General features: G+C 62.1%; 81 protein-coding genes, 4 tRNA genes, 1 other RNA gene and 2 pseudogenes (1 of these 88 running past the window's edge). 65 read left to right on the top strand and 23 right to left on the bottom strand.

Going from position 1 to position 115,343, the window contains the following annotated elements; translation table 11 throughout:
- Positions 1-461 (bottom strand): helix-turn-helix domain-containing protein (locus tag BTIS_RS04585; RefSeq protein ID WP_158216842.1); only part of this gene is annotated, 461 nt, incomplete at its 3' end.
- 676 nt (positions 462-1,137) lie between these two features.
- Here BTIS_RS04585 and BTIS_RS04590 point away from each other — a divergent pair.
- Both BTIS_RS04590 and BTIS_RS04595 read left to right on the top strand, forming a co-directional pair.
- Positions 1,138-4,023: a YhgE/Pip domain-containing protein gene (locus BTIS_RS04590; RefSeq protein WP_158216843.1), complete on the top strand. Its 2,886-nt coding sequence runs from the start codon at positions 1,138-1,140 to the stop codon at positions 4,021-4,023.
- On the top strand, positions 4,023-6,362 hold the full coding sequence (locus BTIS_RS04595; RefSeq protein WP_094663125.1) for a YhgE/Pip domain-containing protein: 2,340 nt from the start codon (positions 4,023-4,025) through the stop codon (positions 6,360-6,362). Before BTIS_RS04590 ends, BTIS_RS04595 begins: the two co-directional genes overlap by 1 nt.
- Before the next feature lie 230 nt (positions 6,363-6,592).
- Here the strand turns inward: BTIS_RS04595 and BTIS_RS04600 are convergent, their stop codons facing one another.
- Both BTIS_RS04600 and BTIS_RS04605 read right to left on the bottom strand, forming a co-directional pair.
- Positions 6,593-7,642 (bottom strand): alpha/beta fold hydrolase, encoded by a 1,050-nt coding sequence (locus tag BTIS_RS04600; protein ID WP_094663127.1) that lies wholly within the window; start codon positions 7,640-7,642, stop codon positions 6,593-6,595.
- A gap of 400 nt (positions 7,643-8,042) precedes the next feature.
- Complete coding sequence (locus BTIS_RS04605; protein ID WP_169713056.1) at positions 8,043-8,831, bottom strand: TetR/AcrR family transcriptional regulator; 789 nt, start codon at positions 8,829-8,831, stop codon at positions 8,043-8,045.
- Positions 8,832-9,031: 200 nt separating this feature from the next.
- Between BTIS_RS04605 and BTIS_RS04610 the strand changes: the two genes are divergently transcribed.
- The 5 genes from BTIS_RS04610 (at position 9,032) to BTIS_RS04630 (ending at position 15,501) form a co-directional block, all read left to right on the top strand.
- Complete coding sequence (locus BTIS_RS04610) at positions 9,032-9,358, top strand: hypothetical protein (RefSeq protein ID WP_094663131.1); 327 nt, start codon at positions 9,032-9,034, stop codon at positions 9,356-9,358.
- A 506-nt stretch (positions 9,359-9,864) separates the two neighbouring features.
- Positions 9,865-11,211 carry a signal recognition particle-docking protein FtsY gene (gene ftsY / locus BTIS_RS04615; RefSeq protein ID WP_169713057.1) on the top strand — a complete coding sequence of 449 codons (1,347 nt, stop codon included), beginning with the start codon at positions 9,865-9,867 and terminating at the stop codon, positions 11,209-11,211.
- A 614-nt stretch (positions 11,212-11,825) separates the two neighbouring features.
- Positions 11,826-13,118, top strand: a complete 1,293-nt coding sequence (locus BTIS_RS04620) for an ammonium transporter (RefSeq protein ID WP_094663135.1) — start codon at positions 11,826-11,828, stop codon at positions 13,116-13,118.
- A gap of 1 nt (position 13,119) precedes the next feature.
- The gene (locus BTIS_RS04625) at positions 13,120-13,458 is read left to right on the top strand and encodes a P-II family nitrogen regulator (protein WP_094663137.1); all 339 of its coding nucleotides are present in this window, start codon (positions 13,120-13,122) and stop codon (positions 13,456-13,458) included.
- Between the two features lie 192 nt (positions 13,459-13,650).
- Positions 13,651-15,501: a [protein-PII] uridylyltransferase family protein gene (locus BTIS_RS04630; protein ID WP_094663139.1), complete on the top strand. Its 1,851-nt coding sequence runs from the start codon at positions 13,651-13,653 to the stop codon at positions 15,499-15,501.
- 486 nt (positions 15,502-15,987) lie between these two features.
- Here the strand turns inward: BTIS_RS04630 and BTIS_RS04635 are convergent, their stop codons facing one another.
- Positions 15,988-17,412 carry an MATE family efflux transporter gene (locus BTIS_RS04635; protein ID WP_211279427.1) on the bottom strand — a complete coding sequence of 475 codons (1,425 nt, stop codon included), beginning with the start codon at positions 17,410-17,412 and terminating at the stop codon, positions 15,988-15,990.
- 1,188 nt (positions 17,413-18,600) lie between these two features.
- On the bottom strand, positions 18,601-19,131 hold the full coding sequence (locus BTIS_RS04640) for a type III secretion system chaperone family protein (RefSeq protein ID WP_094663141.1): 531 nt from the start codon (positions 19,129-19,131) through the stop codon (positions 18,601-18,603).
- A 450-nt stretch (positions 19,132-19,581) separates the two neighbouring features.
- Between BTIS_RS04640 and BTIS_RS04645 the strand changes: the two genes are divergently transcribed.
- The 9 genes from BTIS_RS04645 to BTIS_RS04685 all read left to right on the top strand — a co-directional run bounded on the left by BTIS_RS04645 (position 19,582) and on the right by BTIS_RS04685 (position 32,312).
- Positions 19,582-20,793: a hypothetical protein gene (locus BTIS_RS04645; protein ID WP_094663143.1), complete on the top strand. Its 1,212-nt coding sequence runs from the start codon at positions 19,582-19,584 to the stop codon at positions 20,791-20,793.
- A gap of 94 nt (positions 20,794-20,887) precedes the next feature.
- Positions 20,888-22,405, top strand: a complete 1,518-nt coding sequence (locus BTIS_RS04650; protein WP_094663145.1) for an Hsp70 family protein — start codon at positions 20,888-20,890, stop codon at positions 22,403-22,405.
- 69 nt (positions 22,406-22,474) lie between these two features.
- Positions 22,475-24,025, top strand: a complete 1,551-nt coding sequence (locus tag BTIS_RS04655; RefSeq protein ID WP_094663147.1) for a serine/threonine-protein kinase — start codon at positions 22,475-22,477, stop codon at positions 24,023-24,025.
- A 25-nt stretch (positions 24,026-24,050) separates the two neighbouring features.
- Positions 24,051-25,460 (top strand): replicative DNA helicase, encoded by a 1,410-nt coding sequence (gene dnaB, locus BTIS_RS04660; RefSeq protein ID WP_223848208.1) that lies wholly within the window; start codon positions 24,051-24,053, stop codon positions 25,458-25,460.
- A 276-nt stretch (positions 25,461-25,736) separates the two neighbouring features.
- Positions 25,737-27,203, top strand: coding sequence for a Mur ligase family protein (locus tag BTIS_RS04665; RefSeq protein WP_245819309.1), 1,467 nt, complete (start codon positions 25,737-25,739; stop codon positions 27,201-27,203).
- A 129-nt stretch (positions 27,204-27,332) separates the two neighbouring features.
- Complete coding sequence (locus BTIS_RS04670; protein ID WP_223848214.1) at positions 27,333-28,061, top strand: type 1 glutamine amidotransferase; 729 nt, start codon at positions 27,333-27,335, stop codon at positions 28,059-28,061.
- Positions 28,062-28,510: 449 nt separating this feature from the next.
- Positions 28,511-29,005, top strand: coding sequence for a phasin family protein (locus BTIS_RS04675; protein ID WP_094663153.1), 495 nt, complete (start codon positions 28,511-28,513; stop codon positions 29,003-29,005).
- Positions 29,006-29,404: 399 nt separating this feature from the next.
- Positions 29,405-31,486 carry an ABC1 kinase family protein gene (locus tag BTIS_RS04680; RefSeq protein ID WP_094663155.1) on the top strand — a complete coding sequence of 694 codons (2,082 nt, stop codon included), beginning with the start codon at positions 29,405-29,407 and terminating at the stop codon, positions 31,484-31,486.
- Between the two features lie 82 nt (positions 31,487-31,568).
- Positions 31,569-32,312 carry an HAD family hydrolase gene (locus tag BTIS_RS04685; RefSeq protein WP_094663157.1) on the top strand — a complete coding sequence of 248 codons (744 nt, stop codon included), beginning with the start codon at positions 31,569-31,571 and terminating at the stop codon, positions 32,310-32,312.
- A 254-nt stretch (positions 32,313-32,566) separates the two neighbouring features.
- Here BTIS_RS04685 and BTIS_RS04690 read toward each other — a convergent pair whose 3' ends face one another.
- Positions 32,567-35,161 (bottom strand): glycoside hydrolase family 31 protein, encoded by a 2,595-nt coding sequence (locus BTIS_RS04690; RefSeq protein ID WP_094663159.1) that lies wholly within the window; start codon positions 35,159-35,161, stop codon positions 32,567-32,569.
- 361 nt (positions 35,162-35,522) lie between these two features.
- On the opposite strand from BTIS_RS04690, the gene BTIS_RS04695 reads away from it, so the two are divergent.
- A complete protein-coding gene (locus tag BTIS_RS04695) occupies positions 35,523-36,551 on the top strand; it encodes a LacI family DNA-binding transcriptional regulator (RefSeq protein ID WP_140557472.1) in 1,029 nt (342 codons plus the stop codon).
- A gap of 250 nt (positions 36,552-36,801) precedes the next feature.
- On the opposite strand, the gene BTIS_RS04700 is transcribed toward BTIS_RS04695, so the two are convergent.
- The 4 genes and pseudogenes from BTIS_RS04700 to BTIS_RS04715 all read right to left on the bottom strand — a co-directional run bounded on the left by BTIS_RS04700 (position 36,802) and on the right by BTIS_RS04715 (position 41,010).
- A tRNA-Ala gene (locus BTIS_RS04700) sits at positions 36,802-36,874 on the bottom strand.
- A gap of 258 nt (positions 36,875-37,132) precedes the next feature.
- Positions 37,133-37,885 carry a DedA family protein gene (locus BTIS_RS04705; protein WP_094663163.1) on the bottom strand — a complete coding sequence of 251 codons (753 nt, stop codon included), beginning with the start codon at positions 37,883-37,885 and terminating at the stop codon, positions 37,133-37,135.
- Positions 37,886-38,583: 698 nt separating this feature from the next.
- Positions 38,584-39,312, bottom strand: a pseudogene (locus BTIS_RS04710) (NUDIX hydrolase); the annotation flags it as partial.
- A gap of 48 nt (positions 39,313-39,360) precedes the next feature.
- Positions 39,361-41,010 carry a dolichyl-phosphate-mannose--protein mannosyltransferase gene (locus tag BTIS_RS04715; protein ID WP_245819312.1) on the bottom strand — a complete coding sequence of 550 codons (1,650 nt, stop codon included), beginning with the start codon at positions 41,008-41,010 and terminating at the stop codon, positions 39,361-39,363.
- 596 nt (positions 41,011-41,606) lie between these two features.
- Between BTIS_RS04715 and BTIS_RS04720 the strand changes: the two genes are divergently transcribed.
- The 7 genes from BTIS_RS04720 (at position 41,607) to BTIS_RS04750 (ending at position 46,989) form a co-directional block, all read left to right on the top strand.
- Entirely contained in the window at positions 41,607-43,070 is a 1,464-nt protein-coding gene (locus BTIS_RS04720) for a CpaE-like family protein (RefSeq protein ID WP_143248871.1), read from the top strand.
- 31 nt (positions 43,071-43,101) lie between these two features.
- Entirely contained in the window at positions 43,102-44,265 is a 1,164-nt protein-coding gene (locus tag BTIS_RS04725; protein ID WP_094663277.1) for a TadA family conjugal transfer-associated ATPase, read from the top strand.
- Positions 44,266-44,270: 5 nt separating this feature from the next.
- A complete protein-coding gene (locus BTIS_RS04730; RefSeq protein ID WP_140557466.1) occupies positions 44,271-44,975 on the top strand; it encodes a type II secretion system F family protein in 705 nt (234 codons plus the stop codon).
- Entirely contained in the window at positions 44,972-45,574 is a 603-nt protein-coding gene (locus tag BTIS_RS04735; protein ID WP_094663169.1) for a hypothetical protein, read from the top strand. The genes BTIS_RS04730 and BTIS_RS04735 overlap by 4 nt, the downstream gene beginning before the upstream one ends.
- A 198-nt stretch (positions 45,575-45,772) precedes the next feature.
- Positions 45,773-46,057: a DUF4244 domain-containing protein gene (locus tag BTIS_RS04740; protein WP_094663171.1), complete on the top strand. Its 285-nt coding sequence runs from the start codon at positions 45,773-45,775 to the stop codon at positions 46,055-46,057.
- Between the two features lie 70 nt (positions 46,058-46,127).
- On the top strand, positions 46,128-46,493 hold the full coding sequence (locus BTIS_RS04745; protein ID WP_094663173.1) for a TadE/TadG family type IV pilus assembly protein: 366 nt from the start codon (positions 46,128-46,130) through the stop codon (positions 46,491-46,493).
- A gap of 136 nt (positions 46,494-46,629) precedes the next feature.
- A complete protein-coding gene (locus BTIS_RS04750; protein ID WP_190973702.1) occupies positions 46,630-46,989 on the top strand; it encodes an Rv3654c family TadE-like protein in 360 nt (119 codons plus the stop codon).
- 94 nt (positions 46,990-47,083) lie between these two features.
- Here BTIS_RS04750 and BTIS_RS04755 read toward each other — a convergent pair whose 3' ends face one another.
- Entirely contained in the window at positions 47,084-47,962 is an 879-nt protein-coding gene (locus BTIS_RS04755; RefSeq protein WP_094663177.1) for a formate/nitrite transporter family protein, read from the bottom strand.
- Positions 47,963-48,259: 297 nt separating this feature from the next.
- Between BTIS_RS04755 and BTIS_RS04760 the strand changes: the two genes are divergently transcribed.
- The 6 genes from BTIS_RS04760 (at position 48,260) to BTIS_RS04785 (ending at position 55,522) form a co-directional block, all read left to right on the top strand.
- On the top strand, positions 48,260-51,142 hold the full coding sequence (locus tag BTIS_RS04760) for a DNA polymerase III subunit gamma and tau (RefSeq protein WP_094663179.1): 2,883 nt from the start codon (positions 48,260-48,262) through the stop codon (positions 51,140-51,142).
- A gap of 81 nt (positions 51,143-51,223) precedes the next feature.
- A complete protein-coding gene (gene recR / locus BTIS_RS04765; RefSeq protein WP_094663181.1) occupies positions 51,224-51,826 on the top strand; it encodes a recombination mediator RecR in 603 nt (200 codons plus the stop codon).
- A 255-nt stretch (positions 51,827-52,081) separates the two neighbouring features.
- On the top strand, positions 52,082-52,846 hold the full coding sequence (locus BTIS_RS04770; RefSeq protein WP_094663183.1) for an aspartate kinase: 765 nt from the start codon (positions 52,082-52,084) through the stop codon (positions 52,844-52,846).
- A gap of 110 nt (positions 52,847-52,956) precedes the next feature.
- The gene (locus BTIS_RS04775) at positions 52,957-53,520 is read left to right on the top strand and encodes an ACT domain-containing protein (RefSeq protein ID WP_169713058.1); all 564 of its coding nucleotides are present in this window, start codon (positions 52,957-52,959) and stop codon (positions 53,518-53,520) included.
- A gap of 54 nt (positions 53,521-53,574) precedes the next feature.
- Positions 53,575-54,645: an aspartate-semialdehyde dehydrogenase gene (locus tag BTIS_RS04780; protein WP_094663185.1), complete on the top strand. Its 1,071-nt coding sequence runs from the start codon at positions 53,575-53,577 to the stop codon at positions 54,643-54,645.
- Positions 54,646-54,895: 250 nt separating this feature from the next.
- On the top strand, positions 54,896-55,522 hold the full coding sequence (locus BTIS_RS04785) for a DUF5701 family protein (RefSeq protein ID WP_094663187.1): 627 nt from the start codon (positions 54,896-54,898) through the stop codon (positions 55,520-55,522).
- 185 nt (positions 55,523-55,707) lie between these two features.
- Here BTIS_RS04785 and BTIS_RS04790 read toward each other — a convergent pair whose 3' ends face one another.
- Both BTIS_RS04790 and BTIS_RS04795 read right to left on the bottom strand, forming a co-directional pair.
- Positions 55,708-56,667 (bottom strand): phage holin family protein, encoded by a 960-nt coding sequence (locus BTIS_RS04790; RefSeq protein WP_094663189.1) that lies wholly within the window; start codon positions 56,665-56,667, stop codon positions 55,708-55,710.
- Between the two features lie 70 nt (positions 56,668-56,737).
- Positions 56,738-58,135: a PspC domain-containing protein gene (locus BTIS_RS04795; RefSeq protein ID WP_158216846.1), complete on the bottom strand. Its 1,398-nt coding sequence runs from the start codon at positions 58,133-58,135 to the stop codon at positions 56,738-56,740.
- Between the two features lie 277 nt (positions 58,136-58,412).
- On the opposite strand from BTIS_RS04795, the gene BTIS_RS04800 reads away from it, so the two are divergent.
- The 3 genes from BTIS_RS04800 (at position 58,413) to leuA (ending at position 62,888) form a co-directional block, all read left to right on the top strand.
- A complete protein-coding gene (locus BTIS_RS04800) occupies positions 58,413-59,723 on the top strand; it encodes a sensor histidine kinase (RefSeq protein WP_094663193.1) in 1,311 nt (436 codons plus the stop codon).
- 72 nt (positions 59,724-59,795) lie between these two features.
- Complete coding sequence (locus tag BTIS_RS04805; protein WP_245819303.1) at positions 59,796-60,638, top strand: LuxR C-terminal-related transcriptional regulator; 843 nt, start codon at positions 59,796-59,798, stop codon at positions 60,636-60,638.
- 330 nt (positions 60,639-60,968) lie between these two features.
- Positions 60,969-62,888: a 2-isopropylmalate synthase gene (leuA, locus tag BTIS_RS04810; RefSeq protein ID WP_094663195.1), complete on the top strand. Its 1,920-nt coding sequence runs from the start codon at positions 60,969-60,971 to the stop codon at positions 62,886-62,888.
- A gap of 295 nt (positions 62,889-63,183) precedes the next feature.
- Here leuA and BTIS_RS04815 read toward each other — a convergent pair whose 3' ends face one another.
- Positions 63,184-65,553, bottom strand: coding sequence for a transglycosylase domain-containing protein (locus BTIS_RS04815; RefSeq protein ID WP_094663197.1), 2,370 nt, complete (start codon positions 65,551-65,553; stop codon positions 63,184-63,186).
- A gap of 256 nt (positions 65,554-65,809) precedes the next feature.
- Here BTIS_RS04815 and BTIS_RS04820 point away from each other — a divergent pair, with 256 nt between their 5' ends.
- A complete protein-coding gene (locus BTIS_RS04820) occupies positions 65,810-68,035 on the top strand; it encodes an LTA synthase family protein (RefSeq protein WP_223848209.1) in 2,226 nt (741 codons plus the stop codon).
- A 127-nt stretch (positions 68,036-68,162) separates the two neighbouring features.
- Here the strand turns inward: BTIS_RS04820 and glf are convergent, their stop codons facing one another.
- Positions 68,163-69,344 (bottom strand): UDP-galactopyranose mutase, encoded by a 1,182-nt coding sequence (gene glf / locus BTIS_RS04825; RefSeq protein WP_094663199.1) that lies wholly within the window; start codon positions 69,342-69,344, stop codon positions 68,163-68,165.
- A gap of 173 nt (positions 69,345-69,517) precedes the next feature.
- Between glf and ffs the strand changes: the two genes are divergently transcribed.
- From ffs to BTIS_RS04840, 3 genes are all read left to right on the top strand, one after another.
- Positions 69,518-69,612: signal recognition particle sRNA small type (gene ffs, locus BTIS_RS04830), an RNA gene on the top strand.
- A 511-nt stretch (positions 69,613-70,123) separates the two neighbouring features.
- A complete protein-coding gene (gene uriH / locus BTIS_RS04835) occupies positions 70,124-71,074 on the top strand; it encodes a uridine-preferring nucleoside hydrolase UriH (RefSeq protein WP_094663201.1) in 951 nt (316 codons plus the stop codon).
- A 326-nt stretch (positions 71,075-71,400) separates the two neighbouring features.
- A tRNA-Arg gene (locus BTIS_RS04840) sits at positions 71,401-71,474 on the top strand.
- Positions 71,475-71,759: 285 nt separating this feature from the next.
- On the opposite strand, the pseudogene BTIS_RS12300 reads toward BTIS_RS04840, so the two are convergent.
- Positions 71,760-71,858, bottom strand: a pseudogene (locus BTIS_RS12300) (transposase-like zinc-binding domain-containing protein); the annotation flags it as partial.
- A 165-nt stretch (positions 71,859-72,023) separates the two neighbouring features.
- Here BTIS_RS12300 and BTIS_RS04850 point away from each other — a divergent pair.
- From BTIS_RS04850 to ptsP, 6 genes are all read left to right on the top strand, one after another.
- Entirely contained in the window at positions 72,024-72,470 is a 447-nt protein-coding gene (locus tag BTIS_RS04850) for a nucleoside 2-deoxyribosyltransferase (protein WP_094663205.1), read from the top strand.
- A gap of 360 nt (positions 72,471-72,830) precedes the next feature.
- Positions 72,831-74,138, top strand: coding sequence for a phosphatase PAP2 family protein (locus tag BTIS_RS04855; protein WP_094663207.1), 1,308 nt, complete (start codon positions 72,831-72,833; stop codon positions 74,136-74,138).
- 150 nt (positions 74,139-74,288) lie between these two features.
- The gene (topA, locus tag BTIS_RS04860) at positions 74,289-77,252 is read left to right on the top strand and encodes a type I DNA topoisomerase (RefSeq protein ID WP_094663209.1); all 2,964 of its coding nucleotides are present in this window, start codon (positions 74,289-74,291) and stop codon (positions 77,250-77,252) included.
- Positions 77,253-77,473: 221 nt separating this feature from the next.
- Positions 77,474-78,250 carry a dTMP kinase gene (gene tmk, locus BTIS_RS04865; protein WP_094663211.1) on the top strand — a complete coding sequence of 259 codons (777 nt, stop codon included), beginning with the start codon at positions 77,474-77,476 and terminating at the stop codon, positions 78,248-78,250.
- The gene (locus BTIS_RS04870) at positions 78,247-79,494 is read left to right on the top strand and encodes a DNA polymerase III subunit delta' (protein WP_094663213.1); all 1,248 of its coding nucleotides are present in this window, start codon (positions 78,247-78,249) and stop codon (positions 79,492-79,494) included. The genes tmk and BTIS_RS04870 overlap by 4 nt, the downstream gene beginning before the upstream one ends.
- A gap of 73 nt (positions 79,495-79,567) precedes the next feature.
- Positions 79,568-81,223, top strand: a complete 1,656-nt coding sequence (gene ptsP / locus BTIS_RS04875) for a phosphoenolpyruvate--protein phosphotransferase (RefSeq protein ID WP_094663215.1) — start codon at positions 79,568-79,570, stop codon at positions 81,221-81,223.
- Between the two features lie 34 nt (positions 81,224-81,257).
- Here ptsP and BTIS_RS04880 read toward each other — a convergent pair whose 3' ends face one another.
- Positions 81,258-84,161, bottom strand: a complete 2,904-nt coding sequence (locus BTIS_RS04880; RefSeq protein ID WP_094663217.1) for an alpha-L-rhamnosidase-related protein — start codon at positions 84,159-84,161, stop codon at positions 81,258-81,260.
- A gap of 167 nt (positions 84,162-84,328) precedes the next feature.
- Here BTIS_RS04880 and BTIS_RS04885 point away from each other — a divergent pair, with 167 nt between their 5' ends.
- Complete coding sequence (locus tag BTIS_RS04885) at positions 84,329-85,444, top strand: LacI family DNA-binding transcriptional regulator (protein WP_158216847.1); 1,116 nt, start codon at positions 84,329-84,331, stop codon at positions 85,442-85,444.
- A 17-nt stretch (positions 85,445-85,461) separates the two neighbouring features.
- Here BTIS_RS04885 and uidA read toward each other — a convergent pair whose 3' ends face one another.
- Together uidA and BTIS_RS04895 are read right to left on the bottom strand one after the other, a co-directional pair.
- The gene (gene uidA, locus BTIS_RS04890) at positions 85,462-87,291 is read right to left on the bottom strand and encodes a beta-glucuronidase (RefSeq protein WP_211279428.1); all 1,830 of its coding nucleotides are present in this window, start codon (positions 87,289-87,291) and stop codon (positions 85,462-85,464) included.
- A 170-nt stretch (positions 87,292-87,461) separates the two neighbouring features.
- Entirely contained in the window at positions 87,462-88,955 is a 1,494-nt protein-coding gene (locus BTIS_RS04895; RefSeq protein WP_211279429.1) for an MFS transporter, read from the bottom strand.
- A 243-nt stretch (positions 88,956-89,198) separates the two neighbouring features.
- Between BTIS_RS04895 and BTIS_RS04900 the strand changes: the two genes are divergently transcribed.
- From BTIS_RS04900 to amrS, 10 genes are all read left to right on the top strand, one after another.
- A complete protein-coding gene (locus BTIS_RS04900) occupies positions 89,199-90,248 on the top strand; it encodes a LacI family DNA-binding transcriptional regulator (RefSeq protein ID WP_158216848.1) in 1,050 nt (349 codons plus the stop codon).
- On the top strand, positions 90,245-90,805 hold the full coding sequence (locus BTIS_RS04905) for a YbhB/YbcL family Raf kinase inhibitor-like protein (RefSeq protein WP_094663225.1): 561 nt from the start codon (positions 90,245-90,247) through the stop codon (positions 90,803-90,805). Before BTIS_RS04900 ends, BTIS_RS04905 begins: the two co-directional genes overlap by 4 nt.
- A gap of 99 nt (positions 90,806-90,904) precedes the next feature.
- Positions 90,905-92,500 (top strand): C69 family dipeptidase, encoded by a 1,596-nt coding sequence (locus BTIS_RS04910; RefSeq protein WP_094663227.1) that lies wholly within the window; start codon positions 90,905-90,907, stop codon positions 92,498-92,500.
- A 129-nt stretch (positions 92,501-92,629) separates the two neighbouring features.
- On the top strand, positions 92,630-94,147 hold the full coding sequence (locus BTIS_RS04915) for a formate--tetrahydrofolate ligase (RefSeq protein WP_094663229.1): 1,518 nt from the start codon (positions 92,630-92,632) through the stop codon (positions 94,145-94,147).
- A 475-nt stretch (positions 94,148-94,622) separates the two neighbouring features.
- A tRNA-Lys gene (locus tag BTIS_RS04920) sits at positions 94,623-94,696 on the top strand.
- Positions 94,697-94,740: 44 nt separating this feature from the next.
- Positions 94,741-94,816 (top strand) — tRNA-Asn (locus BTIS_RS04925).
- 565 nt (positions 94,817-95,381) lie between these two features.
- Entirely contained in the window at positions 95,382-96,380 is a 999-nt protein-coding gene (locus BTIS_RS04935) for an NAD(P)H-dependent glycerol-3-phosphate dehydrogenase (RefSeq protein ID WP_094663233.1), read from the top strand.
- Positions 96,381-96,508: 128 nt separating this feature from the next.
- Positions 96,509-97,645, top strand: a complete 1,137-nt coding sequence (locus BTIS_RS04940; protein WP_094663235.1) for a D-alanine--D-alanine ligase family protein — start codon at positions 96,509-96,511, stop codon at positions 97,643-97,645.
- 192 nt (positions 97,646-97,837) lie between these two features.
- Positions 97,838-99,481, top strand: a complete 1,644-nt coding sequence (gene amrB, locus BTIS_RS04945; RefSeq protein ID WP_094663237.1) for an AmmeMemoRadiSam system protein B — start codon at positions 97,838-97,840, stop codon at positions 99,479-99,481.
- Positions 99,482-99,487: 6 nt separating this feature from the next.
- On the top strand, positions 99,488-100,597 hold the full coding sequence (gene amrS, locus BTIS_RS04950; protein ID WP_094663239.1) for an AmmeMemoRadiSam system radical SAM enzyme: 1,110 nt from the start codon (positions 99,488-99,490) through the stop codon (positions 100,595-100,597).
- A 75-nt stretch (positions 100,598-100,672) separates the two neighbouring features.
- Here the strand turns inward: amrS and BTIS_RS04955 are convergent, their stop codons facing one another.
- Together BTIS_RS04955 and BTIS_RS04960 are read right to left on the bottom strand one after the other, a co-directional pair.
- Positions 100,673-101,206, bottom strand: coding sequence for a GNAT family N-acetyltransferase (locus tag BTIS_RS04955; protein WP_169713059.1), 534 nt, complete (start codon positions 101,204-101,206; stop codon positions 100,673-100,675).
- Positions 101,207-101,210: 4 nt separating this feature from the next.
- Positions 101,211-102,005 (bottom strand): mechanosensitive ion channel family protein, encoded by a 795-nt coding sequence (locus tag BTIS_RS04960; protein ID WP_245819305.1) that lies wholly within the window; start codon positions 102,003-102,005, stop codon positions 101,211-101,213.
- Between the two features lie 331 nt (positions 102,006-102,336).
- On the opposite strand from BTIS_RS04960, the gene BTIS_RS04965 reads away from it, so the two are divergent.
- The 10 genes from BTIS_RS04965 (at position 102,337) to BTIS_RS05010 (ending at position 112,332) form a co-directional block, all read left to right on the top strand.
- A complete protein-coding gene (locus BTIS_RS04965) occupies positions 102,337-103,911 on the top strand; it encodes an amidohydrolase (RefSeq protein WP_094663241.1) in 1,575 nt (524 codons plus the stop codon).
- Between the two features lie 64 nt (positions 103,912-103,975).
- Positions 103,976-104,518 carry a nitroreductase family protein gene (locus BTIS_RS04970; RefSeq protein WP_094663243.1) on the top strand — a complete coding sequence of 181 codons (543 nt, stop codon included), beginning with the start codon at positions 103,976-103,978 and terminating at the stop codon, positions 104,516-104,518.
- A 283-nt stretch (positions 104,519-104,801) separates the two neighbouring features.
- Complete coding sequence (locus tag BTIS_RS04975) at positions 104,802-105,392, top strand: Hsp20/alpha crystallin family protein (protein WP_094663245.1); 591 nt, start codon at positions 104,802-104,804, stop codon at positions 105,390-105,392.
- Between the two features lie 252 nt (positions 105,393-105,644).
- Complete coding sequence (locus tag BTIS_RS04980) at positions 105,645-107,105, top strand: aspartate ammonia-lyase (protein ID WP_094663247.1); 1,461 nt, start codon at positions 105,645-105,647, stop codon at positions 107,103-107,105.
- 351 nt (positions 107,106-107,456) lie between these two features.
- Positions 107,457-107,837 (top strand): hypothetical protein, encoded by a 381-nt coding sequence (locus BTIS_RS04985; protein WP_094663249.1) that lies wholly within the window; start codon positions 107,457-107,459, stop codon positions 107,835-107,837.
- A 79-nt stretch (positions 107,838-107,916) separates the two neighbouring features.
- Positions 107,917-108,621, top strand: a complete 705-nt coding sequence (locus BTIS_RS11680) for a hypothetical protein (RefSeq protein WP_143248874.1) — start codon at positions 107,917-107,919, stop codon at positions 108,619-108,621.
- A gap of 21 nt (positions 108,622-108,642) precedes the next feature.
- Entirely contained in the window at positions 108,643-109,764 is a 1,122-nt protein-coding gene (locus tag BTIS_RS04995; RefSeq protein ID WP_094663253.1) for a hypothetical protein, read from the top strand.
- 8 nt (positions 109,765-109,772) lie between these two features.
- Positions 109,773-110,378, top strand: a complete 606-nt coding sequence (locus tag BTIS_RS05000) for an ABC transporter ATP-binding protein (protein WP_245819307.1) — start codon at positions 109,773-109,775, stop codon at positions 110,376-110,378.
- A 152-nt stretch (positions 110,379-110,530) separates the two neighbouring features.
- Positions 110,531-111,484 carry a hypothetical protein gene (locus tag BTIS_RS05005; protein ID WP_143248875.1) on the top strand — a complete coding sequence of 318 codons (954 nt, stop codon included), beginning with the start codon at positions 110,531-110,533 and terminating at the stop codon, positions 111,482-111,484.
- Positions 111,485-111,549: 65 nt separating this feature from the next.
- Positions 111,550-112,332: a hypothetical protein gene (locus tag BTIS_RS05010; RefSeq protein WP_143248876.1), complete on the top strand. Its 783-nt coding sequence runs from the start codon at positions 111,550-111,552 to the stop codon at positions 112,330-112,332.
- A 104-nt stretch (positions 112,333-112,436) separates the two neighbouring features.
- On the opposite strand, the gene BTIS_RS05015 is transcribed toward BTIS_RS05010, so the two are convergent.
- Positions 112,437-113,678, bottom strand: a complete 1,242-nt coding sequence (locus tag BTIS_RS05015; RefSeq protein WP_094663259.1) for a DUF2974 domain-containing protein — start codon at positions 113,676-113,678, stop codon at positions 112,437-112,439.
- A gap of 488 nt (positions 113,679-114,166) precedes the next feature.
- Between BTIS_RS05015 and BTIS_RS05020 the strand changes: the two genes are divergently transcribed.
- Positions 114,167-114,403: a hypothetical protein gene (locus BTIS_RS05020; protein WP_094663261.1), complete on the top strand. Its 237-nt coding sequence runs from the start codon at positions 114,167-114,169 to the stop codon at positions 114,401-114,403.
- A 124-nt stretch (positions 114,404-114,527) separates the two neighbouring features.
- Here the strand turns inward: BTIS_RS05020 and BTIS_RS05025 are convergent, their stop codons facing one another.
- Positions 114,528-115,343: the 3' portion of a hypothetical protein gene (locus BTIS_RS05025; protein ID WP_158216849.1), read on the bottom strand. It continues 456 nt past the right edge of the window; the window shows 816 of its 1,272 coding nt (coding positions 457-1,272); its start codon lies beyond the right edge, outside the window; its stop codon occupies positions 114,528-114,530.

Here is a 115,343-nt window from a genome sequence, read left to right on the forward strand (position 1 = left end):
GCCTCGAACCTCGCGTACGAGGACCTGGGCCGCTTCCTCGGCTCGGGGCGCACCAGGCCCGCCTGCTTGAGGATGCGGTGGATCGTGGAGTTCGCCGGAGGCCTGACGCCCTCGCGCTCCAGCCTGGCGGCGATGGACTCCGGCCCCGAGTCCAGACCGGCGGCGTCCAGCTCGCGCCGGAGCGCGACGATCCGCTCCCTGGTCTCCTTCCCGGTCCTGTTGGCGATACGGCGCGCGCGCCTGGAGCGGGGCAGGAGACCTTTCTCTCCCTCCTCGCCGTACCTGCGTCTCAGCTCGTTCGCCCACTGCCTGGTGACGCCGTGGCGCCGGGCGGCCTCGGCGACCGGCATGCCCGCGAGGATCGCGTTGACGATGGCTTTGTTGCGCAGGAACTCGCTACGGGCCGCGGGGCCATCATCATTGGAATGCGCTGGTGTCTGCTGCTGTGATTGTGTGTCCATACACCAATCAACCAGCACCGACCTGTAAACCATGCCCCGAGACATACGTCAACCATGCCCTAGGACACCCCGTCAACCATCCCCCGAGACATACGTCAACTATCCGCTCGAACTAGACACGTTGCAATTCCAACACCGCTCTTTTTTAGTGTGATCACACTAAGGGAGAGTGGTGTTCGGTATGCGGGCATATTTTGGGATGTGGGATGTGGTGTGCTGGTCGCCGTATGACTGTATGAAATTGCGTCACGTGGGCCGAGGCGCGTCACGTGGGACGGGCGGCCCGTGTGACGATCGCTCAAAAACGTTGCAATTTCAACGTTCTTCATGACGGCTTATTTTGGGTGCCCGTCCCGTGTGACGTAACCCGGCCCGTGTGACGGTAAAACCCGGCCCGCGTGACGTCAGCTGCGGTGGTCCGCGTCGACCGACCCCGATCCCACCCACAGAATCAACACCCGATGCCTAGTTGTCAAGAGAATCGGCGAATCATGCTGAGAGTCGAAATCAGGTCCACCTCGATCCGGCCTGTGGAATTATACTGACTTTGGATTGGCGACTACGGGGCCGGCGACTGCTGGGCCGACCGCCCGCGCCGCCACACCCAATCATCGTCATCATCCGATGCGAACGGCAGATGGCCGAAGCGACTGATGGTCGGAGGCGGTAGATGCGCATGATCGGGCGGATTTTCACACGAGACGTTCTTCGACTCCTCAGAAATCCCGTCGCCATTGTCATCACGCTCGGCGTTGCGCTCATCCCATCCCTGTACGCGTGGTTCAACATCGTCGCCAACTGGGACCCGTATTCGAACACCGGCAACATCCAGGTGGCCGTCGCGAATACGGATGCCGGCACCCACAACGATCTGGTCGGCAAACTCAACGCCGGCGAACAGGTCGAACAGCAGCTCAAGGCCAATCATGATCTCGGCTGGCGGTTCGTCAGCGAAACCCAGGCCAAGGCCGGCGTGGAATCCGGCGAATATTACGCCGCCATCGTGATCCCCAAGGATTTCAGCGCGCAACTCGTCAACACGATCGAAGGTTCCGGTCAGCCGAGGATCACCTATTACGTCAACGAAAAGAAAAACGCGATCGCCCCCAAGATCACCGACACCGGTGCCAGCACGATCGACGAACAGGTCAACCAGACCTTCATCTCCACCGTCGCCACCACCGTGGTCAACGCGGTGAAACAAGCCGCCGCGAATACCAGCGACAAGGCCGGCGACACTCGCACCGCAATCGACAATGACCTCGACCAAGCCTCCACCGACCTCGCCGACGCGCAGAAGGCGATGACCGACACCGCAGCAACCATCGACGCCTCCACCAAGGCGCTCGACGACGCCAACACCACACTCACCGCGCTGACCAACCAACTCACCAGCACCCAGACCGCCCTCGCCAACGCCAACACCGCACTCGGCGAAACCCGCAAGGAATCACTCGGCTTCGCCAACACCCTCGACTCCACGCTCGGCACCGCCGCCGTCAACCTCAGCGGACTCGAGGTCTCGGCCAACAACGCGGCGGGCGGCATCAGCGGCGGGTTCACCACCGTGCAGACCACCATCGACCAGACGCTGAACGGCCAGGATTCCGCGCTCTCCCAAGGTCGACAAGCCATCTCGAACGTGCGGCAGACCGTCAACAACGCCAACCTCCCGGCCGCGCAGAAACAGAACATCCTCGACCAACTCGACAAGCTCGACAACCAGCTCGTCGACCAGCAGAATCAGGCCACCAACTTCCGCAACAGCGCATCCACCATTACCGGCTCCGGCATCACCGCCACCCAGAGCATGGCCAACGGCGTGACCACTCTCACCCAGAACGGCGTCGCCACGCTCACCGATACGCGCGGCAACCTCAACACCACCGTCATGCCATCGCTCCTCGCCGCCATGGACTCGTTCTCCGCGTCCACCGGCAGCATGGGCGGCACGCTCGGCGGACTCAACTCCACCATCGGCCAGACGCAAACCATCATCAAACAACTCAAATCCACACTCACCAGCACCAAATCCACGCTCGCCGACACCGGCAAATCCCTCAACGACGTCAAAACCGGCCTCGACACCACCCGCACCGATCTGGCCGCACTCGAAAGCTCCGACATCTGGCAGCAGCTCAACACCCGGCTCAACCTCAACGCCACCGAGGCCGGCGCGTTCATGGCCTCACCCGTCAACCTCGTCACCACCACCGTGTACCCCGTGGCCAACTACGGTTCGGCCGTCACCCCGTTCTATACGAACCTGGCGCTCTGGGTGGGCGGATTCGTGCTCATCGCCATCTACAAGCTCGAAGTCGATAAGGAAGGCCTGAACCACGGCAAGCGCGTCAACGCCATGCAGGCCTACATCGGCCGCGGACTGCTGCTCGTCAGCGTGGGCCTCATGCAGGCGCTCATCGTCACCATCGGCGATCTGATCATCGGCATCCAATGCAAGAATCCGGTGGCGTTCGTGTTCTCCGGACTCGTGATCTCATTCGTCTACGTGAACGTGATCTACGCGCTCGCCGCATCGCTCAAGCACATCGGCAAGGCCGTGGCCGTGATCCTCGTGATCATTCAGATCCCCGGATCGTCGGGCATGTATCCGATCGAAATGATGCCCGACTTCTTCCGTAATCTCTATCCGTTCCTGCCGTTCACCTACGGCATCAACGCCATGCGCGAGACGATCGGCGGCGCATACGGCTCGCACTACTGGCACGATCTCGGTTCGCTGCTCTGGTTCCTCGCCGGCGCGCTGATGCTCGGACTCGTGGCCCGCCCGTACCTGCTCAACCTCAACGCGCTGTTCGACCGTCGCCTCGGCGCCACGGATCTGATGGTGGCCGAGAAGAACAACATGCTCAACGAACGGTTCAAGCTCACGTCGGTGATCAAACTGCTCATGGGCGTGGACGAGGTCCGTCCGCAGATCCGCCGCCGCGCGCACCGCTTCTTCAAGCTGTATCCGCATCTGATCCGTGCGGGACTCGCGCTGATCATCGTGCTGCCGGCCCTGTTCCTGGTGCTGATGTTCAGCGTGGAGTCGAAGATCGTGATGCTTACCGCGTGGATCACGTCGATCATCCTCATCGACATCTATCTGATCGTCGTGGAATACATGTATGAAAGCTTCGCGCGTCAGTTGGGCATCAGTGCGATGGACAGCGATGCGCTGCGCAAGGCGATGTCCCGTCGATTCCATATTCCGTTGCCGTCGTTGCCGATTCCGCCGATGCCGTCACTGCCGGATTTGGGTGGTCGACATCACGGCGCGCATACGGCCGGTGGTGCTGGTTCGGCTGGTGCTGGTTCGGCTGGTGCGGGTGCGCACGCTGCCGGTGCGGGTTCGGGTGCGGATGATCCGGAGAACGACGATGTGTTCAAGGCACTGCGTGCCGCCCGGCAGGCCACGCCCGGCGAGCCGATCGACGATGCGCATGACAGTGGTGTGCATGACAGTACGGCCGCATCGCATGGCAGCGGTCATGGCGGTGCAAACGGCACTTGCGACGGCAATGCGAACGGCACTCACGACGGAAAGGAGACCCGCTGATGCGCAACATCCTGCAGATCTTCATCCGTGACGTGCGCAACGCCGTCAGCAACGTGATCGGTGTGATCGTGACGATGGGTCTGGTGATCGTTCCATCGCTGTACGCATGGTTCAACATCGCCGCCAGCTGGGATCCGTACAGCAACACCGCCAGTCTGAAAGTTGCCGTCGCCAGCGCCGACAAGGGATACCAATCCGACCTCATTCCCGTGAAAATCAACGTGGGTGAGACCGTGATCTCCACGCTGCGCGCCAACCATCAGCTCGACTGGGTGTTCACCGACCCCGACAAGGCCGAGGACGGCGTGCGCTCCGGCGACTATTACGCGGCCATCGTGATTCCCGAAAGCTTCAGCGCCGACATGATGACCCTGTTCTCGCCCAAGGTGAAGCACGCGAAACTCAAGTACTACACGAACGAGAAGATCAACGCCATCGCGCCGCACGTCACCGACGAAGGTGCCGACACGATCACCAATCAGATCGACAGCACCTTCGCCAAAACCATCGGACAGGTGGGACTCGACCTGGCCACCACGCTCGCCAAATACGCGCAAAGCGACCAGATGCAGAATTATGTGGCCAACGCGACCGGGCACATCAACGCGATGGGCGACCAGCTCGCGTCCGCGTCCGCGCAGACCGCGTCGTATTCGAAACTGCTCGGCGCGACCGAGGGCATCATCGACTCCACGTCGAACCTGATCAACTCGTCCGGGAGTGCGGTCGCCGACGCGAAAAACGGACTGAATCAGGCGCAGGACGGCGTGAAATCGCTGGATGGCGCACTGTCCGGTGCGGCGAACACGTTGAGTGCGGCGCTCAGTCGCAGTGAGCAAAGCTACGATTCGGTGAGCGGTCAGATCGACACCGCATTCGACGCGATCGGCACGCAGTCGGACGAGGCGGGGAAGCAGCTGACCGATCTGTCCGGCAAGGTGTCCAGTGCGGCGGACGGATATCAGTCGCTGATCGACGCGCTCAACGATATGAAGAACGCGACCGGTGGTTCGGGTGGTTCGGGTGGTTCGGGTGGTGCTGGTGGTGCGAACGGCGATGTGCAGACCGCGCTTGACGACGCCATCACCGCCGTGACCAACGCGCAGAAGGCGCAGAAGGATCTCGCCGGACAGCTCTCCAACGCCGCCGGCACGATCAACGGCACCAGCGACGACGTCACCGCCAAACGCAACGATCTCAAGAACCAGATCGCCGATGCCAAGAAATCCGTCACCGACGTACGCAACACATACGACAGCGGACTCAAGCCGAAACTCGCCGCGCTCGCCGACTCCATCGACACCGTGAACTCGCAGACCCGCGGTGTGGCCGACGGCGTGAGCGCCACGGTGAATGATCTGAAGAACGTCTCCGGCAGCGCCAACACGTCGATCGCCGGCATTCGCAAGATCCTCGACAGTGCCACCCGGCGACTCGCCTCGGCGGGGGACAGCATGCACGAACTGGGCAAGCAGATCGCGGGGATCGCAGGGAGTGGGGACGGAACTGGAACCGGTGATGCCGGCGCGAACGGCGCGAACGGTACGCAGTCCGACTCGAACGGGGACTTGTCCTCGTCCACGGATTCGTTGACGTCCGCGCAACTCGATCAGCTCGCCAATCTCGACCCCGACGCGCTCGCCACGCTGTTGTCGTCGCCGGTGAGCGTGAACCGCGTGGCCGTCTACCACATCGCCAACTACGGTTCGGCCATGGCGCCGTTCTACACGATCCTCGCCATCTGGGTGGGGTCGATCGTGCTCGTCGCCATGATGAAGGTGGCCATGAGCGATCGCGGGCGTAAGGAGGTGCTCGCCGCCACGGGCGCGCCGCGACTGCGTCTGCACCAGCAGTATTTCGGACGCTATCTGTTCTTCATGCTGCTCGCGCTGCTGCAGGGTGCGCTGGTGGGACTTGGCGACCTGTATTATCTCGGTATCCAGAGCGAGCATCCACTGCAGTTCCTGCTCGTGTGCGAGGTGGCGGCGATCGTGTTCTCCAACATCACGTACACGCTGGCGCTGTCGTTCGGCGATATCGGCAAGGCGATCGCGGTGGTGCTGCTCGTGATGCAGGTGGCCGGTTCGGGTGGCACGTTCCCGATCGAAACGCTGCCGCCAGTGTTCCGCGCGCTCTACCCGTTCCTGCCGTTCCCGCACGGCATCGCGGCCATGCATGCGGCCATGGCGGGCGCGTTCGGTGCGGAGTTCTGGCGTGAGACGGCGCTGTTGGCCGCGTTCATCGTGCCGTCGCTGCTGCTGGGACTGGTGCTGCGCAAGCCCGTGATCCGCCTCAACGACTGGATCATCCGCAACCTCGAAAGCACGAAACTCATGTAGGCGTCACGTGGGCCGGCTTGCCGGTTGCCGGTTGCGTTACGTGGGCCGCGGTCACGTAACGTGGGCCGTGCGCGGCCCACGTAACAGTTGGTAAAAACGTTGCAATTCCAACGATTTGTTGATACGTTACGTGGGCCGTGCGCGGCCCGGCTAACGGCCCACGTAACGCACGCGGCCCACGTAACGCAACAACCCGGCCCGTGTGACGCACTCACGCGTGCACCACGGCCTCACTCCTCCGTCAGCGGCGTATGCAGGAACTCAAGGATGCGCTTCACATACTGCTGCATGATCTCGTTGCGCTCGGTGGTCATTTCGTGACGCGACCCCACCAGCCGCACCAGCTGCACCGGGCACCCGCCGGCCCGCACCTGCGCCGCGAACTTGTTCTGCGGCTTGGGCAGCACGTACGTGTCATTCTCCGCTTGGAAGATCAGCAGCGGCGTCTCCACCTGCTCGCACGCCGACTGCCGCATGATCGACTTGTACATGCGCAGTCCCTCGCGCACCCAGCCGAACGTGGCCGCACTCGTGTGATATTCCGGATGCTTGAGCCGCAGATCGTGCACCCAGCGAGCGCGCGGCAGACTCAGCGTGCGGTAGAAGTCCTCGTCGAAGTCCTCGCTGAACGCCTTCTGCCCGGGTGCGGCGTGCTGTCCGAGTCCGATTGCGCAGGCGAGTTCCGCCACCGTGGGCGCGATCCAGAGCGGCATGCCGGATTTCAGTGCGATCATGGGCGCGCTGAGCACCGCCTTGTCGATGATCGTGGGATAGCGTTCCAACATTGCTGCCGCGATTCCTCCGCCCATGGAATGCCCATACAGGTAGATCGGCTGTCCAAGCGCGTAGTCCTGACCGATGGTGGAGCAGAACTTCGCGAGATCGTCCACGTATCGGTGCCAGTCGTCGATCCACACCAGGCTTTCGTTGTCCACGTCGCGTGGCGAGTATCCGTGACCGCGATGTTCGAGAATGCACACGCTGAACCCGTCGAGTAGCAGATACCAGGCGAGTTCCGCGAATCGTTCCGCGAATTCGGTGAATCCATGCGAGATTACGACCGCGCCGCGGAATGTCGCCGTGGCACCATTTTCCCGTATGGCGTCGAATTTGGCGGAGTCGTAGCACACGTAGTGTAGTTTGCCGGGCGTTGGTGCCGGAATGGTGTGGGCGCGCGACGGCTCCATCCATCCTTCCCTGCGGCATGCGGCCAGTGCGGGCAGCACGGTCCGGTCCATGGTTTCGGCGTAATGACGGTCGTCGATCAACTGCACTTCCATGCTTTCGAGCCTACCGTGGGGGCTGACATGCCGTCGGACTTTATCCATGAGTTGTTTCATGGACGGGCGATCGGGAACCAGGTCCTTGTTTGTGGGGTTGTGCTGGGTCTTGGGTGCCGGAACCGTTTTCCCGTTTCCCGCTGGTAGGAAGTTGACAAGAATATGCGAAAGCCGGCATTTCAGTTCAACGGGAAGCGTTGCCGTGGTGTCCTGTATGCGGCGAACCCAGCCCTCTTATTCCTCTCATTTCAGCGGGAATGCCGGATGATAGGATCGACATTCCCGTCGCACGTATCCGACTGCCCGATTGTCCGCACACCGGATTGTTCGTCGTCCCGCACGGCATGATGAAAGAGAATCCTTGCAATATCGCCGAGACGAGACCGCACGGGAACGTCGCCTATTCGTCTATTGTGTGAGTCGAGGTGTCGTTGTCATCGGGGTTGGCGTCGATGTGTTCGGTGGTACTGACGTTTTCAGCGCCGTCGTCGTGCCCGCTATAGGGGCTGTTCGTTTCATGGTCTTCGTGGTCGTCTGTTTCGCGACTGTCCGTTGTCGACTCGTCGCGGCGCTTTCGGCGGTCGGCGTCGCCCACGTATCGCAGCTGGGGTTTGGCCTCCATGCGGGACAGGCCGTTCCATGCCAGATTCACGATGTACGCGGCGAGCTGCTCCTTGCTCATCTTGCGATGTGTGGCCCAGTACTGGCCGGTGAACACCATGAGGCCGACGAGCATCTGCGCGTAGTAGGGCACGCCCTTGGCGGGGATCTTGTGCCGTTTGAATGCGCGCACGAGCAGGTCCTCCACGCGGATGCTCACGTCGCCGAGCAGGGAGTTGAACGAGCCGGACGGATCGGTGGTCGGCCGATCGCGCGCGAGCACCTGGAATCCTTCGGTGTGCTCCTCGATGTAGTTGAGGAACGCCATGGCCGCGTTCTCCACGATCTGCCGCGAGCCCTGGGCTGGCGCGGCGAGCGTGTCCATCATCGCGCCCGTGAGCGTCTGCATCTCGCGGTCCACCACCACGGCGTACAGCCCTTCCTTGCCGCCGAAATGCTCGTATACGATCGGTTTGCTGACCTTGGCCGTGGCGGCGATCTCCTCCACGCTCACTGCCTCGAACCCCTTGGCCGCGAACAGCGAGCGCCCTACGGTGATGAGTTGTTCGCGCCTCTGCAATGCCGTCATTCTGCCTGTTCCGCTCATGATCTTTAGTGTTTCACGCCGGTTTGACTCGGGTGGATGGGGGTGTGAATACTGGTCTGATGTCAGAGGTTTTGGTGGGTGTCAGGGGAGGTGGTTCAACGTTTGTCTCGGGATGTAGACAATCAGCGATGATTATGGGTGTTGACGGGGGAAAAGTCGCGGCTGCTGAGAGAATTAATCCTATGCCCATGCTCCTCGTGTTTCTGTTCTGGATCGTCCTTGTCGTCGTGCTCGTTGTTGCCGTGTTGCGCTACGCCCGACAGGATGCGCACCGTACTGACTTCTTCTACAGCTACGACAAGCGGAACGAGGAACACAAGCCGCGCGTGGTGAGCACCAAGGTGGCGTTTCAGCCGTCGGGTGACGCGAAGCGGGGGGCTTCCAATCATGAGTCCACGTCCGAGACGCCGGTGTATGTGAATCATTCCTCCGTGGTGGAGGTCCACGGCATGCGTCGCGCCGATGGGCTCGATGAGCATGATGAGCCTGAGGGCGGCGACGGCAAGTAGGGCCAGAACGATCCGATAGAGCGTTAATAGAGCGCTAGCACTAACGGTGCAGTGAAACGGTGCAGTGAATCAGACGTGACCATGGTGCGTGTTTCTCCGGGCATCGATATTCGGCTCAGCTGTGTGCGCGTGGGCAATATGGACTGAACGTCGGGGCCGGATTCTAGGGGTTGGGTTCTATCTTCGAGTTCTGTGCGGATTGCGGGGGCTTGCAGACATCAATCTTCAAGTTCTGTGCGTCGAGAATGGGAAAACCTGAGTAGAGGCGTTGGAATTTCAAGACACATACTTCGTTTTCTCGCCGTTGTCCGCACAGAACTTGCAGATTGGTGTCCGCACAGGGGCTGAATCCGCACAGAACTCGAAGATTGGTGCCGAAGCCGCGGGGCACCGGGCCTCGGGTGGTGGGGGACCCTGGTTGTGCCTGACTTGGATTTGCCGTCAACTAGCCGAATCGGTCGGTCGGGCGTTTCTTCCGCCGATGTTAGGGTGAAGGCATGGATCAAATGACATTGTGGATTATCCTTGGCGTTGTCGCCGTGGTGATCATTGCGGCCGTTGTTGCCGTGGTAATGAAGAAGAAGGGTACTCCCGCCGAGGCTCCGGCGCCGGCGGTTCCGGCCGTGCAGCCTGAGCCGACACCGGCGGCCCGGACCGAGCCCGCCGCAACGGCGGAGAAGAAGGCGGCTGATGAATCCGCCGCCGAAGCTCGCGAGGAATCCGAGCCTGAGACCGAGGGGAAGCTCGCGGCCCGATCCGAGGTCCCAACCGCCGAGCTGGACGCCGCTGAGAAGGCCAAGCCGGGTGCTGCGCCGGGATCGGCTTCCGAATCCGAGCTGGACGCCTCTGCCTCTGCCTCCGCCGCTGAGCCTGAGCCGGCCCCGGTCCCTGAGTCCGAGCCCGCTCCCATCGCCAAGCCCGAGCCGGCAGCTTCCCGCTTTGAACGCCTCAAGGCCCGTCTGGCCAAGAGCGCGAACCCGTTCGGCAAGGCCCTGTTCTCCATTCTTACGCAGGACAATCTCTCCGAGTCCGATTGGGAGGACGTGGAGGATACGCTGCTGCTCGCCGACGTGGGTGCCGAAGCCAGCGAACAGCTGGTCGACGAGCTGCGCAAGGACGCCCGCATCACCGGCGAAAAGGACCCGGAGGCCGTGCGCGCCATGCTGCGCGAGAAGCTGCTCGACCTCGTGGGCCGTGACATGGACCGCTCGCTGGTCGCCTCCCGCCCCCGTCCGACCGGCGCCGGCCCGTCCGTCATCATCATGGTGGGCGTGAACGGCACCGGCAAGACCACCACCGCCGGCAAGCTGGCCCGTCTGTTCGTGGCCGAGAACAAGAAGGTGGTCATGGGTGCCGCCGATACATTCCGTGCCGCCGCCGCCGATCAGCTCGAGACGTGGGGCAGCCGCGTCGGCGTGCCCGTGGTCCGCAGCGACAAGGACGGCGCCGACCCGGCTTCCGTCGCGTTCGAAGCCGCCAAGGTCGCCAAGGAGCAGAACGCCGACGTGCTCATCATCGACACCGCCGGACGTCTGCAGAACAAGTCGAATCTGATGGACGAGCTGGGCAAGATCCGCCGCGTCACCGAGAAGACGCTGCCCGTGGAGGAGGTGCTCCTCGTCCTCGACGCCACCACCGGCCAGAACGGCATGACCCAGGCCAAGGTGTTCGCCGAGGTGATCGGCATCACCGGCATCGTGCTCACCAAGCTCGACGGTTCGGCCAAGGGCGGCATCGTGATCAGCGTGCAGAAGGCGCTGGGCGTGCCGGTCAAGCTCGTCGGCCTCGGCGAAGGCCCGGACGATCTGGCCCCGTTCGACCCCGAAGGCTTCGTCGACGGCATCCTCGGCTGAGCCGGGGTTCCTGGCCCGGACCCTTTCAACACCAACGTCCCGTTCACAGCGACACCAGTCCTTCGTGAACGGGACGTTTGCATTTCACCGGCCAGGGACCGACGACAGCTATAACCGGTATCCAGCCTTGTGACAGTGGCTGTGTGGGCCCGATGCCGGAATGAGGTGATATCAGCAATCTCCAAGTTCTGCAAAGAGCCGTAATTACTTCAGAACTCGAAAATTGATGTCGGCGTAGGTGCTGGACTGCACAGAACGCGAAATAACAAATAGCAATTGGGGTCACGGACCCGAACTCGCCCCCCAACTCCTCCGAATATCGTGGTGAACGCCATGGTGCCATTGCGTTTTCCATAGTCTGAGCCTATGTAACGGTCTCAGTTCCGGTTAACACCTCCGTAACACTATGTAATCGAGCGGGTAATCCAAGCGTCGTTTCATACAACCGTTGGCTTTCATGACCCGACTTGCGACATCGACCGCGCACAACGCATACCGATCGTCACACGTCATGAAAGTCGAAATAGGTTACTTTCAGTCGGGTTCGCCCGGCTCATATGAACAGGATCGCCGGCGCGTGCAGGGCCGAGCGACCTGCAGAGAGGGAGGTAGACATGGGTGACGCAGGCAATGCAGCATGGATGTTGACTTCAGCGTCCTTGGTTTTCCTCATGACGCCTGGTGTGGCGTTCTTCTACGGCGGCATGGTTCGTGCCAAGGCCGTGCTGAACATGCTGATGCTGTCCACGGCGGCTCTGGCCGTGACCGGCGTCGTGTGGACGTTCTGGGGCTGGTCGATCGCCTACGCCGGCACTGACATCGGCGGTATTTTCGGTGATCCCGCCACCGGATTCCTGCTGAAGGACACGATGGTCGCCACCGACGGCGTCTGGGGCTCGGTTGACGGCGGTGCCGATGCGGCATACCCGCCGAGCATCAACGTCGCATTCCAGGTCACGTTCGCCATGATCACCGTCGCGCTGATCACCGGTGCCCTCGCCGAGCGCATCAAGTTCAGCACGTGGATGATCTTCGTGGCCCTGTGGATCACGTTCGTATACGCTCCTATGGCCCACATGGTGTGGAACCACGGTCTGCTGTCTCCCGACGGCGCCATCTCCCAGGCCATCGGCGCCGCGGCGCATGATTTCGCAGGTGGTACGGTCGTTCACATCAACGCCGCAACCGCCGCTCTTGTCACCGTGCTGATCATCGGCAAGCGCAAGGGCTTCGCCAAGGAGCCGTTCCGTCCGCACAACGTTCCGTTCGTGATGCTCGGTGCCTTCCTGCTGTGGTTCGGCTGGTTCGGCTTCAACGCCGGTTCCGCCTTCGCCGCCAACGGCGTTGCCGGCTACACGTGGGTTTCCACCACCGCCGCCACCTCCGCCGCAACGCTCGGCTGGCTGTTCACCGAGAAGATCCGCTCCGGCCACTACACCGCCATGGGCGCCGCTTCGGGTATGGTCGCCGGTCTGGTCGCCATCACCCCGGCCGCCGATGTGGTCTCCCCGCTGTGGGCCATGGTCCTCGGCTTCATCGCCGGTATCCTCTGCTGTTTCGCTGTCGGTCTGAAGTTCAAGCTCGGCTACGATGACTCGCTCGACGTGGTCGGCGTGCACGGCGTCGGTGGTCTCACCGGTACCATCCTCATCGGCTTCTTCGGCGAAGGCACCGGCCTGTTCGCCGGTGGCGACTACAAGCAGCTGCTCGTGCAGATCGTCATCGCACTGGTCGCCATCCTCTACTCCGGCGTGCTCACCGCGATCATCTCCTTCGCCCTTGAGAAGACCGTCGGCTGGCGCGTCACCGAGGCCCAGGAAGTCGGCGGTGTCGACTTGGCCGATCAGGGTGAGCGTGCTTACGATTTCGCTGGTACCGCCAGCTCCATCCTGAAGGGAGTGAAGTGAAATGAAGCTCATTACCGCAATCATCCAGCCTCATAAGCTCGACGAGGTCAAGGAAGCGCTCGCCGCCGCAGGCGTGCACGGTCTGACCGTCTCCGAGGCCAACGGCTACGGCCGTCAGCGCGGCCACACCGAGATCTACCGTGGTGCCGAATACACCGTCGACCTGATCCCGAAGATCCGCGTCGAGGTGCTGTCCGACGACGCCGACGCCGAGACCCTGGTCGACGTGATCTCCAAGGCCGCAGGCACCGGCACCATCGGTGACGGCAAGATCTGGGTCGCCCCGCTCGACTCGGTCACCCGAGTCCGCACCGGCGAAACGGGTTCCGCCGCGATCTGATCCAGGATTTCAGGACGGTTCCCACACCGCTCTGATTGGTGAAAACAGTCCCCGTGACGGCTCGTCCGCCACGGGGATTTTCCATACCCATTCCATATTTTCCATATCCATTCCATCCGTTTTCGTTTGTTGTGATTGTCATCGTGATTTCCCTCACGATTTTTCTCAGTTCTTACGTTCTAAGGAGAACAATTGGCTTCTGCGGTTGATGGGCTCAAAACACGACTGGTGGCCGCCAGTCAGCCCGACGACGACGGCGTCTACCGCAACGGCGCGGCAAAACGTGCCGCCCGCGTGGAGATCGTCCTCGAATCATTACGGCAACTCTGGTCGGACGCCATCGCATCCATGGGCGCCGACGCCCCGGATCACGGCGTGGGACTCGCCGCGGTCGGCTCGCTCGCCCGACGACAGATCGGCCCCTGCTCCGACCTCGATCTGGTCATCATCTACGATCCGCATGCGATCAACGACCATAATGTGACCACGCTCGCCGACAAACTCTGGTATCCGCTGTGGGATTCCGGACTCGACCTCGACCATTCCGTACGCACACGTCAGCAATGCGAAGCCGTCACCGACAACGATCTGCCCGCCGCCATGGGCTGGCTCGACGTGATGCCCGTGGCCGGCGACACCGAACTGATCCGAAAAACCGCCGACTCGATACTCGAACGCTGGCGCAAGGCCGCACGCAAACGCCTGCCCGAACTCACCGACTCCGCCAAGCAGCGATTCGACCGGTTCGGCCAGCTGCCGTACCTCAATCAACCAGACATCAAGGAGGCGCGCGGCGGTCTGCGCGACACCGTACTCGTCTCCGCGCTCGCCACGTCATGGCTGGCCGACCGCCCGCACGGCAGCTACGACGACGCCGTGGAACATCTGCTCGACGTGCGCGACTGCATCCACTTGGCCGCGAACAAGGATACGAATATGCTGCTGCCCGCCTATCAGGTGGACGTGGCACGCATGATGGGTCTGAGCGATCCGACCATTCCCGACGAGGACCAGCGGGCCGCCGAATCCATCGAAAACATGCAGACCATCCTGGCGCGATACGGTCGTCGCATCGCGTTCGCTCTGGACTCCACGGCGTCGCGTGCCGCGCATTCGCTCACGCATGAACAGCCGCGATTCTCGTTCTTCCAGATCTTCCAGCCGCGCGGTGGCGGACGTCGTGAAGCGCCGACATTCGACATCATCGCGCCCGGCGTGGCCCGGCATGAGGGCGAGGCCGTACTCGCACCTGGTGCCGATCCCAGCGCGGACAGCACGCTCGCGTTGCGCGTGGCCGTGGCCGCCGCCGAACACGATCTGCCCATCGCGCCGGGTACGCTGACCAATCTCAAACGCTGCCCGATCCACGACCGCGACTGGAACGACGACAGCCGGTCGGCATTCGTACGGCTGCTCGCCACCGGCCCGGCGCTGCTGCGCACGTGGGAGGAGCTTGATTTCGTTGATATTCCGGGCCGTTGGATTCCCGAATGGCTGGGTATCCGCAACCGTCCGTCCGTGTCCGCAGTGCACCGGTACACGATCGACCGGCACATGCTCGAGGTGACGTCACGACTCGACCGCACGTCGCCCACCGGCGAGCGCTACGACGACGAGCATTACACGGTGCTGCTCATGGCCGGCGTTCTGCACGACATCGGCAAGCGTCCGCGTATCGTCGATCATGCGGCGGAGGGCGCGCGTCACGTGCCGGTGATCATGAAACGTATGGGGTTCCCGCAGGATCAGATCGACATGACGACCACGCTGGTGCGTGAGCATCTGACGCTGTCCGACTTCGCGTCCGGCAGGAGTCCGGATGACGATGCGGCTGTGGATGAGCTGGCCGCGCGGCTGGGGAACGATCCGCTCATGCTTGACATGCTGTTCGACCTGACGCGTGCCGATGGGTCGTCGCTGGGTGCCACGGCGGGGGAGACCATCACCAAGAAGTACGGCTGGTCCAAGTGGCGTGCCGCGCTGGTGGGTGCCATGTATTCCGCCGCCCGTGCCGCTGCCGCTGGTGCTCGTGCGGGTGCGTGAGTGGCAGGGGCGTGAGTGCATGTGGTGCGCAGAGCATGCAAGCGCCGCATGGGTTCTCCGGTGTTTGTTTGTTGCATGCGCATGGCAGACAAGCACGGACGCTGTTCCCCGATGCTTGTTCTACGTACATGTGCGTCGTTCGAGTACTGTGCCGCTTCCCCGATGTTTGTATGACGTACATATGCGTCCGATGAGCATCGAGGATGATCTCTGGTGTTTGATTGCCGCGTGTGTACGTCAAACAAGCACCGGAGCTGGCGTGGGGTGCTTGTTTGACGCATCGATACGTTGTGCGAGCCAGTTAGTGCGAGCCAATTCCTTAGTGTGATCACACTAAAAATGGAGGGTGTTGGAATTTCAACGTTTTGAAGCCATGCGCCGTTAGTGTGAGCTCACACTAACGGGTTGGAGGCTCACACTACCGTGGGTGTGGGTGTGGGTGTGGGTGTGGGTATGGGCATGGGTGTGGGTGTTAGCCCGCGGCGGCTACCGCATCCAGATGTCCGATCGGGCGCGCAGGCCGTTGGCCACGCCACGTCCGCCCATGAGCACCACGTTGAAGGCGAGCCACAGCACGGCAGTGCGCGCCACATCGCCGGGAATCAGCGGAATGCCGAACGCGACCAGCAGTCCGAGCGCCACGATGTAGGCCACGGCGGTGATGGTGCACGTGGCGGCCAGATACCGGAAGTCGCGCGCGCCGATCAGGATGCCATCGAGCGCCATCATCCATCCCTGCAGCGGGAAGAACACGCCCATGGTGACCATGCCCACGGCGGTGAGGAGCTGGATCTGCGGATTCGGCGAGAAGAAGTGTCCCGCCGCCAGCCCCACCACGGCGAACGCGATTCCCACGCCAAGCCCCACCACGGCTCCGGCACGCCCGGTGCTGCGAGTCAGGGCCCGGGCACGCTTCCAGTCGCGGGCACCAAGTGCCGAGCCCACCAGCGTCTGCCCGGCGATGCCCACGGAATCCAGCATGTTCATGGCGAAGTTCCACGACGAGTTCACGGCCTGGAATCCTGCCAGTACGTGCGTTCCCATGCGTGCGGCGCTCGCCACGGTCATCACCATGGCCGCGCGGATGGCGAGCGTGCGGATGAACAACGGCAGTCCGTCCCCGCCGGCCGCCATGATTCCGGCGAGTTGTGGCCGCAGTGTGACGCCGTCGGCCTTGGCCCACAGCACCGCCGGTACGACCAGGAACAGTCCCATGAACCATTGCGCGATCAGCGTGGCCGATCCGGATCCGGCGATGCCCCAGCCGAATACGAGCACGAACAGGACTTCGAGCAGTGTGTTCACCACGGCTCCGCTGACCGCCGCGATCAGAGTGATCCGTACTTTTTGCAGGCCGCGGAAGATGCCGTTGGCCGCGTAGACGAGCAGCATGCCGGGGGCGCCGAGCACCACGGCCCGGGTGTAGGTGACTGCTTGGTCGAGCACGTCGCCGCGCCCTCTGAGCGCATGGCAAAGAGGTTCGGCGAACGCGAACAGCGCTACTCCGAGCGCTACTCCGATCAGCAGGGCGAGCCAGAGACCGTCGATTCCGGCCTGCAGTCCCTCGCGCCTTCGGCCTGCGCCGAGCAGATGCGCCACCTGCGCCGTGGTGGAGTAGGCGAGGAATATACACAGGCCCACGGCGGTGAGAATGATGGTTGAACCGATCGACAGTCCTGCCAGCGACGCGTCGCCGATATGTCCCACGATGGCCGTGTCGATGAGGATGAACGTGGGTTCGGCGATCAACTGCCCGAAGGTGGGAATGGCCAGCGCCGCCAGTTTCCGCGCGGTTCCCGTTTCCGGTTCGGCTTTCGATGTAGGGTCCTGATCCGTCGTTCGCCCGGCATTGTTTCCGGTTTCTGCCTGTGTTTCCGTTTCCGGTTCGTCAGGTTTCCCTTCCCGCATCATCTCTCCCCTCCCGTTAGGCCGTATTTCTTCGTGATCGTCGCTCCGCCTATGGTATTACCGGACTGCGTACCGGACTGGATCGTGTCCCGGACTGGACCGGTCCTCGCATCAGACTGGACCGTGTAACAATGAGTGAACAATTGCCGCTGGAACCGACCGTGAGGATCATGTCATAGCGGAGAGCATGCCGCAGAGGAGATCATGTCACGCTGATCCGTTCGTCGCACTGACCCAATGCATCGGCATATTGCCGTATGGTCGCGCGCCCTGCCGTCCTGCTACCTGCTGTCCCCCTGCCGGACGCCTTGCTGAGCGCTCCTGCAGAGCGACCCGCCGTCACGCTGCGCCATTCTCGCATACCGCGATCGTCGTCCGCATATATTCCGTCTTATATCCCGCACGCATCCACAGCGAGTCCCATATAGGCATCGGTTCAGCCGTCATCGACAACCGCAACAGCGTACAAATCAAACAGGAAAAACCGAACATAAGAAATGTTAGATTTTATCCCGAAGCGCCCAATACCATATATTTGGATGTTGGCAACTTCGATAGGTGACGTCGGTGAATTATCCCCAGGTTTTCCACACAGTTATCCCCATGATGTGGAAAAGTGGGTGAATTATCCACGGGGACACGCCTAAAATGTGGATAACTTACGATTTTTATCCACAACCGGTGGATAAGTCGGTGTACGACTGGGGATATCCTCCGCTCAAGGTTACGCACCGGTAAACGCAACATGCCATCCCCGTTCAGTCCCATACCAATACCTGCTGCGATACCTCGGTGCCCGCTGCCTTACTCCACACTGGATCCGTGCACGCTTACCATGTTCACAACCAAGCTCCGGTCCGGTCGTTGTCAGATCTGCGGATACGAAAACGCCCGCACGGCCTCTATTCGCCAAGAATCGAGGCCGTGCGGGTGTCTAATACGTTGCGGATTTATGACTGTAAGTGCTGGAACGTTGTGAATATTGCTAACGCTGTGAGTGCTGTGATTGCCGCGAGTGCTGGTGACGGAGACCGTCGCAATAAACTGATGCGCAGTTTCCCCTGCAATGTGCGGGCGCGCGAAATCGCGGTCGCGCATAACCGCGGTTCGCACGCGTCTGGCTTGCGGCAACCTCACACTTGCAGCAGCCTCACAGCCTCACAACCTCACAACCTCACAAGACCGCAGACCTTACAGGATCTCCGGGTCGATGGTGGTGGGGGAGGGCTCCTGCGGGGCGGCCGGCTGGGGGTTCTCCGCCTCATTGACTGCGGTCTCCGGGTCCACGCCGGCCAGGCCCACCTTGAGGTAGCCGTCGCCGTAGCGCTCCCACATCATGATTCCCACGAACACCACGCGACCGATCGTGTGGATCGACGGCAGGTTGTTGTCATCGGTGAGCATGGCGCTCCAGTAACGGAGCTCTCCATCACGGAAGTCGATCTGGAAGTTGCCCTGCACCAGACCGTAGTTGGCGCGGGCGGTGTACTCGGCCAGAGCGTGCATGTTCTCCGGATCCTGCGGATCGCCGCCGAACTGCGGGAATGAGACCACGCTGAAGTTGTCCTCATCCACGAAGATACGTACAGTCACGTTACGCACCTTGGAATGAATGTTGATGCCGAACTGGAAACGACCCTCGTCCGGGAACTCGTCGTAGTGCAGTCCGTCAGAATCGAGGTATTCCTTGACTCGTGCGTACAGTGCGGATGAAAATGCCATGTTGGCTCCTTCCCCCTGCAGTCGCGCCGGCCGTGTGCCGGCAACGGAACGACGGGCATCTTCGCCGTCGTCCGCATGACCGCTGTTGTTAATTCCCATAGTAATGGCCCGCACAAACCGCGGTACTTTTCTGCCACCGATGGGTATCGGATCCGCATCTCAAGGGGACAGGCACAAAAAAGAGATATCTCGGCGTGCAGATCATGTCCCATAGTGGTCATCATGTTCCATGAAAACGAACGGGGGCATCTTTGATGCCTATCTGTGATATCGTCGAAATCATCATATCGACCTATTCCCTATTGCTCCGAAGTCAAATGATGGTGTAACGACTTTTCTGCATGAGGCTGGTATGAAACGGATGTCCGGACGCACGGGAAGGGCGTGATCATGGTATGGTTCGGTATGTTACGGGGAGTCAAAGAGGACAAGGTCGCCCCGGAAGGAAGCATGCGGATCTATGAGGATGCCCGAAAGGTCTACGCCAACCAGCCATTGGACAGGTCCGCCAATGGCGATCGGATCGCTCGCCTCCGATCCGTGATCGAGGCAATGGATCGCGAGACGCATGCATGGCATGAGGGCCGGAATGTGAATGAGTTCAGCTTCAGCATTCTCAAGAGCGCGTATCTGCTTATGCGGAATGAATCGGTGCCGACGCAATGGCAGCCGACCGCGTTTGACCTGTACTATCTGCTCAACGGCCTGTACCAGAAGTGGAACGGGGCGGACCCCTCCGCGATTCTCAACACCGGCAGCCACGCTAACGATATCGTGTATCTGTTCACCGGGGCGGTCACCTCCGATGAATGGACGCGCTGCTTCGTCGACATGTTCCAACAGCTATCTCGGCACAACCGAGCTCAGACCCGAGACGGTATGTCGTTGATGGCCGCATTGCGGAAACTGTGTGAAAGCCAAGGACTGACGAGCCGTGACCACCATGCCGACGGTGTGACGACTCGTGTGTCCCGCGCCGGTCATGATGACGAGTCCACTGTGCGACTGATGGACGATCGGATGGGTACATGTACGCCCGGCGATGCCCCGACGGTGAGGGTGGCTGAGGAACCGAAGTCGGTGCCTCTTCGCAAGCCGCGCCGTCGCGATGCTTCGGCGCAGCCCACCGTCGAACCGCAGAATGCGCGGACTCTCGTCGAACAGTGGAATGTCACGCAAACCGAATGGCAGACCACCATGCGGCAGATGCAGGGCAGCGCCCGCGACCTTGTCAAGAGCATGCGTGATTTTCAGGACCATTACATCGTTGAGGAGTCCATTGCGCACGCACGGCAACTTATCGGAATCTACACCCTTCTCGACGGACAGTACGAATACCAACGCAAAGCGCTCGCAGGCAAAAACGAGAATGGGGTCCCATCTCCAGACGGAGACTATCTCAAGGCCGTGGAAGCCCTTCGTGTGATTCGGAACACAGTGCAGCGCCAGCTGAATGTGTGCGGCGTCACCGTGGTTCGTTCTCGGCCGGGAACGTCGTATGATCCAGAGCTGCACGAGATCAACGGTGTCGTCGGCGGGACCGTTGAGACTATGAATCCCGATACTGCGACGGTCTCCATGAGCGTGGCGCCGGGATTTCATTCCGATCAGTTCGCACAATTGAATCGCAAGGAATTCGTCGTGCTTGCCGTAGAACGCTGAACGACGACTGAGGGCCATAAGTCCGGACGAGGCAGCGACGTTGCTATGCCGCCAGAGACACGATGTGAAGTAAGAGAAGGACAGGGAACAAGACATGAAGATCGGCATTGATTTCGGTACGAGTTTCTCCGAAGCCGCAGCCGTTGACGAGGAACTGGGCACCGGCACGACGGTATTCAAGCGGCAAAACGACTATGCCGTGCCCTCAGTGTTCTACTACGGGCGAGAGCGCGGCGTGCTCACCGGCAAGGAGGCCGAGAAACGAGCCTACGGCAAAGAGTCAGAACAGGTGGTGCGTGCGATTAAACTCCAGCTCCTCGACGAGCAAGGCGGCATTGCCGCGCGCATGATCGATGGACGACAGTTCAGTTCGGTGCAGATCACAGCCGCGATCCTCAAGGAGGTGGCCAAGCTTGCCATCAGCGTAGGGGCGCAAAACGGTTTCGACGATAGGATCGAGGGCGTAGTGCTGTCGGTACCGGCCAAGTTCACGGATATGGAGAAAGAGATCATCCGTCAGGCGGCGCGTCTGCCACTGGAGGAAGGCGGCCCGGGACTGAACGTGATCGGACTGATCAAGGAGCCGGTGGCGGCGGCGCTCGACCATTTCCGCCAAAGCTTGAACGACGATACTCGTGTGCTGGTCTACGATCTCGGAGGTGGTACGTGTGACGTTGCCATGGTCGCAGCCGACGGTAGTAAGGACACCAGATTCGATGTGCTGGCTTCCGAGATGGAACGTTGCGGAGGCCGGGACTGGGACAATCGTTTGGAACGATATCTCATCAAGGAATGCGAACGCGAATATGGGCCGTTGGAACTATCTCCGATGGACCGGAACCGCATTCGGAACGCCGCCGAACAGGTGAAATGGGAGTTGTCGGATAAAGATACGGCGACATCCGTGCTGTACCTGTCGAACGGGGAAACGTATGAGATCGATGTGACCCGCGCCAAATTCGAGGAAATCACCCGCGATCTTCTGGAGAGGACGATGGCCAAAGTGGACGAGGTGATTGCCAAGGTGGACGGCGGTCAGGTGCAGCGCATCGTCTGCGTTGGCGGATCGTCGAACATGCCACAGGTGAAGGCAGCCATGCAACGACGGTTTCCGAATCTGCCGGTCATTGTGGAGCATCCCGAATATGCGGTGGTGTCCGGTGCCGCGTATTATGCGCAACATTGCAACCCGAACGCGCGTGACAATTCGTTCCTGCGTGACCGGGCTCCTCTGTCGTACGGCGTTCGCGCCCATGAACACATGGGTTCCGACAGATGGATCATCTCCAATCAGATTCGCAAGGGCATGGTGCTGCCGGCGACCGGCGTTAACACATACGTCACGCACGCCGACGGCACGGAGATGAGGATTCTCGTATTCGAAACCGATGAGAATGCCGAGACCAGCGAGGTATATAACTCGCTCAGCGATAAGGCCATACTCGAGGTGAAGTTTGACTTCGGCGTGAAAATGCCCAGAGGAACAAGGGTCAACGTGACGATGACATTGAACACCGATGGGCTGCTGGAGCTTGAGGCCAGGGACGAACATGGTCATGTCACGCAGGGGAAGACCCGGATCTCCGGCGATGGATTCGAATTTCAGGTATAGGAACGGACGGACAGCCATGATGCTGCACAGGATCCTGCGGCGTCACGACAATATGAGGAAGTGGGGAACATGATGAAGAGTGTGAGTGCGGAGACACGTGTGCGCAGGAATCCGGATCGGTATCTTCAGGCCGTGTCGTACGTGCGGCACGGGCTGAATTGCGATACGGCGGAGGTCGAATGGAGCCTGGGCGATTGCCTGTACGTGCAATCGAATCCGAGTCGCGCCATTTTCGCGGTCAGCGCCGGATACGGTAATAGGCTGAAGGGTGCCATCAAAATCATCGAAATGTTCTCTGAGGACCTGTCTCATCCGCTGACGGACGAACAGAAGACCAAGTGTGTGCGCAAGGCTAGCTTGGAATGGCGGCTCATGGAGAACCTGCGAGGGCAATCGCACATCGTGCAGATCTGGGCCCACGCCACCGTGCCATGGCGGGATGGCGATTGTTCCGGGCAGGATCTGGTGATCCTGATGGAATACCTGCCGCAGACGTTGACGAAGACCATCGAAGATGGTCTTGGTCCGTACGATGAAAACAGGATCATCGCAGTGGGACTTGATCTGTGTGAGGGACTGCTGCAGTGCGCCACCGCGTCGATGAGGACCGACGACGAGATGAAACATATTCTGCATCGTGACGTGAAGCCGGCCAATATCTTCTACGATAAGAACGGTAAGTGCTACAAACTTGGTGATTTCGGTATCTCGCGTCTGCTCGCCGATGGCGAGAATGCTCCTACGGCCGTGGCCACCATGCCGTATGCGGCACCGGAACGGCTACGGCATCAGCCGTATGATTCACGCGCCGATATCTACAGCGTGGGCATCATCCTGTTCCGCATGTGCAATGATGGGGCCTTGCCGTATGCCGGTCTGTCTCAGGAAAAGGCGATGATTCGTCGGTGTACCGGCCCATTGCCCGAACCTGCCCATGGGAGCGCGGCATTATGTGAGGTGATCGCCCGAGCCACTGCGGTGCGGCCGGAGGACCGGTATCAGAACGTCGCCGATCTGCGGCAGGCGTTGCAATACGCGCAGCACAATCCGCAGGGTCATGTGGAGAAGCATCCTGTGCAGGAGCGTCCGGAGTCCAGCGAGGACGTGTTCGGCGAGAAGCGTGTTCGACTGCGTCAGGATGGCGGCGCGACTGTTCCGCGGAATGACGCGGCGGGCGAGACCGAGAAGATCGCCACGGAAGAGAACTCGAATGTGGTCCACGACGGATCCACGCGAACCCGTTTGATGGATACGGTGCCAATGCCTGAGGAAAAGCCTACAAGGAAGATGCCGAATCCACGATACCCTCAGGCGAAAAGCGAGCAGGACGACATCGCCACGTTGGATGTCGAGGAGTTCCTTCATCGCCAGCGGGAAGACGGCGGGCCGCGTGGCGTGCGCAGTACGAATCGTGCAGCCGATGACGGTCCCAGTCCGGTGGAGCGGTCGAAACGAGAGCGTCGCAGGCAACGCAGGAACAGGATCCTTGCCATCATTCTGGCGGTGCTGGTGATCGGAGCCGTGTGGAAGATAGGCGGCGGGTATCCGTTCTCCGCGGCTTCTGTGCTGAACGCAGACGCGGGCGTCGACACGATGGATGCCATTATGGCTTCCCTGTGATCGTGATCTCCCTACAATCGTGAGTATGGCAGAACAGACGTTTGAGAGGAACGAGCGCGGGGATAACGCCGCGCGCTCCGAGCGCACGGATCGTGACCCGATCTTCGACCGCGTCCCCCCGCACGACGACAACGCGGAAATGGCCGTGCTCGGCGGCATGCTCATGAGCAAGGACGCGATCGGCGAGGTCAGCCAGATGATCGACGTCACCGACTTCTATCAGCCGAAGCATCAGACCGTATACGAGGCGATCATCACGCTGTTCTCCGCGTCGCAACCGGTGGACGCGGTGATCGTGGCGAACGAACTCCTCAAGGAGGGCAACCTTGAGAAGGTGGGCGGCGCCGACTATCTGCACAGTCTGGTCGCCTCCGTGCCCACCGCCGCGAACGCCACGTATTACGCGGACATCGTGCACCAGCGCGCGATCCTGCGCAATGTGATCGCCGCAGGTACCAAAATCGCCCAGATGGGCTATTCGGCCGAAGGATCGCAGGCCGAAGACATCGTGAACCTCGCCCAGGCCGAGGTGTACGAGATGAGCGTGGGCAAGGTCCGCCAGGACTACGAGGCCATCGGTCCCGTGGTGGAGGAGACGCTCAACCAGCTCGACGCCCTGCAGAACGGTCTGATCCAGAAGGGCGTGCCCACGGGCTTCCGCGACATCGACGACGTGACGCAGGGCCTGCAGCCCGGCCAGATGATCGTGGTCGCCGGCCGCCCCGCCATGGGCAAGTCCACGCTCGGCATCGACTTCGCCCGCCACGCGGCCCTGCACGCGAACATGACCACCGTGGTGTTCTCCCTCGAGATGAGTAAGAACGAGCTCGCGCAGCGTATCATCGCCGCCGAAACGAACATCCCGCTGGGTGCGCTGCGCCGCGCCGACGAGATCACGCCGGAACGGTGGAACACGCTCAACAACTTCTGGGGCAAGCTCTCCAACGCGCCGCTGTTCATCGACGATTCGCCGAACATGAGCCTGATGGAGATTCGCGCGAAATGCCGACGACTCAAGCAGACCAACGATCTCAAACTCGTGGTGATCGACTACCTGCAGCTCATGAGCTCCGGCAAGGCAGTGGAATCCCGCCAGCAGGAGGTGTCCGAGTTCTCGCGAGCGCTCAAGCTGCTCGCCAAGGAGCTCGAGGTGCCTGTGGTGGCGCTGTCGCAGCTGAACCGTGGTCCGGAAATGCGTAACGACAAGAAGCCACAGCTGTCCGATCTGCGTGAGTCCGGTTCGATCGAGCAGGACGCCGACGTGGTGTTCCTGGTGCATCGTCCCGACTTCTACGACAAGGAGGATCGTCCCGGCGAGGCGGACATCATCATGGCGAAGCATCGTAACGGTCCGACGGAGACGTTCGGGCTGGCGTTCCTTGGCGCCAACTCCCGATTCCAGGACATGCCGCAGGACTTCCAGCAGGGCGTGTGATCGGTCGGTCGTGATACGACGATCGGCGTCGCAACGTGACGTGGAATTGGTATGGTTGTGGGCGATCGGGCACGTCGTCGGCGCAGTCGGACGGACAGTACGACTCGGCGGACGGCGTAATCGAACCCGGATCAATACAGTCGAACAGCCAGCACAGTCGAACAGAACAGAAGGCAGTGAACAGTGAAGAGTAATGGTCAGGCCGGTCTTTCGGCGAACGACAATGCGACCGCAACGGGCACTCCGCGCACGCCGTGGAACGCCTTCGCCACCCCGCTGATCGGCAAGTGCGTGCGTCTGGCCGCCCGTCTGACGCATCACGGCGGCAGCGCGTTCCCCGGCAAGGTGATCGAGGGCATCGACCCCGGTTTCCTCGCCCGCACACTCAGCCGACTGCCGTACGGCGTGGTGCTCGTGTCCGGCACGAACGGCAAGACCACCACCACGCGCATGGTCGCGTCCATGTTCGCGCAGCTCGGACTCAAGGTGTTCACCAACCCCACCGGATCGAACTTCACACGCGGCGTGGTGTCCGCGCTGCTGCAGCAGGTGTCGATCGCCGGTCATCTCAACGCCGACATCGCCGTGCTTGAGCTCGACGAGGCGTACGCCGTGCACTTCGTGAAGCAGGTCCGCCCGCGGTATGCGCTGCTGCTCAACGTGATGCGTGACCAGCTTGACCGGTTCGGTGAGATCGACAACACCGCCCGACTGCTCGGCCATGTGGCTGCGGCCACCGACGGCACGGTGGTGCTCAATCGTGAGGATCCGCGCATCGCCAAGCTCGCCGAACTCGTGCCGGACGGCACCAAGGTGCAGTATTTCGGACTGTCCGACGATCTGCGATCGTTCTTCCCGACCGACGACGACATGCATGCCGCCGATATGCGTGATACGGACGATGCGGATACGACTGCGGCTGAGTCCGTTGCGCCGGCCGATTCTGCGACGGTGTCTGCTGTGTCTGCCGCCCCCTCCGCGACCGCGACTGACGGTTCCGCCGCGGCCGCCACGCCCACTCCGATCTCCACCAATCCGCTTCCCGCCGACGTCACGCTCACCGCGGTCGGCGATCACACCGCCGAATTCCTCATCGACGGCACCGTCCGGTCTACCGGCGTGAAACTCGAAGGCATCTACAACCTCTACAATGCCGCCGCCGCACTCGCCGTGGTGCGCGCGGCCATGATCGACGCCACCGCCATGGAATCGTCGAAGCTCGCCAAACCGGCCGCCCGTCGTCGTATCGAACGGTTCGCGAACGCGGGCACCGACGATCTGATCAACGCCGTGGCGCAGGTCACCCCTGCGTTCGGCCGCGGCGAATCCATCGACGTGAACGGCACTCGCGTGGAACTGCTGCTCGTCAAGAATCCGATGGGCTTCCGTATGTCACTCAAGTCGTTTGATCCGGCCGGTCACGACACGATGATCGTGATCAATGACCAGTACGCCGACGGCCGCGATATGAGCTGGCTGTGGGACGTGGATTTCACCGGTCTGCGCGGTACGGGCGTGCGCATGGTTTCGGGCGTGCGCGCGTGGGATATGGCGTTGCGTCTTGAATACGATCAGGTGCCGGTCGGCAAGGTCGAGCAGGATATCGACACGGCCGTGGACGCGTTCGTCAAGGCGAATCCGGGTACGCCGAAGCGCATCTACTGCACGTACACGTCGATGCTCAAGGTGCGCGCGCATCTGGGCCATCTGACCAAGGTGTCGGACGCCGGCGTGGGCCGCTGATCCGGCGAGCACGCGACAGAACGAACGAATCGAGGACTGACGATGACCAACGAAAACGCGACCTCCGCCACGAACGTTACGAACGAAAACGCGAACGACGAACCCCGAGAGGATCGCCGTCTCGACATCATGAGCCTGTATCCGAAGGACATGAACATCTACGGCGACTCGGGCAACGTGCTCACCATACAGCGTCGCATGGCGCTGTACGGCTACGAGCCGGTCACGCACTACTACAATCAGGGCGATCAGTGGCCGATCGGCGTGGATCTGATTCTTGGCGGCGGTGGTCAGGACACCGGTCAGAAGAAGATCATCAAGGACTTCTTCGCCCGTGCCGACCTGATTCGCGAGCTTGCCGCCGACGGTGTGCCCATGCTCATGATCTGCGGCATGTACCAGCTGTTCGGTGAGTATTTCGAGACCAGCGAGGGGGAGAAGCTGCCCGGCATCGGCATTCTCGACGCGCACACGGTGGGCGAGTCCGTGCGACTGATCGGCAATCTGGTGGAGGAGTCAGACGATTTCGGCACGGTGATCGGCTACGAAAACCATTCCGGGCAGACGTTCCTCGGCGAGGGCGCGAAGCCGCTTGGGCGCGTGCGCGGCGAGGGCGCTGGCAACAACGGCAAGGACGGATTTGAAGGTGCGCGCATGAACAACGTGATCGGCACGTACATGCACGGTTCGCTGCTGCCGAAGAACCCGCGCATCGCTGACTTTCTGATCGCCAAGGCCGCCGAGCACCGGTACGGCGTATTCGATCCGCAGGTGACGGCGTCCGCGCGCGAGGAGCTGGACCGTCTCGACCAGTTCGCGTCCGAGGCCCGACGCGTGGCCGAATCCCGCCCGCGGTAATCACACCGTCAGCTATTCCGTGCCGACACTGCGCACATTGCGTTACGTGGGCCGTCTCCATAACGTGGGCCGTTACGTGGGCCGTGCACGGCCCACGTAACACGCGTTGAAAACCGTTGATTTTTCAACGTTTTCGCGGTTTCTCCCGAAATGCTGCAACGGCCCACGTAACGGCCCACGTAACACAGCGCGGCCCACGTGACGGACGACAGGACACCCGGTTGTGTTCAGGGGCGAACGGGGGTGGCTGCGGTAAAGTTGAAGTCGATACGAGATGGGTTGCGATCATGACAACGCGTGTGTGTCAGGTGGTTTCGTTGCGTGACACGCGACATGCGATGCACGACGTACGGCGCATGGCATGCGACGCACGTTATGATCGCCCCGACGGACTCGTACGTTACAGCCGATACAGCCGGATCCGCCGGCGGATATGAAGGAGTGTCATCATGGCTGATTTCAACTTCAACGGTCTGGGTGAAGGCCTGCGCACCATCTTCCTCGCGGGTGTGGGCGCGGTGGCGACCAGTGCCGAAAAGAGCCAGCAGATCATCGACGAGCTTGTGAAGAAGGGCGAGCTGACCGTCGATCAGGGCAAGGTGCTGAATTCCGAGCTGACGCGCAAGGCGCAGGGTGCCGCCAAGGGCGCGTTCGCCGGTGCCACCGACGCCGCTGCCAAGGCCCGCGATGCCGTGGACGACGTGAAGGACGCCGCGCTCAAGGCCCGCCTGTCCGTGATGAGCGACGAGGAGCGTGCCGAATACGTTGCGCGTGTGGCCAAGATCGCCGAGACCGTGAACGCCGAGAAGGCGGCCGCCGCCGAGGCCAAGGAAGCTGAGGCCGACGAGTCCGACACTGCTGATGCCGCCGACGTTCCTGCCGACGCCGATTCTCCGGCCGATCAACCCGCCGCTGATGCCGCCGCCGACCCCAAGGCCGAGTAACGACAAGTCCGCAGGTCACCAGTATCCGGCAATACGTCCGACTGCATGACCACCACGAATACGGCTGGACCTCGGCATCGTCAGTACCGTTCGAGGCCCAGCCGATCGTCATAACTGTGCGAGCGCAACAGTCGGGACACGTACGATCGAGACCGTACGACTGCGACCGCAGCAACGGGACATCGTGATCGGATATGGTTGATCGTGACGTCTGCGATACGATCCCGCGAACCGTTCCTCACAATCGAATCCCCTCGTCACGAATACCGAATGTCGAATACCGAATGTCGAACCAGCACGAATGCCATCACGAATCGTGCCACGACTACGACACGAATACGATCGCGAACATACGTGAATATAACCGCAAACATAACCGCGCACTATCATTGGTGAACTATGGCACAGGCACACAAGGCGCAGTCCCAGCATCGGAAGAAGCACAATCAGTACCGTCGACGTCGGTCGCGTATCTCTTCCGTCGACCAGCCTGATACGTCGGCAGCCGCTACCAGCACGACCGCCGGTACGACCGAGGACGCGACTGACTCCATCGTCGGTGAAGCCACCGCCACTCCGGCATCTACGGCAACCGCCGCCAAGCCCAGCTCCGCCACTTCGGCAGCCGATACCTCGTCTACTGCGTCCGCTGCGTCCGCTGCATCCGACACGCCCGTCACCCCTGCCACCCCTGTCACCGACGCACCCAACGATCCGCTGCTCACCGACGAACAGGTGCTCGACGCGATCTCCGGCACCCCGGTCACCGAGGAGGAGGACAGCCTCACCGATCACGCCGGCACCCGCGCTCGCGCCAGCGCAACCGAACGCACGATCGGCCTGTTCGGCAGCAACGAGCCCACGTTCGCCCAGCAGTACCATCTCACGCGCAAGGGGCGCATCCGTCGAATCCGCGAGATCTTTGGCATCGCCCGTCAATTCGATATTTTCCACGGGCTCACACCGGTCAAGATGCGTCTCATGTTCGAGGCGCTCGGCCCCACATTCGTCAAGGTCGGTCAGAACCTGTCGATGCGAAGCGAGATCCTGCCGCAGGAATTCTGCGACGAACTCGCCAAACTGCGCGCCGACGCCGACCCCATGCCCTACGAGATCGTGCTCGACACGCTGTCGCACGAATACGGCCAGCCGGTCGACCAGATCTTCGAATCCATCGACCGCACGCCGCTCGGATCGGCGTCGCTCGCCCAGGTGCATCGCGCCAGACTCGTCACCGGCGAGGATGTGGCCGTCAAGGTGCAGCGTCCGGGCGTGCGCGAGACCATGGCGCAGGACATCGACATCATGCGTTCGGTGTCGAAATACATGACGAAATTCGTCAAATCCGCGCAGATCGTCGATCTCAACGGCGTGATCGAGGAGTTGTGGGACAGTTTCCAGTCTGAGACGAACTTCCTTATCGAGGCGCGCAATCTCGTTGATTTCCGCGAGTTCGCCAAGGACTACAAGTACATGGACTGCCCCAAGCCGTACATTCACCTATGCACCGAGCACGTGGTGGTGATGGACTACGTGGAGGGCATTTCCGTCTCGCATCCGGACCGTCTGATCGAGGCCGGTTACTCGCTGGAGGAGATCGGCAACAAACTCGTCGACAACTACGCGGCGCAGGTGCTCGACGAAGGCTTCTTCCACGCCGACCCGCATCCGGGCAACATCATCATCCATGACGGGCAGATCGTGATGATCGACCTTGGCATGACCGGCCGTCTGTCCGCACGCACGCGGTCGATCCTGCAGGACATCATCTTCGCCGTGGGCAAGCAGGATTCGCCGGCGCTGGCCGAGGCGTTCCTGCGCTTCGCCGGCCCCACCGACACCGCGGAGGTGAACTATCCCGGACTGCTGTCCGACCTCGACGCGATCGTGCAGGACTTCGGCACGGTCAGTCTGCAGGATCTTGACATCGGCGCGTTCGTGAATGCGCTGATCCAGCTGTCCCGCAAGCATCACGTCGAACTGCCGGGCATCGTGACCACGGTGGCGCGCGGACTCGTCACACTGGAGGGCGTGCTCGACGAATTCCTGCCCGACACCGATATGATCGCGATCATCACCGCGCATATCGCGAATACGAGGGGCCTGCGTTCCGCCGCCAAGGAGGAGGCGAAGACGATCGGCATCGAGGGGCAGAAGGCGCTGCATGGCGCGTTGGGTGCGCTGTCCGAGTCACGTACGGCGATGCGCATGCTCACGCGTGGGCAGATCAAGGCGAACGTGGAGATGGTCGGTTCGGAGGAGCCGATTCGCCAGATGAGCTATATGGTGGACCGCCTGACCATGGCGTTGATCGTGGTCGGCCTGTTCATCGGCTCGTCGATCGTGTACTACGCGGGTATGAAACCGGTGGTGTTCGGCATCCCCGTCATCGGGTTCATGGGATACGTGGTGGCGTTCATGCTGTCGTTGTGGATCGTGATCGACATTTTCCGCAAGAACCGGCCGAAACGACGGATGTAAGTGGATGTAGGCGGATGCGGCCGGATTCGACGGTGCAGGCGTGGCTGGTGTGCGGACCACAGGCCTACGTAAAGTTGGAGGCATGGCGAATACGACTGCACCGAAGACGACCGCGAACGCAACCGACGCGAACACGAAGCTGCCGCGTGCCGCGTTCTGGGATATGGACGGCACCCTCATCAATTCCGAACCGATCTGGCATGAGGCCGAACTCTGGTTCGCCCGGCAGTACGGCGGCGACTGGAGTGAGGAGATGGGCTGGAAGGTCACCGGCACGCCCGTGCCCCAGGTGGCGCAGATGATGATCGATCGTGGTACGAAGCTCGGCGTGGAGGAACTCACCGCCGGTATCATCGACTTCGTGGCCAAACGCGAGATGGAGCAGATGCCGTGGATGCCGGGCGTGCTTGACGTGCTTGTGGCGACGCGCGACGCCGGCATTCCCAACGTATTGGTCACCGCCTCGCCGCGTGCGATGGCCGAGTCGGCCGTGGCGCAGGCTCCGGAAGGCGTGTTCGCGGCGTACGTGTGCCACGACGATGTGACGGAGAAGAAGCCTCACCCCGCTCCGTTCCTTGCGGCGGCGGCCAAGCTTGGCATCAAGGGCGATGAGATCCGCGAGTGCATCGCGTTGGAAGATTCCGCAGTGGGCCTGGAGTCGGCGGCTCGTTCCGGTGCCACCACGATCGCGTTGACCGGGTACATTCGTTCCGACAATCCGCCGTCGAAGAACGGCCCGCAGTTCGCGTGCATCGAAACGTGGGACGGCGTGACCCCGCAGATGTTCCACGATCTGGTCGAGTTGCGCCTCAAGTCCGGCAGGTAACGTCAACGCTGCCCGTGTCCCCGTTACGTGGGCCGTGTCTTGTTACGTGGGCCGTTATCTGGGCCGTCGGCGGCCCACGTAACGCAGTCATATATCGTTGCAATTTCAACGTTTTTTGACCTTGTTACGTGGGCCGTTGACGGCCCGCGTAACGTAGCGCCGCGGCCCGCGTAACGGCCCACGTAATGCATACGGTCACGTTTGTGTAACGTGGGGCGAATGCGGGGCGGCTGCACAAGAAGGGGGCAAGGGCGTCAGTCGCGCGTGAGCACCTCGGTCAGCGCCTGGATTACGCTCTGCGGCATGTGCGATTCGCCGAATCGACGGTCGTCGGCGCCGCGCATGTCCTCGAGCGTGGCGAGGCCGGGCAGTGCCGCTACACCGAGATCGTCGATCAGCGTCTTGGCCTTCTCCTTGGTCAGGTAACGCATCTGGGCATCCCGCAGCACGGCGAACACGTCATCGGCCGTCGGATTGTCGGCGATCGTCAGACCGTCGGTCAGGGTGATCGTGATCGATTCCGCCGTCGACGTGGACGGGACGGACACGGTCAGGCTCAACGTCTGCGGATCGTATTCGGTACGGGCCTCAACGGCTGCCGATCCGTCGACCGACACCGCCACCGCGGAATCCTTCACGCCGCGGAACACCACGGTCCATGCGCGCTCGCCGGGCACCACGTCCGCGGCGCCGTCGACCGCGTCGATCGTGAACGTGGACGTCTGCCCGGCACCGCTGCCGTTGTGCAACGTGAACCGTGTGGTCGCCTTGCGCACCGCGCTCGCCGCAGCGCCGTCGTCCTCCACGAGAGTGAACTCGCCGTCCGTGCCGGGGAAGACGAGCACACGCAGCGCCGCGGGATTGGCGACATCGTTCAGTGGGGTCACGTCGGCGTTATCGCCGTTCTCCGGCACCTCCTGCAACGGTACGATCGCGCCGGCCTTGGCGAACACAGGCATGCCGTCGAGACCGCGCCACGCTTCGAGACGACGTCCGTTCGCCGGACGGGACACGTAATGGCGACCGGTGAAGAAGTCGAACCACGTGCCCTGCGGCAGCCATACGTCGGCCTTGGCCATCTGCACATCGCGGTCGGCGGGGGAGACGATCGGCGCAACCAGCAGTTCGGTGCCGAACGTGAACTCGTCGACCAGCTTGTAGGCGTCGTTGATCTCCGGGTAATCCCAGTACAGCGGCTGTACGATCGGTTCGCCCTCCTCGGCCGCGCGCCAGTTCATCGTGTACAGGTACGGGATCAATGCGTGACGCAGCCGCAGCGTGGCGGTCATGGCGTTGCGCACTTCGGTGTGGAAGTTCCACGGTTCCTTGCCGTTGAACGGCGAGTCGGTGGAGTGCAGGCGGTTGATCGGGCTGAACGTGCCGAGCTGGTACCAGCGTGCCTCAAGCTCCTCGTCACGGTAGCCGAACATGTGGCCGCCGATGTCGTGGCTCCACCAGCCGTAGCCGATGTTGCTGGCCGTGGCGGTGAACTCGGGCTGGAACTGCAGCGATTCCCAGGTCACGATCGTGTCGCCGGAGAAGCCGATCGGGTAGCGGTGCGAGCCGGGGCCGGCGTAGCGCGAAAACGTGAGCGGACGCGGGTCGGCCTTCTGTGCTGGATCGGCGTCCTCGCCCTCGCGTACGGCGTCGGTGCGTGCGGAGTCAAGATAGTGCAGGTGGTTGAGCATCCACAGTGGGTCGAGTCCGCGCTGGCGGGTCACGCCGCCCTGCTGCCAGTCGATCCACCAGAAGTCGACGCCCTCGTCCTCCATCGGGTGGTGCAGCCTGTCGAAGTACGCATTCATGAACGTCGGGTCGGTCAGGTTGAACTGCACGGCCTCGCCGGTCTTCGGATCGATGCCCACCGCTTCGGCAACCTCGGGGTACAGCTCCTCGAACGCGCGCACGCCGTCACGTGGATGCACGTTCAGCGTGGTCTTCATGCCGTGATCGTGCAGCCAGTGCAGGAAGCGCTGAGGGTCGGGGAAGAAATCCTTGTTCCACGTGTAGCCGGTCCATCCGGAACCGTACTTCGGGTCGACGGCGTCCACGAGATGCCAGTCCATGTCGATCACGGCGGTGGTGAACGGGATGCCTTCCTTCTCGAATCGCGTGACGAGCTCCTGATATTCGGTCTCGGTGTAGCGGTGGTAGCGGCTCCACCAGTTGCCCAGCACGTAGCGCGGCAGCAGCGGCGTGGGGCCGGTGAGCTTGTAGAAGTCGTGCACGGCTTCGCGGTAGCGGTGGCCGTAGCCGAACAGGTAGAAGTCCTCGGTGGGTTCCGGCTTGGGCGTGACCCAGGTGCCAAACGGGTTGTCGTGACCGTTGACCGTGTCGGTTTCGATGATGATGTTGGACTGCGAATCGTCGATCACCGCCCAGCCGTCGGTGTTGATCACGCCGGGACCCACTGGCGTGCGGCCGTCGACCGTGTCGAGCGTGCGGGCTGTGCCGCCGAGATTGCGCGTCTGCTCGTCGCCGTAATGCCAGGTGTTGTCGGTGGATTTCACGCCCTTGACCGTGACGTACAGGCCTTCCTTGGTGAACGGCTGCTGGTTGTAGGAGATGTGCAGGTGCGGGGTGTCGATCTCCAGCCATCCGTCGCGCTCGATCGCCGTGAACTGCGGCAGGGCGTCGCCGTACGCGGACTGGAAGTCGCGTACGAACGCGGTCTGGGTGGGGACGTCGATGAACTTGCCGGAATCGGACCATTCAAAACGGATCAGTGATTCGGTGATGATGCCGATGCGCCAGCGCTTGCCGTCGGCCTCGCCGCCGAGCGTGACGGACGGGCTCATGCCGGGCACTGTGCCGAGTGTATCGAACGAGAAAAGGGATTTGTCGACCATATGAAACTCCTTTGTTGCATGTGTGATGCATGTCAGCAACTGATTGACGAATGCATTGCGTTATTATGCTAGCGCTTGCGCATATGATATGCAAGATATTTGACGTGTTGTCATGATTACGTGTGCAAACGTTAATATTTGTGACATCGTATATGACGTCAGACGTTGTGCGGGAACGCGGACGGTGGCTTGCGTGTCAGGTTGATATGCTGCCGTGCTTTGTCGTCAACTTGCGCAAATCGCTTGCGCAAGCCTATGCTTGGTGACGGTCCGCTCACATATTTCGAGCGGTACAAGCGTTTGAATTTCGGATAAGCGGTCATGTGGCACGCGATTGCAGTGGAAGCAAAGGAGTGGGGGCGTGGCAAGTCTCAAGGAAGTGGCGGAACAGGCCGGAGTCTCCGAATCCACGGTTTCGCGTGCGTTGCGTGGCACCGGTCGTGTGAGCGCCAAGACGCGTGCCCACGTGCAGGAGGTCGCCAACCGCTTGCATTTCACGCTGTCGCGCAGCGCGTCGTCGCTCGCCAGCGGCAAGACCATGCGCGTGACCATGGTGTTCACCGATACGCTCAACACATGGTTCAACGCCGCTGCACTCGAAGGTGCCTACGAGGTGCTCAGCGAAGCCGGCTACGATCTGGTGCCGATGATCGTGCGTACGCAGGCCAACATGCAGCGCTTCTTCGAACGACTGCCCGGCAATCGTAATCTTGACGGCATGATCGTCGTGTCTATCATGCTCGACAACACGCAGGTGGGCATCCTCGAGGATCTCACCATTCCGTCCGTCGGTCTCGACGCACGTGCGATCGGCGGATACAGCGCCACCGTGCGTGTGGACGACGCCGACTCCATGCATCAGGCCGTGCAACTGTTGCATTCGCTTGGCCACGAACGCATCGGATTCGTGGAGATGCCCGACAATCCCGACTTCCTGTTCAGTGCCAAACTGCGTTCCGGTGCCTTTATGGACGCGGCGCGGCAGATGGGATATGACGAGAACGATCTTGCATTGTTCGAAGGCCGTGATTCCAGTAAGTTCCGGAGTTTCCAGGACGCCGTTTCGGAGACCGCGAACCGTATCATTTCACGACCGAACCGGCCGACGGCCATCTGCGTGGAGACCGATGACTTCGCGATCGCGCTGATCTACGCCATGCGTCGTGTGGGCATCCGCGTGCCCGAGGATCTGGCGATCATCGGCTTCGACGACAACGATCGTTCCTCCATGGCCGAACTGACCACGCTGCATCAGGATCCGGTGATGATGGGCCGTATGGCGGCGGAAAAGGTCGTCGCGCTCATGCACGGCGAGACCTTGCACGAGCCCCACAGCATGCTGCGTACCTCCCTGATCATGCGCGCCACCACTCGCCGTCTCGGCCAGTGAGCGTTCGCGCGTCCGCTCCGGGTTCTGGTCTGGCATCCATTGACTTATAGGCCGAACACGATCGTTGGAATTCCAACGCGCATACTTTGCATATCCGCTTCGGGGACTTCAGAACATGGAGATTGATGTCCGCAAGGGGGCCGAATCACTGCAGAACTTGGAGATAGGTGTTCGACATAACGTAAATGCGACGGAACGGGTGCGCGGAAAATGAAAAAGGCCGTCCGAGGTGGAATTCGGACGGCCTTCGTGGAGCTAGGGGGAGTCGAACCCCCGACCTCTTCGATGCGAACGAAGCGCTCTACCAACTGAGCTATAGCCCCAAAGGTTGCGTCGCCATATCTGGCAACTCGCCCTAATATAGTACGACGCGCGGAAATGCGCAATTCATTATCGTGTCACGTTCACAAACCGTTCGCATAGTGGATGCGCGCTGACGGGGCCGGCAACGCAATGCCGTAACGCAATGCCGTAACGCAAAGGACCGGTCCGGGGAAACTCGATTTCCCGGACCGGTCCCAATGATTCGATCCGCGCGCGCTACGCGAAAACTCAACGCAATCGTACGGATCAGCCGTATATCACGCCGCGTGATGCGGAGTGGAATCGCTGAACTCGGCGGTTTCGATCGTTTTGGCAGCGTTGCCGGTCGTGGCGGTGCCGGCCGGTTCGGCCTTCTTCTTGCCGAACTTGGCCTTGAGCAGACCGATCACGGTCGGCAGCAGCGACACCAGCAGGATCAGCACGATCACCAGTTCGAAGTGCTTCTGCACGGCCGGAATATTGCCGAAGAAGTAGCCGAGGAAGGTGAACAGCGACGACCAGGTCAGGCCGCCCAGCACCGAGAACGGGGTGAAACGGCTCCAGCGCATGCCGGAGATGCCGGAGATGAACGGCATGAACGTACGGATGAAGGGGAAGAAACGACCGAGGAACACGGCAAGCGGCCCCCACTTGTCGATCATGGCCTCGGTCTTGGCGATGCGCTCGGGCGTCATGGCCTTCACCTTGCCGGACTTGATGATGCGACGGCCGAAGAAATGACCGATGAAGTAATTGCACTGGTCGCCGATGATCGGGGCGCACCACACCACAGGCAGCAACATGCCAAGCGGCAGGGCGGACTGGCCGGTGACGGCGTCGGGGGCGGCGAACACGCCTGCGGCGAACAGCAGGGAATCACCGGGCAGGAACGGGAAGAACACCACACCGGTCTCGATGAAGACGATGAGGAAGATGAATCCGCAGGCCACTCCCGGGCCCATGGCGATCCACGCGGCGATCGCCGCACGGGGATCCTTCAGAAGTTCAAGAATGAAATTGACGAAAGCCATACTGTTGCTGTTTCCTGCCGCTCTACTCGCTATGACGCCATGACTGCCGTCACGGCTCGTGTCTCTATTGGTGGTGTATCGGTGGTTGTGGGGTATCCCCACGATTCCCCGGGCGGAATGCCGACGGCGTATTTCCGCGGCTCCGCAAAACCACTACCACACCCTAGCAGCAGCGGTACGACGGGGGTTTGCGGCGTTTCCTATGCGCACAAGTCCCGCAAAACTGTTGTTGTGTTACGTGGGCCGGGCTGTTGCGTCACACAGGCCGTGACATGCGTTACGTGGGCCGGGTTCCGTTACGTGGGCCGGGTTGCTCTTGTGACGCAGTTTAAAAAACGTTGCAATTTCAAGGTTTTGGCGTGTGCGTTACATAGGCCGGGCGGCCCACGTAACGACAGACGGCCCACGTTACGTACAATCCGGCCCGCGTAACGCACGGCGGTTGTCTCATTTCGTTGCGACATGTGGGTGACCGCGACAATACGAAGCGATTCTCTGAGTTATCGCCGCGATGGGATAAGCGCGGCAAGCGGGTCCTCCGCGGCGGGCCGTTGGCTCACCGGTTGTGTGTCCGTTCCCGGATCAGTGCCGTCGGAGTGCGTGGCTCTGTTATCGGTCTCGTTGCCCATACCGGTGCCGTCGGGCCCATTGCCATGAACGCCTTCGCTCCCATTCCGGATGGGATCATGACTATTGGGATCATTCCCGCGGTCCCGTTGCCCATGCCGGTCGCCGCCATCCTCCTCCGGCACATACCGGTACGTAGCCGCCGGCCGGTGACGTCCTTCACGCCGCTTCCGACCAGTGCCCTCAAGCTGTCCGGATGCGAGCATCTTCCGCCGGAAATTCGCCAGATCGATCGTTTCCCCGGTAATCGCCTCGTACACGCCATGCAATTGCGCAAGCGTGAACTCCTCGCCCACAAGCCTCGTGGCCACCAACGGGTATTCGATCTTGGTACGTAGCCTCTGCAGCGCGTAGTCGATGATCTCCCGATGATCGAATGCCAACCCGGGCAGCCCGTCTTCCGGGAACCATTGCACATTGACATCCCCGGTTTTGAACGCGCGCGCCTCGGCCTGCCCCACCAGCGCCCAGTACACGATCGAAACCATCGGCAATCCGCCACGTGATCGTGCCGGTCCCCCGAAGGTGTACAGCTGCTCAAGATACCGCGGATGCAGATCGGTGGTGGACTCCAATGCCGCGTACGCCGCCTGCTCAAGTGTGCGGTCGGCGCGCAGATTGCCGCCGGGCAGCGCCCACATGCCCTGAAACGGCTGACGGACACGCCTGACCAGCGGCAACCAGAGACGGTTGCGGTTCGCATCCTCATTCGTGCCATCCGTGCCAAGCGCCAAGATCACGACGGATACGCCCACCTGCGGCGGCTGACTGCGCCGCTCCGAAACATTGCCGAGTCCCATGCTGCGTTACTTCCTTTGTGGGGATAGGCACCGATCATATGGCACCGATCATATCCAACTGTCGAACCACATATGCGACAGCCAGAACGAATATGGAACGGGAATGGCCGTCCAGATCGGGTAGAAGAACAGTGATACGACGGCGATGATCACCAGAACGCCGCCCATCACCCACCAGAATGTGAACGCGTCGAACAGTTCGTGCAGCCAGTCGGCCACGTAGATGAATCCAAGAATGATCCACGGCAGGATCACGATGGCGTAGAACGTGAACGTGGTGCGATTCAGATACTGCGCCCACGGCAGCCATCCGCCAAGGAATCCGGCGAGCACGGCCCAGATCCGCCAGTCGCCGCCCTTGGCTACCACCGCCACGATCACGCCGAGTACCACGCACACCGTGCCGAGCCACCAGATGAGCGGATTGCCGAGCGAGGTGACCGCCGCCACGCAGGTTTCCTGCGGTCGCAGCGCGCAGAGTCCGGGATGGTCGGCGAGCTCCCGCCAGTAGAAGCTGGTGGGACGCTGCTGGATGGGCCAGGTGAGCGGGTTCGCCTTGTAGTCGTGCGGCGCGTCAAGCGTGGTGTGGAACTGCCACATCTGAACGTGGTACTGGACGAACGATCGCAGATCCTCCGGCAGCCATGTGATGCCCTTGCCGGGGTTCGTGCGAGCCCAGTCATGCATGTACGAATCAGGGTGGATGAACCAGCCGCTCCATGTGGACAGATACGCGGCGATGTACACGGGAATCATGTAGAGCGCGGCGAGGATGCCGTCCTTCCACAATCCGGTGACGAACCATGCGCGGAAACCGTGCTGATGCCGCAGCCACGCATCCCAGAACACGCTGATCAGGCAGAAGACAGCGAAGAAGTAGGCGCCGGACCATTTGACTCCGGTGGCGAGACCGAGCAGAATCGCGGCGGCGAGACGCCACCAGGAGAATGCGATGACCGGTCCGGTGGAGTCGAGGACGAATCGGATGGGTGCCATGGCCTGCGTGGCGTCGGGATCGAATTCGGATTCGGCGGATTCGGCGATTGTGCTGGTGTTGCCGCTAGTGTCAGTGCCGCCGCGTCTTGATCCGTTGTCGTTCTGCATCCGCGTCCGCCAGGGGACGACGGGGATCCACTTGGCATGACGTTGGCGTGATTGCCGCCGGTAGGCCGCCGCGAGACGCTGATCCGCCCAGTCTCGGTGGGCGAGCAGACAGCAGAATGCGCCGAGCGCCAGCACCATGATGAAGTTGTCGAGCAGTCCGGTGCGGCTGAGCGTAATGCCCATGCCATCGATGGCCATGAGGAATCCGGCGATGAGCGCCATGGGCAGGGACCGGAAGATCCGCAGGACCACGCGGCAGAGGATCAGGATGGCGAGCGTGCCGACCGTCGCAGTGGCTACACGCCATGCGAACGGATTGCCCGCGCCGCCGAACAGTTGCAGTCCCAGAGCGATGCACCACTTGCCGAACGGCGGATGCACCACGTATTCGGCGACGGGCAGCCAGTCGGTGAGATTCCGACCGCTGGCGAAGAGCTCGTCGATCTTGATGCCGCCGATGGTGACGGGCCAGTCGCGTGGCTCACCCGTCTTGAGCATGGCCCACGCGTCCTTGACGTAGTAGGTCTCGTCGAAGACCACGGCCTGCGGTTGCCCGAGTCGGATGAATCGCAGCAGTCCGCCGAACAATGCCATGAGGATGGGCCAGACCCAGCCGGCGATCCGCTCGGACGTGGTACGCGGGTCGATTACGCCGGCAAGCGTTCGCGCACGCTCGGACATGCGCGGCGGTACCGCGTCGCGTCGTATGTGTGCGCCATGACTTCCCCTGATGCGTCGTGTGCGAAGCTTCGAACCCATGGTTCCAAGGGTAGCCCAGTGCCGTACTGGGCGTCGAACGGCGAATAGTGTTCGATGAAGATTGCCGATGATCGGCGAATGACAGAATCGACAACGATATCCAGGGATATTCAGGCAAACAAAAACCGGCCCCCATGCGGGGACCGGTTCTATGTACAAGCTCCACAGTTGCGGAATCTCTACACAACATCATCGTCGTAGCGGTAAGTCTTAATAATCCGCCCAACTTCATTGACCATACGCGGCCTTTCAATTTGTGGGCTCCGCTGTTCTGTTTTGCTTGTACATCTATTATGCCCCATGGTTCCGCGTACACAAGCCAAAATCAGGAAAAAAGTCCGAATTTTTTGTGGTGGTCTGCGGGGGCTCCATTCGACCACAATGCCTGATGATCCTTGCGGCGGACCACGATCGGCTGGTTGGGTCGAATCATGACTATGACCAATGACATGACCAGCGTAAGACCTCCCGCAAATTTCAGTCCACCCGCACGCGAACCGTCGTCCGCGGTCGCGTATCCGGCCCCTCGCGTGGCCTATGAGGAATCGGGATCGGTGCCGCTGCCCGACGACGCACGGTATATTCCCATGCCGCAGCCCGAACGGTTCTACACCATGCCACACACTACGCCGCATACTGCGTCACAACGTGGTTCCGTTGCTTCGCCATCGTCGGCGAATCAACTCGTCGCACCCGACCAAGCCATGCAGGTACAGCAGTCGGCACCTCGTCCATATCAACAGGCTGCGCCGGCGTATCACATGCCGCAGCTGATGCAGCCGCAGTTGCAGTCCCAGTCTTACCAGCCGCAGTCCCAGCAACAATCACTGGCGCAGGTACAACTCCAGCCCCAGCCTTACGCGCAGTCCCAGCCACAATCTCAGCCACAATCCCAATCCCCGCCCGCATCCACGTCGCAGGAACTCGTCCGGTCCGGTTCGCGCGCCCGTTCCCGTCATCGGGATCCCACCGTCAGACCCGGGCGCGGTGCACTGTCGTCGTTCGCCGCCGCCGGTGGTGGTGCGGGCAACGGCGTCATCATGTTTCTTTCCTCCAGCGGCGGTGTGGGATCAACCGTACTCACCGCACTCTGCGCATGGCACCTCACCATGCGCAATCGCACCTGCGCACTGGTCGACGCCGACTTCACCGCCGGCGGCATGGACGTCACGCTCGGCATCGAAACGGAACCGGGCATGCGGTGGAGCTCCGTCAGCGCCCCGCTGGGGAGGATCGAACCGCGCTCGCTGATGCATGAACTGCCCGAATGGGAGGAGACCGTCGTGCTCGCCGCAGACCCCTGGAACGACGGCGCGCCGGACTGGTGGGAGGTGGATGCCGCCATGCGGGCGCTGTCGGAGGCGTGCGAACTCGTGCTGGTTGATGGCGGCCACGCGGATTCGGAGCATACGCTACGCATGCAAGCCCGCGTGCGCGTGGTGGTGGTCGAGCTCAGCGTGCTGGGGTTGGCCCGCGCTCGCGGACTGCTGATGCGGTTGAAGGAAAGTCAGGGTGGCGGTGGACGACATGGTGGTGGCCGCCACGGCGGGGGTGGCGGGAGCGGAGGTGCGCGCGGCGGCTCGGCAGGTGCCCGACAAGGCGCTCGATCCCGGTCCGGTGGCCGTCATGGCGGTCCCGGCGGAATCGTCAGCCTTGCCAGTACCACCACGCTGCTCGTCGGGATCAAACCGGCCGCCGCACCACGGTCCGGAGTGGTGACCCTCGATGAGGCCGAAGGATATCTCGGCTCACCGCTGGTCGCCATCTTCACGCATGACCGGTCGATCAGCCGATCGGTGCTGTCCGGCACCGGCATTCCCGCGGTCCCCCGACGGTACCGGCGGTCGCTGAATACGCTCTGCGATCGGTTGGAGATGGAGTGCCGCAATGAATGACGAATACGGGAACAGCGAATACGGGAACGACATGTCCTCCATGTCCACCTACGCGGTCACATCCTCCGGCGAGCGCCTGTTGTTCGGCCCGTTGGGCGAGCTCGCCGAGGAGGAGGGTGTCACCGATGTGGCGGTGACCTGCGACGGCCGTGTGTGGGCGGATTGCGGTGCGGGTATGGAGGAACGTGTGCTGTCGGTGGGGTTTCGTTCCCCTCGCATCGTGCGGGAGTATGCGGTGCAGTTGTGCGCGCAGTTGGGGCATCGGCTTGATGATTCGCATCCGATCGCGGATGCGGCCACGGTGGATGGCGTTCGTATCCATGCGGTGATCGAGCCGTTGGTGGCGCAGGGGGCCGCGTTGTCGATCCGTTTCCCCGATCGTACGTTGGCGCGTCTGGATTCGTTGGCCCAGTCCGGTTTGTTTCCTATGCAGTGGCTGCCGTTGCTGCAGGCGTTGGTGGCCGGTCGGGCCACGGTGTTGATCTCCGGCGGCACGGGTACGGGCAAGACCACCCTGCTCAAGGCGTTGCTGGCCGAGTGCGATGAGCGTGAACGCATCGTGAGCGTGGAGGAGATTCGTGAGCTTGGCGGGCTGCGTCACGGCAACCATGTGTCGCTGGTGGCGCGTGAGGCGAATGTGGAGGGGCAGGGGGCGATCGGGCTGTCCGATCTGGTGAAGGCGACGTTGCGTATGCGTCCGGATCGTGTGGTGCTGGGGGAGTGCCGTGGCGAGGAGATCGCCGATCTGCTGCGGGCGTTGAATTCCGGACATCATGGCGGCATGGCCACGGTGCATGCGGATGGGGTGAGTCGTGTGCCGGCTCGACTGTCCACGTTGGGATTGCTGGCGGGGCTGAGTCCTGTGGCGTTGGCGATGCTTGCCGAAGGGGCGTTCGACGTGGTGATTCATCTGGAACGTGAGCATGGCGTGCGCAGGATCGCGCAGATCGGCTGTCTGCGGGCGGCGGATGACGGCAGCCTAGTCGGACGCCCGATCTGCGAGTGGGACGGCAGGGATCCGCCGATCTGTCATCGGCCGCTGTGGGACGAGTTCGTTGCACGATGGCAGGTGCCCGGTGCACGGTCGGAACCCATCCTGTCGCGTTCCGGGCGATCGAACCGTGGGCGTTCGGAACCCGTACGGTCGGGGCGTGCACGACTGGCCCCCGCATTGCCTCCCCGCAGGGAGGGGTGATCATCATGATGCCCGTGATCGCCGGCGTGATGATCGGCGTTGTGACATGGATGGCATGCGCTGCGGGAGCGGATCGGGCGGAACGGCTCTCCGGGCTGAGTCCGTCGCCGGCGCGTCCGTCGTCCCGCATCGGCATCGTGGCCGTACTGTCGTCGATCACGGCGTTTGTGCGCAACGGCGGAACGGTGGTGGAGTCGTTCGAGGAACTGGCCGGACGATCGTATCCGTCGCCGACGATCACCGTGGATCGTGCGATGGAGGTGTTCGACGCCAAACGCGGCGATGATGAGACATCGGATCGTGCGTGGCAGGTGGCGGTGGATGTGACCATGGCGTGCCGCGTAAGCGAACTGTTGGGATGCGAGACCGCGCGATGCTTGTCCGCGGTGTCGGCCGCATACCGTCGCGAATGCCTGATGGAGGCGGCGCGATCACAGGCGTTGGCCATGCCGGAATCCACGATGAAACTGCTTGCCGTGCTGCCGGTCGTTACGGTGGTGCTGGGTGAGATCATGGGTGCGAGTCCGCTCACGTTCCTGTTCGGATCGCCCTACGGGTGGGCGTGCCTGCTCGGCGGGCTGACGTGTTACGGAATCGGATTGCTGTGGATCGACGCGTTGGCCGAACCGTTGCGCGGACATGGCGCCGCTTCCCGGAAGGACGTGCGAGGAACCGTGCGAAAACCCGCGCGGGAACGGGACCTGTCATGACGGCGGAACTCTGGGCGTTCGCCGCGTCCGTCGTCGTGACGGTGACCGCATACGTGTGTGTGGCAAGCGTACGATGGTCGCCGCTTGTCGGCGAGGGCGGGAATGAACGACGTTCACGGCCGGCGACCGCGTTGGTGCTGGAGATGATCGCCGTGGCCGTACGCCAGGGTGCGTCGATTCCGCGGGCGTTGGATGTGATCGGCGGTGTGTGCGCGGGCGGCGGAGGCGGTGGTCGTGAATGTGATGAGGACGGGTCGGACGCGCATGATCTGGGCAGTGAGATGATTCTGGTGGCGCGGGCGCTGAATCGTGGTGCGGACTGGGATAACGCGTGGGGCGTGGCCGATCCGGATGGTCCTGATGCTGTCGCGCTCGCGGTGATCCGTTCGGCGTTGGAGCCGTCGTGGAAGCATGGCATCTCGCCGCTGCTGCGCATCGAGACGACGATCGAGCAGATCGATCGTGATGAGCGGCGTCGGATCGAGGAGGCGGCGGCGAAGATGTCGGTCAGGGTGCTGGTGCCCATGGGATTGTGCTTTCTGCCGGCCTTCATCCTGATCGGTGTGGTGCCGTCCATCGTCTCCCTCGCCACGGGCTAGGCGGTCATGGGTTGGATGTTGTGGGTCCGGATGCCGTTACGGGCTAGGCTGCCGATCCGGCAGGGGGGTGCATTCGACCACATCGGACGAAAACCGTGGACTGACCGCGACCGATCCCGCAGACTGGGAACAACTCCGGAGCTACCTCAATCAATCAGTCAATCAATCATGTCCACCTATCAACGGAAAGGAATCATTATGGACACGATGTCGGATGTCTCGCCGCCGGTCGCGACGGGCATCGTCAACCGCATGAAAACCATGGCCCAACGCGTGAACGAGCAGATCTGTCTGCTTGACGCACGTGGCCGACTTCGTACCGTCACCGAACAGCCCGAATCCGGTCTGGCCACCGCCGAATACGCGGTGGTGATGATCGCCGCCACCGGTTTCGCCGGACTGCTCGTCGTGATTCTCAAATCAGGTACCGTGGAAGGCCTGCTGAACGGCCTGGTCGAACGGGCGTTGAGCGTCGGCGGCTGATCGGAGCATCATGGCGAACACGAGGGGACGTCGCTGCACGTCACGCAGACATGGACGAATACGAGACCTGATGGACGGTTTACGGCATGCGCTGATACGTGACGATCGGGGAACGGTCACCGCGGAGTTCGCCGTGGTTCTCCCAACGGTGATGGTGGTGGCATTGCTGCTGCTGTCATCGGCCCGGGCGGTGATGGTATCGATGAACTGTCAGGAGGCCGCCCGGGTGGCCGCCAGAGAGATGGTGATCGCTTCAGACGGGGATGCGAACCCGTCCGATGTGGTCGCCCGCATAGCAGGACCCCGCGCAACGGTGCGTATTACCGAGCAGCGGGACCAGATCACCGTGATCACACGATGTCCGGTGGGCCCCGGTCCGCTTGGCGTGCTGCCGGTGGCGGTGGAGGGCGAGGCGGTGGGGCTGCGATATGGGTGAACGCGCGAGGGGAATGGGAACGGAACGGGATGACCGTGAATGGGCGTCGCGGGGAACATGGACTTTCGTGGGAACGCGGACTTCCGAGAGAACGCGGACGATACGGAGAACGCGGACGATACGGGGAGCCGGGTGGATGTCCCGTGACGATGAAGGATCGGGAACGATGATGGGTGTCGGACTGGTGCTGATGGTCGGTGTGCTGTTGACGGCGGTGTTGGCGCTCGGCAACGTGCTGCATTGCAAGGCGGTCGCCGGTACGGCCGCCGATTCCGCCGCGTTGGCCGGTGCGACGTCGTTGTATGAATCCGTTGGAAACCCGTGCGCGGTGGCGAAACAGCTGGCGAAGGCGAATGCGGCGGTTCTGGACCGGTGCGAGATCGTCGGCGAGGATGTGACTGTGACGGTTCGGGTGAAGCCACGTGTTCCGTTTGTCGGTGACATCCTCGCCGCATCCCGCGCCGGTCCCAGGGATTGCGTCGCTGCGGATCCCTAGTCGAGGAGCCGAGAGCCGGTTCGTTGCCTGATTGGAGTCCTTGGCTCCGTCATATGCCGGGTCATATGCCGGCTGGTCGGAGCTAGTTGTCGGCTCAGGCGTTCTTCTTGGCGTTGACGAACCAGTAGGCCAACGCCACAAAGATCGCGCCACCCACGATGTTGCCCAGCGTGGCCGCGGACAGGTTGTACAGAATGCCCTGCACGCTCACCGCGTCCGCACCGGCCGCCTGCGCGCCGAATCCGAACATCTTGGATACCAGACCGATCGGAAGGAAGAACATGTTGGCCACACAGTGCTCAAAGCCCATGGCGACGAAGCCGGCGATCGGCAGCAGGATGCCGAGCACCTTGTCGCCCACGGAGCGTGCGGAGAAGCCGATGCGCACGGCCAGGCACACGAGGATGTTGAACAGGATGCCACGGAAGAACAGCGTGAACCAGTCAGGGGTGATCTTTGATGCGGCGGTTGCCACGGCGGTGTCGCCCACCGCGCCATCGTTGAGCCCCATCGTTCCGGCGAGCGCGATCAGCGTGACGAGCACCAGCGCGCCGGCGAGATTGCCGAACCAGACGATCACCCAGTTCTTCAGCATGGCAGGCCAGGAGATCTTGTGTGCGGCCAGATCGGATGCCATCAGCGAGTTGCCGGTGAACAGTTCGGCGCCGCAGCAGAGCACGAGCACCAGGCCCATGCAGAAGGCGAGACCGCCGACAAAGCGCTTTGGCCCCCAGGTCATGGCGGGGTCGCTGGTGACGATGAGGAAGAACAGCGCGCCGAAGCCGATGAACGCGCCGGCGAACATGGCGGAGACGAACGCCTTGCCGCCGGTGAGCTGGGTTTTGGCCACGCCTGCCTTCTCCACGGCCTCTTCGGTTTCGGCGGGGGTGAGGGCGTTCACGTTGACGATCGGTGTGAGGATGGAAGGCTGGGTGTTGTCGGCGTTCGTTGCCGGATTGCCGTTGTTCGGCATGAGGGTTCCCTTCTCTAGGAATCATGTGAATGCGTCTGCCGTGTCGTCGCCGACTCCGGCCGGGCGTCGTTTGCCGCTCACCATATTCGTCCAAAGCGTTGACGGGCCGCGACGTTGTTCCCATTATTTGCAACGAGTCGGAGAGCCGTATCGGCGGACGTGCCGACGATCGCGGGCGTGGATTCGTCTTCGAGCCGCGCGCGACGATGTCGAATCCGCCGCCATCGTGCAGTTCGCATAGTATGGTGACGGCGTTTCCGGCTGTTGGTTTTGGCGATTTGGGATTGGATGTGGATTATGGCTTTGGCATTGTATCGGCGGTATAGGCCCGACACCTTCGACGGCATTGTGGGTCAGGACCAGGTCACCATTCCTCTCTCCCGCGCCCTCGACGAAGGCAAGCTCACCCATGCGTACCTGTTCTCCGGCCCGCGCGGTTGCGGCAAGACCAGCTCCGCGCGCATCCTCGCCCGTTGTGTGAACTGCGAGCAGGGGCCGACATCGCATCCGTGTGGTGAATGCGAGTCGTGCCGTGATCTGGCGACCGGCGGCCCCGGTTCGATCGACGTGGTGGAGATCGACGCCGCCTCCCACAACGGTGTGGAGGACGCCCGAGAGCTGCGTGAACGCGCCGGCTTCGCTCCGGCCCGCGATCGGTACAAGATCTTCATCCTCGACGAGGCGCATATGGTCACGCCGCAGGGTTTCAACGCGTTGCTCAAGATCGTGGAGGAGCCCCCGGAGCACGTCCTGTTCATCTTTGCGACCACCGAGCCGGAGAAGGTGATCGGCACCATCCGCTCCCGCACCCATCATTACCCGTTCCGTCTGGTGCCGCCCGAGATCATGGGCCCGTACCTGGATGATATCTGCGGCAAGGAGCATATCAAGCCGGAGCCGGGCGTGCTCAAGCTCGCCATGCGCGCCGGCGGCGGTTCGATGCGTGACACGCTGTCCGTACTTGATCAGCTTATGGTCGGCGCGGCCGACGGCGTGATCGCTTACGATTCCGCGGTCGCATTGCTTGGTTTCACCCCGGACACGTTGATTGCCGAGGCGATCGACGCGGTGATCGATCGCAATGGCGAGCAGTTGTATTCCGTGATCCAGAAGGTGATCGTGGGTGGGTTCGATCCCCGTCGATTCGTGGAGGATCTGCTTGCCCGTGTCCGTGATCTGCTCGTGCTGACGATCGCCGGAGACCGTGCCGAATCGGTGCTGAGTGATGATGCCGAGGCCGAGGACCATGACGATATGCGTCGTCAGGCGTCCGCGTTGGGTCTTGCGCGGCTGACGCAGATCGCCGACGTGATCAACGACACGTTGGGAACGATGAGTGGCTCCACATCGCCGCGTATGCGTCTGGAACTGCTGGCCGCCAAACTGCTGGTGCCGCCGACCGTGATCATGCCGAACGCCGTTGCAGGCGGTGCGGCTCCCGCTTCCGCGGCCGCTGGAACCGCACAGTCCGCCGCAGCGCCCGCCGGCGGCAATACCGGAACCGGTGTTCGGGGCGGCGGCTTCGCGGGAGCCAAGCGCAATCAGCGTGCGGCGTCTCCCGCCGGTTCGACGTCCGCGGCCCCTACTGCGGCACCATCCGCTGCCATGCCTTCCGCATCGGCATCCGTCGAACCGCTTCCCACCGCTGCCGCACATGTTCCGTTCACGACGGCATCTGCTCCCGCATCCTCGCCGGTCGCCGATGCGGAAACGCACGCGGCCGATGCCCATACGCCCGACACGCGTACGCCCGATGAGAAGTGGGACGCCCTGCTGGCCGAACTGCCCGACGACGTCCGCAGGTACGTAACCCGCGATCGCGTGCCACGCATCACCCTCAGGCCGAATAAGACCGGCAGGATGTGCCTGTGGATCAAATTCGACAAGGCCATCAACAAGTACGCCTTCGCGCTCGCCGTCACATCGGAGAGTGTGAACGGGCGCAACAAGGTGGTTGACATTCTGCGTGAGGCGACGCATCGCATGTTCGGCGACGACGTTCAGCTTGCGCCCACCAAGAAGATGGCGGACGGCCAAATGGCGCCGCCGTTCAGCCAGCTACCGCCGAACAAGCAGCAGCAGGTGAAGGCCAAGCTGCTGCAGGCCAGTCTTGGCGGTGCGATGGCGGGAGTCGGCGCTCAGACGTCGTCCCGCGCACATAATGATGCTGCGGACGGCCAGTCGGCCGTGCACGACGCCGATACCGACGTTCACCGAAGCGGCGCGCATGTCGCCGGTCCGGATGCTGACGCCGAGCCGGATGGTTGGGGTGTGCCGTCGACGTCTGTGGACGTCGGCCATACATCGGTCGATACGGTTGGTGGAGTAACGGACAGTGCCGTGAATGGTGCTGTCGTGGACGACGCAGTGTCGAACGATGTTGCGTCGAACGGTGTGGCACCGAATAGTGCCGCGGCGAACGACGGCGCATGGGGTGATGATCCGTGGGCGTCCCCGGCTCCCACCGCATCCGATTCGTCGGTGGACGATGATCCGTGGGCCGCACCGGCCGGCGGACAGACGAATGGCGGATATCAGGATCTGTCGCAGCAGCCGCATAAACCGCTGAACGAACATCACATCAAGCATGTGGCGGTGCCGGACCTGTCCGACGGTGAGGATCCATGGGGGCCCGCGGCTCAGCCGGCCCAGACCGTACCGTCGGGCACTGCACAGTTGGGCACTGCACAGTTGGGCACTGCGCAATCGTCCCCGTCGGCCCAGTCGGTTGTATCGGCCCAGTCAACACAGTCAACGCAACCGATGCAATCGGCACAACCGGTTCAGCCAACGCAGTCAAGCCCTGCGGCCCAGCCGTCGTCGCAGACCGAACGCCACTTCAATCCGAATGCGCGTTTCGATCAACAGACCGCGGGAGGATTCGGAGTCCAATCGCAGACCCAGTCCGTCGGCACACCGTTCGAAGGCGCACCATCTGGCGGTATGCAGCCCAATGGCATGTCCGGTCCGGTCCCGAATACGCAGCCGGTGCCGCAGGTCGATCCGGACGAGGACGAATACTCCATGTCCGACGAGTCGCTCACCGTGCACAATGCGATGAATCTCGATGATCTCAAACGGTTCTTCGACGTCAAGAGCGTGGAGACGCTTGCTCCCGACGATCCGAACAATCCGCGCAACATCGTGGCCAAGCGCAAGGCGGCATCCGACGAGGAGTGACAGCAAGACACAGTGACACCAGACACCGTGGCAAACCAGACACAGTGACGACAACGACACAGCGACAACAAGGAGCGGATGATGGCATTGGCGTATGACGGGGCGATCCAGAATCTGATCGACGCGTTCTCGAGACTGCCCGGCATCGGACCGAAGGGCGCGCAGCGTATCGCCTTCTACATACTGAGCGCGGACGAGCAGGAGGCGCGCGAGCTCGCCGACGCCATCACCGAGGTGAAGGCCCAGGTGCGGTTCTGCGAGATCTGTGGCAACGTCTGTGAAACCAGTCCCTGTCCGATCTGCGAGGACCCGCGCCGCGACCGCAGCATCATCTGCGTGGTGCAGGAACCCAAGGACGTGATGAGCATCGAGCGCACCCGCGAATTCCGCGGCCTCTACCACGTGCTCGGCGGCGCGATCAACCCCATGGCCAACGTGGGGCCCGCCGACCTGAGGATCCCCCAGCTGCTGCAGCGACTCGGCACCGGCGAGGTGCACGAGGTGATCATGGCGCTCAACCCGAACATCGAGGGCGAGGCCACCACCACGTACATCTCCCGTCTGCTCGGACCGCTCGAGGTCAAGGTGACTCGTCTGGCCAGCGGTCTGCCCGTTGGCAGCGATCTCGAATACGCCGACGAGATCACTCTGGGCCGTGCCCTCGCCGGCCGCCGTGAGGCCTGACTGCCCGCAATCCAACTGCGTCGGATACGGCTTGCAAAACGTCGCCAACATCGTCCGCGATCGTTCGTAGAACGATTGACGACTATCGGATGTCCAAATGTTGGCGACGGTATGATTTCGGAACATTCAAGCCCTTATAATCTTGCCGTTTGCGTACACTGTGTGACTACTTGTGCACCAAGCGACCGAAACATGATCCCCGCGGCATGCAGCACGTCGGCGGGAACACGACGGCAATAACGAGATTGGACTGAAGTGGCACTTATCGTTCAGAAATACGGTGGCTCGTCGGTGGCTGACACCGATTCGATCAAGCGCGTGGCCAAGCGCATCATCGACACCAAGAAGAAGGGCAATGACGTGGCGGTCGTCGTCTCTGCAATGGGCGACACCACCGACGATCTGATCGATCAGGCACTTGACATTGACTCCCAGCCGCCGGAACGCGAGATGGACATGCTCATGACCGCCGGCGAGCGCATCTCCATGAGCCTGCTCGCCATGGCGATTCACGCACAGGGTGCCCGTGCGCACTCGTTCACCGGTCAGCAGGCCGGCTTCCTCACCGATGCTCGCTATGGTGCCGCGCATATTCGTGCCGTGAAGCCGAAGCGTGTGGCCGAAGTGCTGTCGCAGGGCGATGTGGCCATCGTAGCCGGTTTCCAGGGCATCAACGCCAAGGGTGACGCCACCACGCTCGGCCGTGGCGGTTCCGACACCTCCGCCGTGGCGCTGGCCGTGGCGCTTGAGGCCGACGTGTGCGAGATCTACACCGACGTGGACGGCATCTTCACCGCCGACCCGCGCATCGTGCCCACCGCCCGTCGCATCCCCGCGATCTCCTACGAGGCGATCCTCGAGATGGCCGCCTGCGGTTCCAAGGTGCTGGCGCTGCGCTGCGTGGAATACGCCGAGCGCTTCAACATGCCGCTGCATGTGCGCAGCTCCTTCTCGCATCGTCCGGGCACGCTCGTGCTGCCCGACGGCGTGGACCCGCGCAGCATCCCGAACCTGCTGTAATCGCGCGCTACTCGCGACGGGAATCGCTGTAGGACGATCCCCGATCCAAGCAATACAACAACACGACAATCACGAACCACGACAATCACGTAAACATAAAGGTGACAACAATGAGCAACGACAACCAGTCCATGGGCGATCTCTTCCCCGATCTCGGACCGGAGGATCCGATCGTCTCCGGCATCGCGCACGATCGTTCCGAAGCGCAGATCACGCTGCGTCGCATCCCCGACCGTCCGGGCATGTGCGCGTCGATCTTCACTCAGCTGGCCGACGCCGGCGTGAACGTTGACATGATCGTACAGGCCGCCGCATCCACCGGTACCGCCGACGTGTCGTTCACCGCCTCCGAATCGCAGATCCGCGACGTGGAGAACGTCCTTGAGTCCAAGCGCGACGAGATCGGCTACGAGTCCGTGGACTTCAACACCGCCGTCGGCAAAGTCGCGCTCGTGGGCGTGGGTATGAAGACCCACTCCGGCATCGCCGCCACCTTCTTCCGCGCGCTGAGCGAGAAGAACATCAACGTGCTGATGATCTCCACCTCCGAGATCCGTATTTCCGCCATGGTGCCGCTCGAGGATCTCGACGACGCCGTGCGCGCCATCCACACCAAGTTCAATCTCGATGCCGATCAGGTTGAGGCCGTGGTCTACGGCGGCACCGGCCGCTGATTCGCGTCGATTGAACGAGACGACGTTACAGCCGGAAGAAAAAGGAGCCACACAATGGTACAGATCAATGACAAAGGCGTGAACGTAGCGGTGCTGGGTGCCACCGGACAGGTGGGCATGGTCATGCGTCGCATTCTCGACGAGCGCAACTTCCCGGTGAAGGATCTGCGTTTCCTCGCGTCCGCGCATTCCGCCGGAACCGTGCTCAACTGGCGCGGTCACGACATCATCGTGGAGGATGTGGCCAAGGCCGATCTTTCCGGCATCGACATCGCCATCTTCTCCGCCGGCGGTGGCACCTCCAAGGTGTGGGCGCCCAAGTTCGCCGAGGCCGGCGCCTACGTGATCGACAACTCCTCCCAGTGGCGTATGCACGACAACGTGCCGCTGGTCGTGGCCGAGGTGAACCCCGAGGATCTGGACGACGTTCCGGACCGCATCATCGCCAACCCGAACTGCACGACCATGGCATGCATGCCGGCCATGAAGGCGCTGTCCGACGAGTTCGGTCTCAAGCGTCTGATCGTCAGCTCCTACCAGGCCGTGTCCGGTGCCGGTCGTGCCGGCGTGCTGCAGCTCATGAACGAGGCCAAGGCCGCCGTGGAGCAGGGTGCCGACAAGCTGGTGTTCGACGGTTCCGCCATCGACTTCCCCGAGCCGACCAAGGTGGTGCGCACCATCGCCTTTAACGCCGTGCCGTTCATCGGCGCGATCGTGGACGACGGCAGCGAGGAGACCGACGAGGAGCAGAAGCTGCGCAACGAGAGCCGCAAGATCCTGCACCTGCCGGACCTGAAGGCCAGCTGCACCTGCGTGCGCATCGGCGTGTTCACCTCGCACGGCATGAGCGTCAACGCCGAGTTCGAGAAGGACGTGACCCCGGATCAGGCCCGTGAGGTGCTGGCCAAGGCCCCGGGCGTGGAGCTCAACGACATCCCCACCCCGCAGCTCGCCGCCGGCAAGGACCCGAGCTTCGTGGGCCGCATCCGTCAGGATCAGGCCGTGGACGGCAAGAAGGGCCTGTCCATGTTCATCACGAACGACAACCTTCGTAAGGGTGCCGCACTCAACGCCATCGAACTTGCGGAGATCGTGGCGAAGAAGCACTTCGCCGATCAGCTCTGATCTCTGGCCAACGCCGGCAGCCACCGGATTGGCATATCGGCTCCCCGTTGCGCGATTGCACAGATTGCGTAACGGGGAGCCGATCGTTTGTGTTGTTTGTGTTGTTTGTGTCCTCGTTGGTTCGCGTCTGTTCGGAATCGGTTTCCGCTCGTCTGGGATGACGTCGAGATCGGTCCGGGTCGCCCGCAACATCATCCCGCAACAGGCCGGCCGACGTTGCGGATGTCTGCCCGGCTGAGATACTGGGGATATGTCTGAAGCATCCGTGGAAGCGCAAAAGCAGCTCGACCGAATCGTGGCGCTGGGATACCCCGACGTGGCCGATATGACGGCCGCCGCATTCCGTGCACTCGCCACGCCGATCATCAACGCCCTGGCCAAATCCGATCTGGGCGCCAACATTCTTCTTGTCCCCACGCGCGAACTCGTGTCTCCGGAATCGCTGATCGCGCGAACCAGCATCAATCGCATGGCCGGATTCACCACCATGCCGCCGCGCGACATCGCCAGTTTCCTGCCGCAGGACGGCTTCGAGCCGCCGGAAGGCCCGTTCTACATCGTCGTGGACCCGCACACCGGCACCCGATACACGAATCGTGAGCCCGACATCGCGCGCAAGCTCGTCGAATCCGACGGCCGGCTGCCGTTGACGCTGGAGGAGGGCCTCGCCATCGCCACCCAGCATCCCGATTGGCTGGTGCACAAGAACGGATTCAACCTGCTCGGATCGCGTAGCGCCGACGGCCGTGTGCCCAGCATATGGATGAGCCAGAACGCGCCGCGACTGGGTGCCGTATGGCCCACCAGCAAGCACACGTGGCTGGGCAACGCCTACTGCATGGGTCGTCGAGGCGTGTCGCTGTTCCACTACCTGTAAGTCCACTACCTGTAAGTGATGTGCTGTCTGCCGTTTTCGACAAATGAAACGCCGTGTCTTCATATGGAGTCATAAGAGTCATATGAGGACACGGCGTTCGATGTTGAGGGTGGGGAGCGGAATCGTTGGCGGGAGCCTCCGCCCGTGACGTTCGATGTTCAGACCATGATGTCTGACACCGCCGATCAGGCCTTCGGTGCTCCCGTCGCGCCCGGTGCACGCGTCTTCGGTGTGCGTCCGTTGCCGTTCCTGCGTCGCATGGCGGCGGCGACGCCGCCGATCACGAGCGTGACGCCCATGACCACCAGCGCGACGATTGCGAAGATCGTCCACATGCTCAACGACATGGAGAATCCGAACAGCCAGCTGCCGCCGAGCCCGCCGAGCGCGAACAGTGCGATCAGCGCGCCCCAGATGATCGTGGGCGTGCTTGGGCCCTTACGATATTCGATGCGCGGCGGATACTGCTGGCCGATGTTCGGCGCGTACTGGTTCCAGCCCGGATAGTTCTGATACTGCGGGCCCGCCGTGGCCTGCGCGGTGTTGCCGGAACCGGGGTAGTTGTTGCGTTGAGCCTCGTTCGCGTAGCCCTGCGCGGCGGCCTGTTGCTGGCTCCACGCGGCCTGCTGCGGATTCATCGGCTGCTCCGGCGACGCGGACCATGCCTGTTCCGGGCTCGGTGCGGGTGTGGGCGTTGGGTTCGGCATGGGTGCCGGCGTGGGGAACGGTGTTGGAGAAGCGGGGGCGGCGGGCGCGGTTGCAGGGCCTTCGGCAGCCGGCAGCGGTTCCTCGGACACCGACGACGGCGTGGTCTCCGGCGAGAACGGGCCCGGCTGCTCGTATTCCGTTCCGGCAAGCGTCACGTCGGGCTTGCCGACGATCGGCTGCGTCGGCAGCGTGTCGGCGGTATCGCCATTGCCGTCAGTCGTGCTGGCGATCGGCGTTGCGCCCACCGGCGGCATGGTCTCCGTCGGTGCGTTCTGCGCCTTGATGCGATCAGGGTCGAGCGTCTGCGTGGGTGCCTCGCTGGCTGAATCGCCGACCGTGCCGGTGCCGTTGACCGTGGCATTGCCATCAGCCGTGCCGTTGCCGCCGACCGGCATCACCGTTGTCTTCTGATCATTCTGCGGATCGATGGTGGTCATGATGTCTCCTTAAAAAATCTCGTCGTCGAAACTATTGATGACTGCGTGTGTGATGATTGTGCGCAACGGCTCAGTCGTCGTATCCGTTGAAACGACCATCGGACGTGCCGACGGAGATGTTGGAAAAGGCCGAGTCTCCGGTGAGCACAAGCGCGTTATCGTGATCGGCGTCTTCCCACGTCTTCAGTGCGCCGTAGTTGATGGTGGAACTGAACGTGTTGTCGACGTTCGACACGACCTGGCACCCGGCGGGCAGTTCGATCTCAAGGTCAGAGAAGGCCATGTCAAGGCCCAGATCGCCGGTGGGGCAGTTGGACCCGGGATGGGTGCTGCTCCAGTCGGTCAGGTCGAGCTCGACGGACGAGAACGCGATATCCAGTCCGGTGCTCTGCAACGTGTCGAGATCACCGGAATAGTAGGTGCGGTCGGAGAACGTCACTTCGGTGCCGTAGGTCGATCCGGCCACATAGTTCGCGCCGGGCAGGGCGACGTACGCGCACATCGAGGCGATCAGTGCCACGATCGTCAGCGGAATCAGGCCTCCGGACTTGCGGCCGGTGAAACCGACGACGATCGTGATCAGGCCGAGCAGGAACGTGACCGCCAGAATCCAGAGGGACACCATCGTGATCACGTTCGGCAGTTCGAAGCGGCGGACGAACGCCATCAGCGCGATGAGGCCGGCCAGCGACAGCAGGATCAGGCCGGAGACGACGCCCACCACCACCGGGCCGGCGGGCTTGCGGCGGTAGATCACATTGGGCTGTGCGGGTTGCGGCGCGGTGTTGTAGTACGGGGCCGGGCCGGGCTGCGGCGTGAACGGCTGCTGCGGCATCGGACCGTAGTTCGCGCCCGGCGTGCTGGGGTTCGGATTCGGCGTGGGCATCGCAGGGCCTCCCATCGGAGTCGGGTTCGTTGAGTTGGTCGGGTTGCCGGGGTCGGTCGCGCCGCCACCGAATCCTCCGAAATCGGGGCCGGGACCGGCGTCGGGATTCGGCTGACTGCCTCCGGGGTTCTTGTTCTGGTCGCGGTTGTACAGCAGGATCGCGGCGACGATCAGCGCCACGAACAGCGGGATCGAAATGAACGGCACGGCGAACACACTGCCGGGGCAGCCGACGAGCATGAACAGGATCGACATCCAGAACGGCGCGGGGAACCGGCCGTTGATCAGCGCGTCCTCGGCGATGATCGTGCCGTCACGCTCGTCGGGGAGCAGAAACCATGCCAGACCGTAGAGCAGTGCGCCGAATCCGGCCGCGCAGAAGAACGCGAACCAGATGATGCGGATGATCAGCGGATCCCAGCCGAGACGGTTGGCGATCGCGCCGGATACACCACCCACCCAGCGGTTGGTGCTGCGACGGAGCCCGAGCGAACGGACCCAGTTGAAGAACCGGCTGCCCGCCGGAGGGTTCGGATTCGGATTGGCGTACTGGTTCGGATTGAATGGATTGCTTGACGTCATGATGCTCATCTCCCTGAGGATCCCAGAGGATCGTTCGCTCGTGATTCCTTGTTGATTCCATTCCACCGCAGAATCGTGTCGACCGCTATGGGGGAACACCCTGAAAGAACCCTGAACCATGGGGGACGCACCCCGAATCCCCCATATCACCCCGAACGGCATTGCTACGCTGGAGTGCAGGATAACCGCGACGACACCGATCGTCGTTCCTGAATCATGACGACTCGTGATGATCATGACGGTGATCCGCAACTGAAGATATGCAAGGGGGATGTGAATGAACGGTCAGCATGGCATACCGCCGACGCAGCCGCCGACGGATCGGCAGGATCCCAGGCCATCACAGACCCCGCCAACCCCTCCGGTATTCGATTCACCGTTGCGCCGCACCACGCTGAGTTCGCTCGTCGACGCCGCCAGCCGTGCGGCCAACGCCACCCGACCGGTCCGGCCGGCCACCATCGGTGTGGTCATCGCGTTGATCGGCGTACTCGCCGTCGGACTGGGCGTCTGGGGGATCCTCTCCGGGCTGCCCATACAGATCGTGCTCGGCCTCGCCCTGGTATTCGTCGGCGTGGCCGTCGGATGGGCACAGATGAGCTTCATCATGGACGACCGGCTCCACCCCGAAGTCCACACCGGCAGATTCGCCGTCGTCGTGACCGCGGGCAGCATCGCCGTCACCATCGCCGGTGTCCTCGTCATGTTCAGCCTGACCATGCAATTGGGAACGCTGCTCAAAGGCGCGCTCGCAGGACTCGTCATGATCGCGGCGCTCGCCGTCATCATCGCCCCCTGGTGGATCAGCCTGATCGCCGATCTAGGTAAACAACGGGCGCAGACCGCCCGCGAGGAGCTCCGCGCCGACATCGCCGCACGACTGCATGACTCCGTGCTGCAGACGCTCGCCCTGATCCAACTGCAATCGTCGGATTCCGCCAAGGTGGCGGCGCTCGCCCGCGCACAGGAACGTGAACTGCGCGAATGGCTGTACGGCGATCCGGAATCCACCGCGGCATCCGCGGCAGCGGCGTCTTCGGGTGCGGGACCCGCTGGTATGAGCGCTGCGGCAATGGCATCCGGGGCGGGATTTCCTAGTACCTCGCCGATCCCTCAACGGCCGGCATTCCCGTCGGCATCGTCTACGAACGCGTCCGTGACCGCGTCTATCCCGGCCGCATCCATGCGCAATGCCGCCGCTCCGGAACCGTTCTCCCGCGTACTCAAACGCGTCGTCGCCAATGTGGAGGACTCGTGCGAGCGCCCGATCGATGTGGTGACTGTCGGCGAATGCGCGACGGTGCAGGAATTATCGTCGTTGCTCGATGCCGCCGCCGAGGCCATGACCAACGCGGCCCGGCATGGCGCTCCGCCGATCTCCGTCTATATGGAGGCGAACGATGTCAAAGTACAGGTGTTCGTGCGCGATCACGGGGACGGTTTCGACGTGAACGCATTGCCGGCCGGGCACCTTGGGGTCAAGGAGTCGATCATCGGCCGCATGCGGCGGTCTGGGGGCACGGCCGAGATCGTCTCGCGGCCCGGTTGGGGTACGGAGGTCCGTCTTTCCCAGCCGTTGCAGCGGTAAGGAAACGTGACGCGGTCCGGCGGCGCAGTAAGGTGAGGAATGATGTCGAGGAACGACAAGGAGGAACGGGGAATGACGCAGTCAATGGGGACGGATGCGGCACAGTCAAGTCGGTTGGCACAGTCGGATCAGTCGGCGCCCAAGACGACCGCAATCCAGTCGGATACGGCAGTCAAACGATCCGTGCGCATCGGCGTGGTTGATGATCATGATCTGTTTCGTGCGGGGGTGATCGCGGCCATCACCGCCGGCTCCGACGACATTGAGATCGTCGGACAGGCGGGGGACGTGCAGTCGTCGGTCCGTATGATCGCCGAAACCCGTCCTGACGTGGTGCTGCTCGACGTGCATGTGCCCGGCGGCGAGGGCGGCGGCGGATCCGAGATCATTCTGCGTAGCATGCCGTACGCGCCGCATACCCTGTATCTGGCACTGTCCGTGTCCGATTCGCCGACCGACGTGGGCGCGGTGATCCGTGCCGGCGCCCGCGGCTATGTGACCAAGACGATCACCGCGCCGGACCTCATCGCGTCGATTCATCAGGTGGCGGAGGGCTATGCGGTGTTCAGTCCGAAGCTGGCCGGATTCGTGCTCAATGCGCTTGGTCCGGGCAGTCCGCAGGGCGGTGTTCAGGGTGCCACGCCCGACCCGAGCGCCGACTACAACCCTTACGCACAGCCGACGCCGACTGCGGCACCGGTGCCGGACGACGACATCGATATCGACGTGCTCAGCCCGCGCGAACAGGAGGTCATGCGGCTCATCGCCCGCGGCTACTCCTACAAGGAGGTGGCCGCCGAACTGTTCATCTCGGTCAAGACCGTGGAAACGCACGTCTCCAAGGTCTTGCGGAAGCTGCAGCTCTCCAACCGCGGCGAACTCGCCCGCTGGGCCGCCTATCGTCGCATCGTCTGATGCGGCACCGGTGGTCAGCGGCCAGTGTCAGTGGTCAATGAGCAGTGGTCAGTGGCCACTAAGCAATGGCCAATGAGCAACTGAAACGTTCCATAAGCAACTGAACAGCCGAAAAGTGAGATAGACCACCAAAAATGAGACCGCTCCCTCTGTAGTGTGATCACACTAAAAAATGCGGGTGTTGGAATTTCAACGTTTGGGGGGCATTGGTCACGATAGTGTGATCACACTAAGGAATGGGGAGGAGTGTAAACCCCCAGCGTTTCTGTTGTTGCCGGCTTGTAGACTGGAATTTTGGTTACACCACAACAATCAGAAAAGGAGGAAGATATGGGCCAGGATCACAACCCCGACGTGGAATCGGTATTCGATCTTGCAGCTGCTGCGGCGGCATCCAACGGAGGGAACAACGACCCGCTGCTGCCTCCGGCTCGTTTCATCGGCTCCCCGCAGAAGCCGAGTCGCATGCCGTACAACAAGTACGCATCCTACGAACTTCAGGTGCCGTTCAGCTTCCCTGAGCGCACATGGCCGAACAAGACGTTCAAGCGTGCGCCGCGCTGGTGCTCCGTCGATCTTCGCGACGGCAACCAGGCACTGGTCAATCCGATGGATTCCGAACGCAAGCTGCGCTTCTGGAACCTGCTCGTCTCCATGGGGTACAAGGAGATCGAGGTGGGCTTCCCGTCCGCGTCCGAGACGGACTTCGACTTCATCCGCATGCTCATCGAGCGTGAACTGATCCCCGACGACGTCACCATCGTGGTGCTCACCCAGTGCCGTGAGCACCTGATCCGCCGCACCTACGAGGCGCTTCGCGGCGCCAAGCGCGCCATCGTGCACTTCTACAACTCCGTCTCCGTGCTGCAGCGCGAGGTCGTGTTCCGCAAGAACCGCGAGGAGATCAAGAAGCTCGCCACCGACGCCGCCGAACTGTGCAAGGATCTCGAGGGTGAGGCCGAGGGCATCGACCTGTACTACGAATACTCTCCTGAGTCGTTCACCGGTACCGAGCCAGAATACGCCGTCGAGGTGTGCAACGCCGTGATCGACGTGATCAAGCCGACGCCGGAGCACCCGATGATCATCAATCTGCCGGCCACGGTGGAGATGACCACGCCGAACGTGTTCGCCGACGAGGTGGAATACGTGTCCACGCATCTGAAGAACCGCGACGCCATCGTGCTGTCCCTGCACCCGCACAACGACGAGGGCATGGGCGTGGCCGCCACCGAGCTGGGTGTGCTGGCCGGCGCCGACCGCGTCGAGGGCTGCCTGCTGGGCAATGGCGAGCGTACCGGCAACGTCGATCTCGTCACGCTGGGTCTGAACCTGCTCACGCAGGGCGTGGACCCGCAGATCGACTTCTCCAACGTGCCGGAGATCCGCAAGACGGTCGAATACTGCAACCAGATCAAGATCTCCGAGCGTCATCCGTACGCGGGTAACTTCGTGTTCACCGCGTTCTCCGGCTCGCATCAGGACGCCATCAAGAAGGGTCTGGAGGCCCGTCAGATGGCTGCCGACCGCGCCGACGCCGATCTCGACAAGTTCGTGTGGCTCGTGCCGTACCTGCCGATCGATCCGAAGGACATCGGCCGTACCTACGAGGCCATCATCCGCGTGAACTCGCAGTCCGGCAAGGGCGGCATGGCCTACCTGCTCAAGACGAACCACAACCTCGACCTGCCGAAGCGTCTGCAGGTGGAGTTCGACAAGATCGTGCAGAAGTATGCCGACGACACCAAGAAGGAAGTCAAGGACGAGGACATCTGGCGCCTGTTCAAGGACGAGTACCTTCCGGTGGAGTCCGGCGGCACCACTGCGGCCGGTCATGTGGTGGGCGACACGTCCGATGCTTCGTTGAAGCAGTGGGGTCGTCTCAAGCTGCTCAAGGTGTCCGTCTCGTCCGGTGAGGACGGCTCCGACACCGTGCTCAAGGCCCGTCTGCTCGATCGCGGCACCACTCCGGATGCCGAACCCGTTGAGCGTGACCTGTCCGGTGTGGGCAACGGCCCGATCGCCGCGTTCATCAACGCGATCTCCTCGCTGGGTATCGACGTGTCCGTGATGGATTACGTGGAGCACACGATGACCGCCAGCACCGACGCCATGGCCGCTTCCTACGTGGAGGCCGAGATCGGTGAGAAGCCCGAATCCCAGGTGATCTGGGGTGTGGGCATCGATTCGTCGATTATCACCAGCTCGCTGAAGGCCATCATCTCCGCGGTCAACCGCTCCGAGCGCTGATGTTCCGATAGGTTCCGCCGATGCCGCGCTCCGTCGTGCTTGACGGGGCGGCGGCTGAGGAGCCCACAATACGATATGAAAACGCCTGAGGGGCCGATCCTGTAATGGGATCGGACCCTCAGGCGTTAGTCGTTAGCCGTTAGGGCTGTGTGCGTAGACGTTGTGGGCATGTCTCGGGCACTTGGCACTTGACGGCTGGCACTTGACGGCTGGCACTCAGTTGACTGGTTGTGAATGTTCGTTGACGTGCACAACCAGTCAACCAATCAACGTGCACCCACAACCAGCCTCCGGATCAGTTGCCGATGTTGATATCGGGAACGCTGATATTCCCGTCTCCGATTCCGGTGTTGCCGGTTCCCGTGCCACCGCCCGTTCCCGTGCCGCCGGTGTTGCCACCAGTTCCGGTACCGTTCTCGGTGCTGCCGGTTCCGGACCCGGTGCCGGTTCCCGTGCCGCCGCCCGTGCCGGTGCCACCGGTGCTGCCGGTTCCGGTGCTCGGCGTGGTTCCGGTTCCGGTGTTGCCGGTTCCCGTGCCGTTCTCAGTGCCGGTTCCCGTACCACCACTGTTCTCGGTTCCGGTGGAGGTGCCTTCACCGGTGGTGTCGGTGCTGTCGGACTGGTTCTTGCTGGTGCTGCCGGACGACGAGCCGGACGACGAGGAGCTCTTCCTGCTGCCGGTTCCCCAGGTACCGTCGGGGCCGCCGATGGTACCGGTGTCCTTGGCGGTGGGGAAGTCCTCATCCTTGGCATCCGCCAGCGCCTGCTTCATGTACTGGGTGAACATATGCGCCGGGTATCCCGAACCGTGGCTGTAGCCGGCGAAGGTCGGGACCTCCTGTGCGGAGCCGTCGCTGCCCGGATACCAGATGGCCATGTAGGTGAGCACGGAGGGCGTGAAGCCCACGAAGCTCGCCGCCTTGCTGTCGTTTGCCGTACCGGACTTACCGGCCATGGTGATGCCGATCGACCTGGCTTCCTTACCCGTACCGGACTGGATGGTGCCGGTCATGGCCTTGGTCACCAGCGCCACGTCGTTGGCGTCGAACACGCGCTCGGACGACGTGGAGGACGTGTACAGGGCCTTGTTGCTGCCATCGGTCACCTTGTTCACGATGTGCAGCGACACCTTCTGGCCCTGATTGGCGATGGTGGAATAGCCGCGCACCATGTCGTACACGGTCAGGCCGGAGTTGCCCAGCACCGTATAGGAGTCATCGGTGATCGTGCCCTTGATACCCGCGGTCTTAGCCGTGTCGATGATCGTCTGCGAGCCGAGATGCTGCGCAAGATCCATGTACACGGTATTCACGGAGTTCGCGGTGGCCTTGTACAGATCGATGTAGCCGTAGCTCACGCCGCCGGCGTTGTTCATCGGCGTGGTGAGTCCGGGGAACGATCGCGGCGAGTTGCCGTTGAACGTGGTGCTCAGGTTCACGTCTTTCTGCACGGTGGCGAGCAGCGCGAACGGCTTCATGGTGGATCCGACCTCGAACGTGGACTGGGTCACGTTGTTGAGGCTGTGCGTGAGGTAGTCCTCGCCCGCGTACAGCGAGATGATCGAGCCGTCCTTCGGGTTCACGCTCATGCCGCCAGCCTCAAGTCCCTCCGGCACGGTGTCGGAATTGGCCGTGGGGCTGACCACCTTGTACATCTCATCCTGCCGCGTCTTGTCGATCGTGGTGATGATCTTGTAGCCGCCGGTGTCGATGTCGGTTTCGGTGAATGCCTTGGACGCCACGAGCTCGTTGCGCACCATCTTGAGAAGGTAGCCCTTGGTGCCCTGATAGATGTTGTCGGTGGACTGCTGCACCGTGTCGGGCATCTTCGCCTCGCTCTTCTCCTGAGCGGTGATGTAGCCGTCCTCCTGCATGATGCTGAGCACGCGGTCGAAGCGCTGCTGGGCCATCGTCTGATTCACGGCCGGATCCCAGTTGTTCGGCGAGGGGATGATGCCGGCGATCGTCGCGGCCTCGGACAGCGTGAGATCCTTCGCGTCCTTGCCGAAGTACGCCTGCGCCGCGGCCTGGATGCCGTATGCGTTGCGTCCCAGATAGATGGTGTTCATGTAGTTGCACAGCACCGTGTCCTTATCCTGGGTCTGTGCGATCTTCAGGGCCAGGAACGCCTCCTTGACCTTGCCCTTGTACGTGGTGGTTTCGCCCAGATAGTAGCGTTCCGCGTACTGTTGGGTGATGGTGGAGCCGCCCTGACGCGTGCCCTTGGTCACGTTGTTGATGAGTGCGCGGCTGATGCCCTTGATGTCGATGCCGCGGTCCGTCCAGAACGTACGGTTCTCGGATGCGACGATCGCGTTGCCCACATAGTCGGGCAGTACGGAGCAGTCGATGATGTCTCGGTTCTGCTCGGCGAACGTGCCGATCTCGGTAGTGCCGTCGGAATAATAGACGCGTGTCTTCTCCGCCAGAGCCACATCCTCCGGATTGGGGACCTTGGTGGTGATGTACATGAACGCGAACAGTCCGATTCCCGCCACGAGGCATGCGGCGATGAAGATGAGGAAGCCCTTGAGGATACGATGCTTCTTCTGCTTCTTCGGCGGCCTGTGCGAGCTATGTCGCCTGGAGGGGCGAACGGTCGATGCCGCTTCGCCGGTCGCGGCCGAAGAGCCGGATCGTATGGATCGAGGAGTCTGAGAAGCCATAAGGGTCAGGCTACCCCCGAAAACTTGCGATTTCATGGCGAATTTTGGGAATGTTCATAGGATTCGTACGTTTTTCGGGCGTTTGCACGGCGTGTTTTGCCAATCGGTGTTGCGCCGGGCTGTGGAAGTTCATGGGGTATTCAATCCGCCGCGTAGCGACTGACCACTCGGTGGGCTAACGTTGGTGTGTTTAATTGCCTGTTGATCAGAATGTCAGCCGGCGTTAACCTGACGACGATGATAAGGAGTGCCGCGAGTGACTGAGGTACGCGAAGAAACCGAGATGGAGGCCACCACCGGGGATACCGCCGCCGATGGCGTGATCGACTCGTCCGACGTGGACATCGCCGACTTCGACCTGCGACGACCCCGTACCAGGCCGTTCGGATGGCGGTTCTATCTCGTCTCCTTCCTCATGGTCGACATCGTCGCGGTGGGCCTGCTGCAGTGGAGCGTGTGGACGGTCGAACCGCTGCGTGGATTCGGTGGATTCATCTCCAAGATGTGGACGAGCAACGAGTATCAGTTCCTGCTTAATCTGCTGATTCTGGCGGTGGTGTATCTGATTCTGATCGTGCTGGTCAATCGGTTCTGGATCGCATCGGTGGTGTTTCTGTCAATCGTCGGGTTCTGCGCCGTCGCGGATCGGTTCAAGGTGATGGTCCGATACGAGACGATCAAGCCATCCGATCTGGGCTTCCTGAAAAGCGACGCCGGCAGCATGCTCGGGTTCATCCCCACGGGATCGTCCCGAGTATTCATGGATGCGGCCATCTTCTTCCTTGCCATGATCGTGATCGGCTATTCGCTGCATCAGCGTGACGGACGACGTGGATTCATCGATCTGCACGGTCGGGCGAAAACCGCCGTCGCGCGAGTGGTGCTCATCGTATGTCCGGGACTGTTCCTCGGTCTGTTCACCGCCGGTCTGGCCAACACCGGATCGTGGTCGTACAACTTCGCGCAGACGCTGGGCGATTCGCCGAAGCTGTGGGATTCGGTGATCGATGCGCAGGCCAACGGCACGCTGATCGGCTTCCAGCGATTCGTCAATCCGAAGGTCATGGACGAGCCGGCGAACTATTCGGAGAAGACGATGGCTCAGGTCGCCAAGCGGTACACGCAGGCGGCCAACGAGATCAATCAGACCCGGGAAAGCAATCTTGAGGACAGCACGGTGATCATGGTGCTGTCGGAATCGTTCTCCGATCCGACGCGAGTGCCGGGACTGGCGCTCAACAAGGATCCGATGCCGAACGTGCGCGCCATCAAGTCGCAGACCACGTCCGGTCTCATGCTGTCCGCAGGCTACGGTGGCGGTACGGCGAACATGGAGTTCATGGCGCTGACCGGTCTGTCGATGGCGAACTTCGACGCATCGCTCAGCTCCCCGTACCAGCAGCTGATCCCCAAACTCGGCTGGACGCCCACGTTCAATCAGCTGTGGAACGACGGCAAGGATTCCGAGGCGTTCCATCCGTACGAATCGTCGATGTACTCACGGTCGTCGAACTACAAGAAGTTCAAGTTCAGGCATTTCTGGACGTTGAACGAACCGGACGTGATCGCCCACCAGTCGAAGATCGACTCGTCGCCGTATGTGAAGGATTCCGACGCCTACCAGAGCCTGCTGGAGAAGATCGACACGAGCAAAAGCCAGTTCCTGTCCGTGCTCACCATGCAGAACCATATGAGCTACGACAACTGGTATTCGAATAACGAATTCCAGGCCACGAGCACCACCGGTGATCCGCTGGGCCTCGATGAGACCACACAGATCCAGACGTATGCGAAGGGCGTGGAATACACGGACGAAGCCACCAAGGCGTTCCTCGACCAGCTTGACAACATCGACAAGCCGATCACCGTGATCTTCTACGGGGACCATCTGCCCGGCGCATACGCGTCCGCCTCGGAAAACACCGACAATTCGGTGGCGCTGCACGAGACCGACTACTTCATCTGGTCGAACAAGGCGTCCGGATCGCACGGCACCAAACTGCCCGATTCGACCACCGCATACACCTCGCCGAACTATTTCATGGCGCAGGCGGCCGAACACATGAACGCGAAGGTGAGCCCGTACCTGGCGTTCCTCACCCAGCTGCACGACAAGGTGCCCGCGATGGAACCGCCGGTGGTCAACAAGATCCAGAGCTGGTCGCGCATCCCCGACGGTCAGGCGCTGTACCTCGACAAGGACGGCAACCGCGTGGACATCACGCAGGCCGACAAGGCGACGCGGCAGCTGCTCGAGGACTACAGGCTCATCCAGTACGACATCACCGCCGGCAAGGGGTACCTCAAGGATCTCGACTTCATGTCGCTGCCCAAGACCGAAGCGCTGGAAGACGCCGAGGAGGCTGCCAAGCTGCCGGTGGGCACCAAGAACGCAGGCGAGGTGCCGATGGTCAACGGCAAGCTGGCCGCCGCTGCCGCCAGCCAGCAGGAGGGGCAGAACACGCAGAACTCCGCGCAGTGAGCGCGGGGTGTCGGCGTAATGGCGTCGGCATGCAACTGATATAACAGCAGACGGCCTTGCCGGGAGTTCGATATATCCCGGCAAGGCCGTCTCGTTTTAGGTGTTTTAGGGGGGTCTGCGTTCTGCGTCACCAGCGGTTGAGCAGCGGGGCGACCTCCTCCACGTAGGCGGTCAGCGCCGTGTCGATCACCTGATGCATGTCGTAGTACTGGTACGTTCCCAGACGTCCGCCGAATACGGTGTTCGGCTCGAGCTGCGCCTTGGTTCGATACTGATCGTAGGTGTTCCGGTCCTCGGGGGTGTTGATGGGGTAGTAGGGCTCGTCGTCGCGGGTCGCGAACCGCGAATACTCCTCCCACACCACCGTCTTGCCTGGCGCATACGATGCGGCGCGTTCCGGGTTGAAGTTCCTGAACTCGATCGCACGCGTGTACGGCACGTCCGCGTCGGAATAGTTCATGACCGGGCAGCCGAGGTGGTCATCCTCGTCGTAACGGCGTTCCGTGAAGTCCACGGTGCGCCAGCGCAGCGCGCCCAGCTCATAATCGAAATACCGGTCGATCGGGCCGGTGTAGATCACGGGAACACCGGCCTCGGCCAGCGCGCGCTTGTTCAGCGGCTGCGACTCGTCGAAGAAGTCCACGCCAAGCTTCACTTCGATGCGCGGATCGGCGATCATTCGCTCGAACCACGCGGTATAGCCGTCCTTCGGCAGTCCCTCCCACGTGTCCTTGAAATACCGGTTGTCGTAGTTGAATCGTACGGGCAGTCGCTTGATGATGGCGGCCGGCAGTTCACTTGGATCGGTCTGCCACTGCTTGGCCGTGTAGTTCTTGATGAACGCCTCGTACAACGGCTGGCCGATGAGCTTCCGACCCTGTTCGTCAAGGTTTCTGGCTATGCCGTGTGCGTGCTCGCCGGCCTGGCGCTCAACCAGCGTGCGGGCCTCGTCGGGCGTGTAGTGCGCGCGGAAGAATTGGTTGATCGTGCCCAGATTGATCGGCAGTGGGTAGACCTCGCCGTCATGCGTGGCGTACACGCGGTGCACGTAATCCGTGAACTCGGTGAACCGGTTGGCGTATTCCCACACGCGACGGTTCGAAGTATGGAACAGATGCGCGCCGTACTTGTGGATTTCGATGCCGGTCTCCTTGTCGAAGTACGAGTAGGCGTTGCCGCCGATGTGGTCTCGTACGTCGATGATCAGCACGCGGGCGCCGGCATGTTCGGCCGCCTGCTGTGCGATGGTCAGGCCGAACAGGCCCGCTCCCACGATGACGAGATCGGCGTTGACGGGGGTGGTGATCATATATGGTCCTCGACTTCTCTCATGGCAGACGCGCGGTTATGCGCGATTGTGTTTGAAACCGTGCCGTTCCATCGTACTGGGTATTCCAATGTGGGCGGGGGCGTGGGCCCGCGTGGGCCTGCGTCATGCCGCGCCGGAGTAGCGATGTCCGTGGATGTGCGGTATAGTGTGAATTCGGCTCCTACGCGGCGTCATGCCGCCCAACTCCCCCAGGGCAGGAATGCAGCAAGGGTAAGTGGTCTCTGTCGGGTGCGTAGGGGTCTTCTCTTTTTCTCTTCTTTTTTATTCTCGGCTGTAGTTGTTCTCGGACGTGGCTGTGCCGTGGCCAGATGCCGGTGCGGAATGTGATCTCGGTGGCCAATCCTTGAGTTCTGTGCGGATTCGCTACCTATGCAGATATCAATCTTCGAGTTCTGTGCGGTCTGAATCGGAAATCCCGAGTACAAACGTTGGAATTTCAAGCCTCATACTTCGCATATCTGCTTTGGAACGCACAGAACTCGAAGATTGGTGTCCGCAGGGTCCTGGAATCCGCACAGAACTCGAAGATAGGCCTATGCTTGCGGTGTTTGTCGTGAGAATGATGCTGTGTTCTCGGATCCGATACTGTTTTCTACCATGTCGTCCCCTGTGTTGTTGTGCGTTACTGGGACCGGTCGTGTCGTACTATAGTTGGTGTAACGTTTTATCAAGCGGATTTCCGTGATGTGATTCCCGGTAACGACTATAAATGCATCAATGGCAGTGACGTAGTGCACGTGATTCGTGAAGGAGCGAATATGGCAGAGAACCCGACGAAGATCATTCTTGATTCCGACCCCGGCCACGATGATGCGATGGCGATTCTGCTGGCGCTGGGCAATCCGAAGATCGAACTGCTCGGTGTCACCACCGTCGGTGGTAACCAGAGCCTCGACAAGGTCACCTACAACGCCCGCGCCGTACTCGAGGCGGCGCACGCCACCGACATCCCTGTGCACGCCGGTGCTGATCGCCCGCTCGTCCGTCCGCTCAAGGTGGCCGCCGCAGTGCACGGCGACACAGGCCTCGACGGCGTGGAGCTGCCCGAGCCCACCCGTCCGCTCGACCCTGGCCATGCCGTCAACTGGATCATCGACACGATCATGAACGCTGAGCCGAAGACCATCACCCTCGTGCCCACCGGCCCGCTGACCAACATCGCGCTGGCCGTGCGCATGGAGCCGCGCATCGTCGATCGCGTCAAGGAGGTCGTGCTCATGGGTGGCGGCTATCACGTGGGCAACTGCTCGCCGGTCGCCGAATTCAACGTGGCCACCGACCCCGAGGCCGCACACATCGTGTTCAACGAGTCCTGGCCGATCACCATGGTGGGCCTTGATCTCACGCATCAGGCGCTGTGCACCCCCGATGTGCAGTCGCGCATCGACGCCATCGGCACTGATCTGTCCAAGTTCGCCAGTGGGCTCATGGACTTCTTCCGTGAGGCGTACAAGAACAATCAGGACTTCGTTGATCCGCCGGTGCATGATCCCTGCACCGTCGCCTACCTGATCGACCCATCCGTGGTGGCCACCCGTCGCTGCCCGGTGGACGTGGAGATCCACGGCGCGCTGACCACGGGCATGACCGTCGCTGATCTGCGTGGGCCGGAGCCCAGTGCTGAGGAATGCCACACGCAGGTGGCTGTGAAGCTGGACTTCGAGGGATTCTGGGGTCTGATCATCGACGCCATCAAGGCCATCGGCTGACTTTGCCGTCTGATGTGCGGTGCCGTTGCTGCGGTTGCCGCAGTTGAGCGATAGCGCCGCCCGTCGGGCATATACCCGACGGGCGGCACCCTTTCGGCTGCCATGGATCCGGCACGGCTCTCTTAGTGTGATCACACTAAGAAATGGGGATGGGGTCAAGCAGCATGGTGTCGGTGGTGGGAAGGTGACCGTATGTTATCGCTCTCAGGCGGAAACCATTGGGATTATTGGCGACACTCCGTACGTAACATCGAATTTGCATAAAATTCATCTGGGACTTATTGTATTCGAGTTGCTTCACGAAGGGGACTTCGGGAAGGCGACATGCGCCAGTAGCCCAGCGGATTAGAGCATCTGACTACGGATCAGAAGGTCGCAGGTTCGAATCCTGTCTGGCGCACTTAAGGCCTCGGAAACAATAGTGTCCGAGGCCTTTCCAATTTTCAGCGTTGTTTTTTGGGTTACAGGCCAGAACGTGTCCGTTTTGGGGCGTAGGGCCTTGTCTCGGCTGGTGTGAATGCAGGCGACGTGACCCTTTCGGAGTCGAATGGGCATCCGTCCCCGGACACACACTTTGCGGCCTATGACCTTGGCCATCACCGGTGCTTGTTCGGCATAGGCGTGCGTCCGATGAGTACGGAGTATCCTCTCCGATGCTTGTTTGCCGTATGCGTGCGTCCGATGAGCACTTCCACCGTTGGGTGCCCTTCGCGGTCCTGCCGTTCTTCTTCATCGCCCGACCGCAGATCGGGCACTTCTTCGCCTTGCTGGATTTCGTTCTCACGACATCCAGCCCGCCACCCGACCCATGGCACAAGCCGGCTATTTTCCCGCCGTCGAAAATAACCAGCCGACACGCCTACTGTCACAAGGCCAGATGCCAGTTATAAGCACCACAAAAGTTCCTATAACCCGGACTTCCATGATTCGTACTCCTACAATGAGGCGCATGACCAATACCGTGACAAACACGACAAACACCGAGTACGATTTCTACGCCGCCGGCCCGTTCTTCAACCCCGCCGAGGTGACCAGCATGGAACGCCTTGAAGCCACGCTGGAATCCCACGGCAAGAAGCTGTTCAAGCCGCGTTTCGAGTCCGATCTCGCCGCCATCGGTGCCAAGGCCTGCTTCGAGGCCGATGTCGAAGGCATCCGCAGCGCCAAGGCCGTGATCGCCAATCTGATCGACGACGATCCGGGCACGATGTTCGAAATCGGCTACGCGCACGGCATCGGCAAACCCGTGTACGCCTACCTTGACGGCCTCAAGGATGGTGGCGCCGTGAACATCATGATCTCCCAGTCCGTGGATGCCATCTTCACCTCCGCCGAGGATCTGGCACGATTCCTGGAGACCGGCGAGCATACGGACCCCGTCCTCAAGGATTTCTGATCGTCTCGCTCAATCTTGGCCAGATGGAGGCGTCGCCGCGTCGTCATCGCAAGACGTGATGGGTTCCGTTCCGCCTTGTCTCCCCACCCTGCCGTCCTATCTCCCGCTCGCTAGGTCTTTTCGCGGCTTTGCAGACTTCTAACCCTCGTTCGGTAGGCACCCAAGCCAGGAGAACCCCGGTGGGATCGCACCACAGCCGTTGAATAATGGCCAAACCATGCCGGTTACCGTCGGAGCGTCTGCCTAGCGAAGAGGGGAAAGACCTCGGCGATTCGTATATTCTGCCTAGCGAGCGGGGGATAGCCTCACGGACAGCGGTTCTGCAACGGTTTGGGCCCCGTCGGCTCTAAAGTCATGACTATGAGTGACAAGAAGCCATCGAATCTGTATTTCGAACCGTTGGATCCGGAACCCGACGATTCCTCCGCCACGCAGTCGTTCCCGCCGGCCGCTTCCTCGGGCAATCCGGGATCGGCGGGAATGGCTCCAAACGTGGCGAACACGTCGGGTCCCGGAACTCCCGGCGCCCTGTCCCCGCTTGAGGCTGAGGCGCTTGGACTGCAAGGGGAGCCGTCAAGCGCTCTCGCATCCCTCGCACAGGTTGCAGACGACGATGACGATGCATCCGTCACCAGACGCGGTAAACGAGGCCGCGGCCTCAGTCAATCCGCGGCGACCGACGATTCCGTGGACCCTCGCATGCCACGCGACCGGTCCGATGACCTGCTCATCAGCCGTCCCCGCATATCCAGCGTGGTGCTCTGCGTGGTGTTCGGTCTGGTGCTGCTCGCCATCGCCGCCGTCGTGTATCTGGTGGGCGTGGGAACCGTGGGCGGCCAGGAATACGACAATCTCGCCGTCGACGGATTCGCCAACGCGCTTCCGGGCTGGCTCGCCGCCCTATGCGCGCCGCTTGCCGCATCCGTGACACTTGGCCCGACGTCCATCCCGGTCATGGCTTTTGCCGATATCGTCTTCGGCGTGGTGGCGCTCATCGTGGCCATCGCACGCAAACGCTGGCTCGTGATCGGACAGCTCGTCACGCTCGCCATCGTCGCGTTTGCCGCCGCCGAACTGCTGAAGAAACTGCTGCCTCGCCAGGTCTACGACGTATCGATGATCAAAACCGAAGGCAACACGGCCCCCTCCGGTCACATGACCATGGTCGTGGTGGCCGCGCTCGCCCTGCTGTGCGTGGTGCCGCGCGTCTGGCGCGCACTGGTCGCCGTGGTCGCCGCCGTATACGCATCCCTGTCGGGCATGGCGCTGCTGGTCGGCGCATGGCATCGTCCGTGCGACGTGATCATGGCGGTCGCGCTTGCCTCCGGACTGGCGTTCCTGGCATTGGCGGTTACTCGTTCGTCGGGCATGGACGAGCCGGGCACTCGTGCATCGTCGGCCAGCATCCAGATCGTCGGCACGGTCATGATCGCCGGTGGCATCATGGCGCTCGCCTACGGCCTGTACGTGGTCTGGCAGTTGGCGCCCGGCCTGCAGTACAGCGCCAAATGGGCATCCTCGGCGGCGCACGGATCGGCAGGCATCCTGATCTGCGGGTCCGTGATGCTCACGTTCGGACTCATGCTCGCCATGCGTCACATCACCGCCGCTCCGCTGTCCAAGATCGGTCTGGTGGGTGCCCCGCCCGCGCCGCCGCGCAAGCGCTGACGCTTCGATCGGCCCGCCCGCGCCGCCGCGCCGCCGCGCCGCCACCTGCCGTGATCGGCATCACGCCAACGACGTGTTCGAACTGCCGATTCGTCAAACCGGGCGAGGTCATGGTTATTATGCACTGTAGTTGACCAAGAAGGAGAGACCATGACTGACGGCACCAAGCTCGTTATCGTCGAGTCGCCCACCAAGGCGAAGAAGATCGGCGGTTACCTGGGCAAGGGGTATGAGGTGATGGCGTCGGTGGGCCACATCCGTGATCTGGCCCAGCCCTCGCAGGTTCCGCCCAGCCGCAAGGAGAAGTTCGGCAAGTTCGGCGTCGATGTGAACGATGGATTCGAGCCGTATTACATCGTCAACGACAACAAGAAGTCCACGGTGGCCGAACTCAAGTCCGCGTTGAAGAACGCCGACGAACTCTATCTCGCAACTGATGAGGATCGCGAGGGAGAGGCCATTGCCTGGCATCTGGTGCAGACGCTCAAGCCCAAGGTGCCGGTCAAGCGCATGGTGTTCCACGAGATCACGCCGGAGGCGATCAAACGATCACTCACCGCCACGCGAGACGTGGATGGGCACATGGTCGACGCACAGGAGACCCGTCGTGTGCTCGACCGACTCTACGGCTACGAGCTGTCCCCTGTGCTGTGGCGCAAGGTTGGGCCGGGCCTGTCCGCCGGCCGCGTGCAGTCCGTTGCCACCCGACTGATCGTCGAGCGCGAGCGCGAACGCATGGCGTTCGTTCGCGCCTCGTACTGGGATGTGCTCGCCACGCTGGTGGCCGCGGACGGTGATGTGGACGCCGGATTCGATTCGCGTCTTGTCTCACTTGGTGGCCGTCGTCTCGCCGTGTCCAAGGATTTCGGTGCCGACGGGCAGCTCACCGACGCAGCGCGCAAGGACGAGCCGGTCGTCATGGACGAGTCGCTGGCCAACGCCGTCGCCGAGGCCGTGCGTGACGTGCCGTTCGTCGTGCGATCTCTGGAGACCAAGCCGTATCGTCGTCGTCCCCAGCCGCCGTTCACTACGTCCACGCTGCAGCAGACGGCCGGCAATCGTCTTGGATTCAGTTCTCGTGCCACCATGCGTGCCGCGCAGGGCCTGTACGAGAATGGTTACATCACGTATATGCGTACCGATTCGGTCACGCTGTCGCAGGAGGCCATCGCCGCCGCTCGCGACGAGGTGAGCAAGCGGTACGGCGAACGGTTCCTGTCGGACAGCCCGAAGCAGTATGTGACCAAGACCGCGGGTGCGCAGGAGGCGCACGAATGCATCCGCCCGGCGGGTTCCACGTTCCGTTCCCCGGAGGAGTTGGCGAGCCGTGTGCCGCCGGACCAGCTGAAGCTGTACACGCTGATCTGGCGTCGTACGCTCGCCTCGCAGATGGCCGACGCCACCGGTTCCACCGCAACCGTCCGTCTGGGGGCCGACTCCGGTGCCCACGGCGAGGCGCTGTTCCAGGCGTCCGGCACGGTGATCGAGTTCCCGGGCTTCATGGAGGTGTACGGGGGAGTGCGTTCCGCGTCCGGTGCCGCCGGCAAGAACGGTGGTGATGACGGCAAGGGCAAGACTGCGAAGGACACCGAGAACGTATCGCTGCCGCCGATGGCCGTGGGCGACGCGCTGCATGCCGTCGACGTCGATTCCGCAGGCCACGAGACTCAGCCGCCGGCGCGCTACACCGAAGCGTCGCTGGTCAAGACGTTGGAGGCCAAGGAGATCGGTCGCCCGTCCACGTATGCGAGCATCATTTCCACGATCATCGATCGCGGGTACGTGTATGAGAAGGGCCGTGCGCTGATCCCGTCCTGGCTGGCGTTCTCTGTGGTCAAACTGCTTGAGACGAATTTCCCACAGTATGTGGATTATCAGTTCACCGCGCAGATGGAGAACGGTCTTGATCAGATCGCGCGCGGTCATGAGAGCGGCCGTGACTGGCTGACGCGATTTTACTTCGGCACCGGCGAGGGTACGGTGGATTCGCCCGAGACCGCGCATAAGGGCCTGCAGCAGCAGGTGGCGCAGCTGGGTGACATCGACGCGCGTGAGATCAACACGATCGACATCGGCGACGGACTGCATGTGCGCGTGGGACGATACGGTCCGTATCTTGAGGACACGAAGAACCTTGACGACGAGGGCAATCCGAAGCATGCGTCGATTCCCGACACGCTGGCCCCCGACGAGCTGACGCCCGAGGTCGGTCATGAGCTGATCGCCACGAACTCCGGTGGCCCCCGCGTGCTGGGCACGGACCCGGTCACCGGTGGAACCGTGGAACTGCGCAAGGGGCGGTTCGGTCCGTATGTGGCGCTGATCACGCCGGAGATGCAGGCGCAGGCCGAGGCCGAGAAGGCTGCGGAGAAGGAGGCTGAGGAGAAGGCTCGCAAGGCCGCCGAGGAGGCCGCCGCCAAGGGTGAGCCGGCTCCGAAGCGCCGCACTACGCGCAAGAAGAGCGCCGCACCCAAGCCGAAGATGGCCTCGCTGTTCAAGACCATGAATCCTGAGGCGCTGTCGCTGGACGACGCGCTGAAGCTACTCAGCCTGCCCCGATTCGTTGGCACGCTTGAGGAGGCGAATGCGGAGACCGGCGAGATCACGAAGGCCACGGTCGAGGCCAACAACGGTCGTTACGGTCCGTACCTGACCAAGACCGTCGAGGGCGGCAAGGCCGAGACCCGATCGCTGGGTAGTGAGGACGAGATCTTCACTGTGGATCTGGCCAAGGCGAAGGAACTGTTCGATCAGCCCAAGTACGGTCGCGGACGTGGTCGTGCGGCGGCCAAGCCTCCGCTGCGTGAACTCGGTCCCGATCCCGACACCGCCAAGCCGGTGACGATCAAGGATGGTCGTTTCGGCCCGTACATCACCGACGGTGAGACGAACCGTACGCTGCCGCGGCAGTTCACTCCCGAGTCGATCTCCCCGGAGGAGGCGTTCCGTCTACTCGCCGAGAAGCGTGCCGCTGGTCCGACCAAGCGCCGGACCGCGCGCAAGTCGACGAAGTCGACATCGACCGCGAAGAAGACCACGACCCGGAAGACGACCGCCAAGAAGACGACCAAGACCACGGCGTCGAAAACGTCAACGTCGTCGGCGTCGAAGTAACCGTAACCGTTACGTGGGCCGTATCTTGCGTTACGTGGGCCATGTATACCCGAGCAATACAGTTGTATAAACATTGTAATTTCAACGTTTTCGGGCACTGCGTCATCTGGGCCGGACGGCCCACGTAACGCAACACGGCCCACGTAACGGCCCACGTAACGCAAGTCGGCCCGTGTGACGCGCCTCGGCGAAAGTTGGCACGCGCCGATACGGTAGAAGGCATGGCTGGACTGTTCATTTCCTTTGAAGGCGTTGACGGCGTGGGCAAGACCACGCAGGTGGAGCGACTGCGGCAATATCTCGAATCCCGCGGGCGTACAGTCGTCATGACCCGCGAGCCGGGCGGTACGCCGTTGGGCGTGGCCCTGCGCAAACTGCTCCTGCACAACGTGTCGTCAAGCAACGTGTCGTCAGGCAACGTGTCAGACGGTGCGTCGCCGGATTCCGGCACGGCAGGCAATCCCCTCGCCGACATCGCCCCGCGCGCCGAAGCCCTGATCTTCGCCGCCGACCGAGCCCAGCATGTGGCCGAACTGATCCGCCCGGCATTGGACCGCGGCGATGTGGTGATCACCGACCGGTATCTCGATTCCTCGTTGGCGTATCAGGCCGGCGGCCGCGAGCTCACTCCCGCCGAGATCCGCAATCTGAGCCTGTGGGCCACGAATGGTCTGCTGCCGGTCCGCACGTATCTGCTCGACATGGATCCGTCCGTCTCCCATACCCGTCTGCAGCATGAGGCCGATCGTATGGAGTCCGCCGGCGACGACTTCCAGAACCGTACGCGTCGCGCGTTCCTTGATCTTGCGTCGGCCGAACCGGATCGTTTCCGTGTGATCGACGCCGCGCAGTCCATCGATCAGGTCTGGTCAGCGATCCAGTCGGATATCGACGATCTGCTCCGCACAATGCACAATATGCACGACGATCGTGTGAACGACGACTGCAGTGTGCACGACGTCCCTAGCACACACGACGACCGATCGGAGAGCCGATGACCAGTAATGACACGTTCACCGCGCCGCAACCACAGTCCGCAACGACTGTGCTCGTCCCGCAGCCGCAGCACACGCCCGCCGTCTGGTCAACGATCGTCGGACAGCGTCCCACCGTGGAACTGCTGTCCCGTACGGCCGCGACCACCGCCGACATCGCTCAGTCCTGGCTGATCTGCGGTCCCGCCGGCTCCGGCCGTTCCAACGTGGCCCGCGCATTCGCCGCCGCGCTCGAATGCCCGAATCATGGCTGCGGCGAATGCTCTACCTGCCGCCATATCCTCGCCGGCACACATCCGGACGTGACCGTGCTCGCCACCGACAAGGTGACCATCGGCATCGATGAGGTCCGTGGCATCATCGAGAAATCCGAGCAGATGCCCAGCACCACGTCGTGGCGGATCATCATCATCGAAGACGTGGATCGTATGCTCGAACGCACCACTAACGTGCTGCTCAAGGAGATCGAGGAGCCGGCCGCGCACACGATCTGGCTGTTATGCGCGCCGAGTGCGCAGGACGTGCTGCCCACCATCCGTTCGCGTACGCGCGTGGTGAATCTCGCCATTCCCAGTGATCGTGCGGTCGCCGAATTCCTGATGACATCGGTGAATCCCACACTGCCGGATGACAAGCGCTTCACCGAGCATGTGGCGGCCCGCGCCGCGCGACTGGCCGAGGGGCATATCGGCATCGCCCGGCTGTACGCCACGAACGAACGTGTGATGACCGACCGTGACACGCTCGTGGTGGGCGTGCTCAATTTGACCAAGGCGTCGGACGCGGTATTGCTCGCCGATCATCTGATCTCCGACGCCAAGGCGCAGGCCGAGGCGGAGATCGATGCGCAGACCGCGCGCGAACAGGCCGATTTTCGTCGTGTCAACGGATTGGGGGAGAAGGACCGAATTCCGCCGAAAATCCGTGGTGCCTACAATGCGATCGGCAAGAAGGGGGACGTGCGGCGGCGCGTGACACGACGCAGCCGTGACGTGCTCGACCGCGGGCTCAATTCCATCGCCAGTGTGTATCGCGACGTCGCCGTGCTGCAGAATGATGCCGAGGGGTCCGTCGGCATCGTCAACAAGGAGAATCGCACGGCCATCGCCGAGCTTGCGTCGCGTCTGAGCCGTCAGCCGGCCATCGAACGACTGGAATACGTGGCCGAGGCCCGCCGTCGTCTCGCGGGCAACGGCAATCCGCTGCTGGTGTTTGAGGCGCTGTTCTGCGCGTTGATTGTGTCGTGACGTTGATCGCACGCTGATCGTACGGTGATCGCGACGAAAACGGACAACGGAGTCCGCCACAAAGGAGAATCCCATGAACATCACTGGTGTTGGCATCGGCCACGGTGTTGCGATCGGTCCGGTCGTTCGCATGGCTGCCGCGCTGCCGGAGCCGTCCGATATGCCCCGCTCCGAAAGCGTTCCCGCCGCAGTGGAGATCAACAGAGCTGCCGTTGCGCTTGCTGCGGTGAACGCCGACCTGCGTCGTCGCGCCGAAGAGGCCGCCAACGGCGATGACGGTGCCAAGCAGGCCGCTCCGATCCTGCAGGCCATCGCCATGTTCGCATCCGACCCATCGATGGCACGGAACATCGCGACGCTTATCACCAACGGCAGGACCGCCGAACGTGCCGTGTTCGAAGGATTCGGCGCGGTTGAGTCCGTGTTCGAATCGCTCGGCGGCCATCAGGCCGAACGTGCGGCCGATCTGCACGATGTCGGCCAGCGCGTCATCGCCGATCTGATGGGACTTCCCGCCCCCGGCATCCCGTACAGCGAGACCCCGTTCGTGCTCGTGGCCGAAGACCTGTCGCCCGCGGACACCGCCTCGCTTGACATGACCAAGACGCTTGCCATCGTCACCTCGCAGGGTGGTCCCACCTCGCACACCGCCATTCTGGCCCGCGCCCGCGGCATCGTGGCGGTGGTGTCCGCCGCCGGAGCCGAATGCCTGACCGACGGCGAGATGGTGATCGTCAACGCTGCCAAGAACACCGTCGTGGCCGATCCGACCGACGACGAGATCACCGTAGCCGAAGCCGCGCGCGCCCACGCCGCCAAGACCAAGGAACTGCGCGGCAAGCCCGGCTCGCTCAAGGACGGCACCCACATTCCGCTGCTCGCCAACGTGTCAGACTCGACCGACACCGACACCGCACTCGAATACGGTGCCGAAGGCGTGGGCCTGTTCCGCTCCGAGTTCCTGTTCATCGGCAACACCGAACCGCCGACCGTCGCGGAGCAGACCGCCGCCTATGCCGAACTGCTCAGTCGTTTCCCCGGCAAGAAGGTCGTGATCCGCATGCTGGATGCCGGCGCGGACAAGCCGATGCCGTTTCTCACCCCGGAGGATGAGCCGAATCCTGCGCTGGGACTGCGAGGTCTGCGCACCCTGCGCGTGCATAAGGACATCATCGAAGGCCAGCTCAAGGCCCTTGCCGCTGCCGACGCCCAGACCGACGCCGACCTGTGGGTCATGGCGCCGATGGTGGCCGACGAGCATGAGGCCTCCTACTTCGTCAAGCTTGGCAAGAGCTTCGGCCTGAAGAAGGTCGGCGTGATGGCCGAAGTGCCGTCCATCGCCATGGTGGCCGACAAGGTGGCCAAGGTGGCCGACTTCGTGTCGATCGGCACCAACGATCTGACCCAGTACACGCTGGCCGCGGACCGTACGCTCGGCTCGGTGGCCAACTACCAGACCGTATGGCATCCGGCCGTGTTGCGTGCGATCGCGATGATCGCCGACGCCGGCAACGCGAACGGCATGCCGGTCGGCGTGTGCGGTGAAGCCGCCGCCGATCCGGATCTGGCCGTGGTGCTCGCAGGTCTTGGCGTCAACTCGCTGTCGATGACCCCGGTGGCGTTGGACGACGTGCGTGCTGAACTCGCCAACTGGACGCTTGAGGAAGCGCGCCAGAAGGCGTCCGAGGCGCTGGACGGCGCCTTCTACAAGCCCGCCTGGGGAGACTGAACGAATCGTCTGCCGCCCGCAGCGTGGCAGACCGTCAGAGCATCACCGTGTGATGCCCGTAGCCAAGTCCGCCACCCGTCGTTACGCCGTGCGGGGACTTCAGATACGCCGTGGCATGCGCCGGCACGTCGATGTCCACACGCAATCCGTACCGTACGCCGGCGTCGTCCAACGCCACGCGTGCGGCATCCACCACGATCGGCCCGCGCACGGTGGGCACAACGGCCCGCGCCTGATCCACCGACCCACGCTTGCCCGGCTCGCCCAACTGCGGCTTCACCGTGAACGTGGCATACCCCGGCGAGGTCGGCCGAATGCCGAGCAGACCCTCCGGCAGCAGGAACGCCGGCGACGCGGCCCACGGATGCGAATACGTGGTGTTCGGCTTGAGCTCCACATCCCACGCCTCCATGGTGGCACCGGCCCCCTTGTCGATCATGTTCATCCAGGTACGCAGCCCGTCATGCGCGGCGATCAGCGCATTGGCGTCCGCGCCGAGTCCCACCTGGTACAGTCCGGTCAGGTACACGCTGGCCGCATACACACTGCATGCCATGCCCTTGCCGCGCAGGAAGGCACCCACCGCGGCGATACGATCCCGCGGCACCTGCGCAAAGGCGAGCGCGAACGCCGAAGCGTGCAGCGAATGATGTCCGATGCGCTCGCCGTCGGCCCCGTCGGTCAGTCCGTCGATATAGGCCCCGGCCTCGGCGTCGTACAGGCGATCATGAATGGCGGCGCGCATACGATCGGCGATGTGTCTGAACCGGTCGGCGTCCTCACCGCGTCCGAGCGCACGCGCAATATCGGCCATATCGGCGAACGTCTGCGAGGAGAGCGCGTTGATCACCGTGTTCACCCGACCGAATTCGAATCCGTCACGTTCCACCGGCGGCCAGTCGATCAGATCGCCGTCGGTCACGCTGGACTCGCCGGGATCCTTGACGATCAGTCCGGATTCCTCGTCGAAATGACCGAGCGGCAGCAGCGCGACCAACTGATCGTAGTGCGTGGCGATCTGCCGCATGGACCCGGTGCGCATCCATGCGTCGTGCGCGGCGAGAATCAGATACAGCGGCCATTCCGTCGGCCAGGTGCGGTTGGCGATCAGCCAGTCCACCGAATATTCGGCGAGCGCGGGAGCGTCGTCGCAGATCAGATGCGCCTGCTGCTGCAGCCATGCGTCGCCCTCGTACGGTGCCCGTTCACGCGTCCACGAATCGGCGTAGATATTGCCGTTGGTCGATTCCATGGTGTTGCGGCAGAACGCCCACACCGTGTTCAGCGTGGCGTCAGACGATGAGAATGCCGCCGAACGGTCGAACGGATAGACGAGTGCGGCGGCCTCGATGCTGGTGTTGCCGCCGTCAGCCAGTCGACGCAGCAGAGCTCGTGACGCATCGTCGTTCGCCGGAATGATCTCCACGTATCGGAACACGCGCAAGCCCCACGTTTCCATGGACGCGGTGTCGCCGGTGAGATGCCAGATGTCCTCGTACGTGTTGAACGCGCTGAGATGGTATTTCACCGACCCGTCGGCATTGAGCACCTCACCGTAGCGGATGCGCAGCGTCGGCCGTGCGTTGCCGTGGACGTTCTCTTGTGCGTTGCCTTGTGCGCTCTCGGTCTGGGACGTGCCGTGATCCGTGTCGGGCACTGCCTGCGTGATGCGCACGCCGCCCTCCCACGTGCGGCCGAAGTCCAATACCAGATGGCCGTCGTCGGTGGTGCGAATCGCGGCCGGCGCATGATACTGCACCTCGGGCTTGTCCGTAGGCGTCGGCGCGAGCGCGGCGAACGACTCGCGCACCGCCGCCGGCGACCACGCGGCATCGTCGAAACCGGGCTCGCTGAATCCGAACGGATAGTTCGCCGCCTGCACGTTCTCCGCCGGCGCCTCGAAATACTGCGTGCCCACGGATGCCGAATCCGGGTAGATCGTGGTGCCGGGCAGCGCTCGCCAATTCTCGCCCGTGCCGAAACGGGCTGTCGTCCCGTCGTCGAACATCACGTCAAGCTGGGCGAGATACCGCTGATCCTCCACCGTGTAGGCCAGTGCGCCGATGGCGTTCCGGCCCGGGCGCAGCAACGCCGTCACATCGTAGCCGTCGTAGCGTGCCTCGTTGGCGATGGGGAAGACGGGACCGTATCCGACGAACGATCCGTTGACCCAGCTGCGATGTACGAACTGGCGTGCCGCGCGCGTGCTCGATGCGGTCACGTTGAGCGTGGCCCAGCGCACCGGCTTGTCCGGCAGCGTCACCTCGCCGCGCAGGAACGCCCATCCGCGGGAATTGTGCGGGTCGGCGGCCTTGGTGTTGCCCACGAAGAACGAGTCGTCGGTCGGCGCGGTCTCTTCGTCGGGCAGGTTGAATTCGGCGGACTCGTCCACAACGCCGTCCGCCGGGGCGTCGGCCGGGACCCAGATGGGGACGGCCTGCCACCGGTCGCCGGCACCGCTGCCGAACGTCACCGGATCGGACCAGGGGGATACGTGACCATGGCCGTCCCAGACGCGCACCTCGAGCCAGTATCGGCTGGATACGGGCAGTTCGAATCCGTCGAGCGTCACGCTGACCGTGCCGTCATACGGCTGGCGTCCGGAATCCCAGACGGTGATGCCTCCTCCCGGACGATCGGTGACGATGATCTGCCAGTGCGTCCACTCGGATGGGGACGACGGTTCGGTATCGATGCCGCCATCGGCGGTGGCATCGGCGGTGGCGTCATCCACCCACCACCGCACGGTCACGGGGGTGCCGGACATGAGATCCACCGGTTCGATGCGATCGTTCACGCGGATATGTCCCACGTGGATATGGCCGAGACTGGGGGAACCCGTTCCGGGCGTATCGGCGGATTCCTGCGTCGTGGTGTTTGCCGTGGCGCTTACGGTGGTGTTTACGGCCGTCGTGTCTGCATGTGCCGGAGTCGTCATACTATGCTCTTTTCGTCAACATCATTGTTTGTGGTACGTGCATTGATGGTAGATATGACCGTGGGTTAGCATGGCTGTTGCCTGTGATTTGCGTTTTTTGCCGGTTTTGCAGACGACATGGCTAGGCGTATACGCGCATTATGCACGTCGTGAGGGAGGTTGGATCGATGACGAGTCCGGAATCGCCCATGGAATCGCCCGCGGAATCGCCTGTGGGTCGACGTGCCACCCTTGGCCGTGAGGTGCGTCTTGTGGATGTCGCCGCGGATGCGGGCGTCGCCCCGTCCACGGTGTCGCGCGCGTTCCGCAATCCCGATCGTGTGAATCCCGCCACGCTGGCCGTGATTCGTGAATCAGCGGAACGACTCGGCTACGTGCATCGGCCATATCGTCGTCGCATCGGTAAGACGGCCGGCGTGATCTCACTGGTCGTCAAGGACACCGCCGCATCGTCGTCGTTGCTGCGCGGGGCCCAGGACGAGGCCTACGCCTCCGGTCTTGCCATCAGCGTGATCGAGTCGAACCGCACCGGCCAGTGGGAGACGTCGTTCACGGAAGAGATTTCGGAGACGTCCAAGGGAGTGCTGATCGCCTCCGATCGTGTGGATTCGCCGCGTCTGGCGAAGTTGGCCCGTCGTGTGCCGCTGGTGGCGCTCAACCGTCCGGTTCATGGGGTGTCGAGTGTGGTGCCGTATGCGTTTTCCGGCGTGCATCAGGCGTTGGCGCTGCTGATGTCGAATCGGCACGCGGAAGTCGTGTACGTGTCCGGTCCCGATTCATGGGCGGACAGGTCGCGTTGGTACGCGGTCGAGTCGGTCGCCAAGTCACGGGGGATGGCCGTGCGACGCGTGGGCCCGTTCGAATCTTCCGCGGAGGGCGGCGGGCAGGCGGCCCGTATGCTGCAGGGGCCGTCGTGCCCGAGTGCGGTGATCGCCTACAACGATGTGATCGCGGCAGGTATGATCGCCCAGTTCGCACGTGACGGTGTGAACGTGCCAGGCGATGTCTCATTGATCACGTTCGACGATTCCCCGCTGGCGTCGATGATGATGCCGCCGTTGACATCCATCGTGATCCCCCGGGAGCGGATCGGCGCGATCGGTGTGCGCACTTTGCTGCGTATGAACAGCATGGGCCTGTATTCGCTGTCGTCGTTCGGCGTCGACGATCTGGCCGCTCTGCATCTTGACGCCAGCACGGTCCGTTCCTTCGAGGACCCGGACATGCTGGCCCTGCCGACTTCCCTGATCATCCGCGAAAGCGTGGGGCCGGCCCGCCGCTAGCCGTTCCTCGTTGCCGCCTATTCCAGATAGTCCGGCATCGCCGTCCATCGATCGCGCAGATAGTACGCCGCCATCTTGGGCTGACGATCGCGCGTGAACAGGCCCTTCTTGTTGCCGTTCACTCGCATAATGCCTTCGGTGGTCTGGAAATCGTTGAGATTCCACGCCTGCTCGCCCACGATCCAGTCGAATGCGTCGAACAGCGTGGCCATCTCGGTGAGGTTCTCCACCTGATACTCCTCGCTCCACATCACGCTCGGCAGCTTGTGCACGCCGGCCATGGTGTCTCCGCCATATTCAGTGAACAGGAACGGCTTGTTCGGCTCGAGCTCATGCCACAGTTCCAGCTCCTCGCGCTGATGGCGTGCCGCCTCGTGAATCAGCACGCCGCCCTCCACATACCAGCCGTTGTACCGGTTGAGCATGATCACGTCGCACAGATCATGGCATTTGTCCTTGCCTGCGCCGCACGCCGTCACGTTCGTGTACGACCTCGGGCGCTTCTGCGGATCAAGATCCAATGCAAGATCGAACACCTTGCGGAAGTACGGCACCGCTGCATCGGACGCCGAATCCGGCTCGTTGAACAGGCTCCAGATGCCCACGCACGCGTGACGCTTGTCACGGTCGATCAGCTCCCGCACCGCCTGCAGATGTGCCGCCAGCGTGTCCGTCTGCACCACCGGTTCGTCGAAGAACGTGACCTCCTTGGTCTTGCTTGCATCCGTAGCGTCGAGGAAATTGACGAGTGACTTCATCATGCCGACGGCCGCCACCTCGTCGATCACCAGGAATCCTTCGCGATCCGCCTCGTACAGCTGTTCCTCCGCGTACGGGTAGTGGCTGGTACGGAACGAATTCGCGCCGATCCATTTGAGATTCTCGAAGTCGCGTTTGTTCATCACCGGATCGAATCCACGGCCGTGAATATCACTGTCCTCATGACGACCGAATCCCTTGAGATAGATCGGTCGGCCGTTGAGCAGAAGACGCGTGCCGTCCACGGCGATCGTGCGGATGCCGATCTCGTCGTAATATTCGTCGATCACGCGGTCGTCATCGGCGTCGTCGACGATCCGCACGGTGAACGTGTACAGATACGCGTTGCGCAGCTGCCACGGGATCACGTTCTCGATGCGCAACGTTCCCGCCTTGCCTCGTCCGCGGGCCACGTCCATGCCATCCTCGTCCGTCACGACGATCTCCACGTCATGATCGCCGTTCGTGTCCACCGTGTAGTCGACGAGGGCGTCGTCGCCGTCGAAACGACTGACGACGGCGAAGTCCTCGATGCGCTCGCGCGGCGAAACGACCAGTCGTACGGGACGCTGCAGTCCGGAATAGTTGTAGAAATCAAAATACGGTGCGCACACCTTCGTGCCGTCGGACAGGATCTTCGTCTCGCCGGCGGGAAGCGTGTCAAGACCGAGTTCGTTGTTCATCTTCACGACCACGGTGTTGACACCGTTCCAGTTCACCACGTCGTTGATCGGCGCGACGAACGGGGTGAATCCGCCTTCGTGACGCGCCACTTCAACGCCGTTGACGTATACGGTGGCGCGATGCGTGGCCGCGTCGAACCGGATGCCGACGTTTGCGTCACGCCATTCGCCGGGCACGAACAGGTCGGTTTCGTACCAGAAGTCGCCGGTGTATTCACGGGACGCCTTGTCGGTGAACAGGTCGGCGAAGCTCGACGGCACGGGTACGTCGATGGGATCGGGCAGACCGTGTTCCCATCCTTCATATACGCCTTCGGAGCGTGGATCGAACTGGAACCGCCACGTACCGCACATGTTCTGTATGCGGCGGGTTGCGGTCAGACGTGGATACAACGAATCAAACATGATGTGCTTCTTACTCCTTATGCATTCCTTAGTGTGATCACACTAAGGCCACATTGGTTAGTGTGATCACACTAAAAAAACGGGTTGTTGGAATTTCAACGATTATGAGTGGTTGCGTTCCTTAGTGTGATCACACTAAGGAACGGGTGGGGTGTGATGGGGGCGTGTGATCAGCGATCCGTTACCATGCGCTTGGCCTGCAGAGTGGCGGCGTTGTCGTCCACGCGCTTCTTGGTCAGCGGATACACGACGATCAGGAACACCACGGTCAGCGCGAGGAACACGGCCGGAATCAACGTCGTGTACATGTACAGGCCGTTGATCGTGCCCTCGGACTGCACCGCCGTGGCACCCGCCTGGTATCCGATCCACGTGAGCGAGATACCCGACAGCCATCCGGCGAACGCCTGGCCGAGCTTGCGGGAGAACGAGTATACGGAGTAGCAGGTGGCGTCCTCGCGGATGCCCTTGGTGGCCTCGATGTCGTCGATCACATCGGTGACCATCGCCCAGATGATCAGGTTGAACGTGCCGAGACCGATCTGCGCCACGCCGTACCCGGCGAGGAACACGAACGGGTTGTCGGTGTGCAGCAGGTACAGCGTGAACATGGCGATGGCGGAGATCGTCATGCCGACGACCGCCATGGTTCGATGGCCGAACTTCTTGGCCAGCGGCATCACCGTCGGCGCCAGACACAGCATGACCACCGTGCCGATCGTGGTCGCCACGGATGCATAGGCCGCGTGACGGTAGAAATCGGCGAACAGGAAGTTGATCATCTGGCCGAGGAACAGCTGTGCGAGCATCAGCGACAGCGCCGCGCCGATCAGACCCACCATGGCCCGCGACGAGAACGCGGCGCCGAGCATGTGTGCGATGCCGCGACGATCGGCGTCACGGTCGGCTTTGACATGGTTCTCCGCCTTCACTCGTTCGGTCACCGACAGATAGCAGATCAGGTACCAGACGAACGCGAGCGCGGAGAACAGTCCGGCGGCGATCGCAAAGATGTGGCTGCCCTCGCCACCGCGGATGATCTGGTTGCCCGCGGCGTCGGATTCGTAGATCACCAGCGGTCCGACCACGCCGATGAACATGCCGGCGAACGATCCGCCGATCGAACGGAACGTGGACAGCGAGGTGCGGTCCTTCGGCTCGGGCGACAGCACGGACGCCATCGAACCGTAGGGGATGTTCACGCACGAGTACAGGATTCCCCACACGATGTATGTCACGTACATGTACGCGGTTTTCACGCCCATCGACGAGTCGATGAACACCGTCTGGTACATGAGGAACGAGAAGATCGTCACGGGCGCGGCGAATTTCATCATCACCACACGGTACTTGCCGTTGGGATGCGTCTTCGCGCGGTCCACGAGCACGCCCACGGTCACGTCGGCGAACGCGTCGATGATGCGTGCCACGAGGAACAGCGTGCCTACAGCCGCGCCGGGGATGCCCATCACCTTGGTGTAGAAGATCATCAGGAACGAACTGGCGAACATGAACGTGAAGTCGTTGCCGAAATCGCCGAACATGTAGCCGATCTTGTCGCGCAGTCCGAATGGGCGGATCGGTTTCGGTTCATGTCCCGGCTCGATCGCGTTGCCGGCCGCGGTGCCGTCAGCGTCGGACGTGGTGGTTGTCATGGTTGACATGGCGTCGCTCTCCTTGTCTGTAATCGGTGCGAGAACGCGGACTCCGTTGTTCCGCGGCTCGCGATTGTCAGATTAATGTGACCGACCGGTAGGAAGGTTGGCTTTCCGAATCTTGCCAGACTTTCCGTTTATTGCCATTGCCGTCGACGATTGCTGGCGTCGATCGGTGCGTTGAGGGCATTCTTCACCGTGTTTGTCGTGTTTTTCGCCGTGTCGCGGGGGTATGCCCATACGATGGTGCGCATGAAGGATTCGGAAAACGGTCAGGTCGGCGGTCGCAGCGCCCGTGTGCCTCGTGTGCGGCTCAAGGACGTGGCCGAAGCGGCCGGACTGTCGTTGACGACGGTGTCCCGCGCGTTCTCCCGCCCGGGCAGGGTGAGTGAGCACACGGTGCGGTACGTGCACGAGGTGGCGAATCGACTGGGCTATATCCCCGATCAGATCGCGCCGGTGGAGGACCGCCGTACGTTGCATTCCGTGATCGCCGTACTGGTGGCGAACCTTGACAATCCCGTGTTCGTGGACATGCTGCACGGGCTGGATCGTCGGTTCGCGGAGTACGGATTCGTGACAAGCGTGGTGGATTTTCAGGAGGACCCCGTCCGCGAGATGGAGGTGGCCGAACGGTTGGCACCGTTCGTGGATGCGCTGATATTCGCGTCGCCGAGAACGTCGAGTACGTCGATCCGCAAGATCGCACAGGTGGTGCCCACGGTGGCGGTTGATCGCGTGGTGCGCGGCGTGCCGTCGGTGGTCGTGGATGATCGTGCCGCCACCGCCGACGCGATGGAGCAGCTACTGCGGCTTGGACACGGCAAGGTGACGTATCTGTCCGGTCCCGAAGGGTCGTGGCAGGATGGCTACCGCTGGAATTCCATGCATCTGGCCGGCCGGAGGATCGGCATGACCATGCGCCGGCTTCCGGGGGAGAGCTTCGTGCGCGACGGTGGCCGCATGGCGGTCGACGAGTTTCTGCGTACTCCGACCACGGCGTTGATCGCGTACGACGATCTGATGGCGATCGGGTTCATGGAGGAGATGCGCGCCCGCGGATATGCGGTCCCCGAGCGTTGTTCGGTAGTCGGATTCGACGGCATCGTGCAGGGTGCGGAATGCGCGCCGGCATTGTCGACCATCGCCATCGACTATCACAAACTGGGGGAGGCCGCGGCGAACCATCTGATCACACGGCTGCTGCACGTGGGGGAATCGGCTGGCCCGATCGTGCATATGCCGGCCAAGTTCATTCCGCGCGCCAGTATCGCACCGGCCCCGCCTATACTGAAATCATGAAGATATCTGCCGATTTCACTGTGATACCCGATGTGTTCGCCAAGGCCGCCGACCCGGAGTACATCAACGCCGGCGTGCCCGTCGTGTCGTTCCCGTTCTACGTGGACGACGTCAATCCCGAAGCCCAGTACCTGCACTGGACGTTCACCGACCCCGATTCGATTCCGGTATGCGGTTTCGAATGGATTCACTGGACGGTCGCGAACCTGCCGATCGCCGCGCTCATGTACGACTTCAACGATTCGCACGCGCTGCAGATTCCGCCGGACTTCTCCCGTCAGATGGTGGCCATGATCCCCGAGGCGTTGCAGGGCCGCACCTCCCAGGCGTCGCGATTCGTCGGCGGCACCGATCCCGCCGCGACCATGCGATACAACGGACCGCAGCCGCCGGACAAGGACCATGACTACTACCTGCACGTGTACGCCACCAAGCAGCCGCTCAAGGGGCTCAACGGCGGTTTCTGGATGAACGAGATGATCCACGCCCTGCGTGACGCCGCCGCCAACGGCGATGCCGCCGATCAGGACGCCATCTTCCTCACCGGCAAGGCCTGATCCCGAATCCGACCGCACCCGGCACGGCCGAGTGATCAAAACACCATCGAACGCAATCGAAGATAATCGAACACCAAACAAGGAGAGCGCACACCCACCATGGCATGCACCACGATTCTGGTCGGCAAGAACGCCAGCTACGACGGCTCCACGATCATCGCCCGCAACGAGGACTCGCAGCAGGGCGAATTCACGTCGAAGAAGTTCGTCGTCGTCAAGCCCGAGGATCAGCCCCGTCACTACCGTTCCGTCATCAGCCACGTCGAAATCGACCTGCCGGACGATCCGCTGCAATACACCGCCGTCCCTGACGCCGTGAACAAGCAGGGCATCTGGGGCGAAGCCGGCGTCAACGAGGCGAACGTGGCCATGAGCGCCACCGAAACCCTCACCACCAATGAACGCGTGATCGGCGCCGATCCGTTCGTCGAGCTCACTCCCGCCCGCGGCAAGGAAGGCGAGGACGGCTACGAGCCGGAGATCCCCGGTGGCATCGGCGAGGAGGACCTGCTCACCATCGTGCTGCCGTACATCCGCTCCGCACGCGAAGGCGTGGAACGGCTCGGCGCGCTGCTCGAGGAATACGGTACGTACGAGATGAACGGCATCGCGTTCTCCGACGTCAACGAGATCTGGTGGCTGGAAACCGTCGGAGGACATCACTGGATCGCCAAGCGCGTGCCCGACGACGCCTACGTGACCATGCCGAACCAGCTGGGCATCGACGAATTCGACATCGACGACGCGCTCGGCGACCAGGAGGAGCACATGTGCTCCGCCGACCTGCGCGAGTTCATCGACGACAACCATCTCGATCTCGCCGTCGAGCCGGTCAGTCCGCTCAACCCGCGCGACATGTTCGGCTCTCACTCCGACCGCGACCACGTGTACAACACGCCGCGCGCCTGGTACATGCAGCGCTTCCTCAACCCGTACGACGAGGTGTGGGACGGCCCCGACGCCGCCCACCGCCCCGACAGCGACGACATTCCGTGGGCGCGCCAGCCCGAACGCAAGATCACGATCGAAGACGTGAAGTACGTGCTCAGCTCGCACTATCAGGGCACCCCCTACGATCCGTACGGCACGCTCGGCGACGAATCCACGCGCGGCAGTCTGCGTCCGATCGGCATCAACCGCCAGAGCCAGCTCGCCGTGATGCAGATCCGCCCCTACCGCCCTGAATCCTGCCGTTCGATCCAGTGGATCGCCTACGGATCCAACGCGTTCAACACGCTCGTGCCGTTCTACGCGAACGTGGACGATACGCCCGCATACTTCGCCGACACCACCGATCACGTGGACTCCGGCAACTTCTACTGGGCGAACCGCATCATCGCCGCGCTCTCCGACGCGCATTTCGCTGCCACGTCGCCGCTGATCGACCGGTATCGCGAGAAGACCGGCGGTCTCGGCCACCGCATGCTCGCCGCGGCCGACGAACAGGTGGTCCGACTGGACACTAACCCGGTGGATCTGGACGATCTGGCCGACGAGGAGGAGGCCGTCGACGACGTGCGTGACGCCGACGCGATCATCGCCGCCGTGCGCAATCCGGAGGTGCGTGGCATTCTCGCCGCCGCCAATCAGACGCTGTCCGATCAGGTGAAGACGGAGACCGACGCGCTGCTGTCCGACGTGCTGTACACGGCCAGCATGAACATGCGCAACGATTTCCACCTGTCCGACAACTGATCCGTTGATCCGTCCCGCTTGCGACTGCGTGGAACGTTCGACGTTCTTTCGCCAGCCGTTGTTGTACGCTGGAACACGTTGCAGTCGCAAGCAATTCCGGTAATCACCAGCAATCGCAAGAGGAGAAACATGGCCATCTTCGATGATTTCGTGAGCCAGTACGGCATTGTGAAGAAGATCGATGCCTTCGGATACCTCGACTATCTGAAGAACAACCCCGACGTCCCGCGCAAGCACGGCAAGGTGGTGCTCGTCACCGCCGACACCCCGCTCAAGGCGAGCCGCGGCGAGGGCAAGACCACCACCACGATCGCGCTGATCGACGCCCTGCGCAAGCGCGGCATCGACGCCACCGCCGTGCTGCGTCAGCCGAGCATGGGCATCACCGCAGCCGGTTCCAAGGGCGGCGCATCCGGCGGCGGCAAGGCATCCCTGACCCACCCCGAGATCATCGACTGGGGTCTGTGCGGTGAAATGGGAGCCATCGAGGCCGCGCAGAACCTGCTGGTCTCCTTCGCCGAGAAGGCCGTGGACGAGGGCAAGCTCGACACCGTGCTCGTGCCGCGAGTCTCCGAAGTGCCGTCCCGCTCCCTGCGCTCCATCGCCGTGGACTACGGCAAGGGCAACGTGGCGGAGAAGATGGTGCTTACGCCCACCTGCGAGCTCATGCAGATCGTCGTGTTCTCCCGTTCCATGGATGAGATCGCCGAGCGTGTGAGCCGCATGATCGCCGGCACGCTCGACGGCAAGCCCGTCACGTTCGCCGAGCTCACCGACATGTGGCGCATCACGAACATTCTCGCCGATGCCGTCAAGCCCGCGCTCACCGAGACCGTGAACGGTTCCCCGGTGTACGTGCACGGCGGTCCGTTCGCCAACGTGTCCGTCGGCATCCCCACGCTCGTGTCCGTGGAGATGGCCTGCGCCCGCCACGATGTGGTGATCGTGGAGGCCGGTTATGGTGCCGACGCCGGTGCCCAGAAGTGGCTCGACATCGCCTCCCGCGAATACGGTGCCCAGTGGCCGTCCGCCGCGCTCGTGGTGACGCGTGCCACCACTTGGCGCGATGATCCCGATCGCCAGTGGCGCTACCCGTTCCATGTGAACCGTCTGGAGAAGCTTGGCATCCCTACGTTCCCGCTGATCAACCTGTGGGAGGGCGAGGACGATCAGATTCCGGCGCTGCGCGAGACCGCCGCCGAGCTGGGCTTCCGTACGCCGATCATTGGCAACCTGTTCCGTGATGGCGGCGATGGCCTGACCGAGCAGCTTGATGACTTCGTCACCGCGCTTGATTCCGCCGGTGTGCCGGGTGCGCAGGCCAGCCACAAGGGCGAGGACGTGGTCGACACCGTGCGTTGGATCGCCGCGAACGCCTACGGCGTGCCTGCCGAGCGCGTGGTGTTCAAGCCCGGATTCGAGGAGTCGCTGGCCGAGGCCCGCGAGCTCGTCGCCGGTGTGGGTCGTGATCTCAACGACTTCGCCGTGTGCGCCGTGAAGTCCCCGGCCACCATGACCGACGACGACACCGCCCCCGCCGAGGAGCGCACCGTGACTCTGAAGAAGGTGGAGGTGCGTGCCGGTTCCGGCGTGGTGCAGGTGAACCTCACCAAGTCCCTCACCACCCCCATGCCCAAGATCGTCTGATCTGACTCAATCGGTTCTGGGTCCGGTGACCATTCCGGCCCCTCGGGTGGTCCGTCTCAATCGGTTCCGGGCTCGGGGTTCTGGGTATTTCCATACGTTTGATATTGGTTCTGGGTATTTCCGTGTTATGAGGGCCTGCTGTTTGGGGTTCTCGTGATACGGAAATACCCAGAGTCGTTTATATGTACGGGTTTGACCCAGAGTTATCGTCCGGGTTTACCCAGATCGTTGTCCGTTCTGACCCAGACCCATGTCCGGGTTTACCCAATGTCGGTCATGACGCCCATGTGACACGCCGATGATCGTCTCCCTGGCCCCCAAAATTTCGGCGAAACCGCCGCTCTACTGACTTTCCGTCGTAAGATCCACTTCTTCAAAACCGTTGCAATTGCTTGCGACACGCCGTGACTTGCATCGTTTCTGAATCCGAGTATATTTATCACTCGTTGCAAGGAACACAGACAACAACAGCAACGCCCCTTTAGCTCAGCTGGTTAGAGCAGCGGACTCTTAATCCGCGTGTCCAGGGTTCGAATCCCTGAGGGGGCACGGATTGAACCTCATCTTCGGATGAGGTTTTTTCTGACAGATATTCCTGCGTAGCTCAGTTGGCAGAGCATCCGACTGTTAATCGGACGGTCGCTGGTTCAAGCCCAGCCGCAGGAGCCAGCAAGCCTCGGATCGGTTCCGAGGCTTTTTTCGTTTTCCCTACCATCCAGTCCATCGCGCAGACCGGCTATTGGCCTATAACCCTATAACCCCGTATGCGTACGTCAAAGAAGCACCGGAGGAAGTCTTCGATGCTTATTTGACGCACGCGCGCGTCAATCAAGCATGGAGGGCGAGCTTCGATGCCTATCGGACGCACGCATATGGCAAACAAGTACTGGGGGAGACGCTCCGTGCTTATTGGGAGCATGTATGTGTCAATCGAGCACTGAGGGCGGGCTTTGATGCTTATTGGACGCATGCATGCGACGAACAAGCATCGGATGCCGGACTGCGCGCTATGGAAGCGTCGCCATCGGCAAGTCTCCTTGGTGTACCTGTCGAAGATGCCCATGGCACAGTTCATTCTCCACGGTTTGCCCCTTCCCATTTTTCGTCTTCGGCGTGGGTTACTACACTGGTCTGAGTGCGTGGACGGCGTGGGAGCCGGACCATTGCAGAACATGCAGAGCATGTAGAACACCGTGCAACAATGCAGGAAGCAACAACATAAGGAGCAGGCAGTATGACCAACGTAACGGTACTGGGTTCGGGCGCATGGGGCACCACCTTCGGCCAGGTGCTCGCCGATGCGGGCAACACCGTGACGATGTGGGCCATCGAGCCCGAGATCGTCGCCGACATCCGCGACAACCATCGCAACTCGTACCGTCTGCCCAGCGTCGACCGTCTCTCCGACAGCATCACCGCCACCGGTGACCGCGCGGAAGCAGTGGCGCACGCGGAGATCATCGTCGTGGCCATCGCCGCACAGGCCGCCCGCAAGGCGCTCACCGAATTCCAGGGACTCATCCCGCATGACGCACTCGTCGTCTCACTGATGAAGGGCATCGAGCGCGGCTCCGGCAAGCGCATGGACGAGGTCGTGCGCGAAACCCTCGGGCTGCCCGAAAACCGCTTCGTTGCCATCTCCGGCCCGAACCTGAGCAAGGAGATCGCCGCCCGCGAGCCCAGTGCCACCGTGATCGCCTCCGCAAACCCGTATGCCGCCGCCCGCGTGGCCCAGGCGTGCTCCACCCATTACTTCCACCCGTTCACCTCAACCGACGTCATCGGTCTCGAACTCTGCGGCTCCCTGAAGAACGTAGTCGCGCTCGCCGTGGGCATGGCCCGTGGCGCCGGCTACGGCGAGAACACCGCCGCCATGATCGAAACCCGCGGCCTGGCCGAACTCACCGCACTCGGCAAGGCGTGTGGCGCCGACCCGAAGACCTTCTCCGGTCTCGCCGGCGTGGGCGACCTCATCGCCACCTGCGGATCGCCGCTATCGCGCAACTACACGTTCGGCTCCAACCTGGGCAAGGGCCTGACCGTCGAGGAAGCCACCGCGGCCAGTGATGGCGTTGCCGAGGGCGTGCCTACCACCGCGGTCGTGGTCGAGCTGGGCGATCGCTACGGCGTGCCCACCCCGCTCGCCGCCGCCATGTCCCACGTGCTCGAAGACGGCATCTCCTGCGCGCAGATGCTCGCGGAACTGTTCGGCACCGAAATCACCGCTGAGTAGTCGCCTGATCACCGCGGAATGATCACCAACACAATCATCGACGAATGAAGACTCCGCCGCGGAGTACGCTATCTACCGTTATTGCGTTTTGCGTTAACGACGGCTGAATTTCGGAGGACACAAGGATTATGACCAAGAAGCGCATCGTGGTGCTGTACGGCGGCAAGGCTGACGAGCACCCGATCTCCTGCATTTCCGTGGCGAGCGTGCTCAACGCGATCGACACCGAGCGTTTCGAGCCGATTCCGGTGGGTATCACCAAGAACGGCTCCTGGATCGTCGACGGTGAGGACCCGCGCGGTTGGAACCTCGACAACGGCACGCTGCCCGAGGTCAAGGCCGTGGAGGGCTCCCGCGAAGTGGTGCTCGATATCGCCCTCGGGCAGGACGGCTTCTTCGCCAAGAACGGCGATTCCCTCGAATCCTTCGGCCACGTGGACGCCGTGTTTCCCGTGCTGCATGGCCCGTTCGGTGAGGACGGCACCGTGCAGGGCCTGCTCGAGATGATGAACGTGCCGTACGTGGGTTGCGGTGTGCTCGCGTCCGCCGCCTGCATGGACAAGCACTACACCAAGGTGCTGCTCGCCGCGGCCGGCATTCCTGTGGCCCCCGGCATCACGCTCGACGCCCGCTCCTACGACAAGGATTCCAAGTTCGCCGCGAACGGTGCCGACATCCTTGCTCAGGTGCAGGCCGCCGGTCTGGAATACCCGCTGTTCGTCAAGCCGTCCCGCGCCGGCTCCAGCTTCGGCGTGACCAAGGTGGAGACCGAAAACAACGCCGACGAGCTTGCCGCCGCCGTGTTCGAGGCGTCCAAGCATGATTGGCGTGTGCTGATCGAGCAGGGCATCAACGGCCGCGAGATCGAATGCGCCGTGCTGGCCCCCAAGGCCGGCGAACAGCCGCGCGTGAGCTGGCCCGGCGAGATCGTGCTCGACTCCCGCGCCACCGACGAGGACTCCTTCTACGACTTCGACAGCAAGTACATGGACTCCAGCGCCTCCCACGTGGAAGTGCCCGCCAACCTGCCCGCCGAAACGCTTGAGCGCGTGCGCCAGACCGCCGCCAAGGCATTCGTCGCCGTGGATGGCATGGGTCTGAGCCGTGTGGATTCGTTCGTGACGCCCGACGGTGGCGTGATGGTCAACGAGATCAACACCATGCCCGGCTTCACCTCCATCTCCATGTACCCCAAGGCGTGGGAAGCCACCGGCGTCGGCTACTCCGCTCTCATCACCGAACTCATCGAGGGCATCCTCCGCTGATTCACATGATCAGGCCTGATCCGCACGATCCGGTCTGATCCAGTGCCCATCGGCTCCTCCCACTGACCTCCATCAAGTGTCATTGAGAGGGGCCGATAGTTGTTTGTGTTGACCACCAGACCGTGTTGACCACCAGACCGCTCCACCCCGCCCGACCACGGACTACGATGACGTAGTGAGGCGGTGATTGCGATGAAACTCACTGAAAACATTCGTCACGCGGCAGTGGCCGGCGCGTTCTACCCCGCCAATCCACGTGAACTCCGTACGATGATCGATCATCAACTTGATTACGCCCGCGGACTGCTCAACGAACTCCCCGCACACGCGCTGCCGCAGGGCGCGCCCAAGGCCGTGATCGTGCCGCACGCCGGATACGTGTATTCCGGAACCGCGGCCGCGCTTGCCTACGCGCTGCTGGAACGCGGTCGCGGCACGATCCGCCGGGCCGTGATCATCGGCCCCACGCATCGCGTCGCGGTAAGAGGCGTCGCGATGTGTCGCGCCACGGCGTTCGCCACGCCGCTGGGTGATGTGCCGGTCGACATCGCCGGCGAGGCGCAGGCGTTCGGTCTGTCGACCGCCGACGCCGATCCGGCCACGTGGCGTAACGGCATGCGCGCGTCCGACGATGCGCCCGCTCCCGCGATGCTGATCAACGACCCAACCCACGCCCGCGAACATGCGGTGGAGGTGCAGATCCCGTTCCTACAGACCGTGCTTGGCCCCGATCTGCAGATCGTGCCGCTCAACGCCGGCGATGCGAGTCCCGCCGAAGTCGGTGATGTGATCCGCGCCCTGTGGGGAGGTCCGGAGACGGTGATCGTGATCAGTTCCGATCTATCGCATTATCATCCCAACGAAATGGCCCGCGCACTCGACGATCGCACGATCGAACGCATCGTCAACCTCGACGGTCCGATTCATCCGAACTTTGCGTGCGGTGCCTATCCGGTCAATGGCCTGCTCGACGTGTGCCGTCGCGAATCGCATACGAATCCGCTTGATCTGCGATTTCTGGGATGCTCCACGTCCGGCGACGATGGCGAGGTCGCCCTGTCCCGGTCACTGCTCGATCCGTCTCGTCGTGCGCACGGTGACGTGCTCGCCCACCGTCCGGTGCCGCTCAATCCGGATGAACCCGTGGTCGGATACGCGTCGTTTGCGGCATGGCCGATCACATCGGATGATTCGGATGAGTCCGCGGAATCCGCCACGGCAGAGTCTGACAAGTCCGCTGCAACGACCGATTCCGTGGCAACGACCGACTCCGCCCGCGCCCGCATCGCCATCAACCTCGCCCGGCTGTCCCTGCGCCGCTATCTTGGCATCGAGGACCCCGACGACGTCGATCCGCAAACCATCGTCGACGAATATGACTGGCTGCGTCAGCCCGGTGCCAGTTTCGTCACGCTCACCGAGGGCGGCCATCTGCGCGGCTGCATCGGCACGTTGGAGGCGTACCGTCCGCTCGGCCGTGATATCGCCGAACACGCCATCGACGCCGCCAGCCGGGATCCGCGATTCCGCCCGGTCACGGCATCCGAATATCCGCTGCTCGACGTGGAGGTGTCGGTGCTCGGCAAACCTGAACCGATGCAGGCCAGCAGTCGTGACGAACTCGAAGCGGAACTCCGTCCGGGCGAGGATGGGCTGATCATCGACGACGGTCATGGCCACCGCGCCACATTCCTGCCGCAGGTGTGGGACGACCTGTCCGACCCGCATGACTTCGTCTCTCATCTGCTGATGAAATCCGGACTGCCCGCGACCACTGTCTGGAACGGCTCCGCCATACGTTGCCACCGGTACGCGGTGACCGCCTACAAGGAGTGAACGATCATGAGTCGGATCTTGCACCAGCCGCAAACCCAGCCACTGCATACCCAACCGCGCTGGCAGCACCCGCTACCCGACGGCCGCGTGCAATGCGACCTGTGCCCGCGCGGCTGTTGTCTCGCCGACGGACAGCGCGGTTTCTGTTTCGTCCGATCGAACCACGGCGGTCGTATCGTCTGCGATACGTATGGGCGCAGTTCCGGTTTCGCGATCGATCCGGTGGAGAAAAAGCCGCTCAATCACTTCCTGCCCGGTTCGCGCGTGCTGAGTTTCGGCACCGCCGGCTGCAATTCCGGCTGCCGTTTCTGCCAGAACTGGGATATCTCCAAGGCCCGCGACTGGGACCGTCTGGGTGTGGAGGCGTCGCCGGACCGGATCGCCCACGTGGCCGACGACTATGGCGTGGAATCCGTGGCGTTCACGTACAACGATCCGATCGTGTTCGCCGAATACGCGATCGACACGGCCCGCGCCTGCCGTGAACTCGGCATCCATCCGATCGCCGTGACCGCCGGATACATGAGCGCCTGTGCCCGCCCGGAATTCTACGGGGCGATGGATGCGGCGAACATCGACCTCAAAGGCTTTACGGAGGATTTCTATCGCAAGGTCACCGGCACGCACCTGCAGGACGTGCTCGACACGATCGATTACGCCGTCAATGAGGCGCGTACCCCGTCCGGCAGCCACGTGTGGGTGGAACTGACCACGCTGCTCATCCCCGGTCTCAATGACGACGATGCGCAGCTGCACGCCGAATGCGCGTGGATTCGCGAGCATTGCGGTGTGGATGTGCCGTTGCATTTCTCCGCATTCCACCCGGCATGGCGCATGCTCGACGTGCCGCCGACGCCGCCGGAGACGCTGACCCGCGCTCGCCGCATTGCGATGATGGGGGAGGGGCTGCGATACGTCTACACCGGCAATGTGCACGACGTCGAGGGCGACACCACGTTCTGCCCGAATCCCGCGTGCCGTGCAGCGCTCGTGCGTCGGGACTGGTATCGGATTCTGGAGAATCGCATCCGCGTCGACCATGATGACGATCGTGCTAATCGTGATCATGCCGGACATTGTCCCGACTGCGGTACGCTGATCGCCGGCGTCTGGTGATCCCGTCGGGCCCAAGTGCGTTCGGCTTCCAATCCGTTCGGTCCGCCAAACGACGGTCGGGCCCGACGGGTTGGATTACAGAATCGTCTCCATCCCCACCTTCTGCGGCGCGAGCCCGCAGTGCTCATAGAACGCCATGGCGCTCGGATTGCAGCTCCACACGTTGAGCGTTACGTTGTAGCAGCCCTGTTCGCGCGCGAAATCAAGCACATGCCGATACAGCGCAGTGCCCACATGCCGGCCGCGCGCGGACTCGTCCACGCACAGATCGTCGATGTACAACGTGGTGATGTCGGTGAGCACATGGCTGCCATCGTGCCGCTGGAATACGCAGAACGCATAGCCGAGCACGCGATGCGGTCGATCGGATTCGCGATCGTCGTTGTCTGTGTCGTCGTCCGTGCCGTTATCGTTCGTGCCGTCATCGTCATATATGAAAATCGGTCGTTCGTCATCCGCGATGATCTCGGCCAGCTCCTCGTCCGTGTACTTCTTCGCGTTCGGTTTGAACAGATCCGGGCGTCCCTCGTGATGCACGGCCGCCACCTGGAACAGCAGCCGGTCCAGATCCGGAATATCCGCGATCGTCGCCCTGCGAATCATACCCATGCCGTCACTCCTCGACGAGCGCCGCGTTCTGCACCAGGAATCCCTCGCCGGCCAGCGCCCGCGTCGCACGATCCTGCATGGTCGACAGCAGCACGCCGGGCTTGGTGAACAGCAGCACCTTGCCCTCAATGCCGTACGGCGAGAATCCGTTGAACTTCACGATCGGCGGGTTGTCGGGCAGCATAATGTCATCGGTGGCGGCCTGAACCGTTGCGACGATCTGCCGGGCCATGGCGTCGGTGTCCACGCCCTCCTTGCCGCGGGCGGTGAACGCGATCGTGGTCATGCCCTCGCTGACTTCGGTCATCTTCTCCAGCGCGGCGGTGTTGAGCACGGAATTCGGAATCCACATGGTGTCGCCCGAACGCTCCTTGACCACGGTGTGACGCCAGGTCACGTCCTCCACAAGTCCGGTGATGCCGTTGATGGTGACCAGATCGCCGGGCTTCACCACCTTGCTGAGCATAAGGCCGAAGCCGCCGATCACGTTGGAGATGGTGTCCTTGAGACCGAAGGAGAGGGCGATACCACTAACGCCAAGCGCGGTCATCAGCGTGGTGGGGTTGATGCCGAACACCGGTTGCAATACGAAGCTCGCGGCGACCACCCAGATGATCGCGCGCACGATGTTCACGAAGATCGACGCACTGGGGATTTCGGTTTTGTCGAGTGCGATGCGCATGGCCTTCGAAATGATCTTGTCCGCCACGAACGCGATGACCAGCACCACGACGAGCAGGAAGATCTTTCCTGAGTTCACCTTCAGCCAGATCAGGGGATCATCGATCAGTTCCTGCACGTTGCCTCCTATGCACTGTGTTCGTCTGCTGTGTCTGCCCGTCGTTGCCCGTCGTGTTGCCGGTGTTTCGCCGTGCGCGGCTGCTCTACGGGCCGTTGTGGGTTCCGTATCCGCACAGCCCTTCCCTGTGGGTTCCTTAGTGTGATCACACTAAGGATGAGGGTTGTAAGGATGCGGGTGGAATGTTCCCATCGTACGGGTTGAATCTGTGCGGCACGTGAAGATACGCGATGATATTCGATGATATTCGTTGACATGTGATATCTGCTGCCGTTCTGCATATCGGTCCTTGGCTGCCGTCTTCGTAGCCGGCGGTGGCATGATGAGTCGCATGACCGAGTCCGAAACCACCGCCGTCCGTATCGTCAACGCCCGTCTTGTCGACAACGATCGTCTCGTCGACGTGACCGTCGAGAACGGCGTCGTCACATCCGTATCCCCATCGGATGATCACTCGTCCACAGGCAACGTCGGCAATGGCGACACCGGCGTTGCCAGTACCGACACCGCTATCGGCCCCACGCCCATCGACACCGTTGACGCCGACGGCCGTTGGATCATTCCCGGACTGTGGGACGGCCATACGCATTTCACGCAGTGGGCGGCCACGTTCGGCCGTCTTGATCTGCTCGCCGCCACAAGCGCAAGCGAGGCGATGACCATGCTGCGCGATTATCTCGATGCGCGGCGAACATCCGCAGAAGGATTGGACCCCAACGCCTTCGTCGTGGGTATGCGATTCCGCCACTCATTGTGGTCGGATGCCGAACAGCCGACGCTTGCCGCCATCGACGCGGTGTCCGGCGACCAGCCCGTGGCCCTGTCCAGCGCCGACATGCACTGCGGATGGGTGAATTCGGCCGCCGCGCGTCGACTTGGCGTGCATGTGGGACCGAACGGCCTGGTCGGGGAACTGGAATGGTTCGACGCCTACTGCCGTCTTGACGACGCGACAGGCAGCGAACAGCTGCGCATGATCGACGCCGCCGAACGTGACGCCGCAGGCAAGGGCGTCGTCGGCATCTGCGACTACGAAATGGCCGATACGATCAGCCAGTGGACCGCACGATTCGCCGCCGGGCTCGACCGGTTGCGTGTGCGCGCGGGCATCTATCCGGAACGTATCGAACAGGCCGTGGCCGACGGGTGGCGTGGCGGCGACGAGATCCCCGGCAGCCACGGTCTGGCCCACGCCACCACGTTGAAACTCATCTCCGACGGATCCCTGAACACACGATCCGCCTACTGCAGCCAGCCATACTCGAACATCACGCCCGAAACGTGCGGCGTGCTGAGCTACAGTCCCGAGGCGATCGAACACTATATGACCGTCGCCCGCGACAACGGATTCGACGTGGCCTGTCACGCGATCGGCGACGCCGCCAACGCCGTGGTGCTCGACGCATTCGCCCAGTCCGGCGCCCACGGCGCCATCGAACACGCGCAGCAGCTGCAGCCGAACGACGTCACACGATTCGCCGGTCTGGGACTGACGGCCAGCGTGCAGCCGCAGCATGCCGTCGACGATCGTGATGTCGTATCCCGATACTGGGCGGGCATGGACGCCATCCCCTTCCCGTACCGCACGCTGCACAACGCCGGTGTGCCGCTCCGATTCGGCTCCGACGCGCCCGTGGCCGTACTCGACCCGTGGGTGGCCATGGCCGCAGCCGTGTACCGCACCGACGATGATCGCGACGCCTACCAGCCCGAGCAGCGTCTCGACCTGCGTACCGCACTGGCCTCGTCCACATTCGGCCAGGGCGTGGCCCCGCATGTCGGTATGCCGGCCGATCTGGTCCTGCTCGATAGGAATCCGCTGGCCATGTCCTCCCCGGCGGAACTGCGATCCATGCCCGTCGCCGCCACCATGTGCGCCGGCCGCTGGACCCATTTCGCTCTCTGACGATCCCGCCGCCCTACAATGGATCTCGAAGACAACGTTGTCGCAGCACTGTCCAAGGAGGCAAATGATGAACATCATGCAGACCATTCACGCACGCAAGACCTGCCGTGAATTCACCGACGAACCGGTGACCAGCGAGCAGATCCAGACCATTCTCGAAGCCGCCAACGCCGCACCGATCGGCATGCACGACTACGAGGCCATCGAATTCTCCGTCATCACCGATCGCTCCGTGATCGACAAGATCGACGCGCTCGCCGGTCCCAACGCCGGACGTATGGGCACCGGCCCCACCTACAAGGCGCCCGTGCTGATCCTCGTCTCCGGTGAGGAAAGCGGCCTCGAACGCGGCACCGCATACTGCAACGCGGCCGGCATCATCGAGAACATGGCGCTCGCCGCCACCGATCTGGGACTGGGCAGCGGCTACATCCTCGGTGTGATCAAGGCCCTGCAGTCGCATCCGGAACTGTTCGCCGAACTCGGCGTGGACGAGGGGTACGTCCCTGTGTCCGCCATGACGCTCGGTCATCCGGTCGATCCCGCCATCGTCACCGAGCAGCGTGAACCCACCGTCAGCAATTTCGTCACCCACTTCGTCGAGTAGTCGAACGGGCGGGCGCGGCCTCGATCGCCGTTGTGATCGCCGTTGTGATCAGCGACGTTGGTCCCTGCTGCACCCGCGTCCACACTCCAAAACTTGAGTCTCTATGACTCAAGTTTTTTTGCTGTGAGTAAACATCGCTTGCATCGGACGCCAACACGCCTATACCAGAAGATGCAAGGCAAAAGGTAGGAGCCCGGGAAGGGTTCCGGAAGCGGCCCACGAAAACAGTCCGCAAGGGCTGAAGCCAAAGCCGCTTTTCCTCCATAGTTGAGGAGTACCGATTATGGCAATGTTTCCGGCTCTGATGAATGACATGATGTTCTCCGATCTGTTCGATGATCCGTTCTTCGCTTCGTGGCGCGGCGATCGTAACGCTCGTCCGGCCGGTTCCGACATGGCCCCGATGAGTGGCATGAACGGCATGATGACGACGAACATGATGAACACCGATGTGCGTGACATGGGCGATTCCTACAAGGTGGACATCGACATGCCCGGCTTTGCCAAGGACCAGATCAACGTCGAGCTCAAGGACGGCTACCTGACCGTGTCCGCCCACAACAGCTCTGATTCCAACTGCGATTCCTGCAACTGCGCCAGCGATGCCAACGCCAACACCACCGCTGATCATGCTTCCGCCAACGCATCCGACACCCAGACCAGCGCCTCCGGCTCCCAGAAGGCCGACGAAGGCAAGTGGCTGCGTCGTGAACGCTACTACGGCTCCTGCTCTCGTAGCTTCTACGTGGGTGAGGATATGAAGGAATCCGACATCCACGCCAAGTTCGAGAACGGCACGCTGACCCTGACCCTGCCGAAGCAGGAGGCTCAGCCGGCCGTTGAACAGAAGCACACCATCGCCATCGAAGGCTGATTCACTGTTTTCGACTGTCCAGGCCATTTCGCCTGATCGCGGCCCCCGGGTCCCGGATTCATTGCACCGGAGCCCGGGGGCTTTGTCGTTTGCTGTTTCGTGTGAATTCACATGAACGTACACGCGAATTCACATGGTGAATCCGTTCGAATCCACGAATCCGCTAAGAGCGGTAAAGATGGCGTTTCGTATCCGGAATCGTCATGATGGAAACGATATGCTTTTGCACGCAGTCAAGGATGGAGGACTTTCATGGCACGACATGCAACCGGCAGCAAGCACACCACGCATCGCGAGGAAGCCACCCGTACCGAACACGACTGCATCGGCGAACTTCAGGTTCCCGAGCGCGCCTATTGGGGTATTCACACCGAGCGTGCCATCCGCAACTTCCCGGTATCCGGCCGTCCCGACTCCGAGCATCCGCAGCTCATCCAGGCCTACGCCACGGTCAAGAAGGCGTGCGCATCCGCCAACGAGGAGCTCGGTCTGCTGACCGGCGTGAAGGCCGGCGCGATCCGTCAGGCATGCATGGAGATAGAGAACGGCCGCTTCCTCGACCAGTTCCCCATCGACGTCATGCAGGGCGGGGCCGGAACCTCGCTTAACATGAACATGAACGAGGTGATCGCCAATCGCGCGCTCGAGCTGTCCGGCCATCACCGCGGTGAATACTCGTACATTCATCCCAACGACGACGTCAACAAATCACAGTCCACGAACGACACGTATCCGGCGGCGAGCAAGATCGCACTGATCGACATGCTCGGGCCGCTCGCCCAATCCGCGAAGAAGCTGTCGCGCGCGTTCCATGCGCTCGCCGACCGTCATATCAACGACGTGACGATCGGTCGCACGCAACTGCAGGACGCCGTGCCCATGACGTTCGGTCAGGAGTTCCACGCGTTCGCGAGCTTCCTCAAGTCCGATGTGGCCGCAATCGAGGCGCTGATTCCGCGTCTTGCCGTGCTGAATCTTGGTGCCACGGCCATCGGCACGGGTATTTGCGCCGATCTGCGCTTCCGCGAATCCGCCACTCGTCATCTGGCTCGTGTGACGGGTCTGCCGATCACCGCCGCGCCCGATCCGGTGGCTGCAATGACCGATATGAGCGTGTATGTGTCGGTGAGTGCGGTGCTGAAGAATCTCGCCGTGCATCTGAAGAAGGCCGCCGACGACTTGCGTCTGCTCAATTCCGGTCCGCACGCTGGACTTAACGAGCTGACCGTGCCGGCACGTCAGGCCGGATCAAGCATCATGCCGGGCAAGGTGAATCCGGTGATCCCCGAATGCGTGGATCAGTGCTGCTTCGTGATCTTCGGCATGGACACCACGGTGAACTGGGCGGCCGGTGAGGGCCAGCTGCAGCTCAACGCCTTCGATCCGGTGATCATCCATTCGCTGCTCGACGGCGTTTCGCTGCTAACCCGTGCCATGGGCACGTTCCGTCGCCGTTGCGTCGAGGGTATTACCGTGAACGTCGAGGTCGGCCGTCGTCATGCCGAATCCTCGCCGTCCATCGCCGCCTCGCTGAATGCCGACATCGGCTACGAGCATGCGGTCGATATTGCCAAGGAGGCGTCGGAATCCGGCCGAACCGTGCGTGACGTGGCTGCCGAGCGCGCCGATTTGTCCGCCGACCGTCTCGACGCCCTGCTCGATCCGATCACCCTCTCCCGCCGCCTCGGCCAAACCTGCCGCGAACAGCACTGATCACTGATCACTACCGGTTGATTACCGGTTGATGCGGCAGTGCTGTTCGCGGGACGCCGCAGGTCCATGAAACTGTGTCTTCTGGAATGCGGATTATATGCGGTTTGCTGTGATTAACTTTGATCATCGTGACGTGAAATGTAAAGCTGCATGAATTAAAAAAAGATTTCGAAAAACGCTGGTGTCTTTTGTAAATGGGTGTATGCTGAAAGTATCCGTAAAGGCGGATGGGTGCCCTTCACAATCCTAAGAAAACAAAAATAGCAAGAAAAAGTAACAATTTCTATGTTCGTTTTCGAATTCGGACAATAGTCATAGACGATTATTGCCGATGCGGTAAAGGAGATAGCTATGAGCCCCGGTTTGGCGATCACTGTCGGTGTTGCACCGTCGGCGATGGCGGACGAAACGGTCTCTTACGCGCAGGTCGAGGAGCGTAATGCTCAGGAGCGTCTGCGTGCTAACTGCTCTTATTTCCAGTACGACACCCAGTGGGGCGATCACCGCTTCGCAATCAACTACACCTGCGATCAGGGGTTGCAGCACTGGTTCTCTATCGGTGGGCACAAATATGTAGGGGGTAGGGTAACGCCCGTTACGACTTCCGACCATGAGTGCACCATGATAAGCGGCAACGGTGGATATCCTGTTCCCCGCAACGGCGGTAGCTGTGCGTGGGTAGATGAGGATCTTGTTCCCGCAATCACCGATTGGGGTAACTACTTCGGTTGATCTGCATTTTGGCTGCAAGCGTTTATATGACATCATAAAGGCGCTTGCAGCTGCCTTGTGATCTTGTGAGGGGAGGGATGTGCTGATGAAAGTCTTGCGTGTATTTGTATGCTTAGCGGCGATAGCATCTTTTTCTATTTCATTTGCTGGTTGCGGAAGTCCTGTTGCGGGAGCTGACAAAAGAGAGGGACATGAATCTGTTAGTGCTCCTATAGGTTCTGATGCGCAGACAGAATACATGGCATATACGGAAACGGCAGCATTAAACGATAGCTATATGACGCAGTTGAATAACGAACTGTCTGGTGTAAATGTCGACGCTGATTTTGTGAATAGAGTGACTGAAGACCGTCAGATAACTGCAGAGGAAATGAATGAGGCAGAGCGTAGGGCGATTAATTGTCTTTCGAAGTATGGTTTAGTTCCCAATGAGAACTTCTGGTTTGGGAAAAATACCGGATTCATTGTCGATGAGAATGCTCTTTCCGATTCTGATACCAACAAAGTCGACGATGAATGTCTTTATAATACTGGATATGCGGCATTGAAATCTGTGTATCTTAATGCCGTACGTAATCCTAACAATATAGATCTTGATCCCTATCGTTTCCAATGCTATAAGGATTACAAACTCATTGATCAGGATTATTCCTATGAGCAATTCAAGCAAGAGCTTGATAATGGTAAGAGCCCATTAAGCTACATTCGTTCATCTTCTACTCCTGGTTATGATGATTTCATGGAGTGCGTTACCGACCCCCTTCACCACATGAAAAGCAAGTAATGACTGGTCAGGTGAGTGGTGATGAGTATTCTGCATATCCGTTCACGGAGCAAGAATGGTGGAGCGAACGCCAATGACAATGACGGCGGTACAAAGCGGGGGGCTTCGTTGCTGAAGGTGAACCGGTCCGTTGTCGTCATCGGCAGTGTCGCGTCCTTGCTGCTGGGTATAGGCGTTGGGGCCATTGTTTTTGCTCCTCATGCGCCGGAGGTCATTGATTCCGGCAACGTCACGGCTATGGTCTCGATCGAGAGGCAGGATGTGACTGATGCCAGATCGGTGACGATCGAGGCGGAAGATGTCGCATTGTCCCCCGTTGCCGCACCGCGATCGGGTATGGTGAATACCTCGTCATGCAAGCCTGGGGAGTCTTTGCATTCCGGGCAATCCCTATTGTCGATTGAGGGCAGAGGAATACTGATGCTGTCCACGTCGGAGCCGTTATGGCGTGATCTGCATATCGGCGATCGGGGGACTGACGCCAAGTCCTTGAACGATGCGTTGGGGGCGTTGGGGGAAGAGGTCCCCTCTGACGACATCGTGTCCGATCGGACTGTTACGGCGTTTGTGAACGTCGCGGCCAAGGCGGGAATCGATCTCGGCGACGGCTACACGACGATCACCATGTCGGATGTGACATGGCTGGCCCGTGATGGAGTCGTCGTTTCCGGATGCCCGGCACCTGTAGGGCAGATCGTGGGACAGGGATCGGCGATTGCCGAACTGCCGACCACAGCCACATCGGCGCGTGTCCAGAAACTGCCAACGGACGCGGTATCCGGCACACGTGTGATCCAGATCGACGATACGACCATTGGCGTGAGTGATGACGGTACGGTGGAAGATCTCGATGCCCTTTCTCGCACCAGAACCTTCCTTGCCTCGGAAACGCGTAGTGGCGGTACCCGGACAATGAACGCACAGTGGAAACTGAAGGATCCGGTCACCGTCGGCGTGGTTCCGGCCTCCGCAGTGGGCACCACGGGTGGTGAGCACGCTCAGGCATGTGTGGTAACCGAATCGGGTCCCACGCCCATACGCGTGGTTGGTTCCATGCTCGGCAGAACGTACGTACAAACCGCGGACGGTGGTATCCCCGCAGGGAGGGTCAGCGTTCATCCCAATGACAAGGCATGCTCATGACCAGTCACGTGGAGCTGCGTGATCTGGGCCACGCCTACGATAATGGACATTTCCTGTTCCGCCATGGCAATGCAGACCTGAAGTCCGGACGCATCACCGCGATCGTCGGGCCATCGGGCTCGGGGAAAAGTACGTTGCTGGCCATTCTCGCCGGTTGGGTCGCTCCGACCGAGGGCGAAGTGATTCGTCATGAGATCAAAGATCTGGGTTGGGTTCCGCAGCTGCCGATCGGGGTCAGCAGGAGAACCGTTCTCGATCATGTCATGCTGCCCATGTTGATTCGGGGTTTCCCTCGTCGCCGTGCGCAGGTTCGTGCCGAGTCCATCCTTCAGGAATTCGGTCTTGCCGACATTGCGGACAAGCCCTATGGCCAACTTTCCGGCGGTGAAGCCCAACGACTCATGCTGGCACGAGCCGTGGCGACGGCACGTGACCTGATGCTGGTGGACGAGCCGACCGCGTCCCTCGACCGGGCAAGCGCGCGCACTGTTATCGCCAGCATCCGTCACCTGGCGATGCAAGGCAGTGTCGTAGCCGTCGCCACGCACGATCTTGAACTACGTGACGTATGCGACGACGTCATCGATTTGGGACGATGGGCGGACAACATATGAAAGGCCTGAGAAAGCACCCATCCTGGAGATGGATACGAGCGGAAGCGGCACGGGATCTTGCCTCCGGCGTGGGAAACCCCGCGCTATGGTGCATGGTCATCCTCGTCGTGATGCTACTGTGCGGCGGTGTTGACGCATTGACGGTCCGACAAATGACGGACAGAGCATGGGCGTATCGTGAAGCCGGAGGCGATCTGCTCATGGTCAGTGTTCCCAATGGCGTGGATGTGCGTGCATGCGAGAATCTCGCCGAACTTCCCAACGTGCAAGGATCCACGGCCATGCGCTCCACCGATCTGGTCGCACCCATGGCATTACCCAGCTCGCCATATACCGCATACGAAACCACACCCGGCGCGAAACAGGTATTCGGTATTCACGGCGACGAAGGATTCGCCATATCCGGCACGATCTCAGCCCAGCTGGGAATACGCTCCGGAAATGCCATGACCCTGAAAAGCGGCGAACAAGCCAAGGTCACCGGAACCTTCGACTGGCCGAGCGATGGGCGACTGCCCCAATACGCCACCACGGTCCTGCTGGCCATTCCAAAGACCGAAGTCCAAGGGGCATTCGACAGCTGCTGGGTTCGAGCGTGGCCACGTACGGACGCGGTATCCGACGCCCTGCTCGCCACCGTCATGCAATCCTCTTCACAGTCCGGTAGTACCGTGCCAGGCGTGACGACGGTCAACCCCACGCTGGGCAGCGTTCCGCCGAATGAAACGGACTACCGACAGCGGATCACCCGATTCGCCACGATACCGGCGTTCATCCTCGCCATCGCCGTCGGCGCATCCTACGTGGCACGACGACGGCTGGAACTGGCCATGCTGCGCCATCTCGGTGCATCAGGGCCGCAAGTGGTCGTCCAGATGACGGTGGAAACCGCGGTATGGGTGTTGCCGGCAGCCATGATCTGCGCGGGAATATTCGCCGTACTATTGGCACCAATCGCCGAAAGCGTGCAGGATGCGCTGACGGTATGGGCTGATGTGGGACTCCGCATGATCCTCGTCACCTACTGCGGCACAATGCTGGGCACAATGGCCATATCGGCGACCATTCGTGTCGACGCGTTGCCGCGTCTCGTACGAGGACGATAGCAAATGGAAACAGGGCAGCGACCAAAACGTAGCGAGTCAACTAGGAAGCCATCGGAAAGGAGCTCATGATGACACGCTCAACACCATCCCCGATTCGGACCATGGCCGTGATTGCGGCCGCGCTCGCGTTCATGATGCCACTTACCGGATGTGGCGATTCCGGTGCTGGTTCGGCGTCTCCGTCGGCGTCGGAACCGTCATCGTCGTCGACCACGTCGTCGCGATCCACCAATGTCGCGTGGTCGCACATCAATGGCACTGATGTGCAGACCGCATACGCGGCATACACGCAGAACGCCACGCTGGGCGATCATGCCAGGCAGGTGCTGGGGGAGCGGGTGGCGTCAACGCCGAATATCGACAAGACCTACGTCGATTCCGTCACTGCCGACGGAACGATCACCGCCGACGAGATGAATGATGCCGAACAGCGTGCGGTCGACTGCTTCGCCGGGCATGATATGACCGCGGGCAAGGACTACTGGTTCGGACTGGACAGTGGCCTTGTCACCGATGCGTCGAAGAACACTCCCGCCGAGGACAACGCGATCAGCACCGCATGCATGGATACCAACGGATACAACGCGTTGCGCGCCACGTATCTCGACGCCGTGCGCAACCCGGATGGCGTCGATCTGGAACCGTACCGTTTCCAGTGCTACAAGGACTACAAGCTCATCGACACGAGCGTTTCCTACGACGAATACACGAAGGATCAGGATTCCGGCAAGTCGCTGCTGAACGCCGTGGACCCGGCCACGCCGTCCTACCGCGACTATGTGGAGTGCTTCACCGATCCGTTGCATCATATGACCAGTGATCCGTCGGCGGCTCCCACAGTGCAGTAGCCACAGTGCAGTAGCCATACAGTAACCACAGTGCAGTAGCGGGCGGCTCGGTATCGACAATACGGTGCGATAGTGCGAGTCTGACAGTGCCGCCCGCCCCGCATCTACTTGCCGCGCGACAACGACGTCTTGAGCAGCAGGTTGAACACGTACCGTAGGTTGCGCCTGTCCTCATCCGACAATCCCACATACGAGTTGATGATGTCCGGAATCGCGCGCGGTATGGTCTTCATCATGCCGGACAGATTGTCGGAACCGCTTGCGCCGAGCAGCGTGAACAGTGCATCCACCGCATGCTCGCGCTGCTCCGTGGTCAGCCCGGCCAGCCAGTCGTTGAGCTGCGTATTGAAATACTGCGAGCTCGACGACAGATGCGGCAGTCGCTCGAACTCCCAATGATCGTCGAGCTGCCACGAATACGTCATATGCTGCATGATGCCCTTTTGATCCGACACCACCACCGTGCACGGTTCGGGCGTCTCCAGAATCATGCCGACAATCGACGAATCCGGCACGATCTTCTCCACCTTCGGCATCGCGGCCGTGTATGCGGCGCTGTGCACCACGTCGGCAGGGAAACCGGGACCGTCGAGCGAATATGCGCGCGTGATGCGTTTGCGGATGCGTTCGCTGGCGTTCATGGCGGCATACACCGCCACGTTGCCGCCCTTGGAATGGCCGGTCAACACCAGCGGATGCGTGCCGGGATAATGACTGCCGTCCGCCGGGCGAGCCATTCGTCCAAGCAGGCTTTTCAATCCGCGCGGCCATAATTCGGCGACGGCGGCCACGTATTCCGCAGCGGATTCCTGCGCCGGCACCGGATACTGGAACGACATGTTGAAGTCTTCCTTCCATCCGGCAAACGAGTCGTCCGTGCCGCGGAACGCCACTACAAGCGTGCCGTCCCGGTCCGGCAGCAGCATCGTTCCCGCGGCGAACTGCGTCTGTTCGGTCGCACTGAACCGTTCCTCATACGCGCTCACACGGATCCCGCCGAATCGCGGGCTGTCGACAAGCACCTCGAACAACTGCTCGTCGAATTTCGGATCGCCAAGCCCGGTATGCCCCTCGCGAATATTGAATTCACTGCCGGCGCGCGTAAGCTCCGTTGCCACATCGCTGAGCGTGGGACCATCGAACGGCGCATCCCACAGCGCCTGCACCCACGCCTGCAGCCGGGGCCAGAATGAGTGTCGTCGGGCGAGCTGATCGGTGAGCCTCGGAACGGACGGTGGCATCGTCTGATACACGACCGATGCGAGCACCAGCGCATCCACATCGCCGAACGGACGTTCGTCGAATCCACGCGTCTCATCGCGCACGTAATCAATGATGTTCCCCATCGTCACTTCCGTTCACTGCGCACCTGCCCGCCGCCGGCACGTACGCCGGTTTCGCTCCGCGTATCGGCGGACGATACCGCGGATGACATCGTGGTCGTATCAGCCACGACATTTCTACTCTAACGCGAGTTGTTCAGTGCGGAATTGCACAGTCATCGCCGGGCCGTTGGATTAATTTGGCAAGTTGAATTGGCCGCAATGATCGCATGGGTCGATCGCATGGATCAATAGAGTCGGCAAACGAATATGCCTGACTGATCATCCGTCGGAACGATGCGTGCTCAGCGTGTATTCAGACAATCATGCGTGTTCGCCAAGGTGACTGTGGCCTCATCCTGAGTTCCACCCAAGTCGATCCCATGAATGATCCGGTGTAATGAAATCACTCGACGATCATCGCCGACGAATATCTCCAATGATGACGCGATGACGACGAGGACGACATTACGCAGCATTGCCCATCTTTGCTCATTATAGGAAGGATCATCATGGCTATCATTCAGCAGTCCGCCATCATTCAGCAGCCCAACGCCGATTTCCTGCCCACCTGGCACGGCACCATCGCCCAGCAGGGACGCGAACTGTCCCTGCGCCACATCTCCGCCTCCGTGGCCTACACGCCCAGCCCGAGTGCAAACCACGGTCCGGCAACCCGAACCAGCAGCCGCGCCCACGCCGGCGCTCGCCGTCGACTACCGCAATCTGATTCGCGGCCGCTGAGTTAGTCCGCGATCTTCGTCTCGGGTGTTGTTTTCGACTTTCGTCTTCCATTGCACAGACCGACGATGGGTGTGGGATATCCCGAGTGATATTCCACACCCATCGTCATGCTGTGTACGGGGTGTTGCGCTAGGCCTCTTCCGGGCGTACGCCCTCGTCGATCACGCGGTGCAGTTTCCGCTCCAGTTCCGCGGCCTTGGCTTTGGCCTTCGGGATATCCAGCGGACGATCCTCGTCGTAGTACTCGATATATGGGCGGATGCGCTTGCGGAATTCCGCGTCGTCGCACGCCCACAGCACGGTGTCGTCGCCGTTGAACAGGGCCTTGTACTGGATGTACGATCCGGTGGTCACCGGCAATACGGTATCCGTGCGCTCCTCCGTGATCGCGAAGACGCCGGGCACGCCCTGCGTCGGGTCATCGGTCAGCAGGCCGCGGTTGGTCAGCACGCTTTCGCCATACGAATCCGTGGAGTACTGGTACTTGATATTGCCGGTGTCACCGTCCCACAGCGTCCACAGTTTGGGGGACATGAAGCCGCGCTTCTCGAATCCTCGGGCGAATTCCGGGTCCCAGGCCACCGGACCGTCATCCGGATTGTAGAAGTTGAACCGTCCTTCCACACTGTGCTCCTTGTCCCAGTGAACCTCCATGAGCTCCATGGAGAATCCGTCAAACGACGTGAAGTGTTTCACGTGAAACACGTTATGGCCAAGCTCCAGTCCGTCCAGCCACTGCTGCAGATCCTCGGCGGTGGTTTTCGGCGTCATACGCAGATCGTCATAACTGCCGCGATAGACCTGACCGCCGATCTTCTTGAGCTCAGCGTCCAGATCGGCCTCAGACATGTCGTCGGCGAGTTCATCAAGGCCGGGCGCGTCATCGTGATCGTGACCGGCGTTCGCCTCACTCTTGGCATCCTGCTCGAACCTGCCGAAGCTGGC

The sequence above is a fragment of the Bifidobacterium tissieri genome, assembly GCF_002259645.1.
GTDB classification, from domain to species: Bacteria; Actinomycetota; Actinomycetes; order Actinomycetales; family Bifidobacteriaceae; genus Galliscardovia; species Galliscardovia tissieri.

Coding starts and splice junctions, on each gene's coding strand:
- glf (WP_094663199.1), bottom strand. CDS start 69,344: ATGATCACCACCCCCGTCAACGCCGATCTCGTCATCGTGGGAGCGGGC.
- BTIS_RS04705 (WP_094663163.1), bottom strand. CDS start 37,885: ATGGCTTTCGTCAATTTCATTCTTGAACTTCTGAAGGATCCCCGTGCG.
- BTIS_RS04980 (WP_094663247.1), top strand. CDS start 105,645: ATGGCACGACATGCAACCGGCAGCAAGCACACCACGCATCGCGAGGAA.
- amrS (WP_094663239.1), top strand. CDS start 99,488: ATGAGTCGGATCTTGCACCAGCCGCAAACCCAGCCACTGCATACCCAA.
- BTIS_RS04965 (WP_094663241.1), top strand. CDS start 102,337: ATGACCGAGTCCGAAACCACCGCCGTCCGTATCGTCAACGCCCGTCTT.
- BTIS_RS04935 (WP_094663233.1), top strand. CDS start 95,382: ATGACCAACGTAACGGTACTGGGTTCGGGCGCATGGGGCACCACCTTC.
- BTIS_RS04975 (WP_094663245.1), top strand. CDS start 104,802: ATGGCAATGTTTCCGGCTCTGATGAATGACATGATGTTCTCCGATCTG.
- BTIS_RS04645 (WP_094663143.1), top strand. CDS start 19,582: ATGCGGATCTATGAGGATGCCCGAAAGGTCTACGCCAACCAGCCATTG.
- dnaB (WP_223848208.1), top strand. CDS start 24,051: ATGGCAGAACAGACGTTTGAGAGGAACGAGCGCGGGGATAACGCCGCG.
- BTIS_RS04880 (WP_094663217.1), bottom strand. CDS start 84,161: ATGACGACTCCGGCACATGCAGACACGACGGCCGTAAACACCACCGTA.
- amrB (WP_094663237.1), top strand. CDS start 97,838: ATGAAACTCACTGAAAACATTCGTCACGCGGCAGTGGCCGGCGCGTTC.
- BTIS_RS04650 (WP_094663145.1), top strand. CDS start 20,888: ATGAAGATCGGCATTGATTTCGGTACGAGTTTCTCCGAAGCCGCAGCC.
- BTIS_RS04725 (WP_094663277.1), top strand. CDS start 43,102: ATGTCCTCCATGTCCACCTACGCGGTCACATCCTCCGGCGAGCGCCTG.
- BTIS_RS04605 (WP_169713056.1), bottom strand. CDS start 8,831: ATGACGGCATTGCAGAGGCGCGAACAACTCATCACCGTAGGGCGCTCG.
- BTIS_RS05005 (WP_143248875.1), top strand. CDS start 110,531: ATGACGGACAGAGCATGGGCGTATCGTGAAGCCGGAGGCGATCTGCTC.
- BTIS_RS04760 (WP_094663179.1), top strand. CDS start 48,260: ATGGCTTTGGCATTGTATCGGCGGTATAGGCCCGACACCTTCGACGGC.
- BTIS_RS04685 (WP_094663157.1), top strand. CDS start 31,569: ATGGCGAATACGACTGCACCGAAGACGACCGCGAACGCAACCGACGCG.
- uidA (WP_211279428.1), bottom strand. CDS start 87,291: ATGTTTGATTCGTTGTATCCACGTCTGACCGCAACCCGCCGCATACAG.
- BTIS_RS04855 (WP_094663207.1), top strand. CDS start 72,831: ATGAGTGACAAGAAGCCATCGAATCTGTATTTCGAACCGTTGGATCCG.
- BTIS_RS04640 (WP_094663141.1), bottom strand. CDS start 19,131: ATGGCATTTTCATCCGCACTGTACGCACGAGTCAAGGAATACCTCGAT.
- ptsP (WP_094663215.1), top strand. CDS start 79,568: ATGAACATCACTGGTGTTGGCATCGGCCACGGTGTTGCGATCGGTCCG.
- BTIS_RS05020 (WP_094663261.1), top strand. CDS start 114,167: ATGGCTATCATTCAGCAGTCCGCCATCATTCAGCAGCCCAACGCCGAT.
- BTIS_RS04795 (WP_158216846.1), bottom strand. CDS start 58,135: ATGACGTCAAGCAATCCATTCAATCCGAACCAGTACGCCAATCCGAAT.
- BTIS_RS04670 (WP_223848214.1), top strand. CDS start 27,333: ATGAGCCTGTATCCGAAGGACATGAACATCTACGGCGACTCGGGCAAC.
- BTIS_RS04610 (WP_094663131.1), top strand. CDS start 9,032: ATGCCCATGCTCCTCGTGTTTCTGTTCTGGATCGTCCTTGTCGTCGTG.
- BTIS_RS04915 (WP_094663229.1), top strand. CDS start 92,630: ATGGCCATCTTCGATGATTTCGTGAGCCAGTACGGCATTGTGAAGAAG.
- BTIS_RS04790 (WP_094663189.1), bottom strand. CDS start 56,667: ATGACCACCATCGATCCGCAGAATGATCAGAAGACAACGGTGATGCCG.
- BTIS_RS04885 (WP_158216847.1), top strand. CDS start 84,329: ATGACGAGTCCGGAATCGCCCATGGAATCGCCCGCGGAATCGCCTGTG.
- BTIS_RS04995 (WP_094663253.1), top strand. CDS start 108,643: ATGAGTATTCTGCATATCCGTTCACGGAGCAAGAATGGTGGAGCGAAC.
- leuA (WP_094663195.1), top strand. CDS start 60,969: ATGGGCCAGGATCACAACCCCGACGTGGAATCGGTATTCGATCTTGCA.
- BTIS_RS04600 (WP_094663127.1), bottom strand. CDS start 7,642: ATGGAAGTGCAGTTGATCGACGACCGTCATTACGCCGAAACCATGGAC.
- BTIS_RS04750 (WP_190973702.1), top strand. CDS start 46,630: ATGTCCCGTGACGATGAAGGATCGGGAACGATGATGGGTGTCGGACTG.
- BTIS_RS04815 (WP_094663197.1), bottom strand. CDS start 65,553: ATGGCTTCTCAGACTCCTCGATCCATACGATCCGGCTCTTCGGCCGCG.
- BTIS_RS04590 (WP_158216843.1), top strand. CDS start 1,138: ATGATCGGGCGGATTTTCACACGAGACGTTCTTCGACTCCTCAGAAAT.
- BTIS_RS04720 (WP_143248871.1), top strand. CDS start 41,607: ATGACTATGACCAATGACATGACCAGCGTAAGACCTCCCGCAAATTTC.
- BTIS_RS04745 (WP_094663173.1), top strand. CDS start 46,128: ATGGACGGTTTACGGCATGCGCTGATACGTGACGATCGGGGAACGGTC.
- BTIS_RS04775 (WP_169713058.1), top strand. CDS start 52,957: ATGAGCAACGACAACCAGTCCATGGGCGATCTCTTCCCCGATCTCGGA.
- BTIS_RS04715 (WP_245819312.1), bottom strand. CDS start 41,010: ATGGCATTGTTCGGCGGACTGCTGCGATTCATCCGACTCGGGCAACCG.
- tmk (WP_094663211.1), top strand. CDS start 77,474: ATGGCTGGACTGTTCATTTCCTTTGAAGGCGTTGACGGCGTGGGCAAG.
- recR (WP_094663181.1), top strand. CDS start 51,224: ATGGCATTGGCGTATGACGGGGCGATCCAGAATCTGATCGACGCGTTC.
- BTIS_RS04680 (WP_094663155.1), top strand. CDS start 29,405: ATGGCACAGGCACACAAGGCGCAGTCCCAGCATCGGAAGAAGCACAAT.
- BTIS_RS05015 (WP_094663259.1), bottom strand. CDS start 113,678: ATGGGGAACATCATTGATTACGTGCGCGATGAGACGCGTGGATTCGAC.
- BTIS_RS04595 (WP_094663125.1), top strand. CDS start 4,023: ATGCGCAACATCCTGCAGATCTTCATCCGTGACGTGCGCAACGCCGTC.
- BTIS_RS04800 (WP_094663193.1), top strand. CDS start 58,413: ATGAACGGTCAGCATGGCATACCGCCGACGCAGCCGCCGACGGATCGG.
- BTIS_RS04735 (WP_094663169.1), top strand. CDS start 44,972: ATGACGGCGGAACTCTGGGCGTTCGCCGCGTCCGTCGTCGTGACGGTG.
- BTIS_RS04805 (WP_245819303.1), top strand. CDS start 59,796: ATGACGCAGTCAATGGGGACGGATGCGGCACAGTCAAGTCGGTTGGCA.
- ftsY (WP_169713057.1), top strand. CDS start 9,865: ATGACATTGTGGATTATCCTTGGCGTTGTCGCCGTGGTGATCATTGCG.
- BTIS_RS04905 (WP_094663225.1), top strand. CDS start 90,245: ATGAAGATATCTGCCGATTTCACTGTGATACCCGATGTGTTCGCCAAG.
- BTIS_RS04985 (WP_094663249.1), top strand. CDS start 107,457: ATGAGCCCCGGTTTGGCGATCACTGTCGGTGTTGCACCGTCGGCGATG.
- BTIS_RS04900 (WP_158216848.1), top strand. CDS start 89,199: ATGAAGGATTCGGAAAACGGTCAGGTCGGCGGTCGCAGCGCCCGTGTG.
- BTIS_RS04730 (WP_140557466.1), top strand. CDS start 44,271: ATGATGCCCGTGATCGCCGGCGTGATGATCGGCGTTGTGACATGGATG.
- BTIS_RS04655 (WP_094663147.1), top strand. CDS start 22,475: ATGATGAAGAGTGTGAGTGCGGAGACACGTGTGCGCAGGAATCCGGAT.
- BTIS_RS04675 (WP_094663153.1), top strand. CDS start 28,511: ATGGCTGATTTCAACTTCAACGGTCTGGGTGAAGGCCTGCGCACCATC.
- BTIS_RS04970 (WP_094663243.1), top strand. CDS start 103,976: ATGATGAACATCATGCAGACCATTCACGCACGCAAGACCTGCCGTGAA.
- BTIS_RS04850 (WP_094663205.1), top strand. CDS start 72,024: ATGACCAATACCGTGACAAACACGACAAACACCGAGTACGATTTCTAC.
- BTIS_RS04755 (WP_094663177.1), bottom strand. CDS start 47,962: ATGCCGAACAACGGCAATCCGGCAACGAACGCCGACAACACCCAGCCT.
- BTIS_RS04620 (WP_094663135.1), top strand. CDS start 11,826: ATGGGTGACGCAGGCAATGCAGCATGGATGTTGACTTCAGCGTCCTTG.
- BTIS_RS04740 (WP_094663171.1), top strand. CDS start 45,773: ATGGACACGATGTCGGATGTCTCGCCGCCGGTCGCGACGGGCATCGTC.
- BTIS_RS04870 (WP_094663213.1), top strand. CDS start 78,247: ATGACCAGTAATGACACGTTCACCGCGCCGCAACCACAGTCCGCAACG.
- BTIS_RS04910 (WP_094663227.1), top strand. CDS start 90,905: ATGGCATGCACCACGATTCTGGTCGGCAAGAACGCCAGCTACGACGGC.
- BTIS_RS05010 (WP_143248876.1), top strand. CDS start 111,550: ATGATGACACGCTCAACACCATCCCCGATTCGGACCATGGCCGTGATT.
- BTIS_RS04955 (WP_169713059.1), bottom strand. CDS start 101,206: ATGGGTATGATTCGCAGGGCGACGATCGCGGATATTCCGGATCTGGAC.
- BTIS_RS04780 (WP_094663185.1), top strand. CDS start 53,575: ATGGTACAGATCAATGACAAAGGCGTGAACGTAGCGGTGCTGGGTGCC.
- BTIS_RS04785 (WP_094663187.1), top strand. CDS start 54,896: ATGTCTGAAGCATCCGTGGAAGCGCAAAAGCAGCTCGACCGAATCGTG.
- topA (WP_094663209.1), top strand. CDS start 74,289: ATGACTGACGGCACCAAGCTCGTTATCGTCGAGTCGCCCACCAAGGCG.
- BTIS_RS04635 (WP_211279427.1), bottom strand. CDS start 17,412: ATGATGCGGGAAGGGAAACCTGACGAACCGGAAACGGAAACACAGGCA.
- BTIS_RS04625 (WP_094663137.1), top strand. CDS start 13,120: ATGAAGCTCATTACCGCAATCATCCAGCCTCATAAGCTCGACGAGGTC.
- BTIS_RS04690 (WP_094663159.1), bottom strand. CDS start 35,161: ATGGTCGACAAATCCCTTTTCTCGTTCGATACACTCGGCACAGTGCCC.
- BTIS_RS04895 (WP_211279429.1), bottom strand. CDS start 88,955: ATGTCAACCATGACAACCACCACGTCCGACGCTGACGGCACCGCGGCC.
- BTIS_RS04940 (WP_094663235.1), top strand. CDS start 96,509: ATGACCAAGAAGCGCATCGTGGTGCTGTACGGCGGCAAGGCTGACGAG.
- uriH (WP_094663201.1), top strand. CDS start 70,124: ATGGCAGAGAACCCGACGAAGATCATTCTTGATTCCGACCCCGGCCAC.